The organism is Streptomyces cylindrosporus (assembly GCF_022698165.1).
In the GTDB taxonomy this organism is placed as follows: Bacteria; Actinomycetota; Actinomycetes; order Streptomycetales; family Streptomycetaceae; genus Streptomyces; species Streptomyces cylindrosporus.
The window spans coordinates 109,149-223,105 of the sequence record NZ_JALDAY010000003.1 but is presented as its reverse complement, the minus strand read 5'-3'; the positions used below and the strand labels follow the sequence as shown (position 1 = coordinate 223,105).

General features: G+C 71.1%; 103 protein-coding genes and 2 pseudogenes (2 of these 105 cut by a window edge). 61 read left to right on the top strand and 44 right to left on the bottom strand.

What is annotated here, in order from left to right; genetic code table 11:
• The 3 genes from MQP27_RS10445 to MQP27_RS10435 all read left to right on the top strand — a co-directional run.
• Positions 1-2,611, top strand: the 3' portion of a protein-coding gene (locus MQP27_RS10445; RefSeq protein WP_242764186.1) for a putative Ig domain-containing protein. It extends 728 nt beyond the left edge of the window; 2,611 of the gene's 3,339 nt are visible here — the last part of the coding sequence; its start codon lies beyond the left edge, outside the window; the stop codon is at positions 2,609-2,611.
• A gap of 26 nt (positions 2,612-2,637) precedes the next feature.
• Entirely contained in the window at positions 2,638-3,897 is a 1,260-nt protein-coding gene (locus MQP27_RS10440; protein WP_242764184.1) for an alginate lyase family protein, read from the top strand.
• A 137-nt stretch (positions 3,898-4,034) separates the two neighbouring features.
• Entirely contained in the window at positions 4,035-5,621 is a 1,587-nt protein-coding gene (locus tag MQP27_RS10435) for a carboxylesterase/lipase family protein (protein ID WP_242764182.1), read from the top strand.
• A 44-nt stretch (positions 5,622-5,665) separates the two neighbouring features.
• Here the strand turns inward: MQP27_RS10435 and MQP27_RS10430 are convergent, their stop codons facing one another.
• Together MQP27_RS10430 and mmuM are read right to left on the bottom strand one after the other, a co-directional pair.
• A complete protein-coding gene (locus tag MQP27_RS10430; protein ID WP_242764180.1) occupies positions 5,666-6,730 on the bottom strand; it encodes a LacI family DNA-binding transcriptional regulator in 1,065 nt (354 codons plus the stop codon).
• Positions 6,731-6,912: 182 nt separating this feature from the next.
• Positions 6,913-7,851: a homocysteine S-methyltransferase gene (gene mmuM / locus MQP27_RS10425; protein ID WP_242764178.1), complete on the bottom strand. Its 939-nt coding sequence runs from the start codon at positions 7,849-7,851 to the stop codon at positions 6,913-6,915.
• Positions 7,852-7,981: 130 nt separating this feature from the next.
• Here mmuM and MQP27_RS10420 point away from each other — a divergent pair, with 130 nt between their 5' ends.
• Complete coding sequence (locus tag MQP27_RS10420) at positions 7,982-9,358, top strand: amino acid permease (RefSeq protein WP_242764176.1); 1,377 nt, start codon at positions 7,982-7,984, stop codon at positions 9,356-9,358.
• Positions 9,359-9,366: 8 nt separating this feature from the next.
• Here MQP27_RS10420 and MQP27_RS10415 read toward each other — a convergent pair whose 3' ends face one another.
• Positions 9,367-11,481 carry an autotransporter gene (locus MQP27_RS10415; protein WP_242764174.1) on the bottom strand — a complete coding sequence of 705 codons (2,115 nt, stop codon included), beginning with the start codon at positions 11,479-11,481 and terminating at the stop codon, positions 9,367-9,369.
• A 190-nt stretch (positions 11,482-11,671) separates the two neighbouring features.
• On the opposite strand from MQP27_RS10415, the gene MQP27_RS10410 reads away from it, so the two are divergent.
• Entirely contained in the window at positions 11,672-12,763 is a 1,092-nt protein-coding gene (locus MQP27_RS10410; RefSeq protein ID WP_242764172.1) for a glycoside hydrolase family 43 protein, read from the top strand.
• Position 12,764: 1 nt separating this feature from the next.
• A complete protein-coding gene (locus tag MQP27_RS10405) occupies positions 12,765-14,174 on the top strand; it encodes an RICIN domain-containing protein (RefSeq protein ID WP_242764170.1) in 1,410 nt (469 codons plus the stop codon).
• 16 nt (positions 14,175-14,190) lie between these two features.
• Here MQP27_RS10405 and MQP27_RS10400 read toward each other — a convergent pair whose 3' ends face one another.
• A complete protein-coding gene (locus MQP27_RS10400) occupies positions 14,191-15,264 on the bottom strand; it encodes a pectinesterase family protein (protein WP_242764168.1) in 1,074 nt (357 codons plus the stop codon).
• 39 nt (positions 15,265-15,303) lie between these two features.
• Complete coding sequence (locus MQP27_RS10395) at positions 15,304-16,983, bottom strand: rhamnogalacturonan lyase B N-terminal domain-containing protein (RefSeq protein WP_242764166.1); 1,680 nt, start codon at positions 16,981-16,983, stop codon at positions 15,304-15,306.
• Positions 16,984-17,171: 188 nt separating this feature from the next.
• Between MQP27_RS10395 and MQP27_RS10390 the strand changes: the two genes are divergently transcribed.
• Positions 17,172-18,233: a rhamnogalacturonan acetylesterase gene (locus MQP27_RS10390; RefSeq protein ID WP_242764164.1), complete on the top strand. Its 1,062-nt coding sequence runs from the start codon at positions 17,172-17,174 to the stop codon at positions 18,231-18,233.
• A gap of 85 nt (positions 18,234-18,318) precedes the next feature.
• Positions 18,319-20,034, top strand: a complete 1,716-nt coding sequence (locus MQP27_RS10385; protein ID WP_242764162.1) for a DUF2264 domain-containing protein — start codon at positions 18,319-18,321, stop codon at positions 20,032-20,034.
• A 433-nt stretch (positions 20,035-20,467) separates the two neighbouring features.
• On the opposite strand, the gene MQP27_RS10380 is transcribed toward MQP27_RS10385, so the two are convergent.
• Entirely contained in the window at positions 20,468-21,856 is a 1,389-nt protein-coding gene (locus tag MQP27_RS10380; protein ID WP_242764160.1) for a hypothetical protein, read from the bottom strand.
• 174 nt (positions 21,857-22,030) lie between these two features.
• On the opposite strand from MQP27_RS10380, the gene MQP27_RS10375 reads away from it, so the two are divergent.
• A complete protein-coding gene (locus MQP27_RS10375) occupies positions 22,031-22,450 on the top strand; it encodes an NUDIX hydrolase (RefSeq protein WP_242765064.1) in 420 nt (139 codons plus the stop codon).
• Here the strand turns inward: MQP27_RS10375 and MQP27_RS10370 are convergent.
• Genes MQP27_RS10370 through MQP27_RS10355 form a run of 4 tightly spaced genes read right to left on the bottom strand, consistent with a single transcriptional unit; the run spans position 22,437 to position 26,130 of the window.
• Positions 22,437-23,231, bottom strand: coding sequence for a hypothetical protein (locus tag MQP27_RS10370; RefSeq protein ID WP_242764158.1), 795 nt, complete (start codon positions 23,229-23,231; stop codon positions 22,437-22,439). The genes MQP27_RS10375 and MQP27_RS10370 overlap by 14 nt on opposite strands.
• Positions 23,232-23,268: 37 nt before the next feature.
• Positions 23,269-24,669 (bottom strand): hypothetical protein, encoded by a 1,401-nt coding sequence (locus MQP27_RS10365; protein ID WP_242764156.1) that lies wholly within the window; start codon positions 24,667-24,669, stop codon positions 23,269-23,271.
• Positions 24,670-24,719: 50 nt separating this feature from the next.
• Positions 24,720-25,550, bottom strand: coding sequence for an alpha/beta fold hydrolase (locus MQP27_RS10360; RefSeq protein WP_242764154.1), 831 nt, complete (start codon positions 25,548-25,550; stop codon positions 24,720-24,722).
• Positions 25,537-26,130: a TetR/AcrR family transcriptional regulator gene (locus tag MQP27_RS10355; protein WP_242764152.1), complete on the bottom strand. Its 594-nt coding sequence runs from the start codon at positions 26,128-26,130 to the stop codon at positions 25,537-25,539. Before MQP27_RS10355 ends, MQP27_RS10360 begins: the two co-directional genes overlap by 14 nt.
• 95 nt (positions 26,131-26,225) lie before the next feature.
• On the opposite strand from MQP27_RS10355, the gene MQP27_RS10350 reads away from it, so the two are divergent.
• The 5 genes from MQP27_RS10350 to MQP27_RS10335 all read left to right on the top strand — a co-directional run bounded on the left by MQP27_RS10350 (position 26,226) and on the right by MQP27_RS10335 (position 30,252).
• Positions 26,226-26,756 carry an AAA family ATPase gene (locus tag MQP27_RS10350; RefSeq protein WP_242764150.1) on the top strand — a complete coding sequence of 177 codons (531 nt, stop codon included), beginning with the start codon at positions 26,226-26,228 and terminating at the stop codon, positions 26,754-26,756.
• A 107-nt stretch (positions 26,757-26,863) separates the two neighbouring features.
• Positions 26,864-27,589, top strand: coding sequence for an ArsR/SmtB family transcription factor (locus MQP27_RS10345; protein ID WP_242764148.1), 726 nt, complete (start codon positions 26,864-26,866; stop codon positions 27,587-27,589).
• Positions 27,586-28,392 carry an MFS transporter gene (locus tag MQP27_RS50900; protein ID WP_308289920.1) on the top strand — a complete coding sequence of 269 codons (807 nt, stop codon included), beginning with the start codon at positions 27,586-27,588 and terminating at the stop codon, positions 28,390-28,392. Before MQP27_RS10345 ends, MQP27_RS50900 begins: the two co-directional genes overlap by 4 nt.
• On the top strand, positions 28,389-28,859 hold the full coding sequence (locus MQP27_RS50895) for an MFS transporter (RefSeq protein ID WP_278195918.1): 471 nt from the start codon (positions 28,389-28,391) through the stop codon (positions 28,857-28,859). Before MQP27_RS50900 ends, MQP27_RS50895 begins: the two co-directional genes overlap by 4 nt.
• Positions 28,860-28,959: 100 nt before the next feature.
• Complete coding sequence (locus MQP27_RS10335; RefSeq protein ID WP_242764146.1) at positions 28,960-30,252, top strand: MFS transporter; 1,293 nt, start codon at positions 28,960-28,962, stop codon at positions 30,250-30,252.
• A gap of 1 nt (position 30,253) precedes the next feature.
• Here the strand turns inward: MQP27_RS10335 and MQP27_RS10330 are convergent, their stop codons facing one another.
• The 12 genes from MQP27_RS10330 to MQP27_RS10275 form a co-directional block, all read right to left on the bottom strand.
• The gene (locus tag MQP27_RS10330; protein WP_242764144.1) at positions 30,254-31,417 is read right to left on the bottom strand and encodes an MFS transporter; all 1,164 of its coding nucleotides are present in this window, start codon (positions 31,415-31,417) and stop codon (positions 30,254-30,256) included.
• Positions 31,414-32,214 carry an ABC transporter permease gene (locus MQP27_RS10325; protein WP_242764142.1) on the bottom strand — a complete coding sequence of 267 codons (801 nt, stop codon included), beginning with the start codon at positions 32,212-32,214 and terminating at the stop codon, positions 31,414-31,416. Before MQP27_RS10325 ends, MQP27_RS10330 begins: the two co-directional genes overlap by 4 nt.
• Positions 32,215-32,219: 5 nt before the next feature.
• Positions 32,220-33,023 (bottom strand): ABC transporter permease, encoded by an 804-nt coding sequence (locus MQP27_RS10320; protein WP_242764140.1) that lies wholly within the window; start codon positions 33,021-33,023, stop codon positions 32,220-32,222.
• A gap of 1 nt (position 33,024) precedes the next feature.
• Complete coding sequence (locus tag MQP27_RS10315) at positions 33,025-34,035, bottom strand: ABC transporter ATP-binding protein (RefSeq protein ID WP_242764138.1); 1,011 nt, start codon at positions 34,033-34,035, stop codon at positions 33,025-33,027.
• Positions 34,032-35,192 carry an MFS transporter gene (locus tag MQP27_RS10310; protein ID WP_242765062.1) on the bottom strand — a complete coding sequence of 387 codons (1,161 nt, stop codon included), beginning with the start codon at positions 35,190-35,192 and terminating at the stop codon, positions 34,032-34,034. Before MQP27_RS10310 ends, MQP27_RS10315 begins: the two co-directional genes overlap by 4 nt.
• A 5-nt stretch (positions 35,193-35,197) precedes the next feature.
• Entirely contained in the window at positions 35,198-38,092 is a 2,895-nt protein-coding gene (locus MQP27_RS10305; RefSeq protein ID WP_242764136.1) for a glycoside hydrolase family 2 TIM barrel-domain containing protein, read from the bottom strand.
• A gap of 40 nt (positions 38,093-38,132) precedes the next feature.
• Entirely contained in the window at positions 38,133-39,011 is an 879-nt protein-coding gene (locus MQP27_RS10300; protein WP_242764134.1) for a carbohydrate ABC transporter permease, read from the bottom strand.
• Positions 39,008-39,973 (bottom strand): carbohydrate ABC transporter permease, encoded by a 966-nt coding sequence (locus MQP27_RS10295; RefSeq protein WP_242764132.1) that lies wholly within the window; start codon positions 39,971-39,973, stop codon positions 39,008-39,010. Before MQP27_RS10295 ends, MQP27_RS10300 begins: the two co-directional genes overlap by 4 nt.
• A gap of 20 nt (positions 39,974-39,993) precedes the next feature.
• Positions 39,994-41,259 carry an ABC transporter substrate-binding protein gene (locus MQP27_RS10290; RefSeq protein WP_242764130.1) on the bottom strand — a complete coding sequence of 422 codons (1,266 nt, stop codon included), beginning with the start codon at positions 41,257-41,259 and terminating at the stop codon, positions 39,994-39,996.
• Between the two features lie 239 nt (positions 41,260-41,498).
• Positions 41,499-43,343, bottom strand: coding sequence for a glycoside hydrolase (locus MQP27_RS10285; protein ID WP_242764128.1), 1,845 nt, complete (start codon positions 43,341-43,343; stop codon positions 41,499-41,501).
• Between the two features lie 37 nt (positions 43,344-43,380).
• A complete protein-coding gene (locus tag MQP27_RS10280) occupies positions 43,381-44,637 on the bottom strand; it encodes an ROK family transcriptional regulator (RefSeq protein WP_242764126.1) in 1,257 nt (418 codons plus the stop codon).
• Between the two features lie 113 nt (positions 44,638-44,750).
• On the bottom strand, positions 44,751-46,004 hold the full coding sequence (locus MQP27_RS10275; protein WP_242764124.1) for an FAD-binding protein: 1,254 nt from the start codon (positions 46,002-46,004) through the stop codon (positions 44,751-44,753).
• 71 nt (positions 46,005-46,075) lie between these two features.
• On the opposite strand from MQP27_RS10275, the pseudogene MQP27_RS10270 reads away from it, so the two are divergent.
• From MQP27_RS10270 to MQP27_RS10245, 6 genes and pseudogenes are all read left to right on the top strand, one after another.
• A pseudogene (locus tag MQP27_RS10270) lies at positions 46,076-46,986 on the top strand (hydroxyacid dehydrogenase).
• 43 nt (positions 46,987-47,029) lie between these two features.
• Positions 47,030-47,704 carry a pyridoxamine 5'-phosphate oxidase family protein gene (locus MQP27_RS10265; RefSeq protein ID WP_242764122.1) on the top strand — a complete coding sequence of 225 codons (675 nt, stop codon included), beginning with the start codon at positions 47,030-47,032 and terminating at the stop codon, positions 47,702-47,704.
• 58 nt (positions 47,705-47,762) lie between these two features.
• Positions 47,763-49,100, top strand: a complete 1,338-nt coding sequence (locus MQP27_RS10260; RefSeq protein WP_242764120.1) for a radical SAM protein — start codon at positions 47,763-47,765, stop codon at positions 49,098-49,100.
• Between the two features lie 63 nt (positions 49,101-49,163).
• Positions 49,164-49,730: an RNA polymerase sigma factor gene (locus tag MQP27_RS10255; protein WP_242764118.1), complete on the top strand. Its 567-nt coding sequence runs from the start codon at positions 49,164-49,166 to the stop codon at positions 49,728-49,730.
• Positions 49,727-50,494 carry a hypothetical protein gene (locus MQP27_RS10250; RefSeq protein WP_242764116.1) on the top strand — a complete coding sequence of 256 codons (768 nt, stop codon included), beginning with the start codon at positions 49,727-49,729 and terminating at the stop codon, positions 50,492-50,494. Before MQP27_RS10255 ends, MQP27_RS10250 begins: the two co-directional genes overlap by 4 nt.
• A gap of 168 nt (positions 50,495-50,662) precedes the next feature.
• On the top strand, positions 50,663-52,150 hold the full coding sequence (locus tag MQP27_RS10245) for a cellulose-binding domain-containing protein (protein ID WP_242764114.1): 1,488 nt from the start codon (positions 50,663-50,665) through the stop codon (positions 52,148-52,150).
• 15 nt (positions 52,151-52,165) lie between these two features.
• Here the strand turns inward: MQP27_RS10245 and MQP27_RS51355 are convergent, their stop codons facing one another.
• A complete protein-coding gene (locus tag MQP27_RS51355; protein WP_242764112.1) occupies positions 52,166-55,744 on the bottom strand; it encodes a CHAT domain-containing protein in 3,579 nt (1,192 codons plus the stop codon).
• 60 nt (positions 55,745-55,804) lie between these two features.
• On the opposite strand from MQP27_RS51355, the gene MQP27_RS10235 reads away from it, so the two are divergent.
• On the top strand, positions 55,805-56,230 hold the full coding sequence (locus tag MQP27_RS10235; protein ID WP_242764110.1) for a hypothetical protein: 426 nt from the start codon (positions 55,805-55,807) through the stop codon (positions 56,228-56,230).
• A complete protein-coding gene (locus MQP27_RS10230; RefSeq protein ID WP_242764108.1) occupies positions 56,227-56,883 on the top strand; it encodes a hypothetical protein in 657 nt (218 codons plus the stop codon). Before MQP27_RS10235 ends, MQP27_RS10230 begins: the two co-directional genes overlap by 4 nt.
• Before the next feature lie 438 nt (positions 56,884-57,321).
• Here the strand turns inward: MQP27_RS10230 and MQP27_RS10220 are convergent.
• Positions 57,322-58,195: pseudogene (locus MQP27_RS10220) on the bottom strand (IS5 family transposase).
• Between the two features lie 272 nt (positions 58,196-58,467).
• Here MQP27_RS10220 and rsgA point away from each other — a divergent pair.
• The 3 genes from rsgA (at position 58,468) to MQP27_RS10205 (ending at position 61,530) form a co-directional block, all read left to right on the top strand.
• Positions 58,468-59,571, top strand: a complete 1,104-nt coding sequence (rsgA, locus tag MQP27_RS10215; protein ID WP_242764103.1) for a ribosome small subunit-dependent GTPase A — start codon at positions 58,468-58,470, stop codon at positions 59,569-59,571.
• 63 nt (positions 59,572-59,634) lie between these two features.
• Complete coding sequence (locus tag MQP27_RS10210; protein WP_242765060.1) at positions 59,635-61,032, top strand: DNA-3-methyladenine glycosylase 2 family protein; 1,398 nt, start codon at positions 59,635-59,637, stop codon at positions 61,030-61,032.
• 6 nt (positions 61,033-61,038) lie between these two features.
• The gene (locus MQP27_RS10205) at positions 61,039-61,530 is read left to right on the top strand and encodes a methylated-DNA--[protein]-cysteine S-methyltransferase (RefSeq protein ID WP_242764101.1); all 492 of its coding nucleotides are present in this window, start codon (positions 61,039-61,041) and stop codon (positions 61,528-61,530) included.
• Between the two features lies 1 nt (position 61,531).
• On the opposite strand, the gene MQP27_RS10200 is transcribed toward MQP27_RS10205, so the two are convergent.
• The 3 genes from MQP27_RS10200 to MQP27_RS10190 all read right to left on the bottom strand — a co-directional run bounded on the left by MQP27_RS10200 (position 61,532) and on the right by MQP27_RS10190 (position 63,496).
• Positions 61,532-61,903: a PPOX class F420-dependent oxidoreductase gene (locus MQP27_RS10200; protein ID WP_242764099.1), complete on the bottom strand. Its 372-nt coding sequence runs from the start codon at positions 61,901-61,903 to the stop codon at positions 61,532-61,534.
• Between the two features lie 67 nt (positions 61,904-61,970).
• The gene (locus MQP27_RS10195) at positions 61,971-62,453 is read right to left on the bottom strand and encodes a DUF456 domain-containing protein (protein ID WP_242764097.1); all 483 of its coding nucleotides are present in this window, start codon (positions 62,451-62,453) and stop codon (positions 61,971-61,973) included.
• Between the two features lie 53 nt (positions 62,454-62,506).
• Positions 62,507-63,496, bottom strand: a complete 990-nt coding sequence (locus MQP27_RS10190; protein ID WP_242764095.1) for a helix-turn-helix transcriptional regulator — start codon at positions 63,494-63,496, stop codon at positions 62,507-62,509.
• A 457-nt stretch (positions 63,497-63,953) separates the two neighbouring features.
• Between MQP27_RS10190 and MQP27_RS10185 the strand changes: the two genes are divergently transcribed.
• Together MQP27_RS10185 and MQP27_RS10180 are read left to right on the top strand one after the other, a co-directional pair.
• Complete coding sequence (locus MQP27_RS10185; RefSeq protein WP_242764093.1) at positions 63,954-65,372, top strand: protein phosphatase 2C domain-containing protein; 1,419 nt, start codon at positions 63,954-63,956, stop codon at positions 65,370-65,372.
• A 64-nt stretch (positions 65,373-65,436) separates the two neighbouring features.
• Positions 65,437-67,179, top strand: a complete 1,743-nt coding sequence (locus MQP27_RS10180; RefSeq protein ID WP_242764091.1) for a pyruvate dehydrogenase — start codon at positions 65,437-65,439, stop codon at positions 67,177-67,179.
• On the opposite strand, the gene MQP27_RS10175 is transcribed toward MQP27_RS10180, so the two are convergent.
• Entirely contained in the window at positions 67,176-68,624 is a 1,449-nt protein-coding gene (locus tag MQP27_RS10175; RefSeq protein ID WP_242764089.1) for a transcriptional regulator, read from the bottom strand. The two genes, MQP27_RS10180 and MQP27_RS10175, sit on opposite strands and share 4 nt — an antisense overlap.
• 217 nt (positions 68,625-68,841) lie before the next feature.
• Between MQP27_RS10175 and MQP27_RS10170 the strand changes: the two genes are divergently transcribed.
• On the top strand, positions 68,842-69,453 hold the full coding sequence (locus tag MQP27_RS10170) for a hypothetical protein (protein WP_242764088.1): 612 nt from the start codon (positions 68,842-68,844) through the stop codon (positions 69,451-69,453).
• A 103-nt stretch (positions 69,454-69,556) separates the two neighbouring features.
• Positions 69,557-70,018 (top strand): hypothetical protein, encoded by a 462-nt coding sequence (locus MQP27_RS10165; protein ID WP_242764086.1) that lies wholly within the window; start codon positions 69,557-69,559, stop codon positions 70,016-70,018.
• Here the strand turns inward: MQP27_RS10165 and MQP27_RS10160 are convergent, their stop codons facing one another.
• On the bottom strand, positions 70,019-73,027 hold the full coding sequence (locus MQP27_RS10160) for an alpha-mannosidase (protein ID WP_242764083.1): 3,009 nt from the start codon (positions 73,025-73,027) through the stop codon (positions 70,019-70,021). It lies immediately after the preceding gene.
• A 187-nt stretch (positions 73,028-73,214) separates the two neighbouring features.
• On the opposite strand from MQP27_RS10160, the gene MQP27_RS10155 reads away from it, so the two are divergent.
• Positions 73,215-73,697 (top strand): ATP-binding protein, encoded by a 483-nt coding sequence (locus tag MQP27_RS10155; RefSeq protein ID WP_242764081.1) that lies wholly within the window; start codon positions 73,215-73,217, stop codon positions 73,695-73,697.
• A gap of 89 nt (positions 73,698-73,786) precedes the next feature.
• On the opposite strand, the gene MQP27_RS10150 is transcribed toward MQP27_RS10155, so the two are convergent.
• Entirely contained in the window at positions 73,787-74,821 is a 1,035-nt protein-coding gene (locus tag MQP27_RS10150; protein WP_242764079.1) for a DUF2637 domain-containing protein, read from the bottom strand.
• 304 nt (positions 74,822-75,125) lie between these two features.
• Positions 75,126-75,974 carry a (2Fe-2S)-binding protein gene (locus MQP27_RS10145; protein WP_242765058.1) on the bottom strand — a complete coding sequence of 283 codons (849 nt, stop codon included), beginning with the start codon at positions 75,972-75,974 and terminating at the stop codon, positions 75,126-75,128.
• A gap of 179 nt (positions 75,975-76,153) precedes the next feature.
• Here MQP27_RS10145 and MQP27_RS10140 point away from each other — a divergent pair, with 179 nt between their 5' ends.
• Positions 76,154-76,957 carry a GntR family transcriptional regulator gene (locus MQP27_RS10140; RefSeq protein WP_242764077.1) on the top strand — a complete coding sequence of 268 codons (804 nt, stop codon included), beginning with the start codon at positions 76,154-76,156 and terminating at the stop codon, positions 76,955-76,957.
• A 128-nt stretch (positions 76,958-77,085) separates the two neighbouring features.
• A complete protein-coding gene (locus MQP27_RS10135; protein WP_242764075.1) occupies positions 77,086-77,394 on the top strand; it encodes a hypothetical protein in 309 nt (102 codons plus the stop codon).
• A gap of 19 nt (positions 77,395-77,413) precedes the next feature.
• On the opposite strand, the gene MQP27_RS10130 is transcribed toward MQP27_RS10135, so the two are convergent.
• From MQP27_RS10130 to MQP27_RS10120, 3 genes are all read right to left on the bottom strand, one after another.
• Positions 77,414-77,914: a DUF2231 domain-containing protein gene (locus tag MQP27_RS10130; protein WP_242764073.1), complete on the bottom strand. Its 501-nt coding sequence runs from the start codon at positions 77,912-77,914 to the stop codon at positions 77,414-77,416.
• A gap of 91 nt (positions 77,915-78,005) precedes the next feature.
• Positions 78,006-78,788: a hypothetical protein gene (locus MQP27_RS10125; protein ID WP_242764071.1), complete on the bottom strand. Its 783-nt coding sequence runs from the start codon at positions 78,786-78,788 to the stop codon at positions 78,006-78,008.
• 152 nt (positions 78,789-78,940) lie between these two features.
• A complete protein-coding gene (locus tag MQP27_RS10120; protein ID WP_242764069.1) occupies positions 78,941-80,614 on the bottom strand; it encodes a PucR family transcriptional regulator in 1,674 nt (557 codons plus the stop codon).
• 261 nt (positions 80,615-80,875) lie between these two features.
• On the opposite strand from MQP27_RS10120, the gene MQP27_RS10115 reads away from it, so the two are divergent.
• The 5 genes from MQP27_RS10115 (at position 80,876) to MQP27_RS10095 (ending at position 87,586) form a co-directional block, all read left to right on the top strand.
• Positions 80,876-81,769, top strand: a complete 894-nt coding sequence (locus tag MQP27_RS10115) for an FAD binding domain-containing protein (protein WP_242764067.1) — start codon at positions 80,876-80,878, stop codon at positions 81,767-81,769.
• Complete coding sequence (locus MQP27_RS10110; protein ID WP_242764065.1) at positions 81,769-82,338, top strand: (2Fe-2S)-binding protein; 570 nt, start codon at positions 81,769-81,771, stop codon at positions 82,336-82,338. Before MQP27_RS10115 ends, MQP27_RS10110 begins: the two co-directional genes overlap by 1 nt.
• 2 nt (positions 82,339-82,340) lie before the next feature.
• Positions 82,341-84,737, top strand: coding sequence for a xanthine dehydrogenase family protein molybdopterin-binding subunit (locus MQP27_RS10105; protein WP_242764062.1), 2,397 nt, complete (start codon positions 82,341-82,343; stop codon positions 84,735-84,737).
• A gap of 178 nt (positions 84,738-84,915) precedes the next feature.
• Positions 84,916-86,373, top strand: a complete 1,458-nt coding sequence (locus MQP27_RS10100) for an NCS2 family permease (RefSeq protein ID WP_242764060.1) — start codon at positions 84,916-84,918, stop codon at positions 86,371-86,373.
• Between the two features lie 49 nt (positions 86,374-86,422).
• The gene (locus tag MQP27_RS10095) at positions 86,423-87,586 is read left to right on the top strand and encodes an XdhC family protein (protein ID WP_242764058.1); all 1,164 of its coding nucleotides are present in this window, start codon (positions 86,423-86,425) and stop codon (positions 87,584-87,586) included.
• A 7-nt stretch (positions 87,587-87,593) separates the two neighbouring features.
• Here MQP27_RS10095 and MQP27_RS10090 read toward each other — a convergent pair whose 3' ends face one another.
• Entirely contained in the window at positions 87,594-88,658 is a 1,065-nt protein-coding gene (locus MQP27_RS10090; RefSeq protein ID WP_242764056.1) for a saccharopine dehydrogenase NADP-binding domain-containing protein, read from the bottom strand.
• A gap of 90 nt (positions 88,659-88,748) precedes the next feature.
• On the opposite strand from MQP27_RS10090, the gene MQP27_RS10085 reads away from it, so the two are divergent.
• A complete protein-coding gene (locus tag MQP27_RS10085; RefSeq protein WP_242764054.1) occupies positions 88,749-89,336 on the top strand; it encodes a TetR/AcrR family transcriptional regulator in 588 nt (195 codons plus the stop codon).
• 63 nt (positions 89,337-89,399) lie between these two features.
• On the opposite strand, the gene MQP27_RS10080 is transcribed toward MQP27_RS10085, so the two are convergent.
• Complete coding sequence (locus MQP27_RS10080) at positions 89,400-89,840, bottom strand: SRPBCC family protein (protein WP_242764052.1); 441 nt, start codon at positions 89,838-89,840, stop codon at positions 89,400-89,402.
• A 203-nt stretch (positions 89,841-90,043) separates the two neighbouring features.
• On the opposite strand from MQP27_RS10080, the gene MQP27_RS10075 reads away from it, so the two are divergent.
• Together MQP27_RS10075 and MQP27_RS10070 are read left to right on the top strand one after the other, a co-directional pair.
• Positions 90,044-91,057, top strand: coding sequence for a DUF2278 family protein (locus tag MQP27_RS10075; RefSeq protein ID WP_242765056.1), 1,014 nt, complete (start codon positions 90,044-90,046; stop codon positions 91,055-91,057).
• A gap of 90 nt (positions 91,058-91,147) precedes the next feature.
• Positions 91,148-92,368 carry a cytochrome P450 gene (locus MQP27_RS10070; protein ID WP_242764050.1) on the top strand — a complete coding sequence of 407 codons (1,221 nt, stop codon included), beginning with the start codon at positions 91,148-91,150 and terminating at the stop codon, positions 92,366-92,368.
• 21 nt (positions 92,369-92,389) lie between these two features.
• On the opposite strand, the gene MQP27_RS10065 is transcribed toward MQP27_RS10070, so the two are convergent.
• Positions 92,390-94,795 (bottom strand): SpoIIE family protein phosphatase/ATP-binding protein, encoded by a 2,406-nt coding sequence (locus MQP27_RS10065; RefSeq protein ID WP_242764048.1) that lies wholly within the window; start codon positions 94,793-94,795, stop codon positions 92,390-92,392.
• Positions 94,796-94,952: 157 nt separating this feature from the next.
• Between MQP27_RS10065 and MQP27_RS10060 the strand changes: the two genes are divergently transcribed.
• Positions 94,953-96,071, top strand: coding sequence for a substrate-binding domain-containing protein (locus tag MQP27_RS10060; RefSeq protein WP_242764045.1), 1,119 nt, complete (start codon positions 94,953-94,955; stop codon positions 96,069-96,071).
• On the opposite strand, the gene MQP27_RS10055 is transcribed toward MQP27_RS10060, so the two are convergent.
• Positions 96,028-96,495: a MarR family winged helix-turn-helix transcriptional regulator gene (locus MQP27_RS10055; RefSeq protein ID WP_242764043.1), complete on the bottom strand. Its 468-nt coding sequence runs from the start codon at positions 96,493-96,495 to the stop codon at positions 96,028-96,030. The genes MQP27_RS10060 and MQP27_RS10055 overlap by 44 nt on opposite strands.
• A 250-nt stretch (positions 96,496-96,745) precedes the next feature.
• Between MQP27_RS10055 and urtA the strand changes: the two genes are divergently transcribed.
• From urtA to urtE, 5 genes are read left to right on the top strand one after another with little or no spacing between them, the layout of a single operon-like run.
• Entirely contained in the window at positions 96,746-97,999 is a 1,254-nt protein-coding gene (urtA, locus tag MQP27_RS10050) for an urea ABC transporter substrate-binding protein (protein WP_242764041.1), read from the top strand.
• Between the two features lie 51 nt (positions 98,000-98,050).
• A complete protein-coding gene (gene urtB / locus MQP27_RS10045) occupies positions 98,051-98,935 on the top strand; it encodes an urea ABC transporter permease subunit UrtB (protein ID WP_242764039.1) in 885 nt (294 codons plus the stop codon).
• On the top strand, positions 98,932-100,029 hold the full coding sequence (gene urtC / locus MQP27_RS10040; RefSeq protein WP_242764037.1) for an urea ABC transporter permease subunit UrtC: 1,098 nt from the start codon (positions 98,932-98,934) through the stop codon (positions 100,027-100,029). The genes urtB and urtC overlap by 4 nt, the downstream gene beginning before the upstream one ends.
• The gene (gene urtD / locus MQP27_RS10035; RefSeq protein WP_242764035.1) at positions 100,026-100,793 is read left to right on the top strand and encodes an urea ABC transporter ATP-binding protein UrtD; all 768 of its coding nucleotides are present in this window, start codon (positions 100,026-100,028) and stop codon (positions 100,791-100,793) included. The genes urtC and urtD overlap by 4 nt, the downstream gene beginning before the upstream one ends.
• Before the next feature lie 5 nt (positions 100,794-100,798).
• On the top strand, positions 100,799-101,491 hold the full coding sequence (gene urtE, locus MQP27_RS10030) for an urea ABC transporter ATP-binding subunit UrtE (RefSeq protein ID WP_242765054.1): 693 nt from the start codon (positions 100,799-100,801) through the stop codon (positions 101,489-101,491).
• Here urtE and MQP27_RS10025 read toward each other — a convergent pair.
• Positions 101,481-101,954, bottom strand: coding sequence for an Lrp/AsnC family transcriptional regulator (locus MQP27_RS10025; RefSeq protein ID WP_242764032.1), 474 nt, complete (start codon positions 101,952-101,954; stop codon positions 101,481-101,483). The two genes, urtE and MQP27_RS10025, sit on opposite strands and share 11 nt — an antisense overlap.
• Positions 101,955-102,032: 78 nt before the next feature.
• On the opposite strand from MQP27_RS10025, the gene MQP27_RS10020 reads away from it, so the two are divergent.
• Positions 102,033-103,085, top strand: a complete 1,053-nt coding sequence (locus tag MQP27_RS10020) for a Glu/Leu/Phe/Val dehydrogenase dimerization domain-containing protein (protein WP_242764030.1) — start codon at positions 102,033-102,035, stop codon at positions 103,083-103,085.
• A 14-nt stretch (positions 103,086-103,099) separates the two neighbouring features.
• Positions 103,100-103,870 carry a YqjF family protein gene (locus MQP27_RS10015; protein WP_242764028.1) on the top strand — a complete coding sequence of 257 codons (771 nt, stop codon included), beginning with the start codon at positions 103,100-103,102 and terminating at the stop codon, positions 103,868-103,870.
• A 23-nt stretch (positions 103,871-103,893) separates the two neighbouring features.
• Here MQP27_RS10015 and MQP27_RS10010 read toward each other — a convergent pair whose 3' ends face one another.
• From MQP27_RS10010 to MQP27_RS09990, 5 genes are all read right to left on the bottom strand, one after another.
• Positions 103,894-104,526 (bottom strand): nucleotidyltransferase family protein, encoded by a 633-nt coding sequence (locus MQP27_RS10010; protein WP_372511171.1) that lies wholly within the window; start codon positions 104,524-104,526, stop codon positions 103,894-103,896.
• The gene (locus MQP27_RS10005) at positions 104,481-105,641 is read right to left on the bottom strand and encodes a magnesium and cobalt transport protein CorA (RefSeq protein ID WP_242764026.1); all 1,161 of its coding nucleotides are present in this window, start codon (positions 105,639-105,641) and stop codon (positions 104,481-104,483) included. Before MQP27_RS10005 ends, MQP27_RS10010 begins: the two co-directional genes overlap by 46 nt.
• A gap of 134 nt (positions 105,642-105,775) precedes the next feature.
• Positions 105,776-107,011: a site-specific integrase gene (locus MQP27_RS10000; RefSeq protein WP_242764024.1), complete on the bottom strand. Its 1,236-nt coding sequence runs from the start codon at positions 107,009-107,011 to the stop codon at positions 105,776-105,778.
• A 26-nt stretch (positions 107,012-107,037) separates the two neighbouring features.
• Positions 107,038-107,829 carry a hypothetical protein gene (locus MQP27_RS09995; RefSeq protein ID WP_242764022.1) on the bottom strand — a complete coding sequence of 264 codons (792 nt, stop codon included), beginning with the start codon at positions 107,827-107,829 and terminating at the stop codon, positions 107,038-107,040.
• A 129-nt stretch (positions 107,830-107,958) separates the two neighbouring features.
• The gene (locus tag MQP27_RS09990; RefSeq protein WP_242764020.1) at positions 107,959-108,483 is read right to left on the bottom strand and encodes a hypothetical protein; all 525 of its coding nucleotides are present in this window, start codon (positions 108,481-108,483) and stop codon (positions 107,959-107,961) included.
• Positions 108,484-108,652: 169 nt separating this feature from the next.
• On the opposite strand from MQP27_RS09990, the gene MQP27_RS09985 reads away from it, so the two are divergent.
• From MQP27_RS09985 to MQP27_RS09925, 13 genes are all read left to right on the top strand, one after another.
• Positions 108,653-108,892: a helix-turn-helix domain-containing protein gene (locus MQP27_RS09985; protein ID WP_242764018.1), complete on the top strand. Its 240-nt coding sequence runs from the start codon at positions 108,653-108,655 to the stop codon at positions 108,890-108,892.
• Positions 108,892-109,101, top strand: coding sequence for a helix-turn-helix domain-containing protein (locus tag MQP27_RS09980; protein WP_242764016.1), 210 nt, complete (start codon positions 108,892-108,894; stop codon positions 109,099-109,101). The genes MQP27_RS09985 and MQP27_RS09980 overlap by 1 nt, the downstream gene beginning before the upstream one ends.
• Before the next feature lie 210 nt (positions 109,102-109,311).
• Positions 109,312-109,665 carry a hypothetical protein gene (locus MQP27_RS09975; protein ID WP_242764014.1) on the top strand — a complete coding sequence of 118 codons (354 nt, stop codon included), beginning with the start codon at positions 109,312-109,314 and terminating at the stop codon, positions 109,663-109,665.
• Entirely contained in the window at positions 109,662-110,465 is an 804-nt protein-coding gene (locus MQP27_RS09970; RefSeq protein WP_242764012.1) for a hypothetical protein, read from the top strand. Before MQP27_RS09975 ends, MQP27_RS09970 begins: the two co-directional genes overlap by 4 nt.
• Positions 110,462-110,782 (top strand): hypothetical protein, encoded by a 321-nt coding sequence (locus tag MQP27_RS09965; protein WP_242764010.1) that lies wholly within the window; start codon positions 110,462-110,464, stop codon positions 110,780-110,782. Before MQP27_RS09970 ends, MQP27_RS09965 begins: the two co-directional genes overlap by 4 nt.
• On the top strand, positions 110,782-111,027 hold the full coding sequence (locus tag MQP27_RS09960) for a hypothetical protein (protein WP_242764008.1): 246 nt from the start codon (positions 110,782-110,784) through the stop codon (positions 111,025-111,027). The genes MQP27_RS09965 and MQP27_RS09960 overlap by 1 nt, the downstream gene beginning before the upstream one ends.
• Positions 111,024-111,905 (top strand): Rad52/Rad22 family DNA repair protein, encoded by an 882-nt coding sequence (locus MQP27_RS09955; protein ID WP_242764006.1) that lies wholly within the window; start codon positions 111,024-111,026, stop codon positions 111,903-111,905. The genes MQP27_RS09960 and MQP27_RS09955 overlap by 4 nt, the downstream gene beginning before the upstream one ends.
• Positions 111,902-112,555 (top strand): hypothetical protein, encoded by a 654-nt coding sequence (locus MQP27_RS09950; protein ID WP_242764004.1) that lies wholly within the window; start codon positions 111,902-111,904, stop codon positions 112,553-112,555. The genes MQP27_RS09955 and MQP27_RS09950 overlap by 4 nt, the downstream gene beginning before the upstream one ends.
• Complete coding sequence (locus tag MQP27_RS09945) at positions 112,555-112,866, top strand: hypothetical protein (protein WP_242764002.1); 312 nt, start codon at positions 112,555-112,557, stop codon at positions 112,864-112,866. Before MQP27_RS09950 ends, MQP27_RS09945 begins: the two co-directional genes overlap by 1 nt.
• Positions 112,863-113,147: a hypothetical protein gene (locus MQP27_RS09940; RefSeq protein ID WP_242764000.1), complete on the top strand. Its 285-nt coding sequence runs from the start codon at positions 112,863-112,865 to the stop codon at positions 113,145-113,147. The genes MQP27_RS09945 and MQP27_RS09940 overlap by 4 nt, the downstream gene beginning before the upstream one ends.
• Positions 113,147-113,626 carry a WhiB family transcriptional regulator gene (locus MQP27_RS09935; protein WP_242763998.1) on the top strand — a complete coding sequence of 160 codons (480 nt, stop codon included), beginning with the start codon at positions 113,147-113,149 and terminating at the stop codon, positions 113,624-113,626. The genes MQP27_RS09940 and MQP27_RS09935 overlap by 1 nt, the downstream gene beginning before the upstream one ends.
• On the top strand, positions 113,623-113,844 hold the full coding sequence (locus MQP27_RS09930; protein ID WP_242763996.1) for a hypothetical protein: 222 nt from the start codon (positions 113,623-113,625) through the stop codon (positions 113,842-113,844). The genes MQP27_RS09935 and MQP27_RS09930 overlap by 4 nt, the downstream gene beginning before the upstream one ends.
• A protein-coding gene (locus tag MQP27_RS09925) for a hypothetical protein (protein WP_242763993.1) crosses the window boundary here: on the top strand, positions 113,844-113,957 show its start. It continues 192 nt past the right edge of the window; only the first 114 of its 306 coding nucleotides appear in the window; its start codon is at positions 113,844-113,846; the stop codon falls past the right edge of the window. Before MQP27_RS09930 ends, MQP27_RS09925 begins: the two co-directional genes overlap by 1 nt.

Below are 113,957 nucleotides of genomic sequence, written 5' to 3'. Positions count from 1 at the left end.
GGCCGGCGCGGGCAACGGCAGTGTCCCGCACCGCGTCGTCACCGTCGCCGGCCAGGGCCAGGAGGCCGGCCGCGACCAGGGCCACGAACAGCTCGCCGTCGGCCTCACCGGCGACATCGCCCAGGTCGCCTGGAACCAGGGCGTCGACCTGTGGGCCTTCGACGACAACCGCATCCTCGCCAACTTCGAGTACGCCGCCCGCTACAACCTCGGCGGCGACGTCCCCTTCACCCCCGACCTCGATCGCACCGGCAAGTACATCAAGAAAACGGTTTCCGCGATCGGCCGCGGCACCCTGCCGCCCGTCTACGAGATGGCCTACGCCCACTACGTCGGCGTCCGCGGCCTCGATGCCCCCTACACCAAGGCCGCCGTCTTCCGCGGCACCGGCGGCGCCCGCGTCGTCGAGGGCAGCAACGACGACCTGCCCAGCTGGGGCACCTTCACCTACGCGGGCACCGAGCCCCCAGCGCCGACCGTGCCCACCGCCCCGGCCGGCGTCACGGCAGTCGGCAACTCCGATACGGTCAAGCTGAGTTGGCTGCCGTCCGCCTGGGCGAGCACGTACACCGTTCGCCGGGCCGCCAAGCCCGAGGGCCCGTACGAGGAGATCGTCCACGGTCTCGACGAGCCGACGTACACCGACCATGACGCACACCCGGGCCGGACGTACCACTACACGGTCTCCGCCACCAACTCCCAGGGCAGCAGCGGAGATTCGAGCCGGGCCTCCGCCACCTGCGGCCTCCCCGCCCCCTGGTCCACCCAGGACCTCGGCGACGTGAGGATTCCGGGATCCGCCGCCTTCGACGGTGAACGCTTCGTGCTGGAGGCGAGCGGCACCGCCGACACCTACCGCCTCGCCCACCTGCCGCTCCGCGGCGACGGCACGGTCACCGCGCGGATCGTGTGGCCGCTCAGCTCGCAGTACTCCAAGATCGGCGTCACCCTGCGCGACTCGCTCGACGCGGACGCGGCGCACGCCGCCATGCTGATCCAGGGGCTCCCGCTGCACACCTGGAGCGGGGTCTGGAGCGTGCGGGCGTCGGCCGGGGCGGACGTCTCGAACGCCGGCAGCACACCGGTCCCGCCCTCCCAGCAGGACGCGATCACCGTGAACGCCTCCTTCCCGATCTCCAGTCTCGGCGCCCTCCCCGAGTCGGCGACCCCGCTGGAAGCCCCGTACGTCGAGGGCGCGGGCGACGGCTACCGGCTGCGGGCGCCGTACTGGGTCCGCGTGACCCGGAAGGGCCGCCGCTGCACGGGCGCGATCTCACCGGACGGCATCCGGTGGACCGAAGTCGGCTCCACCGAGGTCGAGTTGGGACACACCGCGCATGCGGGCCTGGTCCTCACCTCGTGCCTCGGCGTCGACGAGGAGTACGCCGAGACCGGCACCGGCGCCTTCGACAACGTCACCGTGACGTCGGCCGCGGGGGAGGTGTGGTCCGGGCCGGGCCCCGCCGCTGCCGCCACCGGCCTCACCGCGACCACCGGCGCCGACGCCGTCGAGCTGACCTGGACCGACCCCGACCCCTCGGCCCGCTTCAAGGTCCTGCGAGCCGAGGGTGCAGGCGAGCCTTTCCACACCATCGCCACCGGCATCGGCGCCGTCGGCTTCGGCACCAGGGTTCGGTACGCGGACGCCACGGGCACGCCCGGGACGACGTACCACTACGCGGTGGCCAAGACGAACAGCGGCGGGCGCGGCCCGCTCTCGGACTCCGTGGCCGCGCGGATGCCGACGCCGACCGCGCCCCAACTCACCTCCACCGCAACGGCCTTCGCGAACAAGGGAGTCCCCTTCCGGCACCTCCTGCGCGCCACGCACGAACCCGTCCGCTTCACCGCCGACGGCCTCCCCGCCGGCCTGCGCCTCGACAGGCGCACCGGCCTGATCTCCGGAATCCCGCGCGAGACAGGCGAGTTCACCGTCACCACCACCGCGGGCAACGCGGCCGGGGACGGCACCGCCACCCTCGCCCTCACCGTCGGCACACCACCACCCGCGCCCTGGACCTACGGCGACCTCGGCGACGTGATCCTCGACGACCGCGCCTACGGGACGCTCGGCGTGGTCGCGATCCGCACGCCGGGCAGCACCTCGTACGACGGCGGGACCTTCACCGTGCGGGGCGCGGGTGTCGACCTGACCGTCAACAACCAGGGAATGACAGGGCAGTTCGTACGGCAGCCCGTCACCGGCGACCGCACGGTCACCGCCCGGCTCGTCTCCCGCACGGGAGCCACCGCCGACCGGGTCGGACTGCTGATGGCCAAGTCGCTGTCGCCCTTCGACCAGGCCGCCGGAGCGATCGTGACCGGCGGGACCAGCGCACAGCTGATGCTGCGCACTACGGTCGCCGGAGCCTCCGCCTTCTCCGGCACGGCGACCGTCCAACTGCCCCTGCTGCTGCGGCTGAAGCGCACCGGGACCGCCTTCGCCGCAGCCGTCTCCACCGATGACGGCGCCACCTGGACCGACCTCGCCGCGGGCGAGATCCCCGGCTTCGGTGACGCCCCCTACTACGTGGGCCTCGTGGTCTGCTCGCGCAACCCCCTGGCCCTCGGCACCACCGAGTTCGACGAGGTGAGCATCAACCCCGACTGATCCCCCCACGGATTGGAGTCGCATCCATGAGCCGCACATCCCCCCACCAGCCCGCCGAAACAGGCGAGTTGAGCCGCCGCGGTCTGCTCAGGACCGCCGGCGGGCTCGGCGCCGCACTCGCCCTCGGCGGGTCCGCGGCGGCACTGGCGGGCAGCACCGCCGACGCCGCGCCCGCGACCTTCACCCACCCCGGCATGCTCCACAACGCCGGCGACATCAACCGCGCCAAGGTCAGGGTCGCCGCGGGCACCGACCCCTGGCTCTCCGGCTGGAACAAGCTGACCGCCAACTCCCACTCGCAGTCCACCTGGACGCCCAACCCGCAGGCCACCGTCATCCGCGGCGGCACGGGCGAGAACTACGGCATCCTCTACAACGACATCGCCGCCGCCTACCAGAACGCCCTGCGCTGGAAGGTCGGCGGCACCGCCGCCAACGGCGACACCGCCGTGAAGATCCTCAACGCGTGGTCGTCCACCCTGACCACCCTCACCGGCAACGCCGACCGGTTCCTCGCGGCCGGCATCTACGGCTGGGAGTTCTGCCAGGCCGCCGAACTCATGCGCGGCTACAGCGGATTCGACCTCGCAGCCTTCCAGGACATGATGGTGGGCGTCTTCTACCCGCTCAACAACAGCTTCCTGACCAACCACAACGACGCCTGCATCACCAACTACTGGGCCAACTGGGACCTGTGCAACATGGCCTCGATCATGGCCATCGGGATCCTCACCGACGACGCCGCCAAGTACGACCAAGCCGTCACCTACTTCAAGTCGGGCGCCGGAAACGGTTCCATCGAGCACGCGGTGCCGTACCTCTACACCGACTCGGACGGCTACGCCCTCGGCCAGTGGCAGGAGTCCGGCCGCGACCAGGGACACACCGTCATGGGCATGGGCCAGATGGGCGCGATCTGCGAGATGGCCTGGAACCAGGGCGACGACCTGTACTCGTACGACGACCGCCGCTTCATGAAGGCCGCCCAGTACGTCGCCAAGTACAACCTCGGCCAGGACGTCCCGTACACCACCTACACCTGGGGTACCGGGCAGAACTGCGCCCAGTCCTCCCAGACGGTGATCAGCTCCGGTTCCCGCGGCCAGGTCCGGCCCGTGTGGGCGATGCTCCACTTCCACTACAACCGCCGTCTGTACCTCGACGACAAGTACATCTCCGCCATGTACTACGACCTCGTCGCCCCGGAGGGCGGCGGCGGGGACTACGGCTCCACCAGCGGTGGCTACGACCAGCTCGGCTTCGGCACGCTGATGTACGCGAAGTAACGCCACGTAATCGGTTACTGAGAGTAGTCGACTACGTCGACCGGCGGCCGAATCGCGCTCTGCACCGGAATACCGGGGCGACCTGTGGTGCTCTGTTGTTACCGGTGCACGAGCGCGGTGAGGAGGCTGGTGGGCGTATGACGACAGCAGTCCAGGCGGACCCCGTGGTGAGCACGCCGTACGGAGCCGTGCGCGGCCGGTACGAACAGGGGATCGCGGTGTTCCGGGGCATCCCGTACGCGGCGCCCCCCTTCGGCCCCCGCCGCTTCCGGCCGCCCGTGCCGCCCGAGCCCTGGGACGGGGTGCGCGACGCCGGCGCCTTCGGGCCGACGCCGCCGAAACCGCCGTACTCCGAAGCCTTCGAGAAGTACCTGTCCGACCCGGTCATCCCCGGCGACGACTGCCTCAATCTGAACGTGTGGACGCCGGAGCCCGGCCCCGCGGCCCGGCTCCCGGTCCTGGTGTGGTTCCACGGCGGCGCCCTGACCAGGGGGTCCAGCGCCGTCCCCGTGTACGACGGATCGGCCTTCGCCCGCGACGGCGTGATCCTCGTATCAGTCAACTACCGCCTGGGCGTGGAGGGTTACGGCCTTTTCCCGGACGCCCCCGCCAACCCCGGCCTGCGCGACCAGCTCGCCGCCCTGCGCTGGGTGCGCGAGTCGATCCCGGCCTTCGGCGGCGACCCGGACCGCGTCACCCTGGCCGGCCAGTCGGCGGGGGCGATCAGCATCGGCGCCCTGCTCGCCGCCCCGCAGGCGCAGGGGCTGGTACGGCGGGCGGTCCTGCAGAGCGGGCCGCCCGAGGCGTTCGAGCGGGACAAGGTACGGCGGATGGTGCGCCGTATGGCCACCCGGCTGAAGATCCCCGCCACCGCCGCGGCCTTCGCCGAAGTCGACCGCGAGCTGCTGCTGCGCACCCAGGCCGACGTCGGCCGCCTCAGCAGCCCCGTCCTCGGCGGCCCCTCCTTCGGCATCGTCGTCGACGGCGACCTCGTCCCGCGCGACCCGCTGGAGGCCCTCGTCGAGGGCGACGCGGCCAAGGGCGTCGACCTGATGCTGGGCTGGACCAGCGAGGAGTACCGCCTCTGGCTCGTGCCCGGCGGCCTCCTGGAACGCGTCGACCGCCTCGGCCCGGTCGCCGTCGCCGGCGCGATGGCGCGCTGCCGCTGCGGCACCGAGGTACCCCGCGGCTACCGCGCCCTCCACCCGGAGGCCGGCACCGCCGAACTCGTCGGCCAGATGGTCACCGACCACCTCCTGCGCCTCCCGCTCCACCGCCTGGCCGACGCCCGCGCCGACACCTCGTACGTCTACGAGTTCGCTTGGCCCTCCGGCCTCCCCGGCCTCGGCTCCTGCCACGCCCTGGAACTCGGCTTCGTCTTCGACAGCGGCGACGCACCGGAGTCCCGCAAACTCGCCGGCGAGGGCGCCCCGCACGAACTGGCCGACGCGATGCACGGGGCGTGGGTGCGGTTCGCTACGGAGGGCGACCCCGGCTGGCAGCGCTGGGACGCGACGCACCCCGTGCGGATCTTCGACGCGGGCGAGCCGCGCGTCGCGCACGGCCCGCGCGACGCGGAACTGGCCCTGTGGACCGCGGACACCGCCAAGCCCCCGCAGCCCACCCCGGCGTCGATCCAACCCGCGGGCCCACTCGCGCGCGGTGCCGAACTGCGTTCCGTGGTACGGCGGTTGCGCCTGCCGGGATCGGTCCGCCGCGATTGAGGACGGGCCCCGCCACTCCTTCACCGCGGCGACGACAAGCCCCGCTACTGCTCCTCCTCCTGTACCTCCGCCACCGAGTCCCGTACGACGACATGCGTGCCCAGGAGCAGATGCTCGTCCGGGGTCTGCGGGGTGCGCCCCAGCGCGGTGCGGACGGCGAGGCGGCCCAGTTCCTCGTACGGGACGTGGACCGTGGTGAGGGCGGGGTGGAGGTCGCGGGCGAAGGGAATGTCGTCGTAACCGGCCAGCGAAACATCGCCCGGCACGTCCAGACCGGCCTCGTGCAGGGCGGTCAGCGCGCCCGCCGCGACCATGTCGGTGGCTGCGACGACGGCCGTGAACTCCAGCCCCGCGCCGAGCGCTTCACGCGTCAGACGGTGCCCGGAGTCACGGGTGAAGTCGCCGTGCAGCAGCAGGGTGGGGTCGGGTTCGAGACCACGCGCCCGGTGCGCGGCGAGGTAACCGCGTTCACGCCCCTGCGCCGTGGTGTGGTCGGGCTTTCCGCCGAGGAAGAGGACGCGCCGGTGGCCCTGCGCGAGGACGTGGGCGACCAGGGCGTAGGCGCCGCCCTCGTTGTCGTACTCGATGACGGTGACGGGCGCCCCGGGCCCGAGCGGCGGTCGCCCGCACAGCACCAGCCGGGAACCGGCCGACGCGAGCGACTCGGCCATACGGCGGGTCCGCTCGCGGTACTCGGGAGTGTCCGCGGCACCCCCCACGAGGATCACGGCGGCCGCCCGCTGGGCCCGCATCATCTCGACGAACTCCAGCTCGTGCCGGACGTCCCCCTCGGTGCTGCACACCAGGCACAGATGCCCGAGCCGAGTGGCCTCCCGCTCCACCCCGTGGGCCATGTGCGCGAACGAGGGCCCGGTGATGTCCTCCAGCACAAAGGCCAGGGCGGGCGTCGCGACCCCCGCGACGGCCTTGGCCCGGGCATCGGCGACGTAGTCCATCTCGCGCACGGCCCGCATGACGCGCGCACGGGTCGAGGCACTGACCGGATACACCCCACCCAGCACCCGGGAAACGGTCGACGCGGAAACCCCGGCCCGAGCCGCGACATCCCGAATGGTGCTACGACCAGCGACTTCGCTCTTCCGAGTCATCCAACCCCCGCCCGCAGACACCAGTGGAAACACCCCGGCAACCGGTTTCCAACGGGCGAGATTAGCGCCCCAAAGGGGCGCGGGCCAGTGTCACTTTGCGGCTCCGCCGCGTGGGCGCGAGCAACCACAACGAGCCCCGCAGCCGCGATCTGTCAGTCCCCCCACGGCGAAAGGGCGAACCCTCACACCCCGCCACTCAAAGCCCCGGCGATCCCCGAGATCGCCCCGGGCCCCACCCGGCAGCACCCCCCGATCAACCGAGCCCCACCATCCCGCCACCCCACAACCTCGTCCGCGGCAAAGGACGACCGCCCCCGCCAAGCCCGAGCCTCCGCATCCCACGTCTCCCCACTGTTGGGATAGACGACCACAGACTTCCCAGTGACCCGCGCGGCAACGGCGACCGCCCCGTCGACGTCCTCGGGCGCACAGCAGTTCACCCCCACCGCGATCACCTCGTCCACCTCCGAGGCCAGGGCGAACGCCTCCTCCAGCGGCTGCCCCGCCCGCGTCCGATCTCCCGCGATGCTGTACGACAGCCAGGCCGGCACCCCCACCCCCCGCACCGCCCGCAACAGCGCCGCGGCCTCGTCCGCGTCCGGCACGGTCTCCAGCGCCAGCACATCGGGCCGGGCCGCGGCCAGCACCTCGATCCGAGGCCGGTGAAAAGCCTCCAGCTCGGCGACGCTCAGCCCGTACCGCCCCCGGTACTCGGACCCGTCCGCGAGCATCGCCCCGTACGGCCCCACCGACGCGGCCACCCACAGCGGCCTCGTCACGCCACCCGCCTGCGCCCGCCGGGCCGCCTCGCGAGCCAACTCCACGCTCAGCGACAGGAGTTCAGCAGCGCGATCGTGGCCCACGCCCCGCTTGGCGAAGCCCTCGAACGTGGCCTGATAGCTCGCGGTGATCGCCACGTCCGCGCCCGCCTCGAAGTACGCGAGGTGCGCCTCGGTGATCGCCTCGGGCGACTCCATGAGCAGCCGGGCCGACCATAGCTCGTCGCTCAGGTCGTGCCCGGCGGCCGCGAGCTGGTTGGACATACCGCCGTCGAGCACGACGGTGCCGGCGGCGAGGGCCGATGCGAGGGAGGAAGCGGTTCCCGAGGCGTTGCTGGTCATGACATGACGCTAATCGAAGCCGCGCCGGACGGCCGAGTGTGTCCAAGTGATGAACAGGTCGCCCAGCATATGGGACGCGGGGTTACGATCACGGCCCTCCCCTTCTCCACCCCTCCGCACAGGAACCACCATGACTGCCCCCAGCCCCACCGAGGCCCCCGCACCCGAGCCGGCCCTGGCCGGCGCCGCCGCTCCCCGCCGCCGCACCTTCGGCCTCGCCGCCGCCACCGCCCTGGTGACGGGAAACATCATCGGCGGCGGCATCTTCGCGCTGCCCGCCGCCGTCGCCCCCTACGGGACCGTCAGCCTGGTCGCCTTCGTCGTCCTGTCGGTCGCCGCCGTGCTGCTCGCCCTGCTCTTCGGCAAGCTCGCCCGCCGCAGTCCCGTCACCGGCGGCCTGTACGTCTACCCCCGCGACGCCTTCGGCCCCTTCGCGGGATTCCTGTCGGCCTGGTCGTACTGGACGATGTGCTGGGTCAGCATCGCCGCGCTCGCCGTCGCGGTCGTCGGTTACGTCGACGTCCTGATCCCCCTGCACGGCAACCACGCTCTCGAAGGCCTCGTCGCCCTCGCCGCGCTGTGGCTGCCGGCCGCCGCGAACTTCGCGGGCACCCGCTGGGTCGGCGCGGTCCAACTCGTGTCCACCGTGCTGAAGTTCGTGCCGTTGCTGCTGGTCGCCACCATCGGCCTGTTCTTCGTCGACGCCGACAACTTCGGCCCCTTCAACGCCTCCGGCCAGAGCACGCCGGGTGCCGTCGCCGCCGCGGCCGCCCTGCTCCTCTACAGCTTCCTCGGCGTCGAGTCCGCGGCGGTCAGCGCCGGTGAGGTGGAGGACCCGGAGCGTACCGTCGGCCGCGCGAGCGTCCTCGGCACGCTGGCCTCCGCCGTGGTCTACATCCTCGGCACGGTCGCCGTCTTCGGCCTGGTCCCGCACGACCGGCTGGTGAACTCCGGCGCCCCGTTCGCCGACGCCGTGAACGCGATCACCGGCGGCTCCTGGGGCGGCACCGCCATCGCCCTGGTCGCCGTCGCCTCGATCACCGGCTGCCTCAACGGCTGGATCCTCATGGCCGCGCAGATGCCGTACGCCGCCGCCCGCGACGGACTGTTCCCGAAACCCTTTTCCAAGGTCGGCAAGGGCGGCGTGCCCGCCTTCGGCGTGTGGGCGGTCGCCGTCCTCGGCACGCTTCTGATCGCCCTCAACTACACGGCGGGCCCGGACACCACCTTTCGCGTCCTCGTCCTGATCACGACCTTCACCGGCTGCGTCCCCTACCTCCTGTCGGCCGCGGCGCAGCTGTTCTGGCTGGTCCAGGGCACCCCGGAGCGGGTCCGCCCGGCCGGCCTGGCCCGCGACCTGACGGTCGCCGCGCTCTCCTTCGCCTTCTCCTTCTGGCTGATCGCGGGCGCCGGATACGCGGCCGTCTACCAGGGCGCGCTGTTCCTGTTCGCGGGGATCCCGGTGTACGTCTGGCTGCGGGGACGCCAGAAGGAGACGGCCGCCTGACGAACTCGTCAGCCCTGCGCCGCGTGCCGTCCGCCTTTGTGTCGGCCGTGACCTCGTCCCCGCGTCACGGCCGGCACCACCAGCCCGATCAGCAGCCCCACCGCGAGCACGTACGGCCACCAACCCAGGCCGCCGCTCGCGGTGTTGGCGGTGCGCGGGTCGGCCGCGGCGGCCGCACCGGATGCCGTACGAGGACGATCCGCCGCCGGTGAACTGTCCGCGGTCGTCGCCGTGAGGACGACGTCGTTTCCGTCGCCGCCCTTGTAGCTGATCCGGTAGACCGTGTCGGCGAGCTTCACCCTGGCGCCCTCCTTGAGGCCCTCGAACGCGCCCGTCGTCCGTGCCCGGCCGCTGTGGTCGAGGACGGTGATCTCGCGGGCGGACGCACCCCCCGCCGCCGCGAGGTCGAGGCCGCCGGCCAGCCGTACGGCCCCGCTCACCCTCAACGGCCGTTCCCGCAGGACCAGTTCACCGTCCGCGGTCTGCGCGTAGTCACCGGACACCCGCACCCCGCCCGTGACCACGCCCTCGTTGGTCACGGAACCCTTCACCGTGCCCTTGCCGCTCAGCCCGCCCGTCACCCGCAGCCCGCCCGTCCCCGCGTCCAGCCGCGACCCGGCCGAGGTGAGCCGAATCCCCTTGCTGTGTACGAGAGTTGCTCCGCCACGCAGTGCCAGCGTGCCCTTCTTCACGGTCGTGGTCCCCGTGTACGACACCGCGCTCCCGGTCAGCGTCGTCGTGGCGGCACCCGCCTGGACGAGCGACCCCGAGCCGCTGATCCGGGACAGGGACACGGCTGTCGAGGTGTTCCGCACGACCAGCGTGCCGTCGTTCACCACCCGGCGGCGCTCCGATCCCGTCATCAGCGAGCCGTCGCCGCTCGCGCCCGATCCGAGCCCGAGCCGCAGCACCGCGCCCTTCTCCACGGTCGTCGAACCGTCGTAGTACTGCTTCGCCGCGAAGGTCACGTCGTTACCGCGCGTCCCCGCGATCACCACGTCCCCGGCGCCGGGCGCGGCCAGTGTGTCGTGGTAGCGGCCGCCCCCGATGGGGGCGCCGAGGGTGACGGGACCGTCGTAGTCGAAGGTCAGTTTCGAGCGGCGGCCGCTCGCCTCGTGCAGGTTGATGTAGACGGTTTCCTTCGTGCCCGGCATGAAGATGTTGTGCGTCGTGCCGTCGCCCCACTGCACGTCCGCGCCCTCGATGTTGGTGCCCCGCTTGTTCAACTGGTGCGGTACGGAACGCCAGTTGAGGTCCGGGTCGCTGAGTGAGGGGTTCGTGTCACCGCCCCGGTCGCTGTAGCTGTACTGCCCGGTGAGCACGACCTTGCTGCCCGGCCGGGTATGGACGTTGACGTCGCTGCCGTACTCGCGCTGGTAGAAGTTCTGCCGCAGGGTGATCGTCTGGTACAGCGGCGTGTCGATGATCCAGGAGCCCTGGTTGAGGATCGCGCGCGCGTTCGGCAGCGCCACCGGGTACTCGGGGCGGCCGACCGCCATACCGGTGCCGTTGTCGATGACGCTGGAGAAGGGGTGCGTGCCGGCCAGGTCGAGGGTGCCCCACATGTTGCGCGGCTGGGTGACAAGGCCCGAGCCGCTGATCGTGCCGATGTTGAAGGTGCGGGTGAGCGAGAGGCGCAGGGTGCCGTCGACCCGGACGTTGAGCTGATTCAACCGGTAGCCGGGGGTGTCGTACGGGAAGTGTCCGATCAGCCCGGTGCCGCCGCCCGTGCCGTACTGCAGCGTCGCCCCGCGCGCGACCGTGATCGCGGGCGGGTCGGGGTTGGTGACCGTGGTGTACGGGTGGTTGCCGCCCTGCGTCCTCACCACCTGCCGCTGCCGCGCCCCGGGCAGCGTGAAGTCGCTGTCCCTGGTGAGGACCAGCGTCCCGCTCCCGCGCACGGTGAGCGTGCCCTCGCCGCGGAAGACACCGTCGTACGTCGTCGTCCCGGCCGGCACGGTGACCACCGTGTCGCCGGTCAGCGTGACGTCCCGGTCTGCGAGGACGTCCGCGGTGACGTCACGGGCGCCGGCCGCCGCCGCGGGGGAAGCGGTTACGAGCAGGGCGGCGACCGCCGCGAGGGCTCCGGCGGCGGCTGCTGTCTTGTGGCTATGGCTGTGCACGCAGGTGGAGACGGGCCGGGCGAGTGCCCGATAACAGAAAATCCGAGGTTGGAGAAAGCGCCTTCTTTTCTCACGCGCGACCCGTTGACCTCCTCGTTCCCCAGCCTTACCTTTCGGCTGTTCGCAATTACAACAGATGTTCTCAATATCGAACATCGCTCTCAGGACCCCCATCCGAGAGGCAGTGCGCATGAGCCGCGCCCCCGAGATCCCCCACCGACGACTGCTGCTGAAAGGCGCCCTGGCCGCGGGCGCCCTGGCAGTCACCCCCACCACAGCCGCCGCCGCGGCCGCCGCGCCGAAGGCGCCCCCGTTCGTGAACCCGCTCGTCCGGCAGCGCGCCGACCCCTTCATCCACCGGCACGCCGACGGCCACTACTACTTCACCGCCACCGTCCCCGAGTACGACCGCATCGTCCTGCGCCGCTCCCGCACCCTGGGCGGCCTTGCCACCGCAGCCGAGTCGGTGATCTGGACCAAGCACGCCACCGGCGTCATGGGCGCGCACATCTGGGCGCCGGAGATCCATCGCATCGGCGGCAAGTGGTACGTCTACTTCGCCTCCGCGCCGGCCGAGAGCGTGTGGGACATCCGCATGTGGGTGCTGGAGAACGCCAACTCCAATCCTCTTGAGGGGACTTGGGTGGAGAAGGGACAGGTGAAGACCGCCTGGGAGACCTTCTCCCTGGACGCCACCACCTTCAGCCATCGCGGCAACCGCTACCTCGTCTGGGCCCAGCACGAGCCCGGCATGGACAACAACACCGCCCTGTGGCTCTCGAGGATGGCGAACCCCTGGACCCTGACGGGCCCTCAAGTCCGCCTGTCCACACCGGAGTACGACTGGGAGTGCGTCGGCTACAAGGTCAACGAGGGCCCCGCGGTCCTCGCCCGCAACGGCCGCCTCTTCCTGTCCTACTCGGCCTCGGCCACCGACCACCACTACTGCATGGGCCTGCTGACCGCCGACGCGGACGCCGACCTCATGGACCCCGCGAACTGGTCCAAGTCCCCGACCCCGGTCTTCACCAGCAACGACACCACGAAACAGTACGGCCCCGGCCACAACTGCTTCACGGTCGCCGAAGACGGCCGCAGCGACGTCCTCGTCTACCACGCCCGCCAGTACAAGGAGATCACCGGCGACCCCCTGAACGACCCCAACCGCCACACCCGGGTCCAGAAGCTCGGCTGGAACCAGGACGGCACCCCGGACTTCGGCGTCCCCGTTGCCGACACGGCCACCGCCACGACGGCCGACTCCGCGAAGGAGAGTGCGTGAGATGAGACGTGCGTACGCGGTTCTGCTCGCCCTCTGTCTGGGCCTGTTCGGCGCCCTCGCGACCGCGGGCCCGGCCCAGGCGGCGGCCTACACCGTCACCAACGGCACCCAGTTCACCGACACGTCGGGCAACGCCGTGCACGCCCACGGCGGCGGGGTCATCAAGGTCGGCTCGTACTACTACTGGTTCGGCGAGGACCGCAACTCCGACAACACCTTCAAGTACGTGGACGCCTACCGTTCCACCGACCTGAAGAACTGGGAGTTCCGGAACCACGTCCTGACCCAGTCCTCCGCCTCCGAGCTGGGCACCGCCTACATCGAGCGCCCGAAAGTCATCTACAACGCTTCCACCGGCAAGTTCGTGATGTGGATGCACAAGGAGAACGGCGTCGACTACAGCGAGGCCCGCGCGGCCGTCGCCGTCTCGGACACCGTCGACGGCAACTACACCTACCAGGGCAGCTTCCAGCCGCTCGGCCAGTACATGTCCCGGGACATCACGACCTACGTGGACACCGACGGAACCGCTTACATGGTCTCCGCCGCCAACGAGAACTACGACCTGCACATCTACCGGCTGACCTCCGACTACACCGCGATCGACAGCCTGGTCGCCAACCCCTGGGCGGGCGGCCACCGCGAGGCACCGGCGCTGTTCAAGCGGGGCAGCGTCTACTTCATGCTGACCTCGGGCGCGACCGGCTGGAGCGCCAACCAGCAGCAGTACGCGACCGCCACCAGCCTCTCCGGTCCCTGGACGTCCTGGACCAACGTCGGCGACTCCACGGCCTACAACTCCCAGACAGCGTACGTCCTCCCGATCACCGGCACCTCGGGCACCTCGTACCTCTACATGGGCGACCGCTGGGGCAACTCCTTCGGCGGCACGGTCAACGACTCCCGCTATGTCTGGCTGCCGCTGACCTTCCCGACCTCCACCTCCATGTCGATGTCCTGGTACCCCGAGGTCACCGTCGACACGGCCGCCGGCACGATCAGCGGCACGAGCGCCACGTACAACACCCTGGTCTCGCGCAACAGCGGCAAGTGCGCGGACGTGCCGAACCAGTCCCTGTGGCAGGGCGTCGCGATCAGCCAGTACACCTGCAACAGCGGCACCAACCAGAAGTGGTGGTTCAAGGACCTCGGAACCGGTTACTACGAGCTGATGGGCCGCGGCAGCTCGCTCTGCCTCCAGGAGAACGACACCAACGTCACCCAGGAGAACTGCACCGGCGCCACCACCCAGCAGTGGAGCCTGACCACCTCCGGCAGCTACGTCCTGGTCAAGGCCCGCGCCACCGGCGAGTGCCTGGACGTGTCCGGCGCGTCCACCGCCAACTCCGCCGCGATCATCACGTACACCTGCAACGGCGGCACCAACCAGCAGTGGACGCGCGGCAGTTGACCGCCGTCGTCTCCTGCTAGCGGACCGGGTTCCAGCCGTCCGTGCCCGCCAGGTACTTCTGGGCCGTGTAGTTCGCGGCCTGCGAGTCGGTGAGCTGCGGACGGTTGGAGTTCACGGTGGCGCCCGCGCCCGTGTTCCGGTACTCGAAGAAACGGGCGTTCTTCCAGGAGTAGCCGCTCATGTCCGTCCAGGGCCCGGCGACCTTCACGGCGGCGGGCAACGAGGTCTGCCGGATGACCAGTTGGCCGACCGCGTCCGAGGTCGGATGCCACGGTCGGCCCAGGTAGTACGTGTCGGCCGCCGCCGAGCTGGTCACCGAACTGCCGGTGATCAGGATGCCGTACGTCTTGGCGGAGCTGGTGTTGGGCGCCGACAGGAAGCCGTTGAGACCGCCCGCCGTGGCGCCGGAGTTGCGCAGCTGGATGTTGACCCGGTCGTAGACGGCCGTGGCGTTGCCGAAGATGAAGTCCACGTCCCCGGAGACGAAGGACGAGTAGAAGTACTGCCGGTACTGCCCGGTCGAGGACGGCGACCAGTTGAGGACCGTGTCCTGACGGCTGATGAAGCGGTCGTTGGTGAAGGTCTGCCGGTCGCCCTGCGCGGTGACCGCGACGGCCTGTGTGTCCGTGATGTCGGGGTGCGCCGCCTTGTCGAAGGTGTTCTGCACGGTGATCCCGCTGACGGTGAGACCGCTCGCCGAGAACGTGGCGACCGAACTGCCCAGTGTCCCGTACTTGTTGCCGTTCGCGTCGGTGTAACCGGCCGCCCGGTCATAGGAGATGACGACGTCCTCGGCGTTGCCGGTGGCGCCCTGGATGGTCAACCCGGTCTTGCTCACGGGCACGTTGACGATCTCGGCGTACGTCCCCTTCCCGACGGAGATCGTGTCGCCGGCCGCCGCCGCGTTCACGGCGGCCTGCACGGTGGTGTACCGGCCCGAACCGTCCTTGGCGACGGTGATGACGGTGGCGGCCCGCGCCGGGCTCACCAGCGGCACCGCGGCCAGCCCGAGGGCGGCAGCGCTGCCCGTCGCCACGGCCACGGCGAGGCGCCGGGAGGGGGAGCGGCGATGTGCGTTCGGTTCAGTCATGCCCTCTGGTCGCCGCTCCCCGCACGGAGGTTGCCGCCCTCAGGCGAGCAGATCGATCGCGTCGACCGCCGTGCCCGCGCTCAGGAAGGAGGTCGTCCCCGAGCCGCTCGCCACGTAGATCTTCAGCGTGTTGTAGGCGCTGGTGTCCGTCAGCCAGGCGGAGGCCGGCACGCTGTAGGTGAACGTGTAGTTGTTGCCCCGGTAGGAGCCCACGGTCAGCGACCGGGTGCTCGGCTGGGTGGGCGGCGAGGGGACCGCGGAGGTCCAGGTGTCGTTGACGACGACCTGCGGCCGGCCGTTGGCGTAGGCCGTCGTCACGCCGATGCGCAGGGTGTGCGCGGCTGCGGCCTGGGCGGCGGTCAGCTTGAAGTACACGATGATGCCGCTGTTGACGTCCTTCCACAGATAGCAGGGGAAGGCGGACGTCTCGGTGCCGCTGCCGACAACGACGTTCCCGGTCCAGGACGCGGCCCGCACGTCCGAGGGATGCGCGTACGTCATCAGGTCCGCGTTCTTGAACCCGCTCGGCGAGCCCGTCCAGTTGCCGATCCGCCAGATCGCGCTCGCGTTGCTCGGGTCGTTCGAGGACGGGATCGCGATGGTGTTGAGGGTGGTCGTGGCGCCCGCAGTGACCGTCACCGAGCTTGTGTAGACGGCGAGTTCGTCCTTGAAGACGGTCAGCGTGTACGTCCCCGGCAGCACGCCCGGGATCGAGAAGTAGCCGTCCGAGGCCCGCGCCGAACCCCAGTACTGCGCCGCCGAGTTGGCGAGCCCGACCGTGTACGGGTAGGCCGTGTCACGCCCGCTGATGCCGACCCCGGCGACCCGGCCCCGCCCGCTCGCGGCGACGTACCCCGAGATGCCGAGCGAATCCGCCCAGGACGTACTGATGTTGGCGTGGTACAGCGAGGAGGAGGGCGCCCCGCCGTCCGTGAAGGCGATGACGTACGGGCCCTGGAGGCCGAAGCGCTGGGACTCCGTCTGGTTCTCGCCGTAGTACAGGATCTCGTACAACCCACCGCCGTCGGCGCTCTGGTGGCGCAGCAGGGAGCGGTAGAAGGGCCCGCCGGAGGCCTTCTCGTGGTTGGAGCGGACGACGTACAGGCCCACGCTCCCCGTGGTCCAGCCGATGTAGTCGTAGTCGATGACCCGCTTCTTCGAGTAGTGCTTGGAGCGGGTCTGGCCGTCGGACTTCGCGAAGACGTCCGAGGCCTCGATGGTGGTGGGCGCGTAAGTGTAGGAATCGGGCTCGTCGTTGAGGAACAGGCCCGCCTTGACGCGCACGATGTAGCGGGTCGCGCTGACCGAGTCGTCGGCCTTGTTGGTCCACAGATAGACGTTGTTCTCGCCGCTGCGGGCCGCGTAGTAGTGCTTGAGCGTGCCGTACGTGACCGAGATCAGGATCGTCGACCCGGACTGACCGATCGTCACCGTCGAGGTGCCCAGGCCGGATTCGACGTGCGAGTTCTTGCCGCCGTAGCCCTGGTACTCGGTGCCCTTGTAGACCAGTGAGGTCAGGTCGCCGTTGGTCTTGCTGACCTTGAAGACGAGGCTCGCGCCGGTGTCGACGACGTAGTTCGAGCCGTCGTCGCTCCAGCCGAAGCCTGCCGCCGAGGCGGTGCCGGCCAGCGGACCGGCGAGGGCGGCGGTGCCGGCGGCGGCCGAGGCGCCGAGGACGAAGGTGCGGCGTCCGAGCGGTCTCCCGGTGGATCCGGACATGGGGGTGCCTCCTCCGGTGGGGCGGGGTTGCGGGTGTCTGTGAGAGTGACAGTTGAATCGATTTCGCGAAAGGCCTTTCGCCTTCATGGAGTTGGCATTCTTGTGAAACCGGTCAAGAGGCTAGAAAGCGCTTGCCGATGGCTGTACGGTCCCCGCCAGGCCATGTCGCCACGACGAAGGAGCCCCGAGTGAGACGTTTCAACCCAGTGTGCGTCGCCGCGCTCGTGGCGGTCGTCCTCGGCACCTGCCTGACCGCTGCCCCCGCCGCCCAGGCCCACGACCGGCGGCGGCCGCTCGGCATCGAGAACTGCACCGCCACTGCCTGCCACTTCGACGTGCCGCCCGGAACGTACGACGTGCGGGTCCTGCTCGGCGGCGAGGCCGGCTCCAGCACGAGCATCAGCGGCGAGACCAGGCGCGCCCTGCTTCCCGAGACATCGGTCCCGGCCGGTGAGCGGGTCGTCCGCAGCTTCACGGTGAACGTCCGCACGCCGGAGGGCGAACCGACCGGCCCGGACGGAACTCCCGGCCTGGACCTGGCACTTGGCGGCTCCGCCCCCGCACTGGCCGACATCCGTGTCACCCCGGCCGCCGCCCGGCATGTCCGCCAGATCTTCCTGGTCGGCGACTCCACCGTCTGCGACCAGCCCGGCGACCCGTACTCCGGCTGGGGCCAGCAGCTGCCGCAGTACCTCCGCAAAGGCATGTCGGTGGCCAACTACGCGGATTCCGGAGAGAGTACGGTGACATATCTGCAGAATCCGCAGCTCTGGGCCACCGTTCAGCCGCTGATCCGCCCCGGTGACCTGGTGCTGATCCAGCTCGCCCACAATGACAAGACCACCGACGAGGCGACGTATCGCGGCAATTTGGAGACACTGGTGGCAGGTGTACGGGAGAAAGGCGGACGTCCGGTGCTGGTGACCCCCATCGTGCGGCGCTGGTTCAACTCCGACGGCACCCTGAACAACAACACCGCGCTGCTGGTCAACGGCCTCGGCGTGGACCATCCCGCGGTGATCCGCTCGGTCGCCGCGGCCGAGGACGTGCCGCTGATCGACCTCACGGCGAGGACGAAGGCGTTGGTGGAGTCCCTGGGGGTCGAGGGCTCCAAGGCGATCTACCTCTACAACGAGAAGAAGGACAACACCCACACCTCCGTCCATGGAGCGACTGTGTACGCGGGTCTTGTCCGCGACGGACTTCTCGCCCAGCATCTGGTACCCAGGAGCCAGGTGCGGGCGGATTGAGCCCCTGGGGCGTCTCGACCGGAACCGGGGCGCCCCAGGTCCCGCCCACTGTCCGTTCGCTGCCGTACGTCCTGAAAGGGCACCGATGCACCTGCCGCCCGCCGACCGTGCCCTCAGCCCGTACACCGGCTACACCCGGGCCCACTGGGAGGCGGCGGCCGACGCCCTGCTCGCCGCGGTGGAGCCGTACGCGGCGCGTGGAGGCGCTCTCTACCACTTTCCGGGCGACCGCGAGAGCTGGTCCGGCCACCTGTCGGACGGCCTGGAGGGTTACGCCCGTACGCTCCTCCTGGCGGCCTTCCGCCGCGACGAGACCGCCCTCCAGCGCTACGCCGACGGCCTCGCGGCCGGCGTCTCGGGCGTCTGGCCGCGCATCGAGGACCGCAGCCAGCCCCTGGTCGAGGCGGCGTCCATCGCCCTCGCCCTGCGCCTGACCCGCCCCCTCCTCTGGGACCGCCTGGACGAAGGCGTACGACAGCGGGCGGCGGCCTGGCTCGGCGACGCGCTGACCGCCGAGCCCTGGCCCTGCAACTGGGAACTCTTCCCGGTCACGGTCGGCGGATTCCTCGAAGAAATCGGTTACGAGACGGAGGCGTCCCGCAAGGCGATCGAGCGCGGGCTCGAGCGGATCGAGGACTGGTACCTCGGCGAGGGCTGGTACACGGACGGCGACGGCCGGAAGTTCGACTACTACAACGGCTGGGCGATGCACCTCTACCCGGTCCTGCACGCGTGGCTGGCCGACGACGACCGCCTCCTGGACCTGTACGGCGGCCGCCTCTCCCGCCACCTTCAGGACTACGCCCGCCTGTTCGGCGCCGACGGCGCCCCGATGCACCAGGGCCGCTCCCTGACGTACCGCTTCGCGACGACGGCCCCCCTGTGGCTGGGCGCCCTCACCGACCGCACACCGCTGCCGCCGGGCCAGACGCGACGGCTGGCGTCCGGCGCCCTGAAGTACTTCCTGGACCGGGGCGCGGTGAACCCCCAGGGCCTCCTCACCCTCGGCTGGCACGGCCCCGACCCGGCCGTACTGCAAGGCTATTCGGGCCCGGCGTCCCCGTACTGGGCGAGCAAGGCCTTCCTGGGCCTGCTCCTGCCACCGGACCACCCGGTGTGGACGACACCGGAGGAGCCGGGCCCGACGGAGCGCGCGGACGCGGTGACGTCCCTCGCACCGCCCAACTGGCTGCTGCACTCGACGAGTTCGGACGGGATCGTACGCCTCCACAACCACGGGAGCGAGGACGCCCGTTACGACCCGTACTACACGCGGCTGGCGTATTCGACGGTCACGGGGCCCTCGTCGTCGTACGACAACAGTGTGATCGTCGGGGGTGATCCGAGCCGGGCGGGCATCGAGCCGTTGGGGGCAGGGGAGGGGTGGGTCGCCTCGCGGCACACCGCCGGTGGGGACGCCCGGGTGACGAGCGTGGTGCTGGCGCGCGGAGCCGTGGAGGTGCGGGCCTATCTGGTGGCCGGGGCGGTGCCGGGGACGGCGGTGCGGGTGACCGGGTGGTCCGTGGCGGGCGATGCGGGCGGTGTGGTGCGGGCCGAGTTGGTGCCGGTGGTGGGGTTGTCGGACGCGCTCACGGGGGTGACAGGCGACGGGGACACCCTGTTCGTGGCACTGGCGCGGCTTACCGGGGAGGCGGATGCCGTGCCGCTGGGGGAGCTCGTGGGCGTACGGGCCGTCGGGGTGGGGGAGTTGGCGGTGCGCTGGAGTGACGGGAGTGAGGCGCGGGTCGTCTTCGGTGGTGGAGCCGGGGTGCGGGTTCTGGGGGTTGGATCCGGCGAGTAGGGGCGTGGGCTCCTGCGTATCGCGGTGTGGGGGAGAGACAAGTACGCGGAGTCGTCGGGGAGTTGGCGGGTCGAGTACGTGCTGCCGCCCCGGTTGGCGTGGCGTGCGGCGAAGGCGAGGAGCCCGTGGGCGCCCCGAACACTTCGTGCGGCGTATGGCCGGGCAGGTGGGCTGAGCCGCGCCTCAAGGCCGCTGGGCCGCGGGGCCGGTGCGTGCTCGCGGAGGAGGGGGTGGGCTGTGCCCCGTCGGCGCCGCTCCGCCGCGCTCGCTCTCGCTCGCGCGGTGGCCTCATCGCGGTGCCGCCGTGGCAGCGGCCGATGGCACGTCCTCCTCCGCCTCGTGGCGGCACGCACCGGACCCCGCTCGGCTCGGTCATGAAGCGCCGCGCCTCATGACCGGCCTGATCGGGAGAGGCGCCCCCAGGGGGCTGACCTCACGGCGTCAGGCGCGCGATCCGCAGTGTCTTCGACGTCGGCGAAGCCCCGTTGAGCGCGGTCGCGTACGACGGTGTGACCGGGACGTACGCCCAGGTCAGGGTCCCGTCGGCGGACACCGCGACGTCGCCCGTGATGCGCGCCTGGACCACCTTGTCCGCGCTCTGGAACTTGCCGTTCCAGTCGATGAGCCGCAGGTGCGTGCCCGTGAAGGCGCCGGTGCAGGTGCCCGCCTTGCACTTGGCGTTCTTCAGGGACTCCCAGGACAGCAGGAGCCGGTTCTTGCCGTACGGCGCCAGGTGCACGTCGACGTTCTCCGTGCCCTCGGCGGAGGTGAGGTAAATCGCCTTGCCGGGGCCGGAGTTGCGGTTCTTCATGAAGGCGACCGCCACCTGGTGGGTGCCGGTCCTCGGGGTGACCGTCCAGCCGCGGCCGGAGGAGTCGTCCGGGTTCTTCTTCGCCGAGGCCGCGCCGCGGGAGGCGAACGCGGTCGCGTAACGGCCGCCGGCGGACCTGACCAGATCGCCGGTACGGCCGGGGAACGTACCGCCGCAGTAGCCCGCCCAGCACTGCTCGCGCTGCACCACCGGCGCGTCGTCCGGGGCGGCGATGCCCGTCGACACGAACAGGCCCGAGCGCCAGTCGTCGAAGCACACGGACGCGAAGGCGCCGGTCTTCTCGGCGTGCAGGGCGATGCCCTCGTTGTGGCTGCAACCCCAGCTCCAACCGCCGCTCAGCTTCCCGCCCTTGGCGCTGACGTACGACAACTTGTCGCCGTAGTGCCCGTCGGCGAAACCGCCCGCGCCGTGCACGACGAAGTACGCGCCGTACTTGCTGCCGTTCCAGGTGAGCTGGCCGTCCAGGACCGGGGACGTGTCGTGGGTGGCGGTGCTCGTCAGCTTGGTGCGGAAGGTCTGCTTGCCGTTGGTGTAGCGGATGATCGCCGCCGCGGTGTCGTGCCACTTGTTGGTGTCCGCGACCCGCGTCAGCAGCGCGAAGCCGTCGTTGTGCGCGACCAGGCCGCCGACCTCCTCGGCGCCCCTGACGACGGTGTCCGCGCCCGAGCGCTTCCCGGCGGCGGTCAGCGGGGTGACGTGGATGCCGTCGGACGCCGGCCAGGCCACGCGCAGCGAGCCGTTCGGGGCGACCGCGGTCGACGTCCGGGTCCACTCGCGCATGTTGTTGTAACCGGTCGACAGATAGGGGAACTTGGCAGACAGGCTCACCGAGGTCGTCGTGATCGTGAGAGGCGCGGCGGTGCTCGTCGCGGCGCCCGCCGTGGCGTACCAGGCGCCGACGAGCGCGGCGGTCGCGGCGAGTCCGGCGACGACGGGCTTACGGGCGGCCCGGACCCGGCGGTGAGCCGTCGTGCGTCTTGCTGATGTCATGTCCCCTGGTCGTCGCCGGTCGGGCGAAGGTTGCCGGGCGCCCGAGGAGCAGTGGGGCGACGCGGGTCACAGCGCCGTACGGCAGGTCCTTGGTAGGCTGGACCCTTTCGTGGGTATCAGACCCTTTGGACTCATCTCCGGCGAGCGACCGAGGGACCGTACATGGACACCGACATGGACTTCCCCGGCGACCGGCGACTGGCCGCCGCCGTCGTGATGGACGGCGAGGGCCGGGTGCTGCTGGTCCGCCGCAGTGAGAGCGAGAAGTTCCTGCCCCGGGTCTGGGGTGTTCCCTGCGGCAAGCTCGAAGGCGACGAGAGCGCCCCGGACGGCGCGCTGCGCGAACTGAAGGAAGAGACCGGGCTGCTCGGCGAGATCGTCCGCAAGGTCGGCGAGTCTTCCTTCCTCAGCGAGTACCGCGGCCACGAGATCAAGAACTGGCAGGAGAACTTCCTGGTCAGGCCCCTCAGCGGCCGGATCACCCTGCCCAGGCCCGACCAGGCCCACGCCTGGCTCCGGCGCTCCGAGCTGACCACGGTCGACATCGACGAGTACAACCTCGACATCGTCGAGCAGGCCTTCACGAGCTTCTGAGCAGCTCCGCAAGGCCGTTCAGCGCGCCCAGGTACTCCTCCACCGTCAGCGGCACCTTCGCCACCGTTCCCGGATGCGGGCCCGCCGCCGTGAACACGTCGGTGTGCGGCCGCCGTTCGCTGCCCGTCTCCAGGAACAGCGTCACCGTCGGCTCGACCGTGTCGCACCAGGCGCGGTGCAGGGTGTGTGCCGGAAGCGCGTAGGCGCTGCCCGCCGCGTACTGGCCGACATGCGTCAGCCGCAGCCGTGCCGGACCGGCCGGTTCGAGCAGCCAGTCCGCCGAACCGGCATCCAGGGACTCCTCGTAACGCGCCGCCGTGATACCGGTGTCGCCGTCCGCGGCGCCGTGCGACTCCCCGGCGTCGCCGCCCGAGGCGCCGTACGACTCCCCGTCACCGCCGCCCGCGACGTCGTACAACTCCATCCCCAGCCGCCCGCGGACCACGTAAGAGGCCAGCGGGGAGCGGTGGTTGTGGATGTCCTCCTTGCCGATGGTCGCGGCGCCGGGGTGCCACAGGTGGGCGCGGAGCATGTGCCGCGGTCCGCCGTCGATCAGCAGCAGCTTGTCGAAGCCGAGGACATGGCGGTACGACAGCCGGGCGCAGCCCTCGGGATCGCCCTCGCCGGAGGCGAGTTCGGCGATCAGCTCCAACAGGCGGTCGGGGGAGCCCAGTTCGGCGACGACGGAGCGGGCCGCGGCGACCAGCTCGTACTCGGGCGGTGCACCGTCCAGCCTTCCGGTCAGCAGCTGCCGTGCCGCGAGAACCTGCCGACCACCCATGCACTCATCCTCCAACGCCGCTTCCCGGCACACGCGTTCACTGCCCTGGCCGATACATCCATACGGCATGGGCGCGCAGCGCCGAAAGACCTTGATAGGTCATCCACATGGGATACCGCAGCTCATTGCTGTCGGCGCTCCACCAGGACCACACACCGTCCGTCTGCCCGGCCCACACCGCGGCCGCCGCCCCGTCCAGCCGCTCCCGCCACGCCTCGGCCGACCCGTCCTGCGCCACGACCGCCTGCGCGGTGGGCGACATCAGGGCGCGGACCAGCCAGGATGCGGTGAAGTGCCGTACGTTCAGGATCTCGTGGCGGGAGGAGTCGTCCGTGCGCGGGCGCCGCACCTCCTCGCGCAGGTTGCGCAGGTCCGGGCAGCGGTGGTGGAGCGTGGCCGGACAGGCCAGCAGCCAGCGGACGCCGTCCTCCCGGGCGGTGCGCACCTCCTCGGGCTCCGGCTCGTCCAGCACCCGCGCACACCGGTCGAGGGCCACCACCGCCTGCGCGGTGTGCAGCGCGGAGGGCAGCCCGTGCGGCGATTCGAGGCGGTAGCCCCAGCAGTGCAGACGGTTCCGTCCCCGGTCGTTGATCGCGCCCTCCACCAACGCCTCGCGCAGCAGCGGCAGTACGTCGTGATCGGGCGCGGCGCGCAGCAGGCCCCGCATCACCGTCGTCACGACATGCGTCGACTCCCGTCCGGCGAGGTCGAGTCGGGGCGTGAAGCCGGTCGTGCAGCGGTCCACGTCCTGGGCAAGCCGGTCCCGGGGCACCCCTGCGCGGGCCAGCGCGCCCAGCACCAGCGCCGTGACCTCGGGCCGCGCCTCGGAGCCCTGCGAACGGGCCGACCAGCCCCCGGTCGGCAGCCGCAGCCGCCACAGGGTGTCCACCAGGTCGCCGGTGCGCACGCGGCCGTCGGGCATGCCGAAGTCGAGCATGATGTGCAGGCCGTACGCCGTGCCGACGGAGGTGGGGCGGGCCGGGGCGCTCTCGCCGAGCGCGTGCGGCCAGCCGGTGAGCAGGCCGCGGTCGGGGTCGTCGACCACCGCCATCGCGGCGAGCAGGGTGTCGTACGCGTCGGACAGGACCCGGGGTAGCGGGCCGGGCGCGGGCTGCACCACGGCGACGGGCGTGGTCGTGCCGCTCGCGGGCGCCCCGGCCGCCGCCGCTGCCCGGGCGCGGACCAGCGCCGCCGCCAGCCAGGCCGCGACGCCCGTCCCGATCCCGCTCAGGCCCGAGATCACATACCTGGCCGCCGTCCCGCCGAGGGAGTCGGGCAGCACGCCGAACAGGAACTGGAAGACGGCGTATCCGGCCGCCGCGCAGCCGAGGCTCCCCAGCCAGCCGACGAAACGCGCGGTCTCGCTCGGCCGGGCGGGCACCGGCGTGCCGTCGTCGCCGGTTCTCAAGGGACCGCGTCCCAGCTGCTGTTGAGACAAGACGCGCTCCCTCCCCCTGGGCGGCACGTGACCTACGCGAAGATTCCAGTCTAAGTGGTCGACGAGGCGGGTGGGCCGGCGACCGGAACCAGCGTCTCCACGAGCCGCTGCGCGAACGCCACGGGATGTTCGAGAGCACCGATGTGCCCGCCCGGAAGCTCCGTGAAACTGCTTCCGGTGCGTTCCGCGAGGAACTCGGCGGTGCGGTGGAGGAGTTGACCACGGGAGTCGGCACCCGCGGCGAGCGTGAGCCGGGCGGAGGAGCCGCTCAGCGCCTCTACATCCGGGACGTACGAGGTGAACGGACGCAGGACGTGGGCCAGGAAGATGGCCATGGGGTTGGCCAACTCCTCCTCCCGGGTGAGGGGTTGGCCGTCCAGCGGCCCCACCGGCTCCCGCTCCGCCAGCCCGGCGCCCATGCGCGCGCCCGCCGCCTGAGGACCTGCGGCGCGATAAGTGTCGTACACCTCAAGGAACATGGCCTGCTGCCGATCCCCGTCCGGCAGCACCCCCACGCACGGCGGCTCGTGCACGACGACGTGCCGCAGCCGTTCCGGATACCGGGCGAGCAGATCGAGTACGGCGACGCCGCCGGCGCTGGTGCCGAGGACACAGGCCGACTCCCCCTCGGGCAGCACCTCTTCGAGCACGCGCCACGCCCCGTCGCTCCACGCCTCGACCCGCTGGTCGTCCACGGGCTCGCCCAGCCGCCCGTGGGCGAGGCCGAGCGGGTCGTACGTCACGACGGTGAACCGGTCGGTCAGGGCGTCGATCATCGGGTCCAGCCCCATGGGGTGCCCGGCGCCACCAGGGACGACGAGGAGTACGGGCCCCTCGCCCCGTACGTCCCGTACGTCGTAATGGAGTTCAGTCGTGGTCATGGTCCTGCTGTCCTTCCCGTGGCCAGTGTCGGAGTGTGATGTGCAGGGCGTCGATCGCCTTGTCCCAGGACCGCCGCACATCGCGCGGGGCGCCGAAGCCGCCGCTCGCCTCCAGGGCGCAGTAGCCGTGGAAGGTGCTGCGCAACAGGCGTACGGCGTCGGTGAGATCGGGCTCTTCGAGGCCGTAGGCGCGGAGCATGCCGTAGGTGATCTCGGCCGTGCGGCGCAGCGCGGGGGAGGTGGCGACGAGGGACTGGTCGATACGGATCTGGGTGGCGGCGTACCGCCCCGGCCGCTTCAGGGCGAACTCCCGGTAGGCGCCCGCGAATGCGGCCAGCGCGTCCTTGCCGGCCCGCCCCGCGACCGCGGCGGCGATCCGGTCGATCATCTCGCCGCCGGCCAGGAACGCCATCCGGGTCCGCAGATCCTGGAGGTTCCTGATGTGGGAGTACAGACTCGCGTCCTTGACGCCGAAGTGGCGGGCCAGCGCGGACAGCGTGACGTTCTCGAAGCCGACCTCGTCGGCGAGATCGGCGGCGGCAGCGGTGATCCGCTCGGCCGTGAGCCCGGCTCTGACCATGAGGACGACCTCGGCTTTCCCTTTTTTCCTAGGAACCCTAGGAAAAAAGCTAACTCACCTAGGTTGTCGAAGGCGACCGATATTTTGGTGGGGTGATGGTGGGCAGCGAAGAGACCAGACTGATCGTCCTGCGCGGCAACAGCGCCTCCGGGAAATCGTCGGTCGCGGCGGGTATACGGGACCAGTTCGGCCGAGGGTTGGCTCTCGTCGGGCAGGACAATCTGCGCCGGGTCGTGCTGCGGGAACGCGACCGCCCGGGCGCGGCGAACATCGGCCTGATCGACACGGTCGCCCGGTACGCGCTGGACGCCGGCTATCACGTGGTGATCGAGGGTGTCCTGTACGCCGATCGCTACGGAGAGATGCTCGCCCGCCTGCGTGCCGAGCACCGCGGACCGTCGTACCACTACTACCTGGACGTCCCCTTCGAGGAGACCCTCGCCCGTCACGCCACCAAGCCCATCGCGAAGGAATTCGGGGAGGCCGAACTGCGGGACTGGTACCGGCCGTTGGACCTGCTGCCCGGTGGGGTGGAGAGCGTGATCGGTGCGGACAGCGGGCTGAGCGAGACCGTCGAGCGGATCATGCGGGGGACGGGGCTGGCGGAGTTGCCTGCCTTGGAGTGAGCCGGATCCTGGCGAGGTCTGCCTCGCCAATTCGTCCGTCTTCTCCGTCTCGTCCGTGCAGATGTGAGAGTTGACTCTCATACGTTGTGAGAGGACACTCTCACAACATGGATTCCGGCGACTCCAGCCCTCGTAACCGCCGTAACCACCTCGGCGATGTCGAGATCACCGACCCCAAGGCCATGCGCGCCCTCGCTCACCCCGTGCGGCTCGCCATCCTGGAACGGCTGCAGCGGTACGGCCCGGCCACCGCGACCCAGCTCTCCCCGCACGTCGGCGCCACCCCGTCCGTCGCCAGCTGGCATCTGCGGCACCTCGCGGGTTTCGGTCTGGTCCGGGATGCAGAGGGCTCGGCGGATCGGCGGGAGCGGCGGTGGGAGGCAGTGGGCCGCGGGTTCCGGTTCGAGATGCCGGAGGACGAGGACGGGGTGTCGGCCGCGCGGGCGCTGTTCTGGGAGATGTTCGCCCAGGTCGCGGAGGTCCCCGAGCGGTGGGCGACCGAGGTCGAGCCGGTCCTTGAGCCGCGGTGGCGCCGGGTCGCCATGCTGGCCAACACCCGGATCGTGGTCTCGGCCGAGGAACTCGCCCGGATCGAGGACGCGATGGAGGCCGTGCTCGCGCCGTATGTGACACGCGCGGCGGAGCAACGGCCGCACGGTGCGCGGGATGTACGGGTGCTGCGGTATCTGTTGCCCGAGGCGGCGGATGAGCCGGAGGCGGACAGTTCTGGCGCGGGCGGTTCTGGCGCGGATGGTCCGGGCGCGGACGGTTCTCTCGCGGATGGTTCGAATGCCGACGGCTGCGCGGCCCACGGTTCGGACGCCGGCGCGTGAGGCGGCCGCGAAGGTCACCGGCGTCGCTGTGGCGCGACCCTCGCTTCGTCCGCTGCTGGGCCGGCAGTGCCGTCTCGCAGTTCGGGGACCGCGTCTCCGAGGTGGCCGTGCCGTTGGTCGCCGTAGGGGTGCTGCACGCCTCGGCCGGGCAGGTGGCCTGGCTGACAGCGCTCGCCTGGGCGCCGAACCTGCTCGCGACCGTGTTGGGTGTGTGGGTGGACCAACGCCCTGACAAACGGCGGCTGTTGATCGCCACGGACGTCGTCCGGGCGGCCGTGCTCCTGACCGTCCCCGTCGCCTACCTCTGCGGCACACTCACCCTCGGCCAGCTGTACGCCGTGACACTCGGCGTCGGCTTCGCCGGTGTGCTGGCCGGGTGCGCCTGGTCGCCCTTCTTCGCGCGGCTGGTGCCGAGTTCGGCGTACGTCGAGGCCAACAGCAAGTTCGGCACGGCCCGTTCGGCGTCGTTCGTGGCCGGTCCGGCGCTGGGCGGCGGACTGGTACAGGTTCTGACGGCGCCGGTCGCGGTCGTCGCGGACGCGCTGTCCTTCCTCGCGTCGGCACTGCTGCTTCGCGGGGTGCGTCTGGACGCGGCGCCGCTCGCCGCCCAACACGGCCTCCGGAAAGAGCCGTTGCTGCGCGGCGCCCGTGAGGGACTTGCCTTCGTTCTGCGTGAACCGGTGCTGCGTGCGGGCCTCGCCTGTACGACGACCCTCAACTTCTTCACGCTCCTCACGGGCACCGGCCTCGTGGTGCTGTTCGCCGACCGGATCCTCCAACTCCCGCCCGGCGTATCGGTTTGACCCTCGGAGTGGGCGCCACCGGCTCCCTCCTCGGCGCACTGACCGCCCCGTGGCTCGCCCGGAGCATCGGCTCGGGCCGCTGTGTCGTGATCGGCGCCGTGCTCTTCCCCGCACCCTTCGCCGCCGTGGCCCTGGCGGGCGGCCCGGTCTGGGCACGCGTCGGCATCCTGGGCGGGGCGCAGTTCCTCATCGGCCTCGGTGTCATGCTCTTCGACGTCAACCTCAACTCCCTGCAGACCGCGGTCACTCCGGACGCCCTGCGCGCCCGCGTCACCGGCGCCTACAGCACGGTCAACTACGGCATACGCCCGCTCGGGGCCGTGATCGGGGGAGTACTCGCGGAAACGGTCGGCCTCCGAACGACCTTCGTCGTAGCGGGAGTCGGCGGTGCGCTGTCGGTGCTGTGGCTGCTGCCGTCGTCGATACCCCGCATACGGACGGCGGCCGAACTGCTGGTGGACGCGTGAAGCCGACGCTCGTCGGCTGCCGGGCCCGAGTCGACAACCGCGTGACCGGAGCCCCGTACCGAACCATCCTGGTGGAACGACACCGGCACGAGGGGACCACGTGACACATGAGGCGCGACAGCACGGCGATCCCGGCGAACGCACCCGTGCCCCCACCCCACCCGACGCCCACCAACCCCTCTGGCGGCAACGGGACTTCGGCATCTTCTGGACGGCCCAGACCCTCTCCGTCCTCGGTGACTCCTTCGCCCTGATCGCCCTGCCCCTCCTCGTCCTCCAGGCGACCGGCTCACTCGCCCGCATGGGCCTGCTGACGGCGGTCGGCGGGGCGGCCTCCGTGCTCGCCGCGGTCTTCGCTGGCGCGCTGGTCGACCGGGCCGACCGGCGCCGCCTCCTCATCGCCTGTGATCTGGGCCGGATGGTGCTGTACGGCGTGATCCCGCTGGTGTGGCTGTTCGGCCCGCGGATCTGGCTGCTGTACGTCGTGCTTCCGCTCTGCGAGGCCGTCGGCATGCTCTTCGCCGTCGGGTATGTCACCGTCGTCCGCGGCCTGGTCGGCACCGAGCAGCTGACCGAGGCCAACGGGCGGCTGAACGCGACCGCCGCCGCGGCCGGTGTACTCGGCCCGGCGTGCGCCGGGTTGATGGCCGCGGCGGCGGGCCCGGCCACGGCCGTCGGCGTGGACGCGGCGAGCTTCGCCGTCTCGGCGGCCTGCATGTTCCTGGTCCGCTTCCGCCCCCGCCCGGCCGACGAAGCCGACGAAGCCGACGAAACCGGACGCCGCACCACCCTCGGCCAGGACCTCCGCACGGGCGTCTCCTTCCTCTACGCCCATCCGATCCTGCGCTCCCTCACCGCCCTCCTCTTCGCCTTCAGCTTCCTCACCCTCGGCCTGACCGACCTGGTCATCTACCACCTCAAGCACGACCTCGGCCACGACGACGGCACGGTCGGCACGGTCATGGCGTGCGGCGCGCTCGGCACGATCGCCGGCTCGCTCCTGGTCGCCCGCATCCGCCGCCGTCTCGGCTTCGGCCGCACCTGGCCCGCGGCGGTCGCGGTGAGCGGGCTGGCCTTCGCGGGCCTCGGCTGGACCCACGACATCCCTGTCGTAGCCGCCCTGAGCGCGACCTTCCTGGCCTGCGTGGGCATCGCGGGCACCTGCTCCATGTCCCTACGCCAGGAAACAACCCCCGAGCCCCTCCTCGGCCGAGTCACCTCCGCCTTCTGGACCCTCCAGTACTCGGCGGCCCCCATCGGCGCGGCGACCCTGACCTGGGCGGCGGAGCGACGGGGCACAGCACCGGTGGGTCTGGTCGTGGGCGGCTGCTGCGTACTGATCGCGGTCGTGGCGCTGTTCACGCCGATACGGCGATCGGGCCGCACTTCCTGACTCAGCTCCCGCCCGGCACCACCACCCACCGAGCCAGCACAGCACCCGCAGCCCCCGCCACCACCAGCGCCGCGAGTGCCGTCCGCAAGCTCGTCGCCCCCGCGAGCACCCCCACCGCCGGCCCCGCCAGCAGGAAGCCCGGCCACTGGCCGATCGTGATGACCGAGACGGCCTCGCCGGGTGGGACCGTCGGTTGGCGGCCGGCCAGGGCTATGGCCGCCGGGAGTACGCAGGCGATGCCCAGGCCCGTGATGACGAAACCGGCGAGGGCCGACCAGAGTGTGGGGTGTACGACGGTTACGGCGACGCCCGTCGCGACGGTGAGGAGGGAGACGCGCAGGAAGCCCCTGCGGCCCAGGCGGGCCACCAAGCGGTCGCCCAGGAGGCGGCAGGCCAGGATCGCCACCGAGAAGCTCGTGTAGGTCGCCGCGCCGAGCGCCGCGCCCTCGTCCAGGTAGTCGGCCACGTACACCGAACTCCACTGGGACGCGGCCCCTTCGACGAAGGCGCCCAGGAAGGCGATGCCGCCCAGCAGGACCAACTGGGGTGTGAACCGGTGTCGTACCGGCCGTCGTTGCTCCTTGGCGACCGGCGCCTCCTCCGGCAGCCCGGCGCCCAGGAACAGGAGCAGTGCGCCGAGGACACCGCTGCTCGCCGCCATCTGGACGCCCGGTGAGACGCCCGTGGCCGCCGCGAGTGTGCCCAGCGCGCCGCCCGCCAGTACGCCGACGCTGTAGCAGGCGTGGAAGCCGGACATCAGGGGGCGGCCCTGGGCACGCTCCGCCGCCACCGCGAGCGCGTTGACGGGCGTGGCGAGGAAGGTCGCCCCGGCTCCCCACACCGTCAGGCCCAGCACCAGGGCCGGGACGGACCCGGCCCCGGCGAGCACCGGCGCGTTGAGAAGGACGACTGCCGAGCCCGCGAGGGCCAGTGGGCGGCTGCTGACCCGGCCGATCAGAACCGTGATCAGGACGATCGCCACGACGTCCCCGGCCGCCGAGGAGCTGCTCAGCAGTCCCCAGCGGGCCGTGTCCACCCCGACCTGGTCCCGGATCGCCGGGATCCGGGCCATCCAGCCGCCCTGGGTGCCGCCGAGGACGACGAACACCAGGCGGACCGCGAGGCGGGTGCGTAAGTCGGCGGATGCGGCCGTGTGGGCCGTCATCCGTTCACCCCCGTGTAGTGGTCGAGGCTCCAGCGCCACAGCAGTCGTGCCGCCGCGTAGGCGAGCAGTCCGACCAGTGGGGAGGCCGCCGCCAGCCAGTACGGGACGCCCGTGTCGTGGCCGTGGCCGGTGAGGACCGCGGCCGGGAAGTAGGCGACGAACGCGAGGGGGAGGCCGAAGGTGAGGAGGCCGCCCACCGCCTTGGGCAGGACGTTGAGTGGGTAGCTGCCGAAGGTGCCGAGGAGCTCCTCCAGCCAGCGGCCCCAGTAGTCGGCCGCCGGGAAGCGGAGCGAGGCGCAGGCGACGGTCGTGAACAGGGCGGCCTCCAGGAGCATGCCGCCGAGGAGGCAGGCGAGGAGGTAGGTGATCCGGCCCGCGTTCCAGTCGAGTTGGCTGCGGCTCAGCGCGCCCGCCATCAGGCCCGCGGCCACGGTGAGGTCGCCGATCGCGTTGGTGGGGAAGTACTGCAGCTGCACCTGGCGGTGGACCGGCAGGGGCCGCACCAGGTAGATGTCGATGATGCCTTCCTGGATGAACCGGCCCACCCCGTGCAGCCGGCCCAGGAACAGCACGAACAGGCCGTGCGCGAGCATGCGCGTCGCCGGGATCAGCAGCACGTCGGAGCTGTCCCAGCCGCCCATGCCGGTGAACCGGGCCAGCAGCACGGTCGCGAACACGATCACCGAAACCTGCCAGATCGCGCCGATCGCGATGTTCAGCAGGAACTCGACCCGGTACTCCATCTGGGCACGGATGTTGAGACGCGTGATGCGCCAGGCGATCCGGACGGCGTTCACAGGCCTCAGCCTCCCTGGGAGACGACACGGCGGGCGGCGCGCCGCCACAGGAACCGGGTGACGAGGAAGAGCACGACGACCCACCCCGCCTGGATCGCCAACTGCCCGCCTGCGTCGGCCAGTCGGATCCGGCCGATGTACAGCGACAGCGGCACGCTGAGCGTCGCCTGGAAGGGCAGGAAGCCGCTCATCGTGCGGAACCAGTCGGGGAAGAACCACAGCGGCGCGTACACCCCGGACAGCAGGTTCTGCGCGAAGATCAGGATCAGCACGGCGGAGTTGTTGCGCAGCATCCAGAAACACCACTGGTCGATCAGCAGCATGATGAAGTAGAGGATCAGCTGGCCGAGCAGCAGACTGACGAGGAACACCCCTGCCACGGCAGCCGACTTGGGCGGCTCCACCACCCCGACCGCGAGGCACACCGCGTATCCCGCGAGCGCCCACGCGGCCCCGTACACCTGCTCGCCGAGCGCGCGCAGCGCGTGGTAGCGGGCGGGCGGCAGCGGGCGCAGGTACCAGTAGACGATGGTGCCGAAGTGCATGTGCTGCAGCACGCTGTCCCGGCCCGCGTACTGGTCCAACTCCCGCAGCCGGGAGGCGAGTACGGCCAGCACCGCGTAGGTGATCGCCTGCTCGCGGCTCAGGCCGGCCGTCGGACCGGAATGCGCGTACAGACCGCTCCACAGCGACGCGACCAGCACCACCTGGACGGTCAGCCGGATCAGGACGGCCGTCATCCGCGGCGGGGCGTGCAGTTCGCCGAGCGGGGTGACACGGGCGGCGCGCCAGGCGTGCAGGACCGCCATCTCAGACCCCTTCGGCGGCCGGACCGGCGTGGACGTAGGCGGCCCGCATCACGTCCTCCAGGTCGGCCTCGTCGATGGCGACGCCCGTCACCTCGTACCGCTCGATGACCGCCTTCAACGCCTGGTGGACCGTCGGCGCCCCGGACCCGTCCGGCCCGAACACCACCTGCGGCCCGTCCTGCCGCAGCAGCGCGATCCCCGGCGGCGGCGGTACGACGGCGGTGTGCGCGTCGGCGAGCGTCGCGCGTACCTGCCAGGTCGAGCCGTACTTGCGGCGGATCTCGTCGAGCGTGCCGTCGAGCACCAGCCGGCCGTGGTTGATGAGCACGACCCGCTCGGCGAGCCGCTCGACCTCGGTCATGTCGTGGGTGGTCAACAGGACGGTACGGCCGCGCTGTTCGACCTGGTGCCTCAGGAACTCCCGCACCTGTTCCTTGACCACGACGTCCATGCCGATGGTCGGCTCGTCGAGGAAGACGACCGGCGGGTCGTGCAGCAGCGCGGCGGCCAGGTCGCAGCGCACCCGCTGGCCGAGGGAGAGATGGCGGACGCGGGTGTCCCAGAACGCGGACAGTTCGAGGATCTCGTCGAACTCCCGCAGCCTGGCCGCGTGTTCGGCCTTGGGCACCTCGTAGATGTCCCGCAGGATCGCGAACGACTCCCGCACCGGCAGGTCCCACCACAGCTGGGTGCGCTGCCCGAACACCGCGCCGATGTTACGGGCGTTGCGCTCCCGGTCCTGGTACGGCACCACGCCCGCCACCCGGGCCTCGCCCGAGGTCGGCGTGAGGATGCCGGTGAGCATCTTGATGGTGGTGGACTTGCCTGCGCCGTTCGGGCCCAGCAGGGCGAGGAGTTCACCCGACGCCACGTCGAAGCTGATGTCGGAGACGGCGTGCTTGACCGACCGCTCCGGGTTGACGAGGGAACGCAGCGCACCGGCGAAACCGGGACGGCGGACCGTGGTGTGAAAGGTGCGCGACAGACCGCGGACCTCGATGCTGCCGATCAACCGACATACCTCCGGGTGAGTCGTATCAACCAGACGGTCGCCGCGAGCGAGGCGGCGGAGAGCGCGGTGAGCAGCCAGGGGACCGCGTGGATGCCCGAGGCCTCGATGCCCACCCCCAGCAGTGGGGGAGCCGCCACTCCGCCGACCATCGACGCGGCGATGACCCAGGCACCGGCGCGCCTCGCCTGGGGAAGCGCCCTGTTCAGCCAGGGCAGTCCGGTCGGGAAGACCGGCGCGATGAACAACCCAACACCGGCGTACGCCACCGGCGCCACTCCTTTTACACGTGCCAGCAGCAGACACACGGTCATGCCGGCCGCGCAGATCGTCAGGATGCGCTCGGGGGAGTACTTCAGAGTGATCGGTACGACGAGGAAACGCCCCGCCGTCATCATCAGCCAGTACACGGAGGTCGCAGAGGCGGCCACGGTCGCGGTGTAGCCGACGGTCTCCAGATGGGTGGGCTCCCAGCCGCCCACACCCGCTTCCACGCCGACGTTCAGGATGTACAGGACGAGGAAGCCGACGAGGATGCGGGGGAGGCCCAAGGAGCCGGTCGCCTTCTCCGGCGGATCCTCGACGGGCTTGGTCCGTACGCCGCTTGAGCCCAGGACCACCAGCGCCGCCGCCAGCGCCGCACAGGCCCCGAAGGCGTACGCGTACTCGTCCGGGCCCAGCCAGGCCACCACCGCCGGGCCGAGCACCGCGCCGATGCCGAAGTGGGCGTTGAGGACGTTCAGCATGGCCGTCGAGCGGTCGCCGAAGCCCGCCGCGAACAGCTGGTTGAGGCCGTAGTCGATGCCGCCGAAGCCGAGGCCGGCCAGGAAGGCTGCGGCCAGCGCGAGCGGCCAGTTCGGCGCGAGTGCGAAGCCCGCGCCGCCGAGCGCCATCAGCGCGTAACTCGCCGCCAGCAGCGCCCGGTTGCTTATTCGGGAGTGGATGGCGTTGAAGGCGAGCACGCCCGCGACACCACCCGTGAAGTGCAGGCTCAGGCCGAGGCCCGCGCCCGACGGGGACAGGCCGAACTCCGCGCGCAGGCCCGGCACCGCGGGGCCGTAGAGCGCCTGGAGCATGCCGATCAGGACGAAACCGACGCAGGACGCGACCGCGGCCGACCGGCTGAAGAGCCGGTCGGCCGCGGGGGCCCTCAGGACCATGTCACTCAACTGACGTCCACGATTTCCGAGTTTTCCGGGATTTCCGAGAACACGAAGGAGAACTCGGCGGGCCCGGCGTGCAGTTGGTACGGCGGGAGCACGCCCGGGCCGCAGGATCCGGTGCCGATGCCGTGCAGCGCGTGGTCGAGGTTCACCCACACCGTCTCGCCCGGTGTCAGGTCGGTGAGGTGGGTGGCGGCGTCGAGCTGCTCGGTCGTCCAGCGCCGGGCGGTCAGGAAGAACTCCGGGTCGCCCTCGATGCGCAGCCCGCCGAGCTCGGCCCAGCGGACGTCCGCGCGGGCGCCGTTCTCCTGCGGACGGAGGTACGGCGTCTGGAGGCCGTCCACCGTCGACTCCCAACGGCCCACCCTGGAGGCCGCCTTGGTGTCGGGGTAGCCCTCGCCGGGACCGCCGCCGTACCACTTCACGGCGTCGGCGCGGGTGAGCCCGAACCGCACGCCGAGGCGCGGCAGCGGCACCGGCCACTCGCCCTCCGGGCCCACGGACACGGTCAGCCTGAGCCGGCTGCCGTCCGAGGTCCAGCGGTACACCGTGGCGAGACCGAACTCCCAGGCGGCCGGGGCGACCCGGGTCCGCACGGTCAGCGCGTCGTCGTCGAGTTCCACCGAGGCCAGCCGGTGCCGCATGCGGTGCAGCCCGTACTTGCGCCACTGCTCGGCGCAGCGGACGCCGGTCAGCCACTCGGCGCCCTCGTCGTTGTCGGTGGTCGCCCGCCACACGTCCAGGCGCAGCCCGCTCACCTCGACGCCGCCGATCGTCTTCAGTGCCCCGGTACGGGCGTCGAAGGAGGCCGGACCGAGCGTGATCACGCCGTCGCCCGCCACGGGCCCGTCGGTCGCGGCGACGGACGGCAACGACCTTGCCGCAACCGGCACTTCACCCCACGCGACCTCGTGGCCCTGCGGCGCCCAGTCGGTGTCGGCCGCGAGTAGCGCCCGTACCGTCCACTGCGTCTCCGCACCGGCCGGCGACTGAGCGGGCGGCTCGGGCAGCTTCACGTCCGCCGACTCGCCCGGCGCGAGCGCGGGCACGGACAGGGAGCCCGACTCGACGCTCTCGCCGTCCACTTGGTAGGACCACTCGAAGGCGAATGCGGACAGACCGGCGAAGTCCTGCTTGTTGGTGACCCGCACGGTGCCGTCGGCGCCCTCGAAGGAGACCGGCTCGATGACCTTCTTGAACTCCAGCAGGCCCGGTGACGGGGTCCGGTCCGGGAAGATCAGGCCGTCGCAGACGAAGTTCCCGTCGTGCAGCTCCTCGCCGAAGTCGCCGCCGTAGGCATAGCCCAGCTCGGGGTGGGTGACGCCGTGGTCGATCCACTCCCAGATGAAGCCGCCCTGCAGCCGCTCGTACTTCTCGAACAGCTCCTGGTAGTCGGCGATGCCGCCCGGGCCGTTGCCCATCGCGTGCCCGTACTCGCAGAGGATGAAGGGGAGTTCACGCCGCTTGTGGGTGCCCCCGTCCAGCTCCTTGCCGATCTGCTCGACCTCGCCGTGATTGGCGTACATCCGCGAATAGACGTCCGTGTCACGGCAGTTCCAGTCGCCCTCGTAGTGCACGAGGCGCGAGGAGTCGCGGCCGTGGATCCACTCGGCCATCGCGGTCAGCCCGCGGCCGGTGCCGGCCTCGTTGCCCAGCGACCAGACGACCACCGACGGGTGGTTCTTGTCCCGCTCGACCATGCGCGCGGCGCGGTCGAGAAGGGCCGGGGTCCAGCGGTCGTCGTCGACGGGGTTGTCCCGCCAGGCCTGCTCGGTGAAACCGTGGGTCTCCAGGTCGCACTCGTCGATGACCCACAGCCCGTACTCGTCGCACAGGTCGAGGAAGGCCGGGTGCGGCGGGTAGTGCGAGGTGCGCACGGCGTTGAGGTTGTGCCGCTTCATCAGCAGCACGTCCTCGCGCATGGTCTCCAGGTCGAGGGCGCGGCCCTTCTCCGGGTGCCATTCGTGGCGGTTGACGCCCTTGAAGAGCAGTGGCTTCCCGTTGACCTTGATGAGCCCGTCCTCGAGTACGACGGTCCGGAAACCGATGCGCAACGGCACCCGCTCGCCCTCGGTGACCAGGACACCGTCGTACAGCTTCGGAGTCTCGGCGGTCCACGGATCGACGCGTACCGTAACCGTTTCCCCGGTCTCGACATCGATGTCCAGGGCGGGCACGGACACCCGCCCGTCGACGTCGGAGTCGACGCGCAGGGTGCCCTCGCCCGTGCGGTGGTCGTAGGAGGCGTGCACGAAGAAGTCGAGCGCGCTGCCGGCCGGCCGGTGCAGCAGGGTCACGTCACGGAAGATGCCCGGGAGCCACCACTGGTCCTGGTCCTCCAGGTAGGAGCCGGCGGACCACTGGTGCACCCGGACGGCGAGGACGTTGCCGGCCGGCTTCAGCAGGTGCCCGACCGCGAACTCGTGCGGCAGGCGGGAGCCCTTGAACTCGCCGATGTCCGTGCCGTTGAGCCAGACGCGGGCGCAGGACTCGACGCCGTCGAAGCGGATGACGGCGCCGCCGTCCGAGGGCCAGTCCTCGGGCAGGTCGAAGACGCGGATGTGGTCGCCGGTCGGGTTCTCCGTCGGGACGTGCGGCGGGTCGACCGGGAAGGGGTAGAGGTGGTTGGTGTAGATGGGCAGGCCGAACGCGCCCTCGCCCTGGAGGACCCAGTGGCCGGGGACCGTGACCTCGGCCCAGTTCCCGGCGTCGAAGCCCGGCTCGGCGAACGAGTCGTCCTCGGCGTCGGCGGTCGGCGACACGCGCAGTCGCCAGCTGCCGTTGAGTGAGAGTGACGTGGCGTCGGAGGCCGCGTACCAGGCGCGGGGCGGGAGGGCCCCGCTGCCGGGCGATACGTCCTCGACGTAGTCGATGGCCGTGGTCGTGCGGAAAGACATCGGTCTCCAGGTCGTGAGTGGCAGGCCTACGGGAAGGGCGTCAGCCCTTGATGCCAGTCTGCGCGATTCCCTGCACCAGCCAGCGCTGGAGGAAGAGGAACACGAAGACCAGGGGGAGGATGGAGATGGCGGTGGCCATGAAGATCTGGTGGAAGACGACGGTCTGGTTGGTCATGTACGAAGAGAGCGCGACCTGCACGGTCCACGAGCTCGGGTCCTGGCCGATGACCAACGGCCACAGGAAGGAGTTCCAGCCGTTGAGGAACGTGATGGTCGCCATCGCGGCGAAGAAGTTCAGAGAGTTCGGCACCACGACACGCCAGTACGCACCCCAGTAGCCGAGCCCGTCCACGCGCGCCGCCTCCTCCAGTTCCTTCGGGAACCCCAGGAAGTACTGCCGGAACAGGAAGCAGGTGAAACCACTGAAGAGGGCCGGAATGATGAGCCCGCGGTAGGTGTCCACCCAGCCGAGCGACGAGACCAGCACGAAGCTGGGCACGAAGGTGACGGCGGTCGGGACCATCAGGGTGCCCAGCACGAGGTAGAAGATCTTGTTGGCGTGCTTGTACGGGATGCGGGCCAGGCCGTAGCCGGCCAGGGAGCAGATGAACAGGATGCCGACGGTGTGCAGAACGGCGACGACTGTGGAGTTCCACAGCGACCGGGCGAAGTCCACCGACGGATCGTTGAACACGTCCGTGATGTTGCTCCACTGGATGTCGGTGGGGAACAGCTCCCAGTTCTCTCCGGTGATCTTGGCGTCGGTGGAGAGGGCGTTGCGCACCAGGATGTAGAACGGCACGAGGAAGAGGAGGGCGGCCACACCGGTGGCGATGTAGAGACCGGTGTTGCCCATCACTCCGCCGCGCTTGGCGCGACGGGGCTTGGTCTTGCGGATGCCGGGCGTGGTGGTGGTCACTTGGACTCGTCCCCCCTTCCGAAGCCCATGATCTTGCCCTGGAACAGGGTGACGATGACGATGAGCAGGGTCAGGATGACCGCGCCCGCGCTGCCGGCGCCGTAGTCCTGTTCCGTGCCGAGGGCCTTGTAGTAGAGCTCGACGAGAGGCGGTCGCCCCCATGTCGTCTTGGCCAGCAGGTTGAAGAACTCGTCGAAGGCCTGATACGCGGCGATGATCAGAAGCAGGATCACCGCGGTCGAGGTGGCCCGCAGCTGCGGCAGGGTGATGTACCGGAACGTCTGCCAGCCCGGCTTGGCACCGTCGATGGCGGCGGCCTCGTACAGCTCGGCGGGGATGTTCTGCAGTGCCGCCAGGAAAAGGATCATGTAGAAGCCGGACTGGATCCAGATGCGCAGCGTCACGATGACGAACCAGTACCAGGGCGGACTGGGGTCGGCGAGCCAGGCGATGTTGTCGACGCCGAACCAACCGATGACCGTGTTCATCAGGCCGAAGCGGACTCCGCTGAAGATGGACATCTTCCAGATCAGTGCCGCGGCGACATAGGACACGGCGGTCGGCAGGAAGAAGACCGACCGGAAGAACGCCCGCATGAAGCGCAGCCGGTTCACCAGCAGGGCGAGGCCCAGCGAGGTCGCCCAGGTGGTGGGCACGATGAACGCGGCGAAGACGGTGAAGGTGCCGAGCGAACCGATGAAGTCGTCGTTCGTCAGCATGTACTTGTAGTTGTCGAAGCCGATGAACTTGTCCGGCGTGACGGTGAAGCGGGCGTCGAAGAAGCTGAGCCAGATGCTCCAGCCGATGGGAACGTAGACGAAGATCATCAGCCCGATGAGGAACGGGCCGGTGAAGAGCCAGAAGTTGAAGGTGCTGTTGCCCCGCAGACCCCGCCGCGGCTTGGCCGAGGAGGCCTTGGCCGGGGCGGGGCTCGCGAGGTCGCGCGTCGTGGTCGTCGACATGTCCAGGTCCGTCCGGGGGCCTATCCGAAGAGCTTCTTGAGCTCGCGGTTGACCGCCTTGTCGGCCTTGTCGAGCGCCGCCTCCGGGTCACCGCCCTTGCGGACGGAGTCGGCGAAGACGTCCTCCAGCGCGGTGATCATCGCCTGCGTCCAGCCGATGTTGTCGAAGTGGCCGAACTCGTTGAAGAGCTTGACGCCCTCGGCCGGCAGACCCGACTTGAGCTTGGTGGCGGACGCGGCGATCGAGGCCCGGGGCGGGATGTGGAAGCCGTACGAAGTCGCCCAGTCCTCCTGGTACTTCTTCTGGTCGATCCACAACCACTTCACGTACTCCTTGGCTGCGTCGACATTGCTGCCCTTGGCGTTGACGAACATCGACCAGCCGCCGTTGTAGACCGACTGCTTGCCGGAGTCGATGGTCTTCGGGAAGGGGAAGATGCCGATGTCGTCGCCGAGCGCCTTCTGGAACTGGGGCATCGCCCACATGCCGCAGAACTGGATGGCACACAGTCCCTGACTGAGCGAAGAGGGGTCCCAGTAGTCGGTGGGGGCGTCCAGCAGAAGGTCGCCGCTGGTGAACAGCTTGCGCATCTTCTTGATGCCCTCGACGACGCCGGGCGTGTGGTAGGCGATCTCGTTCTTGTCGTTGAGAGTGTCGGCGCCCGCGGACCAGATCATCGGGTTGATGACCGCGTGCAGGTCGTTGCCGATGTACAGGCCCTTGACCTTCCCGGTGGTCAGCTTGGCGGCAGCCTCGATCAGCTCGTCCAGGGTCTCCGGGACCTTGACGCCGGCCTTCTCCAGGAGTGAGGGCCGGTAGAAGAAGAACTGCGGGTCGTCGATCATCCGGACGCCGTATATCTTCCCGTCGACCGTGTGCGACTTGATGTCGGCCGGGTTGAAGTCGCTCTTGACCGGGTCGATGAGGTCGCTCAGGTCCGCCACCTGCCCGCTCTTGACCAACTGGATCTGCGGGTGGAACTCGAACAGGTCCGGTGCGCTCTTGGTCAGCAGCGTCGCGAACAGCTTGCTCTCGTAGTCGCTGCTGGTGATCCACTGCGTGGTGACGTTCGCGTCCTTGTACGCGGCGGCGTAGCGCTTGATCGCCTGCTCGGTTCCGGCCTCGCCGTATGCGTGGAACATCTGGGTGAGCTGCTTGCCCGAACCGGACCCGCCCCCCCGCCCGTTGTTGCTCCCACACGCCGCCAGCGTGCCCGCGGCGGCCATGCCCGCGGCCGCCCGGAAGAGCGATCGGCGGGAGAAGTTGCTGTTGCTCAATGCCGACATGCTGACGTCCTTGTCTCGATTGCGGCTGCGGCTCCACGGCTTCAGCGCTACGTGGCTCGAATTGCTCTGCGGTGCGGGACGTTAACCTTCGGCTAAGGCTTCGGCAAGGGGTTGGACGAAGTCTGTTCGAAGCGTTAAATCCGGTTCGGAATGACGAACAAAGGGGTGGGGCAAGGGAGTTGAGGGCCGCCGGGTCAGGGGTGCCGACGGCCCTCGGTCACAGGGGTGTTCCTACGGGGTCACTGCCTGGCCCACGCCTCGTTGGCGCCGCCGTTGCAGCTGTAGAGGATCACCTTGCTGCCGTCGGCGGTCGCCTGGCCGCTGACGTCGAGGCACTTGCCCGACGCCTCGCTGAGGATCTGCCCGTTGGCGTTCAGCAGCCACCGCTGCGAGGCGTCACCGGTGAAGTCGGCGGTCGTGGTCAGCCCTGAACTCCCGGCCGTGAGATAGCCGTTCACGCCCTTCAGGGCACCCTTGGCGTCGTACGACCAGGACTGCTCGTCGCCGCCGGTGCAGGTGCTGATCGCCGCGCCGGAGGCGCCCGCGGTGAGGCACTTGCCGGACTGCTTCCCGGCCAGCGCGCCCGTGACCGCCGTACTCCCGTGGCCCTTCTGGTCGAAGACGTACGTCGTCACGGAGCGGGCCGCGAGGGTCGCCGTGGCCGTCCCGCCGCTCACCGACGGCTTGGCGACGCGCGCCCAGTCCTCGGTGGCCGAGGTCCGGACGGCCTGCGTGGCCCGTACCGGTGTCTTGCTGTTGAAGTGCAGACTCAGCGGGGTGTCCGTGGAGTTGTGGTTGTTGACCACTACCACCCACGTGCCGTCCTTGTCGTACGAGGACACCTCGACGCCGTCCGGCGCGCCCGTCACGTCGTGCGCGACCGAGCCCGGCCGGACGAACCTGCTGTACTGGCCGAGCGCGTAGTACCGCTTGGTGAAGTACAGCGCCTGGTTGCCGTTCGTCGCGTAGTCGGGGTCGTAGTAGATCAGGCCGTCGTTCCAGCCGGTGTCGTTCCTCGCGTACGGGTCGGTGCCGTAGCCGCTCGCGAGCGCCACCCACCACTGGAACGCCGAGTCGTGGGCGCTCGCGAAGTCCTTGTAGATGATCCTCGACATCAGCAGGGCGTTGTCGATGGTCGGGTCGTACTCCTGGTTCCAGCCGGTCGAGCCCTTGCCGAAGCAGCAGATCTCGGTGGCCCAGGACTTCTGGCCGACGGTCCTCGACGTCTCGTAGACATTGGCGAGTTGGCCGTCGTTCGGGTTGTTGTACGTGTGGTGCGCCAGGGCCGAGACGTACTGCTGGGTGTCCGGCTGCGAGATCCACTGCGGGAGTTCGGAGACGAACTGGGTGGTCTGGCTCGACTCGTCGGCGATGATCGACGTCTTCTGCTTGCGGGCCCGCTGCTCGACTCCCAACGCCCGCACGATGTCGTCGCGTTGGTCGACCGTGACCTTCATGCCCTCCTGGCCGCACGAACCGAAGTCGTTGTCCGGCTCGTTGAAGGGGCTGATGTAGTCCAGCTGCACGCCCTGGCGCGCGAAGTGGTCGGTGACGTCGGCGACGTATTTCGCGTAGTCGCCCTCGTTCTCCGGCTTCAACTGGCCGCCGCAGGACTGCCCGTTGGTCGTCCACTGCGCAGGCGCGCTGTTGACGAAGCCGATCAGGTCCTTGACGCCGTAGCGGGCCGCGGCCTTGAGGAAGGTCTGCCCGCCCTTGTCCGCGCTCCAGTCGTACGAGCCGTCGGGCCTCAGGAAGTCCTCGGCGGCGCGGGCGGGGGTGGTGACCGCGGCGCCGCCACCGCCGATGTTGTAGCGGTAGGAGCTGAGCGCCAACCCCTGCTTGGAGAAGAGCAGTCGAGCCACCCGGGCCTGGACCTCGGGCTTGAAGTACTGCAGGTCGTTGACCCACCAGGCGCCGGACGCGCCGATGTCGTCGATGGTCTGCGCGGCGTGCGGGGAGACCTCGGCCGCCGTGGGGGTGGCGGCCGAGGCGGTCGGGGCGGATATCAGGGGCCCTGTGACGGCCAGCGCGGCTGCGGCCCTCAGCAGGAGGGATCTGCTGCGGTGGGGGTGAGGCACGTGCATCCCTTCCGTCGTCGTGAAGGTGGTGCGGTACGGCTCCTTATGAGGGTGGTGCGGTACGGCCGGCCCTCGCGGGGGCGGCGCGTTTCGCGGACGGTGCCTTCCTCTGCCCCACCGACTGAAGCGCGCCCTCCAGCGCGAACGTCGCCGCGCCCAGGCACGCCGGGTCGGTGGGGATGGGGGAGAGGACGATCCGGGTGGCGGCCATCGGCCGCGGCAGCGCGTGCCGTCCGACGGCCTCGCGCACCTCGTGCAGCAGCGGCTCACCCAGACTGCGGGCGACCCAGCTGCTGAGCACGACGATCTCTGGGTTGAGGACGTTGACCAGGTTGGCGATGCCGGCGCCGACGTAACGGGCCGTCTCCCGCACGACCTTGACGGCCACGGGGTCGCCCGCACTCACGCCACGGGCCAGCGCGTCGATGGTCGCGGTCTGGTCCTCGGGGTGGAGCAGCGGGCTCTGCGGGCTCAACTCCCGCAGATTCAGCATGATTCCGGGCGCGCCGACATACGCCTCCACGCAGCCGTGGTTGCCGCAGCGGCACAGCCGTCCGTCCAGGACGAGCGTCGTGTGCCCCCACTCGCCGGCGCTGTTGCTCACGCCTCTGTACAGTCCGCCGCCGAGCGCGAGCCCGGCGCCGACACCGGTGCCGAGGTTGACCACGACCGCGTCCCCGCGCCCGCGCGCCGCCCCGAACCACATCTCGGCGACCGCTCCGGCGCGCAGCGGGTTGTCCAGGTAGAGGGGGTAGGCGATGACCTCGGAGAGCAGGTCGAGCAGGGGCACGTCGTGCCAGTCCCAGTTGGGCGCGTACTCCGAGATGCCGGTGTCGCGGTTCACCTGACCCGGCACGCTCACCCCGACGCCCAGCACCCGCGCGCCCTCGATCCCGGCCTGCGCGACCACGGAGCCCACGGCGGCGGCCACATGGCTGACCACCTGCTCGGGCAGGCTCTCGCCGGGGCGCATGTCCTCGTCGGCGCGGGCGAGCACGTTCAGCGCGAGGTCGAACAGCTCGACATGGACGTACGTCTCCGCGATGTCGACGCCGATCAACGCGCCCCCCGACGCGTTGACGGCCACGAGACCCCGCGGACGGCCGCCCGCCGAGTCCTCGAAGCCGACCTCCGTGATCATCCGCAGGTCGAGCAGCTCGCCGACGAGGGTGGCGACCGTGGCGAGGCTGAGCCCGGTGGCGGCCGCCAGCTCCTGCCGGGAGGTGGGAGACTCGGCGATGATCTGGCGCAGCACCTCGTAGCGGTTCGCGGTGCGGATGTCACGTGAGGTGCGCTTCACCGGGCCCGTCCCTTCAGCTCTCAGGCCGACCGGGCACGTCGGCACCGGCGCGGCGTAAGGCTATGGGCTCCCGGGGACTTTCGACAAGGGGTTAGGAAAGGGGCTTTATAAAGTCAGGCGTCCAGCACGTCCCGCACGAAGGCGTTGGCGAACTTCCGCTGTGGATCAAGCGACCCGGCCAGCGTACGGAAGTCGTCGAGCCGTGGGTAGCGGCCACGGACGACCGGCGCCGGCACCGTGTACACCTTGCCCCAGTGCGGCCGCGGCTCGAACCCGTCCAGCGCCTCCTCCACCTGCCGCACCACCGGCAGCACGGACGCCGTGTCGGCGATCCAGGTGAAGTGCAGCGCCACGGAGTCCCGCCCGTGCGCCGGGCTGAGCCACTGCGGATCGGCGGCCACCGTGCGCACCTCGCAGGTCTGCAGCACCGGCGCGACGGTCCCCCGGATGCCGTCCAGCGCGGTCAGCGCGGCCACGGCGGCGGATCTCGGCAGCAGGTACTCCGACTGCAGCTCGTCCCCGCTGCTCGGCGTGAACTCCGCCCGGAAGTGCGGCAGCCGCTCGTGCCAGGGCCCGGGCACCCCGAACTGCTCGGTGCAGTTCTCGGCGGGCATCCCCGGCACCGGGTGCAGCTTCTCGGCCGCGGGCGCGGCCCACGGGAAGTCCGGCAGCGGCTGGTCCGTCCGCCGCTTGAGCCACACCTGCCGGAACCCCGGCTCCCGCCAGTCGGTGAACAGGCTCACGCTGTAGGCCGCCCCGGCGATCGTCTCGTACCCCGCCAAGTCCAGTCCTTCCAGGGGCAGTTCGGTGAACACGTGCTGCTCGACCTCGAAGGCCGGCTCCAGATCCAGACTCAGAGCCGTTACGACACCCAGGGCGCCCAGCGAGGTCACGGCACCGTCGAACCGGTCGTCGCCGCGCCTGATGACCACCGTCGACCCGTCGGCTGTGACGATTTCCACCTCGCGCACCGCCGACGCGAGCGGGCCGTTGGTGATGCCCGAGCCGTGGGTGCCGGTCGCCACCGAGCCGGCCACCGAAATGTGCGGCAGGGACGCCATGTTGGGCAGCGCGAGCCCGTGCGCGTGCACGACACGCGCCAGTTCCGCGTACCGGACGCCGCCCGAGACCCGTACCGTACGGGCCGTCGTGTCGACGTCGATCACCGGCGGCAGTCCGGCGATCGACAGCAGCACACCCTCCGGGCCCGGCTCGGCGATCTCGTTGAAGGAGTGCCCGCTGCCCAGCACCCGCACGGCCGCGCTGCCGGCCACCAGGCTGCTGAGCGCGTCGAGCGAGTGCGGGCGCTGGAGCTCCTTGGCGGTGTAGGTGATGTTGCCTGCCCAGTTGGTGACCGTGTCCGTCATCCCTGCCGTCCCTCCGCGGAGTGTGTGCGCATACTGCTGTCCCCATACTGCTGACCGGGAAGGCCACTTCGTTGCCCGAGCGTCCCCGGGCGCTGTTCGCCCTGACCGCCGAGAACCTTCCGCAGGTGTTCCCGCCGGAGGTGCTGGCGCGGCTGCGGGAGTCCGTGGACATCGACCCCGTCCTGGTGGCCGAGGATTTCACGACACCCGAGGCCAGGGAGATTCTCGCCCGCACCGAGATCCTGGTCACCGGCTGGGGCTGCCCCCGCCTGGACGCGGCCGCCCTCGACGCGGCGCCGGAGCTGCGCGCGGTGCTGCACTCGGCGGGCTCGGTCAAGGGCTTCGTCACGCCCGAGGTCTGGCGGCGCGGCATCGTGGTCTCCTCGGCCGCCGCCGCCAACGCGGTCCCGGTGGCCGAGTACACCCTCGCGATGATCCTGCTGGCCGGGAAGGACGTCCTCGGCGCCCGCGAACGCCTGCGCACCGGGCGGGCCCACCCCGGCTGGGGTGTCGTCCCCGGCATCGGCAACCACGGCCGCCGCGTCGGAGTGATCGGCGCCTCCCGCATCGGCCGGCGCGTCATCGAGCTGCTGGCCCCCTTCGACCTGCGCGTGAGCCTCACCGACCCGTACGTCTCCGAGTCCCGGGCGGCCGCACTCGGCGTACCGCTGCTGGCGCTGGACGAACTGCTGCGCACCTCGGACATCGTCACGGTCCACGCGCCCGAGACCCCCGAGACCCACCACCTCGTCGGCCGTCGGGAACTCGCCCTGATGCCCGACGGGGCGACCCTGATCAACACCGCGCGGACTCCCCCCTCTACGACCTCCCGAACGCCTTCGTCACCCCGCACCTGGCGGGCTCCCAGGGAAACGAACTCTCCCGCCTCGGCATGACGGTCGCGGAGGAGGCGGCGCGGCTGCTGAACGGCGGGCATCTCGCCCACCCCGTGGATCCGGCGGCGCTGGAGCGGGAGGCCTGAGCCGCGGAGTCAGTGACCCGCGGGGTCTGTAGCCTGCGGGTTCATGACCCCTGAACCCCTGCCCGCCACCCTCCCCGACACCGACCGCACGCGCCACCGCCGCCTCCGCGAACAGGGCAGCCTCGACCGGGCCGATCTGGACGCGATCCTCGACGCCGGGTTCGTCTGTCATCTGGGGGTCGTGGTCGAGGGGCGGCCGATGGTCGTGCCGACCGTCTACGGGCGGGACGAGCACCAGCTCTACCTGCACGGATCCGTCGCCAGCCGCAGCCTCGCCGGCGGTACGCCGGTCTGCGTCACCGTCACCCACGTCGACGGGCTCGTCCTCGCCCGCTCCGTCTTCGAGCACGGCGTCAACTACCGCAGCGCGATGATCCACGGCGAGGCCCGCAAGGTCACCGACCCCGAGGAGAAGCTGGCCGGGCTGCGCCGGCTCACCGAGCACGCGACGCCGGGGCAGTGGACGTACGCGCGCCGGCCCAGCCGCAAGGAACTCGCCGCCACCACTCTCCTCGCGCTCTCCCTCGAAGAGGCCTCGGTCAAGATCCGCACCGGCGCCCCCGACGACGGCGACGGACCCGACGCGGAACTGGGGCTCTGGGCCGGGACCCTGCCCCTGACCTCGGTGTGGGGCGCCCCGGTTCCGGACCCGGCGCTGCCCTCGGATGTCCCCGTACCGGGACACATCGCGCGCCGGGAGGGGACCCGGCACGGCTGATGTCAGAGCGAAGGCATACCGTGAGGAGTCGAAGCCTGAGCCGGGAGGAGAGATCGGGATGGGCAGCCGTACCGCGCTGGTCGAGGATCTGATGGAGCGGTTTCCGCAGGTACCGCGGGAAGCCGTCTTCAAAGAGGACCTGCTGCGAGGTGGCGTGGCCTTCGACCCGTCCGCCCTCAGCGACAACGAGAGCGGCGAGGTGAAGCCGAAGTCGTACTTCATCTTCTCCTTCGACCACGGCACCCTGCCGGAGCTGGGCGAGGCCGCGCTGCGCCGCCCGCCGGAGGAGATCATCCTCACCGGCGGCCCGTACGACCTGCGGCGTACGGTGGTGTCGGTGCGGGTGAACCCCGCCTCGCCCTACCGGGTGGCCGCCGACGACTCGGGCATGCTCGGCCTCTACCTCGACGGCAGGCGCATCGCCGACGTCGGGGTGCCGCCGATGCCGGAGTACTACCGGCACAAGCTCAGCAACGGGAAGTCCGTCATGGAGGTCGCCCCGACCATCCAGTGGGGCTACCTGATCTACCTGACCGTCTTCCGGGTGTGCCAGTACTTCGGCGCCAAGGAGGAGTGCCAGTACTGCGACATCAACCACAACTGGCGCCAGCACAAGGCGGCCGGGCGTCCGTACACGGGTGTGAAGGACGTCGAGGAGGTCCTCGAAGCCCTGGAGATCATCGACCGGTACGACACCCAGAAGGCCTCCACCGCCTACACGCTCACCGGCGGCGCGATCACCAAGACCGTCTCCGGCCGGGACGAGGCCGACTTCTACGGCCACTACGCCAAGGCCATCGAGGAGCGCTTCCCGGGCCGCTGGATCGGCAAGGTCGTCGCCCAGGCGCTGCCGCGGGACGACGTGCAGCGGTTCAAGGACTACGGCGTGCAGATCTACCACCCCAACTACGAGGTGTGGGACGAGTACCTGTTCAAGATGTACTGCCCGGGCAAGGAGCGGTACGTCGGCCGCGACGAGTGGCACAGGCGGATCCTCGACTCGGCCGAGGTCTTCGGCGCGCGCAACGTCATCCCCAACTTCGTGGCGGGCGTGGAGATGGCGGAGCCCTTCGGCTTCAAGACCGTCGACGAGGCCATCGCGTCCACCACCGAGGGCCTGCGCTTCTTCATGTCGCACGGCATCACGCCCCGCTTCACCACCTGGTGCCCCGAGCCCACCACCCCGCTCGGCAAGGCCAACCCGCAGGGCGCGCCGCTGGAGTACCACATCCGCCTCCTGCAGGCCTATCGCCAGACCATGGAGGACTTCGGCCTCTCCTCGCCCCCCGGCTACGGCGAGCCCGGACCCGGCCGCGCCGTCTTCTCCGTCAGCTCCTTCATGGACAGCCTCCCGGCGCAGGACACTCCGGCCGAGGAAGAGCCGAGCAGGGTGTAACTCCCGCCGTGCCGCCGGACATAGAGGGATGTCATCGCGGACGGCGGACGGAAGGGGGCGGGTGTGCCGGAGGACGGAACACCTGACGCGGAGCACAGATTACGGGCGCTCTACGCGGCGCACTACGGGCGGGTGCTGAACTTCGCCCGGCGCCGCGCGGCGGATCCGGATGCGGCGCAGGACGCGGCGGCCGAGACCTTCCTGGTCGCCTGGCGCCGTATCGACAAAGTGCCCCGGGAGGCGGAGGAGGCGCTGCCGTGGCTGTACGCCGTGGCGCGCAACATCCTCGCCAACCAGGCCCGCGGCGAGCGCCGCGGCGGCCGGCTGGCCGTACGCCTCGGGCGCACGGCGCCCGTGGCGGCCGCGGCACCCGACCATGCCGGGGGAGTGGTCGAGGCGCTGCACGTGCGGGCGGCGCTCGCCGCGCTCTCGCAGCGCGACCAGGAGACCCTGAGGCTCATCGGCTGGGACGGCCTCGACACGGCCGCCGCGGCCCGGGTCGTGGGGTGCTCGGCGCGCGCTTTCGCGGTACGGCTGCACCGCGCACGGCGGCGACTGGAACGGGAGTTGGCCCGGCGGGAGGAGCCGGCCGAACCGCAGCTGGCCGGAGCGAAGGGGGAACGGTCATGAGAGGGCGAGGGGACACCGCACAGACCGAGGAGCGGGTACGGCTGCTGCTGGGCCCGGCGGACCCGGTGGCCGGCGAGGCCGCCCCGGACGCGGCGGTGCTGGAGCGGATCCTGGCCGAGGACCCGCGGGCGCGCAGGGGACGCCCGCGTTCCCACCGGCCATCGCGCCGGCGCTGGGTGATCGGCGTCGCCGTCATCGGCGTCCTGGGCGTCGGCGGACTGGCCGCGCAGGCCACCGGGGTCATCCCGGGCGACGTGGACTGGGGGCTCAACAGGGCTGGGCACGGCGCCGGTTCGGAGGGGATGGCGCCGGACTCCGACAAGGCCGAGATGCTCTTCTCCGGGACCGCGCCGGACGGCACGGCCATCCAGTACTGGGAGGCACCCAACCCCTCGGGGGGCCTGTGCCACTACATGCGGGTGCTGGCGCCGGACGGGAAACCGGCGCGGTCCGGCGGCTGGTCGGAGTGCATCCGGGGCGGCGAGACCTTCGACGGAATGGGCGCGCTGTGGTCCGCGGTGGACACGAACGCCCTGTCCGACTGGGTGGCCGTCTACGGCCGGGTGCCCCAGGGCGCCGTCGCGGCCCGGGTCGTCTGGGCCGGCGGCCGGACCGAGGGGCCGATGAATGTCGGCCGGGATCGATACTTCGTGGCGTTCCTTCCGTATAACTCTCGGAGCAACGAGGAGTGGATGCGGGAGTACAGGACCGAGGCCCTCGACGCGCACGGGCGGGTCGTGGCGGTCGTGCACTCCGACCGGTAGGACGGCGGCCACCGGCGGTCGCCGTCGCGCGACCGCCGGTAACCGAATTTGAATAGGGCGCTTGTCAGTTGTGCGAAAACCGTGAAAGGCTCGGGCCCTGCCGCGAGGTTCCCCACAACTCCGTTGCCAATAAGGCGAGTTGACCTCGTATCTGGATGCAGGAGACCCATGCCCGACCTGCCGACCCCGAAGGACGCCGCCGAGGCCGCGCTGTTCTCCGAGTGCTGGGACGCGGTGCTTTCCTACGCCGACCTGTGCACCGCCGGCGCCTCGGCGGCCACCCAGCTTGCCACGGAGGCGTTCGCACTCGGCATACGCGAGGCCCGCGCCGCCGAGACCGGCAACGCCCGGAGCACCGGCCGCCGCTCGCCCCGGCTCCCCATGATCCCTCTGCTGCTGACCGCCGTACGCGCCACGGCGGCGGCCTGGGAGACCGCGGGACAGGGGCACGACCTCGACCCCGATCTGCGGCTGTGGCTCCACTCCGAGAAGGCCGCACGCTACACCGGACCGCCGTTGCAGCGCCCGCTCGCGCTGCGCGCCCTGCGCGATCTGCAGGAGGCGGACGCCACGCTGCTGTGGCTCGCCGAGGTGGAGGCGCTGCCGCCGTCCGTCGTCGCCCGCAAGCTCGGGCTCGACCCGGCCGACCTCGGCGAGGAACTCGCCCAGGTGCGCGGCCTGTTCCGGGACCGCAGCCATCGCGCCCACCTCGACACGCCGATGGCCGCGCAGTGCCGCAGCTACGCCCGGCTGCTCGACGCGGTCACCCGCTCGCCCGCCGCCGACATCCCCGGCGACCTCTCGCGCCACCTCGCCACCTGCGTGGACTGCGCCGAGGCCGCCGCCTGTCTGCGCCCGCACGGCGGCGGACTGCCCGCGGCTCTGGCCGGCGGCGTGATCGGCTGGGGCGGCCTCGCCTACCTGGAGCGCCGCCGCCGGGCCGCCGAGGTCCGCCTCGGCGTCGGACGCCCGGAACTGCCGGCGGGCGAGGGCGGTGACCCGAGGGCCGCCGGCAGTCGCGCCCGCGTCGTGCGCAACGGCCTCCTCGTCGCCGCCGTCCTGGTCTCGCTGCTCGCGCTGGCCGTGTCGATGATGCCGTTCGGCGGGGACGACGATGCGGTGGGCGGCGACAGCCCGACGGACAGCAGCCCCGTGGCGGCCCCCCGCCCGTCCGTCCCGGTCGCGTCGTCCATCGGCTCGTCCTCGTCCTCGGCGTCGGCGTCCCCGACCCCGTCCGCCACCGCCTCCCGCAGCGCCGACGAGAACCCCGACCCGGAACCCCAGGGCACCCACTCGTCCGCCACCAGTGCCACGCCGGCGCCCGACGACAGCGAACCCGCCGTCTGCACCTACTCGTACGACCTGGTCAGCCAGTGGCCGGACGGCTTCCAGGCGACGGTCTCCGTCACCCCCACCGACGCCGTCGACGGCTGGCACGTGGCGTGGTCCTTCAAGGACGGCCAGCAGGTGACCCAGATGTGGGACGCGAGCTTCACCCAGAACGGCTCCCGCGTCACCGCCACCGCCGCCGACTACAACAAGTCCGTCGCCGCCGACGCCACCCTCTCCTTCGGCTTCCTCGCCTCCTGGAAGGGCAAGAACTCCCCGCCGTACGACATCACCCTGAACGGCCGAAGCTGCACCGAGGCCGACTGACCTCCATGGCCGAAGTCAGGGGCCGACGTGCAGATACGCCGCCCAGCGCAGTGGATCCGTCGGGTCGAGTGCGCGCTGTGCAGCGACCGCGGAGTGCAGTGCGCGGGCGATACCGGCGGAGTTCGGTCGGGCGGCGCGGGTGAGCTCGGAATAGACCCGGGCAGCCATTTCCGCTGCCGTGCCGTCCTCGATGCTCCACAATGTGGCGACGACGTGCCGGTACCCGGCCAACTGAAGGGTCGACGCCAGATTCATGACCTCGTCCGGCAGATTGACCCCGCCGACAGCCGTCTCGCATGCCGACAGGTAGGCCAGCTCGGCATTCGGCAGGTCAAGCTCCAGCAACTCGGCGGCCGTGAGCCGGGCGTCATGGAGGGTGAAGGCGCTCTGCGCGGGATCCATGAGGTCCTGCCCGGCGTGACAGGCGAAGTGCGCCCAGGCGTTCTCGTGCAGCGCCTGCCGTACGGCCTCACGTGTCGCCTCGCTCCCGATCAGTTGCCTCACCGTGCCCGGCGGAAAGCGAGCACGCAGCGCCTCGAACTCCTTGTCCACCCCGGGTAAGGGGGGTCTGCCGGGCGTTTCCGGCATGCCGACCGCCAGGATGCCGCCGAAAACACCGTCGCTCACAACATTCTCCCGGGCGCGGCGAAGCGCTGTGAGCGTCGAGGTGTACGAGGGGACGACCCGGGCCGGTACGGAGCACGTCTCCGATCGCTCCGTGCCGGGTGCAGTGCGGTGCCGTGGATACCGGCCAGCGGCATGCAACGGCAGCAGCGTGAGAAGACCAGTCGGGCACCACCACAGGCGCGGCAGGGCTTCGTCACCGGCGCCGTCGAACCCGAGCCGGTCCAGCACCGGCTCGGCGATTCGCGCCCACAGCCAGTTCATGATGTCGAACACGGCGTGCCGATCGGCTTCCCGACGGAGGAAGGGGCGGTGTGGATCGCCGCGGGCGATCAGCACATTGAGAAATGTCTGTGCCTGTTCCCTGACATCGGCGTGGGAGACCTCGGGCAACTCGACAACCTCGACAGGTGTGGCGGCATCGCGTATCACCAGGGCGTGGCAGGCCATCTCACTCACGTTGACGACGACGACCGGCCCTTGCCCGGCCGCGTTGCTGAGGTCCCTATAGGGGATGGGCGCGAGGAAGTGCTCGAAGCCGTGCAGCTGACGAGCCTGTTCGACCAGGTCGTCCCATGAACGGCAGAGCGCGGCCCGCTCCTGGGCCAACCGCTCCCGCCCCAGCGGGGACAGCAGGCCCTCGCCGGGCAGTTCTGTCGGGTCGGAGGGAGTGACGGACCCCTGTGCGTCCAGTTGTTCCCGCACCCGCAGCAAGGAGGCGGCCAGCTCCGGGTCCCGCTCCGTGAGGTGGGAGAGGTCGGTGCGAATGTGCAGCAACTGGTTCTGGATGACCGTCCGTCCCTGTTCGAGGATCTCCACCGCGCGTTCAGGGTCGCCGGCCAAGATGTGGCACGTCGCGGCGATGGGGGCGAGTCCGGACCATTCGGCCAGGTGGGTCTCGCGGGCCAGCCTGGGCAGTCCGTGCCACGCCAGCTGGGGCAGCAACAGCGAGGCGCCGCCGAAGCCCTCGGCGGCCAGTGCGTGGTCGGCCAGTTCGACGGCGGCCGAACCCCAGGCGCTGAAGGCCTGGATGCGGTCCCCTGGAGTGCCGGTGGGCAGGTCGACGGCGTGCTGCCAGCACTGGATGGCTTCGCGCAGGTCGACAGGGTCTTTGCGGTCTTCGTAGCGGCGGTTCAGGCTGTATCCGAGCCGTCGCCAAACCCTAGGCAGAAAGACGTCGTCCGACGGCGCGGCGGACACGGCGTCGCGGGCCAGGGACACGGCACGGTCGACGTCCCCGGCGGAGGCGTGTGGGCTGGCGGTGAGCGCCTGAGCCAGACCGCCGACGAGGGTCGCGTAGGAAGGATGTGAGCGGGGCGTGACGGCCACCGCCCGTTCGGCGGCACGCATCGCCTCCGCCAGATCGTCGGGGGATTCGGTGTGCCGGAAGCGGCGGAGCAACTCGTGGCTGAGAGATGAAAGATAGCGGCCGTAGTCGGGATGGCTGTGCGGCACCGTCGCCGCCGCCTCCCGCTCCCACTTGATCACCTCGTCGAGGCCCGCAAGATCGAAGTCCTGTCGGAGCCGTGCGCCCAGCGCTCCGGCGAGATGCGCTATGGCCATGGCCCGATCCGTGCTGGGGGCGACATCCGGGAAGGACTCCACCGCTCTGGTCGCCAGGCGGATCGCCCGATCCAGGTCGGTCGCCTCGAAGGAGCGCTTGTACCGGAGCATGAAGGCCAGGCCAAGATTGGACAGGGCGAAAGCGTCTTCCCCTGTCGCGGGTACGGCTTCTGTCCCGAGCCGGATGGCCTCCTCCAGGTCATCGGGGGATCCCAGCCGTTCGTGGCGGACGCGCAACGAGACGGCGAGATTGATGAGCCGTCGCCCCCTGGCGTGTTCCGATCCGGCGGTCGCGGACGCGGCCTGGCGTTCGAGGACGATCGCCTGGTCCAGGTCCTCGAGGTCGCCGATGCGCTCATACCGGAAGTACAGAGCCGTCGCGAGTTCGGTCTGGATCTCGGGGAGCTGTGCCTCGGAGGCTGTGGACAGCAGTGACCGCAGCAGCTCTACAGGGGTGTCCAAATCGGACGGGTCACGCAGCCGGTCGTGCCGGGCGCGCAATCGCTTCGCCAGACCGACCGTGTGACGAAGCCGGTCGGGGTCGTCCGGGCGCGCTGCCGCCACCGCTTCTTGGGCATGTTCGACCGCCTCCTGAAGGTGGGTGAGGGAATCTGTGACCTCGTAGAGGTTGTGCAGGATCAACGCCAGCTGAGCGAGGCGACGCGCGCGTGCGTGGCTGTCGGCCGGTGTCGCACGCACCGCCTGCCTGCCCACCGACGCCGCACGCTCGAGATCGGACCGCTGTCCCGCGTGCTCGTGACGCATCGCCAGCAGGGTGGACAACAGCGTGAGACGACGGGACCACTCGGGATCCTCCTCGGCCGTGTACGCGATCGAGGCCTCTCGCAGCTCGATTGCCTCGTCCAGGTCCGCCTGGTTCTTCCCGAGGTCGAAGCGCATCATCAGGGCCATGGACAAGTGGGCCATGGGAAGGGCGAGTACGTCGTCAGCGGCCACCAACAAGCCCAGCTCACATCGGTAGTTGTGCACTGCCTCGTCCAGAACCCGTCTGTCCTTAGCCTGGTGATACTCCTCCATGAGCTGCTGAGCTCGGGCGCCAGCTTCCATCGCGGCCTTGTTGGCGGCGGTGACGGCTGCCGGAAACCCATGGGGTATGTCTTCCGGGCGCACCTGGGCTCGGAGCGTGAGGAGTCTCAACGCGGCGCCGAGGTCGGCGTATCCGTTCGTTCCCGCTCTGGCGCGATGCCGCGTGAAATGGAACTCGACGAGTGTGTCCAGAGCCTTCAGCGAGAGAACTGCTTCACCCGAAGAGCCCTTTTGGACCATGAGGGCGCGGAGTTCGCGTGCCTCGGTCGACGCCGTCGCCTCGAACAGCCCGGCCATGTCGCCCTGTTCGTTGAATTGCGCCACGCGATGCTTTAGCGCTGTGATGAGGAGGTCGCGCACCAAGCCACTTTACCGGCGCGTCGACCGTACCCGTCCTGTGAAGAGATAGAGGAACCGAGCATGAGCGTGCCGGCACCGGAGCACAGATCCAGCGAACCCTGGGAGTCCACCCCGGACTTCAAGTGGACAGACCGCGCCTATGACCTGCTCGAACAGGACCTTCTGCACGCCGAGGTGAAGGTCAACGACGGCGTTCTGAGCACCCGGGTGTGGGGCAACTGCCCGCGATGCGCGGGGCGGTTGGACGACGGGCAGGTGCTGACCGCTGTGGGTCTCTTCAGCCCCATCCGCGGTCGTATCGGTGCGGAAGCCGCGGCGTTGAACGCGCCTGTGGTCGTCGTGGACGTCACATGCGGTTGCGGCCTGGCACACACTGGCGCGCCCGCAGGGGTCACCGGGTGCGGGGTCAGCTTCCGCGTGGAGCTGGTGACCCGAGCCGATCCGGCCGCTCCGACTGTCCCGCCCACGCCGCTGGACACGCTGTGACCCGATACCGGCCGAGGAGGCCGGCCGCTGCGCCCTCGGCCTTCGACCTCGCCGAGCGAGATGCCTTCGCCACCCTGTCGGCGGCATCCCTGGACGCTGTCCGGTCCAGCGCGGAGACCTGGCGAAACGGGCTTTCCGCCTTCATCACGCTGGTCACGGCGGGTGTCGTGATCAAGGGACGCGACACCACCAGTGCCCTGTCCACGGAATGGAGAGCGGCAGTCACCGTGCTCGTCGTCGGCGGTCTGCTCGCCGCGATCGTCGGACTGTGGGAGGCACTCGCGGCACAGGCCGGTACCCGGCCCCGGGCCATCACTCTGAGCGCTGTACACGATGAGTACGGCTCGGTCGCCGCGTACAAAGTCGCGCTCGCCACCGGCGCGGCCACGAGAGTGCGGCGCGCGCAGAACCTGGTCGCGGTCGCGTTGGTCCTGCTGCTCGCGGGCGTCGTAGTCAGCTGGTGGGCCCCCACCGACTCCGGTGGGGACAAGCCCGTCTATCTGAAGGTCAGTCACCGAGGTGGGATCGGCTGCGGAACTCTGAATTCGGCGGACGGCGGCAAGCTCCGCCTGAAGGAACCAGGACGTCACGAACCAGCGGTGATCCCGCTGACGGACGTTACCGACATCGTCGTCGTCAAGACCTGCGGATGACGACGGGCGAAAGCGCGGAAGCCAGGCCTCTTGGCGAGTCGGTCTCGTCCTCGCCTTGGGGTTGTTTGAGAACTGACGTTCTGAGGTGCTAGTGAGCATTGCGTTCTGCCGCGGCATGCCACCAGCCAGGTGAAGATGCGCCGGTGACATTGGCGGTGGGCTGGTCGGGATGAAGTCCGAGCCGTCGAAGTGCACTGGCATGGATGCGGATGTCGAACCAGCCGTGCCAGTGGCCATCAGGCCCGATGCCGCAGACCAAACCCCACTGGATCTTGTCTGGGCTGAAGGGCATCCAGTCGATGCCGCGGTCACGCAGTCAAGCGCGGGCGGCCGCCATCGGGTGGAGACGGCCCGGCAGGTTTTCGTAAGCCGCGATGGTGATCCAGTCGGCGCTCGGCGTGTCCATGGCACTCATGATGCCGGACGGCCGCACTGGTGTCACAGCCATTCGTTGAGCACGGCGATGAGGACCGTGGCCTCATAGCGGACGGTAAGTTTGTCGTAGCGAGTGGCTACCGCCCGGTGCCGCTTGAGCCGATTGATCCCGCACTCGACCGCGTGCCGAGCTTTGTAGTCCTCACGATCGGAGCGGGGTGGCCGACCGCCAGTGGGTCCGCGCCGCCTCCGGTGCCCCAGCTTGGTCAGCCGGTACGGGAATGGTCGCCTTGATCCCTCGTTCGCGCAGGTAGGTCCGGTTGACACGAGAACTGTAGGGCTGGTCGGCCCGCACGCGCTCCGGGCGGACGCGAGGCTGGCCCAGCCCGAGCCGGGGTACCCGGATCGCCGCCAAGACTGCTTCGAAACTGCGGGAAATCACCCACTGGCCGAGCGTGATCAGGAGCAAAAACGGACGTTGATGCTGCTCGCAGGCCAGGTGAATCTTCGTGCTCAACCCGTTCCGGGACCGCCCCAACGTGTGGTTGGCCGGCTCGGCCTTCAGACCTTCGGGCGGCTCCCTTCCAGAGCTCCCTTTTCGACGCGCCGGCAGCACGCTGATGGGCGCGACAGACGGTGGAGTCGATGTTCACATCCCAGGTGATGAGGCCCATCGCGTCAGCCTCGGCCTGGAGGAGCGTCACCATTCGAGCCCAAGTACCGTCGCGCTGCCAGCGCCGGAACAATCCATAGGCCGTCTCCCACTTGCCGTACCGCGCCGGGACATTGCGCCATGGCGCCCCGGTCCGCGTCCGCCACTGTATGCCGTCTATCAACTGCCGCTTCGACCAGACCGGAGGCCGTCCCGGCTTGATGCCAATCGGCAACAACGGCTCCAGCCTGACCCTTGCTCATTCGTCAGATCACCATGTCCCACACGGTGATCATCGCAGAGCTTGATCCACTTCTAAAACAGCCCCTAGACGTGGATGGAAAACCGGTGGCACGCAAGTGCGTACCACTCTATGGTGGGCATCGCTTCGTGCGGCGGATCAACTACCGCTGCTGCCTGGATGAGGAACGGGAGGTGTCGACCGATGGCTGTCTTTGCGATGAGTGACGTCCGCATCCAGATCATCAAGTCCACCTCCGTGGCCACCGGCTGACCTTCAACTCCCTTGCCGGGGCCGCCCTTCGAAGGGTCTCCCCTTGACTTCCAGCTCCGCTGCCCCATCCGTTTTCTCCGCGCTCGCCCCCTACGGCTGGGACGACGCATGGGCGGACGCGTTCGCCCCCCATGACAATGAGGGACTCCTGCCCGGCCGGGTGATCCGGGTCGACCGCGGGCAGTGCGACGTGGTCACCGCCGACGGGATCGTGCGGGCCGACACCGCGTTCGTCACCCCGCACGACCCCCTGCGGGTCGTGTGCACCGGCGACTGGGTCGCCGTCGAACCCGGCGGCAACCCGCGCTACGTACGGACGTGTCTGCCGCGCCGTACCGCCTTCGTCCGCTCCACCTCCTCCAAGCGGTCCGAGGGGCAGATCCTCGCCGCCAACGTCGACCACGCGATCGTCGCCGTCTCCCTCGCCGTCGAGCTCGACCTCGGCCGCATCGAGCGCTTCCTGGCCCTGGCCTGGGAGTCCGGTGCCCAGCCGCTGGTCGTGCTGACCAAGGCGGACCTCGTGCCGGACGAGGTCACCCGAGCGCACCTCGTCCAGGACGTGGAGCTGTCGGCACCCGGGGTCACCGTGCTGACGGTCAGCTCCGTCGACGGCCACGGGCTCGACGCCCTGGTCGCCCTCGTGTCCGGCGGTACGTCCGTCCTGCTCGGCCAGTCCGGTGCGGGCAAGTCCACGCTCGCGAACGCCCTCCTCGGCGAGGACGTCATGGAGGTGCGGGCCGCGCGGGACGTCGACGGCAAGGGCCGCCACACGACGACCACCCGCAACCTGCTCGCACTCCCCGGCGGCGGCGTCCTGATCGACACCCCCGGCCTGCGCGGCGTCGGACTGTGGGACGCCGAGTCGGGCGTCGGCCAGGTCTTCTCCGAGATCGAGGAACTGGCCGAGCGGTGCCGCTTCCACGACTGCGCGCACACCGCCGAGCCGGGATGCGCGGTGCTCGCCGCGGTCGACGCCGGCGACCTGCCGGCCCGCCGCCTGGACAGCTACCGCAAGCTCGTGCGGGAGAACCAGTGGATCGTGGCCAAGACCGACGCCAGGGTCCGTGCGGAGCTGCGCCGGGACTGGAAGCGGAAGGGCGCGGCGGGCAAGGCGGCGATGGAGGCGAAGCGGGGGCGCCTGCGGTAGCCGAGCGTCACGTCCGATTTCCGCCAGCCCGGTGGTCCGTACCGTTGGACACTGGATGGCGTGATGGACGAAGACACCCGGTACGAAGCGGTCCGCAGCCGTGATGCCCGGTTCGACGGCGAGTTCTTCTTCGCCGTCCGGACCACCGGCATCTACTGCCGGCCCAGCTGCCCGGCGGTCACACCCCGGCGGCACAACGTCCGTTTCTTCCCGACGGCCGCCGCCGCCCAGGGCTCCGGCTTCCGGGCCTGCCGCCGCTGCCGCCCCGACGCGGCCCCCGGCTCCGCGGACTGGAACGTCCGCGCCGACGTCGTGGGCCGCGCCATGCGGCTCATCGGCGACGGGGTCGTGGACCGCGAGGGCGTCGCCGGTCTCGCCACCCGGCTCGGGTACAGCGCCCGCCAGGTCCAGCGCCAGCTCACCGCCGAGCTCGGCGCCGGACCCGTCGCCCTCGCCCGGGCCCAGCGGGCGCACACCGCGCGGGTGCTGGTGCAGACGACCGACCTGCCGATCACGGAGATCGCGTTCGCGTCCGGCTTCGCCAGCGTCCGCCAGTTCAACGACACCGTCCGGGAGGTGTACGCCTCCACGCCGACCGAGCTGCGGGCCGCCGCCCCGGACGGCGGCCGGGCTGGTCGGCGGGCGGCCGCCCCGAGCGCCGGGATCCCGCTGCGGCTCGCCCACCGGGGCCCGTACCGCTCCGTCGCCGTCTTCGACCTGCTCGCCGACCAGGCCGTGCCCGGCGTCGAGGAAGTGAGCGGGGAGCGCGGGCGGCGCACGTACCGCCGTACCCTCCGCCTCCCGCACGGCACCGGCATCGTCGCCGTCGACGAGCGCCCCGGCACGGCGAAGTCGGCGTCCGGCGCCCATCCGGGCGGGTGGCTCGACGCCCGACTGCATCTCACCGACCCCCGCGACCTCACCACCGCCGTCGGCCGGCTGCGCCGCCTCTTCGACCTCGACGCCGATCCCTACGCCGTCGACGAGCGCCTCGGCGCCGACGAACGGCTCGCCCCGCTGGTCGCCGAGCGGCCCGGGCTGCGCTCGCCCGGCGCCGCCGACGCCGAGGAACTCGCCGTCCGGGCGCTGGTGGGTACGGCGGAGGCCGAGCGGCTGGTGCGGCGGTACGGCAAGGCGCTGGACGCGCCCTGCGGCAGCCTCACCCACCTCTTCCCCGAGCCCGCCGTCCTCGCCGAAGCCGAACCCCACGGCACCCTGGGCGCGCTCACCGCCGCGCTCGCCGACGGCACCCTGCGGCTCGACCCGGGCGCCGACCGCGACGACGCCGAGGCCGCGCTGCTGGCGCTGCCCGGCATGGATCCCGGCACGGTCGCCGTCATCCGCACCCGCGCCCTGGGCGACCCTGACGTCGCCCCGCCCGACCTGGACGTTCCCGACAGCTGGCGCCCCTGGCGCTCGTACGCCCTGCAACACCTGCGCACCGCAGGAGAGTTGGACTGACCTGCCATGACCACCACCCTGTGGACCCGCGTCGACAGTCCCGTCGGCCCCCTCCTCCTCACCGCCGACGCCACCGGCGCGCTGACCTCCCTCTCCGTGCCCGGACAGAAGAACGGGCGGACGGTGGAGGCGGGTTGGCGGCGGGACACCGGACCGTTCCGGGCCGCCGAGGAGCAGCTCGCCGCCTACTTCGCCGGTGAACTCAGGGATTTCCGGCTGGAGTTCAGCACCGACGGCAGCGCGTTCCGGGAGCGGGTGTGGGCGGCCCTCGACTCCGTCCCGTACGGGGCGACCGTGACCTACGGCGAGATCGCCGCGCGGATCGGCGCCTCCCGGGCCGCCGTACGGGCCGTGGGCGGCGCGATCGGCGCCAATCCGCTGCTCGTCGTCCGCCCCTGCCACCGGGTGATCGGCGCGAACGGCTCCATGACCGGGTACGCCGGCGGTCTGGAGCGGAAGGTGCGGCTGCTGACCCTGGAGGGCGTCCTCCAGGGCTGAGTCACTCCTCCTCCAGGCCCCAGCTGTGGATCCGGCGCGGATGCACGCGGATCACCTCCTCGCTGAATTGCGGGCCCAACTCGTGCGGCCCGGTGAGGAGTTCGGCCTCCCCGCGGATGTCGATGCCGCGCACCCTCCACGGGCGCAGGCTGACCACGTCGTCGACGACCAGAGCCACCTTGGGGTTCTTCTGGAGGTTGCGCCACTTCTTGGTACGGCCCATCGCCAGACCACCGATCAGGATCGTGCCGTCGTCCTGCGGGAAGAAGCCGACCGGGTTCGCCTGCGGCTGCCCGTGCGGGTCGACGGTGGCCAGCCGCCCCAACCGCTGCGACTTCAGGTACGCGAGCTCGGCCTCACTGAATTCGCTCATGCCCGCCAGCCAAGCACCCCGCCCCGCCGGGCGCATCGGATTCCCGTCCTAGGCCCCTGGACCTACGTCACCCCCAGATCACCGCGCCCAGCCACGCCCCCGCGATGAGCAGGCAGGTGAACAGCTCCGCCAGCACGCTGGACCCGCCCGAGCGCATCGCCGTCCGCAGCGCCGCCCGAGCCTCCGCGGGCCGGCCCAGTCGCAGGCGTTCGCAGAGGTAGATGCCGCCCATGAAGCCGGGGATCGCGCCCAGGACGGGGAGGAGGAAGAAGCCGAGAAGGGCGCCGAGACCGGCGTACACCCCCATGCGGGGCGTCGCACCGCTCGCCCGCAGCCGGCGCGGCGGCAGCGCCCAGCGCACCACCTGGGACAGGAACAGCGCGACGGTGGCGCCGACCAGGACCCACCAGGCGACCGGCCGCGGGTCCTTCAGCGCCCACCACAGAACCGCGGCCCACACCAGCCACGATCCCGGCACTCCGGGCACCAGTACTCCGCACAGGCCGAGCAGGAGGACCAGGCCGACCAGCAGGAGGTCCCACACTCCCATGTGCCAAGAGTGCCGGAGGCCGGGAGACGGCGCAGGTCAGTAATGGCCGGTGATCAGCGGTCGCGGTCGCGGGCCACCCAGCCGCGTTCGTACGCGTGCCAGCCCAGCTGGAGGCGGGTGGTCACGCCGGTCAGCTCCATGAGGTGCTTCACGCGCCGCTGTACGGTCCGCAGGCCCAGGTCCAGCTGTTTCGCCACGCTCGCGTCGGTCAGCCCGGCCAGCAGCAGCGACAGCACCTCCAGGTCCGTGCCGTCGGGCCCGTCCGGCTCCTCCTCCGTGACCCCGTCGGCGCCCATCCGCAGCGGCAGCGCGTCCCGCCACACCGACTCGAACAGCCCCGACAGCAGCTCCAGGAGGCCGCTCGCGTGCACCACCAGCGCGGCGGGCTCCGCGGTCCGCGAGGTCAGCGGCACCAGGGCGAGCGAACGGTCGGCCACCACCAGCTTGGTCGGTACCCGCTCCACCACCCGCACCTGCTCGTCCCGGCCGAGCGCGGCGGACAGCTCGGTCATCCCGTGCGGCAGGTCGAGCACCGAGCGCTCCACCACCACCCGGTAGCGGACCCCGCGGTCGGCGGCCCGCTCCTCGGCGTCGTTCTCCATGCCGGTGACAACGGTCGGCCGGCCGGTGACCAGCGCGCACACCTCCTCGCTCGCACCGAGCTGGAGCTGGAGGAAACGCTGGGAGACGGCGGCGGCACCCGTCACCACCTCGACGAGGTCGTGCACGGCGGGCTCGGCCGCCGCCGCCCGGTACTCCTCCGCCAGCAGCGCCGCCGCCAGTTCGGCCTTCTCCAGCTCGTGCCGCTGCTGGGTGAGCAGCGCGCCCAGCGCCACGCCCGGCGGCGCCGCGACCCAGCGCCCGGGCCGGGCCGGCGACTGGGCCGCGAGGCCGTGCCGCTCCAGCCGGCGCAGGGCGCGCTCCGTGTCGTGCTCGCCGAGCATCAGCCGACGGGCCAGATCGGGCACGTCGGCGGCGCCCACGGACACCAGCGCCCGGTACGCCGACTCGTGCCTCTCGTCCAGCCCCAGCACTCCCAGCATCAGGCCTCGCCCCTCCCCGAACCCGGCCCTCGTGGCCCCGACCAGCGGCGGGGCCCGTGGCGGAAACCAGCCACGGCGCAAACCCGCCGCGGAACATCATCGCCGTACCACCGGTCACTCTGCCAAGGTGGCGCCACCGCAGTGAACCGCCTCCCGCCTGGGGCGGGAGCGTGGGACCGGGAATCACAGCTGATCGCTAAGAAGACCGGTCACACTCGGGCCCTGGCCGGACTTCGCCGTCGTCTTCCGTCGTGGTCCGGTTGCTCCAGAAGGTGATCCGGGCCCGGGTCACTCAGCCGTCGCCGGGCGGTTCTCCCGTGGGGGGTGGAACCGCCCGGCGACTTCCTGCGTACCGCCGTTCGACGGGTCACCCGACACGCCGTTCGACGGGGAGTGCCGCGCCGGTTTTTCCCGATGCCCCGTTTTCATCCGGCCCGTGCGGTGGACAATTAGGGGCATGAGCCAGCAGGGGGGAACGCCCACCGGTCATTCGGACGACTGGTGGGGACAGCTGTACGACGACTCCACCGAGGACACCGGCCCCACGCCCGCACCCGACACCCTCGACGACCGCTTCGCCTCGGCCGCGGGGACGGTGGGCAACGGGGCCGACCCGGAGGCGGCGCCGCCGAACGAGGGCGCGACCGGGACGACGGTGCCACCGCAACGCCCCGGCAACACCGACCAGCCGTCACCGGGCCGCGTGTCCACGGAGTCTCCGGTGGCCACGGTGCCCACCGCGAAGAGGGACGGCACCCCGCAGGCGCCGGTCGGCGCGGCCACCCCCGCAACGCAGGTCGACGACGCCCTCCCATCGGCACCGGCCACCCCCACGACACAGGTCACCGCGGACAGCCCCCCGCCCGCCGTCCGGACCGCCACCCACCTGGACCTCCCCACCCTCCCCCCGCCCCCCGTCGACTACGTGGGCTCCGGCCCCCCGACCTACGACGCCGAACCCACCGCCCTCCCGCCCGCCGACCCGGACGACCTCGACGACCTGGTCGCCGACACCGTGCTGGACGGCGCCAAGTACGGCTCCTGCACCCTCCGTGCCGTCTCCGTCCGCGGCGACTCCGCCCGCTACCGGGGCGAACCCCGCCGCGACTCCCTCCTCACCGCCCGCTTCGGCACCGCCGAGCACGCGCTGATCCTCGTCGCGATGGCCACCGGCGCCCGCGCCACCCCGGGCGCCCACCGCGCCGCCGCCGAGGCCTGCCACTGGATCGGCCGTGCCGTCGGCCGCAGCCACGCCCGGCTCGCCGAGGACATCAGGGCGGCGCGGCGCGGCGACCTCAAGTCCGGCCTGCACCGCCTCACCGACCGCAGCCTCGGCAAGCTCCGCGCCAGCGCCGCCGAACAGGGCATCGACCCCGAGGAGTACTCGGCGACCCTGCGCTGTCTGCTGCTGCCCGCCGATCCGGAGTGCCGTACCCGCGTCTTCTTCGGCGTCGGCGCCGGCGGTCTGTTCCGGCTGCGGGACGGCGCCTGGCAGGACATCGAGCCGCGCGTCACCGACGTCACCGGCGCTCCCGTCGTCGGTTTCGGCTCGCTGCCCGCCGAGACGCCCGAGGGCGACCGCCTCACCATGGACCTCGGCATCCCGACGCCGCCGAGCCCGTACGAGCCCGCCCCCGAGCCGCCCCGCGAACCCTTCCGGTTCCGCGCCTCGGTGGCCCACCCGGGTGACACCCTCCTGATGTGCACCGGCGGCCTCGCGGACCCGCTGCGCGGCGAACCCGACCTGTGCCGCCATCTGACCGGCCGGTGGTCGAACTCCGGTCCGCCCGGCCTCGCCGCGTTCCTCGCCGACACCCAGGTCCGGGTCAAGGGATACGCGGACGACCGTACGGCTGCCGCCGTTTGGGAGGCGTGACGGCCCCGCGTGTGAATTCATGGACCCACAGGGATCCGCGGAGACCGAAGGGCATGAGTGCACCATGGCCAAGCAGAACGTCGCCGAGCAGTTCGTCGACATCCTCGTCCGCGCCGGAGTGAAGCGCCTCTACGGCGTCGTCGGCGACAGCCTCAACCCGGTCGTCGACGCCGTCCGCAGAAACGCCGCCATCGACTGGGTGCACGTCCGCCACGAGGAGACCGCCGCGTTCGCCGCGGGGGCGGAGGCCCAGATCACGGGCAAACTGACGGCCTGCGCCGGCTCCTGCGGCCCCGGCAACCTGCACCTCATCAACGGCCTGTACGACGCCCACCGCTCCATGGCCCCGGTCCTCGCCCTCGCCTCGCACATTCCCTCCAGCGAGATCGGCCTGGGCTACTTCCAGGAGACCCACCCCGACCAGCTGTTCCGCGAGTGCAGCCACTACAGCGAGCTGATCTCCAACCCGAAGCAGATGCCACGGCTGCTGCAGACCGCCATCCAGCACGCCGTCGGACAGAGCGGGGTGAGCGTGGTGTCGCTGCCCGGCGACATCGCCGACCAGCCCGCCCCGGACAAGGCCGCCGAGACCGCCCTCGTCACCTCACGCCCCACCGTCCGCCCCGGCGACGCCGAGATCGACAAGCTCGTGCGGATGATCGACGAGGCCGAGAAGATCACCCTCTTCTGCGGCAGCGGCACGGCGGGCGCGCACGCCGAGGTCATGGAGTTCGCGGAGAAGGTCAAGTCGCCCGTGGGACACGCCCTGCGGGGCAAGGAGTGGATCCAGTACGACAACCCGTACGACGTCGGCATGAGCGGTCTGCTCGGCTACGGCGCCGCCTACGAGGCCACCCACGAGTGCGATCTGCTGATCCTGCTCGGCACCGACTTCCCGTACAACGCCTTCCTCCCCGACGACGTCAAGATCGCTCAGATCGACGTCAGGCCCGAGCACTTGGGCCGCCGCTCCAAGCTCGACCTCGCCGTCTGGGGCGATGTGAAGGAGACCCTGCCCTGTCTGACGCCCCGGGTGCGGCCCAAGCAGAACAGGCGCTTCCTCGACCGGATGCTCAAGAAGCACGCGGACGCGCTGGAGGGGGTGGTGAAGGCGTACACCCGCAAGGTCGACAAGCACGTCCCGATCCACCCCGAGTATGTGGCCTCCGTCCTCGACGAACTCGCCGACGAGGACGCGGTGTTCACGGTCGACACCGGGATGTGCAACGTGTGGGCCGCGCGGTACATCACCCCCAACGGCCGCCGCCGCGTGATCGGTTCGTTCTCGCACGGGTCGATGGCGAACGCGCTGCCGATGGCGATCGGCGCCCAGTTCACCGACCGTGGCCGTCAGGTCGTGTCGATGTCCGGGGACGGCGGGTTCTCCATGCTGATGGGCGACTTCCTGACGCTGGTCCAGTACGGCCTGCCGGTCAAGGTCGTCCTCTTCAACAACTCCTCCCTGGGCATGGTCGAGTTGGAGATGCTGGTCGCGGGCCTGCCGTCCTACGGCACGACGAACAAGAATCCCGACTTCGCGGCCGTCGCGCGTGCCTGCGGCGCCCACGGCGTGCGGGTCGAGAAGCCCAAGGACCTCGCGGGCGCCCTGAAGTCGGCGTTCAAGCACAAGGGCCCGGCCCTCGTCGACGTCGTCACCGACCCCAACGCGCTGTCCATCCCGCCGAAGATCAGCGCCGAGATGGTGACCGGCTTCGCCTTGTCCGCCTCGAAGATCGTGCTGGACGGCGGAGTCGGGCGCATGCTCCAGATGGCCCGCTCCAACCTCCGCAACATGCCCCGGCCCTAGGAGTCCGCGGGCACCCACTGGCGTACGCCGTGGCCGTTCGTGCCGTACCAGTAGCGGGGCAGGCCCTTGATGGAGGTGGTGCGGAACGGGCGGCCGTGGTCGTCGATGCGGACCGTGCCCGTGCGGCCCTGGGAGGACCAGTCGAGCTCCAGGTACCAGCCGCAGTCGTACATCTCGGTCGTCGCGGTGACCAGCAGCACCTCCGGGTCCTGGGCGGAGACGCGGTAGGGGAACTGCACGGCGGGGACGTGGGCTCCGCTCGCGTCGACGCCCGGGACCGCGCGGGCGATGGGGCGATCGATGTCGAGGTTCACGTCGAAGTAGCGGGGGCCGAGGCCGCCGCCGCAGCCCTGCGCCATGTCGTACGTGGTGCCCTTGACCGGAGTGCCCCGGCCGGCGACGCGGACCCGGAGGGCCTCCAGGACGACGGCGGTGGAGGACTTGCCCTGCACCGAGATCTGCACCATCGTCTTCCGCCCGTGCACCGCTCCCTGCGTCGCCGCCCACGCCGCGGCGTCCTGCGGCACCGGCGGCGGGGGCACCTGGTCGGGCGACTTGTCGATGACGTAGTCGTGCATGCAGCCCCCCTCCCAGACCTGCGAGTCGGCGGTCCAGGCGAGGGGCACGCCGGTGCCCACGGGCGCGTCGCTCTTCCCGGCGGCCGGGGTGCCGTCCTTCGGCCGGGGGCTCGCCGAGTCCCGCGCCCCCGATGAGGACGGGGCGGCCGAGGAGGAGCTGGGGGAGGGGCCGGTGGCCGAGGCCGAGGGGCGGTGGTGCGAGGCGCCGGTCGCGGTACGGGGGTGTCCGGGCGCCTGCGCCGAGTCGTCGGGGGAGCGGTCCGCCGACAGCGCGGACAGGCTGCTCAGGGTGACCAGCAGCACGGTCGCCACCGCCGCGCCGAGGAACGTCCGCCTGCGCCGGTACCAGGGCGCCCGCGCCACCGGACCCGTCGGCGGCGCCACTTCCGTCCCTGCCTCGGCCACCACTTCGGTCCCCGGCCCGGCCGCCACTTCGGTCTCCGGTCCGGCTGCCGTCTCGGTTCCCGGTCCGGCTGCCGTCTCGGTTCCCGGCCCGGCCGCCGCCTCGGTCTCCGACCCGGGTTCCGTCTCCGCCCCGGGCTTCGTCCGCGCCTCGGCTTCCGTCTCCGTTTCAGGCCCCGCCGGCTCCACGGCTCCCTGGCCCGCCCGCACCCGCTGCCGAGCCGCCACCGCCAGCAGCCACAGCCGGTGCAGTTCGAGGCGTTCCTCCGGGGTCGCCTCGCAGAAGGCCGCCAGGCGTTCCACCGGGGCGAAGTCCTGCGGTACCGCCTCGCCCGCGCAGTACCGGTGCAGCGTCGAGGTGTTCATGTTGACGCGCCGGGCCAGCGAGCCGTAGCTCCGGTCCGTGCGGTCCTTCAACCGGCGCAGCAGCGCCGCGAACTCCTCGACCTCGTCCCCAGCCGACACCGTTCCCCCCGTCGTCCACCGAACCCCGTATCCCAGGCACTCATATACCTGCACGTCAGATGGGATGGGATGGTTCCACGGTCGCGGAACGGGCGCCAGTCGTTGCGCCGGACTGCGGTGACGGCCGATGCTCTTGGTGTCGCACCGACCAGGGCCGGACCGACCAACCGGCGTCGGACGACATCCACACCCATGCACTCACCAACGGGGGACACCCATGCCCAAGCGCACCGGAGCAGGCGCGCTCCTCGCCGTCACCGTCACCGGCCTGGCCGTGGCGCTCGCCGGCCCGGCCGCCGCCGCACAGAAGGCACCCGGCTTCCTCGCGGCCAAGGACCTCCCGCCGCACCCCTCCTCGTCCTGGACGGCCGGCAAGGTCACCGGCGGCATCCCGGACGACGTCGACGGGGACACCTGCCTGCGGGCGCTGCCCGGACACGAGTACACCTGGCACCGCGACTTCCGCACCGACCTGGACACGGGCGCCCGGCAGATCACCGTCGTCCTGCCCGACACCCGGTCGGCCAAGCAGCTGACCTCCTGGCTGAACAAGGACATCAAGTCCTGCCCGGCCCGGATCGAGCAGCAGGACCCGGACGTCGAGGCCGTGGGCAAGGACTTCGGGAAGCTGGTCGTCGAGGAGGGCGCTCACGTCTACGGCGTCCACACCGAGACCTCTTACGGCGCGAGCGACGTCCGCCTGCTGTCCGTCGGCCGCGACGGCCGCACCGTCACCGTCGTGAACTGGGGTCAGATGGGCGACCTCGAGGGCGCCCCGGTGAAGGCCTTCGAGAAGACCACCGTCAAGGCCGTGAACAAGCTCCACTGACCGCACGACCGGGGCCGCCCTCCGCCACGGGGGTGGGGAGGGCGGCTCGCACCACAGACCAGCACAGCGACCGAACAACGAGAACGAAAACGGGGAAACACACATGAGCAGCAAGACCCGCACCGTCCTGACCGCCGGCGTCCTCGCCGTCGCCCTCGGCCTCGGCGCCACCGCCACGGCCTCCGCCGGCACCCCGCACAGCGTCAGCGGCAAGCCGTCCGACAACGTCAGCCGGATCGCCGACTTCTACGGCGCCTACATCGACGCGGTGACCGACGAGGGCAGCGGCGACCTCGGCACCGCGCTGCGCGCCCACTACCTGACGCCCGCCTACCAGAAGGCGCTGGCCGCCTGGGAGGACCGGGAGCACGCCGACGGCGTCCTGCGCGCCCAGAACGTCCCGCTCGCCTGGAAGGTCACCGACAACGGCAGCACCGCGAAGCGCACCGAGGCCGTCGTCACCCTCACCTGGAGCAAGAACACCAGCACCAAGCTGTACGTCGACATGAAGCGCGACAGCCGCCAGATCTACCGCATCGCGGACAAGAGCGTCGGCGCCAAGTAGTCACTCAGGTCGCAGCCGCAGCGTGAGGATCTGGAACGGCCGCAGCTCGAAGCCCAAGTCGGTTTCCCGCTGCGGCCGTTCCAGCAGGTCCGTCACCTCGGCCCGGGCCACCGGGAACCCCGGCGTCAGCCGGCCCCGCGCCCGTCCGCCCCGGGACTCGTACAGCCGTACCACCACGTCCCCGCTGCGGTCCTCCGCCAGCTTCACCGACTCCACGGTCACCCCCGGATGGTCCACCCGCACCAGTGGCCGGACCACCGGTGCCGCGGCCACCCGCAGCGGCAGGTTGAGCGCGAGCCCCTCGGCGACCGCGTCCCCGACGTCCGCGCCGGGCAGCAGGGCGTAGGTGAAGCGGTGCGTGCCGAGGTCCGTCTCGGGGTCCGGGCTGTGCGGGGCGCGCAGCAGGGTCAGGCGTACGGTCGTGCCGAGACCGGCCTCGTGCGGGGTGCGGGTCACGTCGTGCCCGTACGTCGAGTCGTTGAGGACCGCGACGCCGTACCCCTCCTCCGCGACCCTCAGCCAGCGGTGCGCGCAGATCTCGAAACGGGCCGCGTCCCAGCTGGTGTTGGCATGGGTGGGACGGTGCACATGCCCGAACTGGATCTCGGCGGTGGAGCGTTCGGCGTGCACGTCGACGGGGAAGGCGGCCTTGAGCACCTTCTCCGACTCCTGCCAGTCGACGTCCGTGACGACGTCGACGCGCCGGCTGCCGGCCGCGAGCCGGATCTCCTGGGTGATCCGGGACCTGCCGAAGGCCCGCGTCACCCGCACCGCCGCCCGGAGCGGCCCGTCCTCCACCAGCTCCACCGACTCCACGTCCGTCAGGTCCGTGTGCCGCCGCCGGTAGTGCCGGTCGATGTCCCAGGCGTCCCAGGCGTTGGGGTGGTCGGGGTGGAGCTGGAGGAGGTTGCCGGGGGCGCACAGGACCTCGCGGTCGGCGTCGAGGTCCCGGACGGAGGAGAGCAGGCCGTGCGCGTCGACGGTCACGCGCAGCCGCGAGTTCTCCAGCAGGACGCAGTCGCCGTCCTGTTGGGTCCGGACCGTCTCCGAGGCGCCGCCCGCGAGGGCCGTCGAGCCCAGTCCCGGCACGGTCACGAGAGCGTCCCCGACGACTTCGGTGCGCGGGTACGGCGAGGCGTTGAGGACGGCCGGCTCGCCGGATCCCAGTGCCGCCACCGCTCCCGCCGTGAGCTCCTCCACCTCCGCCAGCACCCGCGCGTACGTCTCCCGGGCCTCCCGGTGCACCCAGGCGATCGACGAGCCGGGCAGGATGTCGTGGAACTGGTGCAGCAGCACCGTCTTCCACAGCCGGTCCAGCGCCTCGTACGGGTAGGCGTACGACGGATCGCGCACTGCCGCCGTCGCGCACCACAACTCCGCCTCGCGCAGGGCGTGTTCCGAGCGCCGGTTGCCCCGCTTGGTCTTGGCCTGGGTGGTGTACGTGGCCCTGTGCAGCTCCAGGTACAGCTCGCCCGACCACACGGGCGCCTGGCCGCCGTACTCCTCCTCGGCGGCCGCGAAGAACACGGACGGCCTGACCACCTCGACCGTCGGTGAGCCCTCCAGGGAGCGCAGCCGGCGGGCCTTCTCCAGCATCTCGCGGGTCGGGCCGCCGCCCCCGTCGCCCCAGCCGAACGGCACCAGTGAGCCCGTCGCCCGGCCCTTGTCGGCGAAGTTGCGCTCCGCGTGGGCGAGTTCGCGGCCGTGGAGCTGGGAGTTGTAGGTGTCGACGGGCGGGAAGTGGGTGAAGACGCGGGTGCCGTCGATGCCCTCCCACCAGAAGGTGTGGTGAGGCATCTTGTTCGACTGGTTCCAGCTCAGTTTCTGGGTCAGGAACCAGCGGATTCCGGCCAGTTTCGCGAGCTGCGGGAAGGCGGCCGTGTAGCCGAAGGAGTCCGGCAGCCACACCTCCTCGGTCTCCACGCCGAGCTCCTCGGCGAAGAACCGCTTGCCGTGCACCAGTTGCCGGGCCAGTGCCTCGCCGCCCGGCATGTTGGCGTCGGACTCCACCCACATCGACCCGACCGGCGCCCAGTTGCCGTCCCGTACCGCCTTCCTGATCCGCTCCCAGATGTGCGGCTGGTGCTCCTTCACCCACGCGTACTGCTGCGCCTGCGAACAGGAGAACACCAACTCGGGGTAGTCGGCGGCGAGCGCGGTGACGTTGGCGAAGGTGCGGGAGGCCTTGCGGACCGTCTCGCGCAGCGGCCACAGCCAGGCCGAGTCGATGTGCGCGTGTCCGGTCGCGAACACCCGGTGCGCGCTCGCCGAGGCCGGACGGGCGAGGACCTCCGCCAGCGCGGCCCGGGCCTGCCCAGCCGTCGCGTGGACGTCGTGCAGGTCCAGCGCGTCGAGCATGTCCTCCAGCGCGCGCAGCACCTCGTGCCGCCGCGGCCGGTCCATCGGCAGCTCGTGCATCAGCTCCGACAACACCTCCACGTCCAGCACCAGTTGCCACACTTCTTCGTCGAGTACGGCGAGGTCGGCAGAGCGGAATCGGTAGCCGGGGCGATCCCCGGCGGTCAGCACGTCGCCCAGACGCGTAGGCGCGAAACCGTGCAGCACGGCCGGATTGGCCGCCGCCTCCAGGAGCAGATGGACCGGTTCCCCTCCGCTCGCCGGAGCACCCACGGTCAGCTGGCGGTTGCGCGGGTGAACGCCCTTGAGGGGGACGCCCGCGGCGTCGTACAGGAGTCCCTCGGCCTGGAAGCCGGGGCCGTCGCCGGTGAAGCCGGGGTCGATCACCGCCTCCACCCGGCGGCCCGCCCACTCCTCGGGGACCCGCCCCGCCAACCGGAACCAACTCGTCGACCAGGGCTTTCCCCAGGACGTGCCGGTCGTGAACGGCTCGTACGCGGCCTGCAGCGCCTGGTCCACCGGCACCGGCTCACCCGGCACATGCCACACGGACAGGACCAGTGGCACACGCGCCCCGTACTGCGCGGGACGTACGAACTGGCTCATGGCCCGTTCCAGCCGCGCTTCCACCAGCAGTCGGTCGTCGTGCACGGCGGCTCCCTCGGCGCTCGGACGGCACGGTCCAGGGTGTCATCTACCCGGCCCCGGGGCCCGCATCCGTGGCCGAACACCTGGTCGTTGACCATTCGACATGACTGGCCGGTGAGCCACGGGGCATGGATCCCCGTGAACGTGTTCGACAAGGAGGGGAACCGACATCGGCACGCGGGCGGGGGTCATGAAGAGGCAGGCGCGAGGAGGCGGTCCCGTTGCGATCGGGGCCTCCTCGGCGAAGACAGCGGAGGAGAAGGCCGACGGCGGCGCCGAGGCGCAGCAGCCGTCCCAACTACGGCAGAGACTCGGGCGGGCGGACCTGAAGGCGGTGCCCGAGGCACGCCGGGCGCTGCGTGAGCTGCTCCGGCACTGGGGCAGGCCCGGCCGGTCGGAGATAGCGGAGCTGCTGACCAGCGAGCTCGTCACCAACGCACTCGTCCACACCGACCACGACGCGGTCCTGACCGCGACCGTGGGACCCCGTGGACTCAGGGTGGAGGTACGGGACTTCGTGGCCCGAAGGCCCAGACTGCGCGTACCGGTCGCCGACGACGGTACGCACGGCAGAGGCCTGGTCCTGGTGCAGTCCCTCGCGGACGCCTGGGGCGTTCGGGCGCACGGGGTGGGGAAGGCGGTGTGGTTCGAGCTGGACGCCTCGGGCGTCTGAGGGCGGACGCACGGGAAAGGGCGTGACCCGTGGGTCACGCCCTTTCCCGTGCGCGGCCGGTCGGCTTCACGGCCGGTCGTCGGCCGTGCCTAGCCGAACTGCTGCTCGAGGTCCTTGAGCTTGCGCTCCAGGGAGTCGAGACGCGGGAGGGCCATTGTGTCGTCCTCCGCGGTCAGGTCGACCGTCATCGAGTCGGAGCCCCCTTTGCGGACGGGCTGCAGCGAAGGGCGCTGGCGCACGGGCAGCGGCTCCGCCGCGGATATGGCAGGCTCCGCGGTGGCCGGGGCGGACGCCCGCTCCAGGGCCTGCGGCTCGGGCCGGCCACGGCCGATGAACCCGCGGTGGCCCCGGCTGATCGCCTTGAGCTGGGCCCGCTCCAGGCGGTCCGCCTCGCGCCGGCGCAGGCGCTCCAGCTCCTTCTGCCGCTTGTCCTCGCGCACCTCGTCGACCGCCTCGTCCAGGCTGCGCACGTTCTCGAGCAGCATGAGCGACCAGGCCTTGTAGGTCTCGCGGGGCGCCCGCAGCCAGCGGACGATACGGATCTGCGGCAGCGGACGCGGCACCAGACCCTGCTCACGCAGGGCGGCCCGGCGGGTCTGCTTCAGCGCGCGGTCGAACAGCACGGCCGCCGAGAGCGACATGCCGGAGAAGAACTGCGGTGCGCCCGCGTGGTCGATGCCCCTGGGCGCGTGCACCCAGTTGAACCAGGCCGCGGCGCCCGCGAACGTCCACACGAGTATCCGGGAGCCGAGGGCCGCGTCACCGTGGGAGGCCTCGCGAACGGCGAGCACGGAGCAGAACATGGCCGCGCCGTCCAGGCCGAACGGTACGAGGTACTCCCAGCCGTCGGTGAGGCCGAGGTTCTGTTCGCCGAAGCCGACCAGCCCGTGGAAGGAGAGGGCGGCGGCCACCGCCGCACAGCAGAACAGCAGGACGTACGAGGCGGTGCCGTATATGGCCTCCTTGCGCCTGCGGCGCTCCTCGCTGCGCTCCCACGAGTCGTCCTTCGCGTGCTCCCCGCCGGACCGCTTGCTGCGCGCGAGCACCGCCACCGCCGCCAGCATGCCCAGGAGCAGTACGGCGCCCGGAAGCAGCCAGTTCAGCGATATGTCGGTCAGTCTCATCTAGGGGTCCCTTGCATTGGGATAGGGCGTAACGCCCGCCATAGTGGCCCAATCCCAACGGCCCTCAGGGGTTTTCGGGGCAAGAGGCCGCCAAGGAAGTGCAAGGGGATGCCCAGGGCGGCGTTCTGCTCGAACTACCGCTTGAGGGGCGGGAGTTGAGTTCGAATAAGACTACCCGTACGGGTGGTTCCACGGAAAGTTCCTGCGGCAAGTGAGAAAGTTGTGAATCACCTGTAACCGAGAGGGCGGTCCCTTCGCGGCCGATCTTACGGGACGCCCTGGCGTGGTCATGCCTGAGGGTGCCTCAACTGGCGGTGGCGGCCAGCAGCTTGGTCACCCGGTCCGCGTCGCAGGTGCGCGGGCAGGTGGCGCAGGTGTCCTCGGGGCGCAGGGTGTAGAACATGCAGCAGCTCGCCCGGTCCCGGGTGGGCAGCGACTCGCCGTCCGGTCCGGTCAGCTCGCGGAAGGCCGCCGAGCCCACGTAGGGCCGGGTCGCGCCGGGCAGCAGCAGCTCCAACTCCCGCATCGCCCGCTCCTGTTCACCGAGGAGATGGGCGACGTACCACAGGCCTTCCACCACCTCGTCGGTCGCCATGCCCCACAACGCCCGCCCGCGCCGCCGCATCCGCGGCCCGAACCCGGCGAGCACCGGCTCCAGATGCTCGGCGACCGCGGCCCGCGCCTCGGCGCGCAGCGCCTCCTCGCCGTCGACCACCCGGGCGCCGGGCAGCGCTGCGGCCGGGTCGCCGGGCAGGCAGGCGAAGCCCGCCGGGCGCACGGCCAGGCGGCCGACGGAGAGGCCGGGCACGGTCCGGTCGTACGAGACGTGGCTCGCGGGGAAGCGGGGCACCCGGCGCTCCAGGAACCACGGCACGGTGATCAGCAGGCAGGCGGGCCAGGCGTACCGGTGCAGTCCGAAGCTTGCGACGACGTCCGGGCGGGCGCGTTGTCCGTAGTCCCGCAGCACCTGTGCCTCGTCCCAGGCGAGGAACGCGTCCAGGCCCGCCCCGCCCTCCGCGAGCGCGTCGGCGGCCACCCAGCCGCCGTCTCGCGGCGCGGGTTCCCCGGCGCCGAGCTCCGTGATCTCCAGGCCCGGAAAGGCCTCGGTCAGACGGCTGTAGGACGCCGTGAGGGCCGAGCGGGGCGCGGGTATGTGCACGGACATACGGGGACCGCCGATCCGGGTCGAGGGAAAGGTCGACTGAAGGTAAGCCTTACCTTACCCAAGATCGTGCGCCTTTGAACTGACGGCTTGTGCGCTTATGGTGCTTGACGGGCGAGTAACAACCCGCCTCAATGGCCCCAAGTACCGACACGTCCGGAGGAGGACCCGTGAGGCAGAGCGCACAGGGCTCGGCGGAGACGGGGACTCCTCGAACACGGCCTACCGGTGTCCCGCGGGTGCCCCCGCAGCCGGTGGCCGCGGACATGGACCGGGAGCGCGCGGTCGCCGCCGACGCCACACGCGGCGAGCACACCCACAGTGAACAGCCGATCCCACGGCCCCGACTGGTCCAGCGGGCCTCCGTGCGCGGCCAGATACTCGACGCGCTGCGCACCGCGCTGGTCGCGGGTGAGCTGACGCCCGGCGAGGTGTACTCGGCACCGGCGCTGGGGGAGCGGTTCGGGGTCTCCGCGACGCCCGTCCGGGAGGCGATGCAGCAGCTGGCCCTCGAAGGCGCCGTCGAGGTCGTCCCCAACCGCGGCTTCCGCGTCGTCGAGCGCGGCACCCGCGAACTGGCCGAACTGGCCGAGGTGCGCGCGCTGATAGAGGTCCCCGTGGTGCTCCGGCTGGCCCGCACGGTGCCGGTGGATTGCTGGGCGGAACTGCGCCCGCTCGCCGAGGCCACGGTCCGCGCCGCCGCGTCCGGCTGCCGCGCGACCTACGCCGAGTCCGACCGCACCTTCCACCGCGCGGTCCTCTCCCTCTCCGGCAACGAACAGCTGGTGCAGATCGCCGACGACCTCCACCGCCGCGCCCAGTGGCCCCTGGTGGGCGGTGCACCGAGCGCCCGCGGCCGAGCCGAGCTGATGGCGGACGCGGCCCGGCACACCGTCCTGCTGGACGCGTTGACCGCCCGCGACCTGGACGCCGTACGGGCGCTGGTGGGCGAGCACTTCGGCGGCGCGTCCTGAGCTCGTGACCGCCGTCACAGAATCGTCGGTTCCCTGTGACGGTTCGTGATGCGGGGAACTCGCGGACCGTCGGCCGGCGTGACCCCCGGCACACGGCACGGAAAGTGCCGCCGCCGGAGGTGAGAGCGATGCCCGACCCGTCCTTCTACGCCCAGCAGGCCGCGCAGCAGGCCCAGCAGCAGTCGCAGCAGGCCAACCAGCAGGCTCATCAGCAGGCCATGCGGGCGCACCAGCGGGCCGTCGACCATGCCATCCGCCACGGCCACCGCCCGCCGCCCGCACCGAGCCCGACGGCATACCGGGGCGGCCGCGGCGGCGGCCTCGTCTCGTTCCTGGTCCTGGTCGCCGTGGTCGTCGTCCTCGCCAAGGACACCGCGCTGCGCGACTCGATACTGGGCTCGATCCAGCACCTGCTGGCGCGGATCCAGAACGGCTGAGCCGAGGCCTCGCGACCGGTCAGTCCCCGTCGCCCGAACGCGTCGCCGCCTTGGAGTAGTTGCCCTTCCAGGCCGCCTTCGCCCCGGAGTCGCCGATCCGGTAGACGTCGACGACGGCGCCCGCCGCGACCACGACCGACAGCACCGCGGCCGCGATCCGCACGACGGCCGCCGTGCGGTTGCCGGTCTCCGGCGCGGGCGTCCGGCGCACGGTCCACCACACGGCCGCCGCCAGCACGAACAGACCCAGCGCCCACGGCAGCAGCCCGTCCCCGAGCTCGGCGTGCCGCTGCACGAGGGAGTTCTCGGGCACATGCTCCTCCAGCCACTCACCGGCGCTCGTGGTCAGCGGCACGCTCGCCAGCGTCACCAGGGCCAGCGCGGGCAGCACGACGCCCATCCGCCGCGCGGCCCGCGGCCACAGCGCCGCCACCACCAGCGCCAACGAGGTCAGTGGCACCAGTACGACGACGAAATGGACCAACAGGACATGCGCGGGCAAGCCGTTGACGAGGCTCATCGGTAACTCCTCCAAGGGGGTGGGGCGCGCCAGCCTCGCACAGGAACCTCTCAGGTTCCTCTGAGCCGGGCGCCGCCCTCCAGGAGCCTCCTCAGGCCGTCGCCGCACCCGGCGCGGGCGGGGCCAACTGCCGTGCCAGCCAGGTCGGTACACCGCCCAGCAGCCGGAACAGGCGCCGGGCCTCCTCGCGCAGGCGGGACGCCTCCGGCTCGGCCTCCGCGTCGGCCAGCGAGGCCAGGGCGGGCGCCGTGCCGACCAGGTAGCCCAACTCCTCGCGGATCCGCAGCGATTCGGCGAAGCCGTGCCGGGCCTCCGCCAACTCCCCGTCCCGCAGGGCGAGTCCGGCCAGATGGCGCCAGGTGAAGGAGAGCAGCAGCGGATCCGAGTGCGCCGTGGCACCGGCGTGCGCCCGCCGGTACGCGGCCCGCGCGGCCTGCGGGGAGCGGGCCAGGTTCTCCGCCAGCAGCCCGCGCCGGAAGTCCAGTACGGCCCGGCCCGGCGCCCCCGGCGGGATCAGCGCCGCCGCCCGGCCCAGCGCGGCCCGCGCCTCGTCGGCCCGGTCGCGCACGGAGTGCAGGGTCGCCGCGTACGCAAGCTGCCCGCGTTCACAAGCGGCCGCCCCGCGCTCCTCGTCGGTGTGGGCGAGGGCCTCCGCGGTCCGCAGCGCGTCCTCGGCCTCCTCCCACCCGCCCTCGGTGTACAGGCACTTCTCCACCAGCAGCGAGGCCCGTTGCAGCGCGGACGCGGCGTCGGCGGGCTCCAGCAGCGCCGCCGCGTCGGTCCAGCAGGCGCGCGAGCGCAGCCGCCATACCGCGGTCTGGAGGGGATCGTCACTTTCGGTCGTTCCGGAACCAGACATGGCGGAATGCGCCACGTTGCCCTCCCCGAGCGCGCCGTCGAGCTTTGAGTGGTGGCCGCATCTCAGCACGAATGTCAGCGCCGGGCCAAGGGGGTGGGTGAAGGATTTCACAAAGTCGTGGGACCCGGACGGCACCTGGTGCCACCCGGCCCGACGGCCCCGCGGGCTCAGCTCATCCGCAACGCCAGGAAGAAATCGAGCTTGTCCTCCAGTCGGGAAAGGTCACGACTCGTCAACTGCTCGATCCGCCCCACGCGGTAGCGCAGCGTGTTGACGTGCAGGTGCAGCCGGGTCGCACAGCGCGTCCAGGAGCCGTCGCAGTCGAGGAAGGCCTCCAGCGTCGGGATCAACTCGGCGCGGTGGCGCCGGTCGTAGTCCCGCAGCGGGTCCAGCAGCCGGGCGGTGAAGGCGCGCCGCACGTCGTCCGGCACGAACGGCAGCAGCAGGACGTGCGAGGCCAGCTCCTGGTGGCCCGCCGCGCACACCCGGCCTGGGCGCGCGGCGGCGACCCGGCGTGCGTGCCGCGCCTCCTCCAGCGCCCCGCGCAGCCCCTCCGCCGAGTGCACGGCCGCGCTGACGCCCAGCGTGACCTGCCCGTCGTCGTCGAGCCCGGCCGACAGCGGATCCCGTACGGCCTCCAGGAGCGCGTCGGCGAGGATCCCCGCCTCGGAGCCGTCGTGCTCCGTGGAGACGGCCGGCAGCGGTACGAGGGCGATCGCCTCGTCGCCGGTGTGGGCCACGGCGATGCGGTCCGAGGGCTCGGGGCCGGTGGCCAGCGGGTCGACCAGGATCTCCTCCAGGAGCGACTGCGCGACCGGGCCCGCCTCGATGTCCCCGCCCGCCCAGTCCACCCGGGCCACGACGACCTGCCAGTGCGGGGCGGCCCCCAGGCCGGGCAGCAGCACCGGGGCGGCCACCCGCAGCCGGGCCGCGATCTCGGCGGGCGCCGCGCCCGTCTGGACCAGCTCCAGGACCTCCTGGGCGAGCCGCCGCCGGACCGTCCGCGCGGCGTCCCGGCGGTCCCGCTCGACGGAGATCAGCTGGGTGACGCCCTGCAGCAGGTCGAGCCGCTCGGCCGGCCAGTCGCCCGCGTCCGCCTCCACGGCCAGCAGCCAGTCCGACAGCACTGTCTCGCGCACGTCCCGGGATGCCTGCGTGGAGCGCCCGCTGCTGCGGATCGGGAAGAGGCTGAACGTCGCCGGGCCGACCGTCACCCGGTGCGGTCCGCGCCGGCCCGTGCGGGCGGCGGCGAGATGCTCGGCGGCGAGCGTGGCGCAGACCTCGGCGGGCAGCCCGGGGCCCGCGACCTTGGTGCCCGCGATGAGCCGTCCGGTGGGGGAGAGCACCCAGGCCCGCAGGTCCAGGTCGGAGCCGAGCAGGTCCAGGACCACGTCCGGGCCGCCGCCCGCCGGGCCCGAGGTCATCATCCGCCGGTGCCGGTCGACCACGGCCGCCAGGTCCCCGGCCCGCTCGCCGCTGACCTGCCGTACGACATGCTCGGTGATCGTCGCGAACGCCACCGACTCGTGCACCGCGAACAGCGGCAGCCGGTGCCGGGCGCAGGCGAGGACCAGGTCGTCGGGGATGTCCCCGAGCTCCGCCTCGCCGGCGGCCAGCGCGGCCACGCCGGCCTGCACCAGGATCCGTACGAACGGCTCCGAGTCGGCGGCGTCCCGGCGCCAGGCGAGGCCCGTGAGGACCAGTTCGCCGCCCGAGAGGTAGCGGCTGGGGTCGCGCAGGTCGGTGGTCATCACACCGCGTACGGTGCGGTCCAGCTCGTCCTCGCCGCCGAGCAGCCTGAGGCCCAGCGCATCGGTGTCCAGCAGTGCGCGCAGCCGCATCTCGTCGCCGCCGATCTTTGTCTCGAAATCTACGATGAGGGGTGGAGGGTGGATGTGGCTGTTTCCTGCGTTTCTACAGGAAGACAGAGAGGTTACTGATGGCATCCGTTCATACGAATCTACAAGATGCCCGCCCTGGCCAGCCAACTCCTTCATGGTTTCCGTGACTGACAGGCGTGGAGTACCGCGCTGTGTACTGGGCCCACTCGACGTGAACAGCACGTGAACGAGCCACTCACGAGACGAAGAAGAGAGCCGGTCATGGACTTCCTTCGCCCCGCCAGCTGGGAGGAGGCGCTCGCCGCCAAGGCCGAGCACCCCACCGCTGTGCCCATTGCGGGCGGCACCGATGTGATGGTCGAGATCAACTTCGACCACCGGCGGCCCGAGTACCTGCTCGACCTGAACCGGATCGGCGACCTCACCGAGTGGGAGACCGGCGAGGACACGGTACGGCTCGGGGCCTCCGTCCCGTACACCGGCATCATGGAGCACCTCCGTGCCGAGCTGCCGGGCCTCGCGCTCGCCTCGCACACGGTCGCCTCCCCGCAGATCCGCAACCGCGGCGGCGTCGGCGGCAACCTCGGCACCGCCTCGCCCGCCGGTGACGCCCACCCGGCCCTCCTCGCGGCCGGCGCCGACGTCGAGGTGGAGTCCGCGGCCCGCGGCACCCGGCTGATCCCGATCGACGAGTTCTACACCGGCGTCAAGCGCAACGCGCTCCAGCCGGACGAGCTGATCCGCGCCGTCCACATCAAGAAGGCCGACGGCCCGCAGCAGTACTCGAAGGTCGGCACCCGCAACGCCATGGTCATCGCCGTGTGCGCCTTCGGCCTCGCGCTGCACCCCGAGACCCGCACGGTCCGCACCGGCATCGGCTCGGCCGCCCCGACGCCCGTCCGGGCGAAGGCCGCGGAGGAGTTCCTGAACGCGGCGCTCGAAGAGGGCGGCTTCTGGGACAACGGAAAGATCATCACCCCGTCGGTCGCCAAGCAGTTCGCGGACCTGTGCTCCGCCGCCTGCAACCCGATCGACGACGTCCGGGGCACCGCGAGCTACCGCCGCCACGCGGTCGGCGTCATGGCACGCCGCACGCTGACCTGGACCTGGGAGTCGTACCGCGGCACCGCCGCCCACTCGGAGGGAGTCGCCTGATGCGCGTCAATTTCACTGTCAACGGACGTCCGCAGGAAGCCGACGACGTGTGGGAGGGCGAGTCCCTGCTGTACGTGCTGCGCGAGCGGCTCGGTCTGCCCGGCTCCAAGAACGCCTGCGAGCAGGGCGAGTGCGGCTCCTGCACGGTCCGCCTCGACGGCGTGCCGGTGTGTTCGTGCCTGGTCGCCGCGGGTCAGGTCGAGGGCCGCGAGGTCGTGACCGTCGAGGGGCTCGCGGAGTACGCCAAGCAGCGGTCCTGCGGTTCCTCGTGCGGTACGTCGCTCAACGACGCGCAGCAGTGGGCGGCCAAGGGCCAGGACTCGCAGACCGGCGAGGGCACCGAACTAGCCCCGATCCAGCAGGCGTTCATCGACGCCGGTGCCGTGCAGTGCGGCTTCTGCACCCCGGGCCTGCTGGTCGCCGCCGACGAGATGCTGGAGCGCAACCCGAACCCGTCCGACGCGGACATCCGCGAGGCGCTGTCGGGCAACCTGTGCCGCTGCACGGGCTACGAGAAGATCATGGACGCGGTCCGCCTCGCGGCCGCCCGGCAGGGAGAGGCGGTCTGACGATGCCCAGCAACGGCGCTCCCATCGGCACTCCCACCAAGGTCACCCAGGGTTCCCAGACCAAGGGCGGCATCGGCGAGTCCACGCTCCGACCGGACGGCACCCTCAAGGTCACCGGCGAGTTCGCGTACTCGTCCGACATGTGGCACGAGGACATGCTCTGGGGCCAGATCCTCCGCTCCACCGTCGCGCACGCCGAGATCGTCTCGATCGACACGAGCGAGGCGCTGAAGACCGCGGGCGTCTACGCCGTCATGACGTACGACGACCTGCCGGCCGAGATGAAGAACTACGGCCTGGAGATCCAGGACACCCCGGTCCTCGCGCACGGCAAGGTACGCCACCACGGCGAGCCCGTCGCCATCGTCGCCGCCGACCACCCGGAGACCGCGCGCCGCGCCGCCGCCAAGATCAAGGTGGAGTACCGCGAGCTGCCCGTCATCACCGACGAGGCCTCCGCGACCGCGCCGGACGCGATCCTCGTCCACGAGGGCCGCGACGACCACCACATCGGGCACGTCCCGCACCCGAACATCGTGCACCGCCAGCCGATCATCCGCGGCGACGTGGAGGAGGCCCGCAAGCGGGCCGACGTGATCGTCGAGGGCGAGTACACCTTCGGCATGCAGGACCAGGCCTTCCTCGGCCCCGAGTCCGGCCTCGCGGTGCCGGAGGAGGACGGCGGCGTCCACCTCTACATCGCCACCCAGTGGCTCCACTCCGACCTGCGCCAGATCGCGCCCGTCCTCGGCCTGCCCGAGGAGAAGGTGCGGATGACGCTGGCCGGCGTCGGCGGCGCGTTCGGCGGCCGCGAGGACCTGTCGATGCAGATCCACGCCTGCCTGCTCGCGATGCGCACGGGCAAGCCCGTCAAGATCGTCTACAACCGCTTCGAGTCCTTCTTCGGACACGTCCACCGCCACCCGGCGAAGCTGTACTACGAGCACGGGGCCACGAAGGACGGCAAGCTCACGCACATGAAGTGCCGGATCGTCCTGGACGGCGGCGCCTACGCCTCCGCCTCCCCGGCCGTCGTCGGCAACGCCTCCTCGCTCTCCGTCGGCCCGTACGTCATCGACGACGTCGACATCGAGGCCATCGCCCTCTACACCAACAACCCGCCCTGCGGCGCGATGCGCGGCTTCGGCGCGGTCCAGGCGTGCTTCGCCTACGAGGCGCAGATGGACAAGCTGGCCAAGAAGCTGGGCATGGACCCGGTGGAGTTCCGGCAGCTCAACGCCATGGAGCAGGGCACGATCATGCCGACCGGGCAGCCGGTCGACTCGCCGGCCCCGGTCGCCGAACTCCTGCGCCGCGTCAAGTCGATGCCGCTCCCCCCGGAGCGCCAGTGGGAGTCCAGCGAGGGCGCGGACGTACGGCAGCTGCCGGGCGGTCTGTCCAACACCACCCACGGCGAAGGCGTCGTACGTGGCATCGGCTACGCGGTCGGCATCAAGAACGTCGGCTTCTCCGAGGGCTTCGACGACTACTCGACCGCCAAGGTGCGCATGGAGGTCGTCGGCGGCGAGGCCGTCGCGACCGTGCACACCGCGATGGCGGAGGTCGGCCAGGGCGGTGTCACCGTCCACGCGCAGATCGCCCGCACCGAGCTGGGCGTCTCGCAGGTCACCATCCACCCCGCCGACACCCAGGTGGGCAGCGCCGGTTCGACGTCCGCGTCGCGTCAGACGTACGTCACCGGTGGCGCCGTGAAGAACGCCTGCGAGCTCGTCCGCGAGCAGGTGCTGGAGATCGGCCGGCGCAAGTTCGGCACGTACCACCCGGCCTGGGCCACCGCCGAGCTGCTACTGGAGGGCGGCAAGGTCGTCACCGACGGCGGCGAGGTCCTCGCCGACCTGGCGGACGTCCTGGAGGGCGAGGTCGTCGAGCTGGAGAGGGAGTGGCGGCACCGCCCGACCGAGGCCTTCGACCTGCGCACCGGCCAGGGCAACGGCCATGTCCAGTACTCCTTCGCCGCGCACCGCGCCGTCGTCGAGGTCGACACCGAGCTCGGCCTGGTCAAGGTGATCGAGCTGGCCTGCGCCCAGGACGTCGGCAAGGCGCTCAACCCGCTCTCCGTCCTCGGCCAGATCCAGGGCGGCACCCTCCAGGGCATGGGCATCGCGGTGATGGAGGAGATCATCGTCGACCCCAAGACCGCCAAGGTCAGGAACCCGTCCTTCACGGACTACCTGCTCCCGACCATCCTCGACACGCCGATCATCCCGGTCGACGTGCTCGAACTCGCCGACGAGCACGCCCCGTACGGGCTGCGCGGCATCGGCGAGGCACCGACCCTGTCCTCGACTCCCGCTGTCCTCGCGGCGATCCGCAACGCGACGGGCCTGGAGCTGAACAGGACGCCGGTACGCCCGGAGCACCTCACGGGCAAGGCGTAACCAAGACCCTCCGGGCGGCACGGGAACGTCACACTTCGACGTGCCGCCCGGAGCAGCCAGTTCGTTCGTCTCGGGCCGTCCCCCGGGTCGTGCGGCCGAAGCACCATCCCAAATCCCGCACCACACACTGCGGTTCGCAGTTCGCGGGTGCCCCTTTGAACCTTGGGAGTAGGCCCACATGACCCAGCAGTCACTGGAGCCGCAGACCGTCTCGGAGGAAGCGGGCACGGGCAGCCGTGTCCCCGCCGGACGTTCGTGGCTCGACCGGTACTTCCACATATCCCAGCGAGGGTCCACGGTCGCGCGCGAGGTGCGCGGCGGCGTCACCACCTTCATGGCGATGGCGTACATCCTCCTGCTCAACCCCCTGATCCTGTCCGGCAAGGACGTGGCCGGGGACACGCTCGGGCAGAAGGCCCTCATCACCGCGACCGCGTTCGCGGCGGCCTTCACCACCCTGCTCATGGGCTTCTTCGGCAAGGTGCCCCTCGCGCTCGCCGCCGGCCTGTCCGTCTCCGGTGTGCTCTCGTCGCAGGTCGCGCCCCAGATGACCTGGCCGCAGGCCATGGGCATGTGCGTGATGTACGGCGTGGTCATCATGCTGCTGGTCGTCACCGGCCTGCGCGAGATGATCATGAACGCGATCCCGCTCGCGCTCAAGCACGCGATCACCATGGGTATCGGCCTGTTCGTCGCGCTGATCGGCCTGGTGAAGGCGGGCTTCGTGCACCAGGGCAAGGCGACCCCGGTCACCCTCGGCCCGACCGGTGAACTCGCCGGCTGGCCGGTGCTGCTCTTCGCCGCCACGCTCCTGGTCATCTTCATGCTCCAGGCGCGGGGCGTCCCCGGCGCGATCCTCATCGGCATCGTCGGCGGCACCGTGGTCTCCGTCGCCCTCAACGCGCTCGGTGTCATCGACCCGAAGCAGTGGGCGAGCGGCGCTCCCGAGCTGCACGGCAGCGCGGTCTCCATGCCGGACTTCTCGATCTTCGGCAAGGTCGAGTTCGGCGGCTGGGGCAACGTCGGCGCGATGACGGTCGGCATGATCGTGTTCACGCTCGTGCTCGCCGGCTTCTTCGACGCCATGGCCACCATCATCGGCGTCGGCACCGAGGCCAAGCTCGCCGACGAGCAGGGCCGGATGCCGGGCCTGTCCAAGGCGCTGTTCATCGACGGCGCGGGCGGCGCGATCGGCGGCGTCGCAGGCGCCTCCGGCCAGACCGTGTTCGTCGAGTCCGCGACCGGAGTCGGCGAGGGAGCCCGTACCGGCCTCTCCTCCGTCGTCACCGGGCTGTTCTTCGCGGCCTGCCTCTTCTTCACCCCGCTGACGGCGATCGTCCCCGGCGAGGTCGCCGCCGCGGCCCTGGTGGTCATCGGCGCCATGATGATGATGAACGCCCGCCATGTGGACTGGGCCGACCGCGCCACCGCGATCCCGGTCTTCCTCACCGTCGTGATCATGCCGTTCACGTACTCGATCACCGCGGGCGTCGCGGCCGGGGTCATCTCCTACGTCGCCATCAAGCTCGCCCAGGGCAAGGCCCGGGAGATCGGTGCCTTCATGTGGGGCCTGACAGTGATCTTCCTGGTCTATTTCGCCCTCAATCCCATTGAGAGCTGGCTGGGCGTGCACTAGCCGCCCGCCCAAGTACCTTCCCCGCAACCGCTGTTAAGGAGACCGAGAGATGCTGGACATCGCCGAGGAGCTCAACCGGTGGGTCGAGCAGGGACGCGACTTCGCCGTCGCCACCGTGGTGGCCGTCGGCGGCAGCGCACCCCGCCAGCCCGGCGCCGCCCTCGCGGTGGACGCCGACGGCACGGCGATCGGCTCGGTCTCCGGCGGCTGCGTGGAGGGCGCCGTGTACGAGCTGTGCCGGCAGGCCCTCGCGGACGGCGAAACCGTCCTGGAGCGCTTCGGGTACAGCGACGAGGACGCCTTCGCCGTCGGCCTGACCTGCGGCGGCGTCATCGACATCCTCGTCACACCGCTACGGGCCGCGGATCCGGCCCGGCCGGTGCTCGCGTCCGCGCTCGCCGCCGCCGCTCGTGGGGAGGCGGCGGCGGTGGCGCGGATCGTCTCGGGACCGGCCGAACTCCTCGGCCGCGCCCTGCTGGTGAGCCCCGAGGGCTCGTACGACGGCTCGTACGAGGGCGGCTTCGGCGCGCATCCGGAGCTGGACCGCACGGTCGCCGCCGAGGCCTCCGCCTTCCTCGACGCGGGCCGCACCGGCACCCTGGAGATCGGAGAGCAGGGCTCTCGTTGCGGAGCACCGCTCACGGTCCTGGTCGAGTCCTCCGTCCCGCCGCCCCGGATGATCGTCTTCGGCGCGATCGACTTCGCCTCGGCGCTGGTCAGGATCGGCAAGTTCCTCGGCCACCACGTGACGGTGTGCGACGCCCGCCCGGTGTTCGCCACGCGGACCCGTTTCCCGGAGGCCGACGAGATCGTCGTCGAGTGGCCCCACAAGTACCTGGAGCGCACGCGGGTCGACGGCCGGACCGTCCTGTGCGTCCTCACCCACGACGCCAAGTTCGACGTCCCCCTGCTCCGGCTGGCGCTGCGCCTGCCCGTCGCCTACGTCGGCGCGATGGGCTCCCGCCGCACCCACCTGGAGCGCAACGACCGCCTGCGCGAAGTAGGCGTCACCGAGCTGGAGCTGGCCCGGCTGCGCTCCCCGATCGGCCTCGACCTCGGCGCCCGTACGCCCGAGGAGACGGCCCTGTCGATCGCCTCGGAGATCGTCGCGGCCCGGCGCGGCGGCAGCGGCGTCTCGCTCACCGGCGCGCACACGCCGATCCACCACGACCCGACGTCACTGCCGGCCCGGCGGATCGGATCGGTGGCCTGACGCCGCCTCAGTCCGGCGGCAGCGTGGCCGTGAACGTGCCCAGTTCCGCGAGCCGTTCGAGGAAGGGCCGGGCCGGGAACGCCTCGGCCGCGCTCAACACCCCCGACTTTCCGGGCCCTTCGCCGTGGGCGAGCCGTACTGCCGCCTCCACCGAGGCCACCGCGCCCGCCCGCCAGATGTCCCGCCCGCGCACGTGCGCGTTGCGCCCGCCCCCGCCGGCCGCCGTCACCTGGACCGCGACCGTGAACTCGGTGCGGGCCCGATCCTCGGGGCTCGCGTCGACGCTGGTGAAGATCTGCTCCTCCTCGAACGTCGAGGCGGTGAGCTGGACCTCGACCGTGCGGGCGGGGACATGCCGGGGGATGGTGACGACCTCGCCCGAGGGGAACGGCACGATCGTCGTGCGCGGGCCCACCGGGGGCGGGAAGGGGAAGACCGCGTTGCGGATCTCCACCGGCCCGATCACCTGGGCGCCGTCGCGGAAGCCGATCCGGTCGATCTCGCCGATCAGCAGGTTCGCCGTGTTCACCGCCCCCTGGGTCATCCGCCAGCCGGTGACCGCGTAGCCGACGGTGACCTTGTCCACGTCGGGCAGGCCGGAGGCGGCGACGGCGGCGAGGAGGTCGCCGAGGCCGCCGTAGAAGCTCATCTGGGGGATGAGGACGGCGCCGGTGCGTTCGGCGGTGGCCTGGAGGTCGTCGAAGAGGTGCTTGACCGGGTGCGGCTCGATCGCGTGGTCGACGTAGGCCGTGCCGGTCTCGGCTGCCGCGCCGGCCACCGGCTCGGCCGTGTTCGTGAACGGGCCCGCGCAGTGGACGATGACGTCCGCGCTCTCGGCGAGCGCGCGCAGCGCGGGTCGGTCGTCGACCGACGCGGGGTGGACGCGGACTCGCTCGCCGCCCAGCTCGTCCGCGAGCGCGCGCAGCGCCCGCTCGTTGCGGCCGGCGAGGATCAACTCCCCGCCGCGGGCGAGGAGTTCGGTCGCGACCAGACGCCCGGTGTGTCCGTTGGCGCCGTAGACCGCGAAGAGAGGTGTGTTCCGGGACTCGTGGTGCGATGCCTGTGCCGTCATGGCTCGGCTCACTTCCATACCGAGGGTATGCAACCGGATCGGCTAAGTTACGTACCCCCGGTATGCCTGTCAAGGGAGTTGACGATCCACATGGTCCGGCGCACCCAGGCCGAGCGTTCCGGCACCACCACCGCCCAACTGGTGGCGGCGGCGGAGGAGTTGTTCGGGCGCAACGGCTACGCGGCCGCGTCCCTTGACGCGGTCGCGGCGGCGGCCGGGGTCACCAAGGGTGCCGCGTACCACCACTTCCCGGCCGGCAAGACGGCCCTGTTCAGGGCGGTCTTCGTACGGCACCAGGAACGCCTCGCCGACGCCCTGGCCGAGGCCGGCGCCGCCGCACCCGACCCGCGCGCCGCGCTGCTGGCCGGCGCCCGCACCTTCCTGGAGCACTGCCTCGACCCCGCCTTCCGGCGGATCGTCCTGCTCGACGGGCCGTCCGTCCTCGGCTGGGAGGAGGTCCGCGAGATCGAGTACGGCTATGCGCTGCGCGTCCTGCGCGCCGCGATGGAGGACGCGGTCCGCGCCGACGGCGGCACCCCGGACACCGCCCTCACCGCCCGCTGCCAGCTCGTCTTCGGCGCCCTGTGCGAGGCCGGCATGCTGCTGGCCCGAGCGGAGGACCCGGAGGCGGTGCTGCCGGTGGTGGTGGGGGAGGCGGGGCGGTTGCTGGGGGCGTGAGCCGTCACCGGTGCCGGAGCCTGAGCGCCCGGGTGCCGGGGTGTGAACCGGCCTGTGTGTCGCTCAGGGCATTCGGAGCAGCCGGTTCGCCGCTCTCCCGAACACGTACACCGCCGCACTCCGCAGCAGCGGGTCGAAGAGCCTCGGCAGCCACCGCACCGCCAGTTCCTCCCGCCAGACCACCCGGCTGCGGCCCCCGGGCCCGGGCCGTACCTCGATCTCGGCCCAGCCCGTCACCACCCGCCCGCGCTTCTCCAGCCGGCACAGCCCGGGCTCGTCCTCCGCCGGCGGCCGCCACACCGTGACCTCCATCGGGTCCTCGAAGGAGAGCGGGCCGAGGCCCGAGCGGGTCACGACGAGCGTGCCCACTCCGGCGGGCGGGGGAGTGGAGACCGTGACACGGGTGAGCGGGACCACCTCGCCGTGGCGGGGCCACTCCGTGAGGCGGCGCCAGGCCTCGGGGAGGGGGAGCGGCACCGTGCGTTCGAGGAGGAAGTTGACCACGTGACGAATCGTAGGGAATTCCGGCTGCTCAGAGGGCTGTTCACCGAGGCGTCACGCACTTGGCCCAGCGATGTCATACGCGGAAGGCGTAGACAGGACGGTGCCGGTGGAATGGCGCAAGACTGGGGTGACATAAGTGTCATCCCATTACGATTCCCTCCATGGGCGGGCAATCCGCCTGCCCCCGGGGGAAGTTGGACGTCATGCCGCTCAAGGCCTACGGCGTGCTCATCACGCGCGCGGTCGACACCCGGCGCGAGGGCGCCAAGGACACACCGCACTACCAGATCCACCTCACCGACGACGCCGGCACGCACTACCGGGCCGCCGTCAACGTCCTCTCCCAGGAGCGGCCCTCCGAGCTGCTCTACCTGGTCGACGAGGACTTCAGGCACCCCCTCACGGCCCGCCTCGAAGGCCTGCCGAGCGGCTGGAACACGCTGCCGCCCGGGCCCGGCGGACCCAACCTCGACTTCGTCCGCGGCAACCTCTTCGACCCGGCGAAGCTGCGCACCCTGCCGCCGGACCGCTCGGGGCCGGACAACGACCTGGCCGACGTCCTCGACCACTACGTACGCCGTGCCGTCGCGGACCAGGAGGCCCGGCTGTACGTTTTCGGCGAGCGCTTCGGGCCCGAACCGACCGTCAAGGACAAGGTGTTCGGCTTCCTGCCCGGCAACGGCGTGCACGACATCCACATGAACCAGGGCAACAGCCCGAAGTTCCACGGGGACGACGGGGTGTGGCAGGACGGCGGGATCCTGCTGCACTTCCCCGCGGACGGCCGCTGGGTCGGCATCTTCCTCGCCTTCCAGAGCCAGTCCTGGCACACCGACGACGCCACCGGGCACGCCCTCGACAACGTCGAGCCCGGCAAGCCCGAACCGGGCGCCCAGTCGGTCCGTATCGTCGCGGCGCTCGTCAACCCGCCCGGCCCGGCGCCCGAGGCGGAGACGGTCACGCTGATCAACGCCTCGCCGTCCGCGGTCGACCTCACCGGCTGGCGGATCGTGGACCGCATCGGCCAGTCCTCCGCGGTCACTCCGGCCGGCCCGCTCGCCCCGGGCGCCTGCCTGACCGTGCCACTCGCGGGCGGCGCCCAACTGGGCAACCGCGGCGGCGAGATCACCCTCCTGGACGCGGCGGGCCTGAAGGTGCACGGCGTCTCGTACACCGCGGAGCAGGCGGCCCAGGAGGGATGGTCGGTGGTGTTCTGACGGGACCGGTAGGACACCGGCACCTACCGCACCGCACACCCGTACGGCACCATGAGCGCGACCACACCGCCGTCGGCCGGAGGGTGACCCGTGGACCGTCAACTGCTCGGCAGGCGCGACGAGTTGCAGCGTGATCCGTATCCGCACTACGAGCGCGCCCGGCAGGCCGAGGGGCTCACGTTCGTCGCGGAACTCGACGCCTGGCTGGTCGCCCGGGACGCCGACGTACGGGAAGTCCTGCGCCGCCCGCGGGAGTTCTCCTCGGCGAACGCCCTGATCCCCGACGTCATGCCCGCGCCCGCCGCCCTCGCCGTCCTCGGCGGCGGGTTCGGCGGGCGGCCCGTCGTCGTCACCGCCGACGGCGCCCGGCACCAGCAGTTACGGGCGCCGATCGTCCGCGGCCTGTCGCCGGCGCGCGTCGCCGCCGTGCTGCCGTACGCCGCCGAGCGGGCCGCCGCCCTGGTCGACGGCTTCGTGAAGGACGGCCGGGTCGAGCTGATGTCGGCGTACGCTGGGAAGCTCCCCGGCGAGGTCATCGGCCGCGTCGTCGGCCTCGATCCGGCCGACGTGCCCGCCGTCGTGCACGGCGGAAACCGCGCCGAGGAACTGCTGTTCCGTCCGCTGCCGGAGCAGGAGCAGATCGCCGCGGCCGAGGACGCGGTCGCGATGCAGGTCATCCTGGAGCGGTACGCGCGCGAGCGGCACGCCGAGCCCCGCGACGACCTGTGCACCGAGCTGGTCAGGTCGGTCGTCGGTGACGGTGACGGTGAACTGACCCTGGAGCACCGGCACGAAATCGTCGCCCACCTCCAGAACCTGCTGCTCGCCGGGCACCTGACCACCACCGCGCTGATCGGTACGACCGTGCTGCACCTGCTCCGGCACCCCTGGCAGTGGGAGTTGCTGTGTGCCGAGCCGGAGCGGATACCGGCGGCCGTGGAGGAGGCCGCCCGCTACGACAGCGCCCTGCAGGGCTTCCGCCGCGTCACCACCGGCCCGGTCACCCTGGCCGGCACCGAACTCCCGCCCGGCGCGAGCCTGTTCCTCGCCTTCGGCGGCGCCAACCGCGACCCCGACCGCCACCCGCACCCGGACGACTTCGACATCACCCGCACCCCCGAACGTCACCTCGCCTTCGGTCTCGGCGTGCACGGCTGCCCCGGCTCTCAGCTGGCCCGCGAGCAACTCCGCCTCACCCTGCAGGAGTTGACCCGCCGTCTGCCCGGTCTGCGGCTGGCTGAGGACCACCCGGTCACCATGCGCCCGACGTTGATCCACCGCTCTCCGCAGGCCCTGAATCTGACGTGGTGAGGCCCGCGCCTACCGGACGCCCTACCCGCGCTCGGCGAACTGGGCGACCAGGAACAGCCCCCGGCCGCCCTCGTCGGTGCCTGCCGCGCGGCGCAGGTGCGGGGCGGTGCTGCTGCCGTCGGAGACCTCGCAGATCAGGGTGCGGTCACGGATCAGACGCACCCGGACCGGGCCGTTCGCATGGCGGATGGCGTTGGTGACCAGCTCGCTGAGGATCAGCTCGGTGGTGAAGGCCTCGTCCGCGAGACCCCACTCCTCCAGCGTGCGGGCGGCCGCCGTACGAACCCGGCCTACCTCGGACGGATCGGTCGGCACGTCCCAGACCGCGCTGCGGTCCGCGCCGAGCCGACGGGTGCGGGCCACGACCAGCGCGATGTCGTCGCGGGGCCGCTCGGGCACCAGGGCCGCGAGCACCGCCCGGCAGGTCGCCTCGGGGCTGCGGTTCCCGCGTCCGAGCGCGCCGCGCAGCAGCTCGAGCCCCTCGTCGATGTCCCGGCCGTGGTCCTCGACCAGCCCGTCGGTGTACAGCACCAGCCCGCTGCCCTCGGGCAGCCGCAGCTCGGTCGCCTCGAAGGGCAGGCTGCCGCCCAGGCCCAGCGGGGGCCCGCCGGGAACCACCGGGAACTCCACGCTGCCGTCGGGGTGGACGAGGGCGGGTTCGAGGTGGCCGGCGCGGGAGAGGGCGCACCGGCCGGTGCCGGGGTCGTAGACGGCGTACAGACAGGTGGCTCCGGTGACCGGCGCGGCCGTCTCGTCGTCGCTCTCGTCCTGGTCGATGCGGGCGACCAACTCGTCGAGCCGCCAAAGGAGTTCGTCGGGCGGCAGGTCCAGGGAGGAGAAGTTGTGCACGGCGGTGCGCAGCCGGCCCATGGTCGCCGCCGCGTGCAGCCCGTGCCCGACGACGTCCCCGACCACCAGCGCCACCCGCGCCCCGGGCAGCGGGATCACGTCGAACCAGTCCCCGCCGACCCCGCCCTGCGCCGCCTGCGCGGGCAGGTAGCGGTAGGCCACGTCCAGGGCGCTCTGCTCGGGCACCCCCCGCGGCAGCAGGCTGCGTTGCAGGGTGGCGGCCATGGTGTGCTCGCGGGTGTAGCGGCGGGCGTTGTCGATGCTGACGGCGGCGCGGGCGACCAGCTCCTCGGCGAGGGCGACGTCCTCGCGCTGGAAGGGCGTGGGCTCGTCGGCGCGCCAGAAGGTGGCCACGCCCATGACGACCCCGCGGGCCGGCAGCGGCACCGCGATCATCGAGTGGATCCCGAACTCCACGAGCCTGCGCGCCCGTTCGGGGTCCTGCGCCTGCCAGCCGGAGTAGGCGCCCATGTCCGCCTCCAGCACGCTCTCGCCGGCCGTGTAGCCGGAGGCCTGCGGGGTGGCCGGGACGAAGTGGATCAGCCGCCCGGCGGGGTAGAACGGGCTGCCCTCCCGCACCCCGCGGAACGCCACCCGCCGCATGTCCGTGGCGTCCTCCCACGGCTCCTCGCCCCGCAGCACCGGATCCGCCAGGTCGACGGTGACGAAGTCCGCGAACCGCGGCACGGCGAAGTCGGCCAGCTCCTGGCAGGTCAGCCGCACGTCGAGCCGGGTGCCGATCTCCAGGCCGGCGTCGTAGAGCAGCTTCAGCCGCTCCTGCGCCACGTCCGCCCGGCCGGTGAGGGCCTCCAGCTCGGTGGTGTCCCGCAGGGTGGCGACACTGCCGGACGGGCTGCCGTCCACGTCGGTGGCCCGCTGGCTGACCGCGAGCAGCCGGCCGCGCGCCAGGTGCACCTCGTCGGTGGCGTTGCGCCCCGAGGAGAACAGTCGCGCCAGGTCAGGGGTGATGCCCAGGTCGAGGACGGGCCGCCCCTCCGCGTCCGGCCCCAGGCCCAGCAGCCGGCGCGCCTCGTCGTTGGCCAGCGCCAGCCGGCCCTCGCCGTCGAGGATCAGCACGCCCTCCCGCACGGCGTGCAGGACCGCGTCGTGATGGTCGTACATCCGAGTCGTCTCGGCGGGCTCCAGTCCGCGTGTCTGGTTCCGCAGCCGCCTGCTGACCAGGGCCGTTCCCGCGGTGGCGAGGGCCAGGGCGGCGAGCGCCGAGACGACGAGCACGGGCAGCCGGTGCTCGATCGCGCCGCGCACGCTCGCCAGGGTCACCCCGGCCCGCGTCGACGGGCCCGCCGCCTCGGTCATCACGACGACAGAGTGCGGCGCGGCGGACGGATCGGGGCGCGCCAGGGCCTCGGAGATGCCCGGCGCGTTCGCGAGGGTCTGGGCGACCGCGAGGGACCGGTCGCGGGCCTCACGCTCGCTGTCGGCTCCCACCTGCAGCAGCACGGCGACCACCGCGGCGACGACCAGGAGCACCACGATCGCCGCCCGCAGCACGAAGGCCTGTCGGGCCGGCGTGCGTGCGCTCAGCGCGGAGCGCAGGCGGCCGCGGAATCCGGCCATGTCTCATTTTCACACTGTTCAGTGGGACGGGCACCGCAAACGGCTCTTTCCCGGGGATATGCGGGCCGGCCACCCGCACCGGATCATGGAATTCCAGCCCTGGCGCGGACCCGGCCGCGCCCCGTCCGACCGCGCCGCCCCCTGCCATCATGTGCCCATGCACCGGCCGCCGCCCCGCCTGCCCGCCCCCGACTGGTTCACGGCCGACGACTCGGCGCTGAACGTCGCGCTCGTGTACCCGATGCGGGGGCCCGCCGGAATCTTCGGCCCCACCTGCGAGTCCTGCGCCCGCCTCGCCGCCGAGGAGGTCAACAGGGCGGGCGGGGTGCTCGGGCGCGAGCTCCGGCTGGTCGAGGTCGACGGCGGCGCGGCGCCTGCCGAAGTCGCCGGGCAGGTCGCGGCGTTGGTGGAGACGGGAGTGGTGCAGGGCGTCACCGGCTGGCACATCTCGTCCGTACGGCAGGCGGTCGCGCCGCGGATCGCGCACCGGGTGCCGTACGTCTACACGGCCCTGTACGAGGGCGGCGAGAACACCGAGGGCGTCTACCTGACCAGCGAGACCCCGGCCTGGCAGCTCCTGCCTGCCATGCGGCTGCTGGCCGAGGCGCGGGGCGTGCGGCGCTGGTTCGTCGTCGGCAACGACTACGTGTGGCCGCGGCGCACCGCCCGCGCGGCCCGCCGTTACGTCCGCGAGTGCCGGGGCCGGGTCTGCGGCGAGGCCTATCTCCCGCTGGGTACCGAGGAGTTCGGCGAGGTGATGCGCCGTATCGAGCGCACCGACGCCGACGCCGTGCTCATGCTGCTGGTCGGCAGCGACGCCGTCCGCTTCAACCGCGCCTACGCCGCCGCGGGCCTCGACCAGCGCTGTCTGCGGCTCAGCACTCTCATGGACGAGAACATGCTGCTGGCCAGCGGCCCCGAGGCCACCGCCGACCTGTTCAGCACGGCCGGATTCTTCACCTCGCTCGCCGACCGCAACAGCATGGACTTCCACGGCAGCTACGCCGACCGGTACGGCGCCGACGCGCCCGTACCCGGCAGCCTCGGCGAGTCCTGCTACGAGGGTGTGCTGCTGCTCGCCGCGCTCGTCGAACGGGCCCGCACGCTGGACGTGTCCGCGATCGACGCGGCCGCCGCGAACGTCTCCTACGAAGGCCCGCGCGGACTGATCGGCCTCGACGGCCGGCACGCCCGCCAGCGCATCTACCTCGCCCAGGCGGACGGCCTCGACTTCACCGTGCTCGCCCAACTCCGTTCCCCGTACGACCTGTTGTGACCGCACCCCCGCCGTCCAGGGTCCCGGCGAGCCGCTCCAGCAGAACCCGCAGCTGCTCGCCGTCCTCCGGGTCGAGCAGCGGTGCCAGCTCCGCGCGCACCCGGCGATCGATCCGCTGCCAGAACTCCCGTCCGCGCGGGGTGAGTTGGGCGAGGATACGGCGGCGGTCGACCGGATCCGTGCGCCGGTAGACCAGGTTCTGGTCGACCAGGCGGTCCACCAGCTTGGTCAGGCTCGGCGGCGGCAGGAAGGCGCAGTCGGCGATCGCCGTCATGTTGTGCCCCTGGCCGTCCGAGAGCAGCGCCAGCACCCGCCACTCCTCCACCGAGCAGTCGAACTCCGCCAGCACCTGCTCCACCCGGCGTGCGGACAGGCGCTCGGCCCGGGTGAGCAGCAGGAGCAGTTCCTGGGGCCGGTTCGCCATCGCACTCCTCGCAACAACGGGTCCACGGTGGGGTGTTCGCCAGCGTACCCGCGATCACGCCGAGCCGTAATAAATGCTTCCTGGAGAAAGTATCGCAACGGTTCATCAATGGCGGTGAAACGCGGGGGAAACAGCTCCGGCGCAGTCTGTGGACCGCGCTTCCGCAGCTCAACCCCCAAGTGCGCGCCCGCATTTCCCCTCCCGAATTCACGATCCTTTTCACTCTGCCTTCGGGCAAGGAGGTATTCGCATGTCCGGGCTCAGTATCAGCAGACGCGGTCTTCTGTACGGCGCCTCCGCCCTCGGCGCGTCCGCGGCGCTCACCGCGTGCGGCGCCAAGACCGGCTCCGGCACCTCGTCCGACGCCGGCGCCAAGGCGGACACCTCCGGCAGCACCGTGAAGGTGGGTCTGCTGAACTCGCTCTCCGGGACCATGGCGATCAGCGAAGTCACCGTCCACAACTCGCTGTTGCTCGCCGTGAAGGAGATCAACGCCTCCGGCGGCGTCCTGGGGAAGAAGCTCAAGCCCATCAGCCAGGACGGCGCCTCCGACTGGCCGACCTTCGCCGAGAAGGCCGAGGCCCTGATCAAGGACGACAAGGTCGTGGCCACCTTCGGCTGCTGGACCTCCGCCAGCCGCAAGGCCGTCAAGCCGGTCTTCGAGCGCTACAAGTCGCTGCTGTTCTACCCGGTGCAGTACGAGGGCCTGGAGGAGTCGCCGTACATCTTCTACATCGGCGCCACCACCAACCAACAGATCGTGCCCGCCCTCGACTACCTCAAGAAGCAGGGCCTGACCCGCCTCTACCTCGTCGGCAGCGACTACGTCTTCCCGCGCACCGCCAACAAGATCATCAAGGCGTACGCGGAGGCCAAGGGCATGAAGGTGGTCGGCGAGGACTACGCGCCGCTCGGCTCGACGGAGTTCAGCACGATCGTCAACAAGGTGAAGGGCGCGGGCGCCGACGCCGTGTTCAACACCCTCAACGGCGACAGCAACGTGGCCTTCTTCAAGGAGTACAAGTCCGCGGGCCTCACCGCCAAGAGCCTGCCGGTGCTCTCCGTCTCCATCGCCGAGGAGGAGGTCAAGAGCATCGGAACGCAGTACCTGGAAGGCCAGTTGACCGCCTGGAACTACTACGAGACCACCCCGGGCGCGGCCAACAAGAAGTTCGTCGCCGCCTACCAGGCCGCCTACGGCAAGGACAAGCCGACCTCCGACCCGATGGAGGCCGCCTACATCTCCCTCTACCTGTGGAAGGAGATGGTCGAGAAGGCCGGCTCCTTCGACGTCGCCAAGGTGAAGGCGGCGAGCGACGGCATCACCTTCGACGCCCCCGAGGGCACGGTCACCGTCGACGGCGCCTCCCAGCACGTCTACAAGACGGCCCGGATCGGCAAGGTCGGCTCCGACGGCCTCATCGAGGAGGTCTGGAACTCGGGCAAGCCGATCAAGCCGGACCCCTACCTGAAGGGCTACTCCTGGGCCTCGGCCCTGTCCTGACCCTCCGTCACCTCCTCACCCTCTCGACCCGGAGCCTTTCGGAGCCGCTTCATGACGGTCGTCCTCAACCAGTCCTTCACCGGCATCAGCATCGGTGCCGTCCTGCTGCTCATCGCCCTCGGCCTGACCCTCACCTTCGGGCAGATGGGCGTGATCAACATGGCGCACGGCGAGTTCATCATGGCCGGTGCCTACACGACGTACGTCCTGCAGAAGTCCATCAGCAGCGCCGGCCTCTCGTTGCTCGTCGCCCTGCCGCTGGCCTTCCTGGTCGCGGGAGCCATGGGAGCGCTGCTCGAATGGCTGCTCATCCGCCGCCTGTACACCCGCCCGCTGGACACCCTGCTGGTCACCTGGGGCGTCTCGCTGATGCTCCAGCAGCTGGCCCGGGACGTGTTCGGCGCCCCGAACGTGCAGACCGCCGCACCCGACCTGCTGACCGGCAACATCTCGGCCGGCGGTGTCACCTTCGCCAACAACCGTCTGTTCATACTGGGGTTGGCCCTGCTGTGTGTCCTCGGCCTCACCCTCGTCCTGCGGTTCACCCCGCTCGGCCGCCGGATCCGGGCCGTCGTGCAGAACCGCGACCTCGCCGAGGTCTCCGGCATCGCGACCGGCCGCGTCGACCGGGTCACTTTCTTCATCGGCTCGGGCCTCGCGGGCGTGGCCGGCGTCGCGCTCACCCTGGTCGGCCCGATCGGCCCGACCATGGGCACCAACTACATCGTCGACGCCTTCCTGGTCGTGGTCGTCGGCGGCATCGGACAGCTGAGGGGCGCCGTCATCACGGCGTTCGCGCTCGGCGTCCTGCAGTCGGTCCTGGAGTACTCGACGACGGTCAGCGTCGCGAAGGTCGGCGTGCTCGTGGCGATCGTCGCCTTCCTCCAGTGGCGGCCCCAGGGCCTGTACACCCTGCGCACCCGGAGCCTGGCATGAAGACGATCACCGAACGCCTCCGCGTCCCCGGCGCCTTCCTCCTCGGCGCGGTCCTGCTCCTCGGCATCGCCCCCGTCGCCCTCTCCGACTTCCGCCTCTCCCTGCTCGCCAAGTACCTCTGCTACGCCATCGTCGCGGTCGGCGTCAGCCTCGCCTGGGGCCGCGGCGGCCTCATGGTCCTCGGCCAGGGCGTCTTCTTCGGCCTCGGCGGCTACGCCATGGCCATGCACCTCAAGCTCGCCGACGCGGCCGACACCGGCGAGAAGATCCCCGACTTCATGCAGCTGTACGGCACTTCGGACGCCCTGCCCTGGTGGTGGAAGCCGTTCGCGAACCCGGCCTTCGCGCTCGCCATGACCGTTCTGCTGCCGATGGCGGTCGCCGCGCTGGTCGGCTTCCTCGTCTTCCGCCGCCGGGTGAAGGGCGCCTACTTCGCGATCCTCAGCCAGGCCCTCGCGGCCGCCCTGTCCATCTGGCTGATCGGCCAGCAGGCCACCACGGGCGGCACGAACGGACTCACCGACATCCAGGGCTTCTTCGGCTACTCGCTGGACGACCCCGTCAACCAGCGGATGGTGTACTTCGTCATCGCCGCCGTCCTGCTCCTGCTGATGGCCCTGGCCCGCCAGCTGTTCGTCAGCCGCTACGGCGAACTCCTGGTCGCCGTACGGGACTCGGAGGAGCGGGTGCGCTTCCTCGGCTACGACCCGGCGAACGTCAAGCTCGTCGCGTACGTCGTCGCCGCGGGCATGGCCGGACTGGCGGGCGCGCTGTTCGTGCCCGCCGTGGGAATCATCTCCCCGGCGCTGATCGGGATCGTGCCGTCCATCGGCTTCGTGATCGGCGCCGCGGTCGGCGGCCGGGCCTCGCTGGTCGGCGCGGTGCTCGGGGCGATCGCCGTGGCCTGGGCGCAGAGCACGCTGTCCGACGAGTTCCCGGCCGCGTGGACGTACCTCCAGGGCCTGCTGTTCGTGCTGGCGGTCGGCTTCCTGCCGGGCGGCCTCGCCTCGCTGGGGACGGTCCTGCGCAGGCGTCGTACTCCGGCAACTCCCAAGGAGGAAAAGGTGGTTGTGATGGCGGGGGAGGCGGCATGAGCGGCGAGGGGCTCACCGTCCGCGACCTGCGGGTCAGCTTCGACGGATTCACCGCGGTCGACGGCGTGGACCTCGACATCGGCCCCGGCGACCTGCGGTTCCTGATCGGGCCGAACGGCGCCGGGAAGACCACCCTGGTCGACGCCGTCACCGGTCTCGTCAGGGCGAGCGGTTCGGTGCGGTTCGCCGGGCAGGAGCTGCTCGGCAGGCCGGTGCATCGGATCGCCCGGCTCGGGATCGGACGAACCTTCCAGACCGCCACGGTCTTCGAGGAGTTGACGGTCCTTCAGAACCTCGACATCGCGGCCGGCGCCGGCCGCGGTCCGCTCACCATGCTGCGGCGCCGGGGGTCCGTGCCGGAGCCGGTGAGCAGGGCACTGGAGACCACCGGCCTGACCGGGCTGCGCGACCGCCCGGCCGGGATCCTCGCGCACGGGCAGAAGCAGTGGCTGGAGATCGGCATGCTGCTCGTGCAGGACGTCCGGCTCCTGCTGCTGGACGAGCCGGTGGCCGGGATGAGCCACGAGGAGCGCGAGGCCACCGGCGAACTGCTGCGACGCGTCGCCGAGGACCGCACCGTCGTCGTCATCGAGCACGACATGGACTTCATGCGCTCCTACGCCCGCAGCGTCAGCGTCCTGCACGCCGGCAAGGTCCTCAGCGAGGGCACCGTCGCCGAGGTGCAGGCCGACGCCAAGGTGCAGGAGGTCTACCTCGGCCGGGCCGCCGAGCCCGCCGCCGTCCCCGTCCCCGAGGAGGCGTGAGCCCGATGCTGGAACTGACCGACCTGCGGGCCGGATACGACCGTACGCCCGTCCTGCACGGCGTCACCGTGTCCGTGCCGAAGGACGGTGTCGCCACCGTCCTCGGGCACAACGGCGCCGGGAAGAGCACCCTGCTGCGCACCGCCATGGGCCTGATCAGGCCCAAGGGCGGCACGATCCTGCTGGACGGCGAGGACATCACCCGGCTCGCCCCGCACCAGCGGGTCGCCCGCGGCATGGCCTACGTACCGCAGGGCCAGCAGTCCTTCCCGCACCTGACCACCGCCGAGAACCTCCAACTCGTCGCCGACGGACGGGCGGACGGCAAGGAGGCGACCGCCGAGGCGCTCGACCTCTTCCCCGTCCTGCGCGAACTCTCCGGCCGCCGGGCCGGGTTGCTCAGCGGCGGCCAGCGGCAGCAACTCGCCATCGCCCGCGCCCTGGTGACCCGGCCGCGGCTGCTGCTGCTCGACGAACCGACCGAGGGCATCCAGCCGTCCGTGGTCGCCGAGATCGAGGAGACCGTCCTCGAGCTGGCCCGGCGCGGCGGACTGTCGGTCCTCCTCGTCGAGCAGCACGTCGGGTTCGCGATGCGAGCGGCCGACCGCTACTACGTCCTGGAGGCCGGCCGTGTCACCTCCTCCGGGGAGGGCGGGACCGGCTCCGAGCAGACGGTCCGGGCGGCGCTCAGCGTGTGACGCGGGCCGGCGGCAGCGGCTCCAGCACCGGGTTGGTCAGGTGCTGGTAGATGATCATCGAGCGGAAGCTGAAGATCTCGCGGCGGTTGGTGAACCGGTCGAGCAGGAAGGCGTGCAGATGCTCGATGTCCTGGACCGCGACATGCACCAGGAAGTCGTCGGTGCCCGCCATCGTGTAGACGGACAGGACTTCGGGCAGCCGGGAGACCGACTGCTCGAAGTCCGCCACCACTTGCCGGCTCGGCGGCCGGACCGTGGCGGCCACCATGGCCTGCACCCCCCGGTTCAGCGCGGGCAGTGCCACCTCGGCGCGGTACCCGCGGATCACCCCGCGCCGCCGCAGCAGCCGGATGCGCTCCAGACAGGTGGAGGGCGCGATCCCGACCTTCTCCGCGATGGCCCGGTTGGGCTGCCGTGCATCCTCCTGCAGATGGCGCAGGATCGCCGTATCAAGTTCGTCCACGATCACCTCTCGCGCTCGGTCCCGAATTTTGTTCGGGACCTCGGTCGTACCCCTGAACATCTGCCTAACCTCCCGGCCATGACGCAAACACTCGAACACGAAGAGGTGACCGTCCACCGCGGCTCCCGGTCCGGGCTGCCCCTGATCATCGCGATCCACTCCCGCGCGCTGGGCCCGGCGGTCGGCGGCATCCGCCTGCGCCGGTACGGGAGTTGGCGTGACGGCCTCGCGGACGCGCTGCGGCTGTCCGAGGCGATGACCTACAAGTGCGCCGCGTCCGGGCTGGACTTCGGCGGCGGCAAGACGGTGGTGGCCCTCGACCGGCACACCGACGTCACACCGCAGTTGCGCGCGGCGGCCCTGGCCGACCTGGGCGAGCTCATCGCCTCCCACGAAGGCACCTACTACGCCGGGCCCGACATCGGGACGACCCCGGACGACATGGCGGTGGTGCGCCGCTCGACCCCGTACGTCTTCTGCCTGCCCGAGGAGCACGGCGGCACGGGCGACTCCGGCACCCCGACGGCCACGGGCGTCCTCGCCGCCCTCCGCGCCGGCGCCGAGCACGTCTTCGGCACGGCCTCCTTCGCCGGCCGGTCCGTGATCGTCAGCGGTTACGGCTCCGTCGGCAGCCGCGTCGCCGCGGGGCTGGCGGGGGACGGGGCGCGGGTGCTGGTGTCCGACGTGGACGAGTCGAAGCGGGCCGCGGCACTGCGATCGGGCCTCACCTGGCTCGCCCCGGAGGAGGTCCCCGCCACCGCGGCGGACGTCCTCGTGCCGGCCGCGGTCGGGGGAGTGCTCGGCCCGGAGACGGTCGCGGAACTCGACGTACGTCTCGTCGTGGGCCCGGCCAACAACCAGCTCACGGACGACTCGGTGGCCGAGGCGCTGGCCGGCCGAGGCATCGTGTGGGTGCCCGACTTCGTCGCGAGCGCGGGCGGGGTCGTGTACACCCTGGGCCGCGAGGTCGACCAGATCGGTCGCGAGGAGGCCGTACGGCGGGTCCTGGCCATCGGCGACACGGTACGCCTGCTCCTCGACCGCGCCCGGACGGACGGCACGACGCCGCTGGCCGAGGCGAAGAGCCTGGCGACGACGAGACTGGCACGGCTTGCGGGGGCGGGGCGTTGACTACCGTGTGACCCATGTCGCCGCACAGCACGCCGTCGTTCCCGGAGCCGATCACCGCCGACGCGCCCACGGCCATCCCGCGCCCCCTGCTCACCCAGTCCTGGCTCGACCTCGCGTTCCTGCACTGGGCCGCGGACCCGGCCGACGTGGCCGGGCTGCTGCCGCCCGGTACGGTCCCGGACACCCTGGACGGCGTCACCTACGTCGGCCTGGTCGCCTTCCGGATGCACCGCGTCGGCTGGCTGCGGCTGCCGGGCGTGCCCTACCTGGGGACCTTCCCGGAGACGAACGTGCGCCTGTACTCGGTGGACGAGCAGGGACGGCGGGGCGTGGTCTTCCGGTCACTGGACGCCTCGCGGCTGATCCCGGTGGCCGTGGGCCGGCTCGGCTTCGGGATGCCGTACCTGTGGTCCCGCATGAGCGTGCGCACCGACGGCGACACGGTCACGTACACGAGCTCGCGGCGCTGGCCCGGCCCACGGGGCGCGCACAGCCGTATCGCCGTGAAGGTCGGTGAACGGGTCGCGCGGCCAACGGAGTTGGAGCACTTCCTCACCGCCCGCTGGGGCATGCACGGCATGTTCTTCGGCCGTCGCCTGTACCTCCCCAACGCCCACCCGCGCTGGTCCCTGCACCGGGCCGAACTCCTCGAATGCGACGAGGACTTGGTGGCAGCGGCCGGCCTCCCCGCCCCCTCCGGCGCCCCGGTCAGCGTCCTGTACTCACCGGGAGTCCCGGCCCGCTTCGGCCGCCCGGCCCGCCCTGCGGGTATCCCAACGCCCTGACGGCGCGGCGGAGTTCAGGGAGTTCACGCCGCGCCGGACGGCCACTCCAGCACGGTCAGCTCCGGCCACTCCCGTCGCCATCGCGCCGTCTTCGCCTCGTACACCGACCGCGGCGCGAGCACGGGATTGGGCCGGACGACGAGGTTGAACACGTCCGACAGCCCGTGCGGCGCGTACACCCGCCAGCGGCCGTCGCTCTCCAGACGGACACCCAGACAGCAGGTCGTCGCGACGAAGCTGTCGATCGCCGCCTCGCACGACTCGTACGGCGGGCACGGCACCCCGAACTTCTCCTCGTACCAGAGGTGAACCCGCGCCTCGTTGCGCACCTCGACCTCGGCCGCCAGCCCGGCGAACACCTCCCGCCCGGCCCTGATCACCGCGTCCTCCGCCTCCCAGGACAGGTCGCCGGCGTCGAAGTAGAAGACGTCGTAGTCCTTGATGCCGTGGGTCGGCGGCCGGCCGGTGACCACGTTCCACACCGTCTGGAAGAGGCACCCCGCCGTCACGTACCAGCCGGGCAGGTCCAGCGCGGCGGTCCGGGTCAGTACCTCCATCAGCACGTCGTTCCGCGTCAACACCGTGCGGAGGGAGTCGAGTTGCTCGTCGCTCAGAGCCAGTCCTTGCGTTTGAAGATGATGTACAGGCTGCCGCAGATGGCGGCCATCAGGAGTACCGCGAAAGGGTAGCCGAGCAGCCAGTGCAGCTCCGGCATGTGGTCGAAGTTCATGCCGTAGATCGTCCCGACCAGCGTCGGGGCGAAGAGGATCGCCGCCCAGGACGAGATGCGCTTGATCTCCTCGTTCTGTTCGAACCCCGCCTCCGCCAACGCCCGCATCTCCGCGTTCTGTTGCTGCGTGACGAGGGTCGCGTTCACCGTGAGGATGTCGGTCAGGGCCTGCCGGAAGCCGTCGACGCGCTCGCTGGTGTGGGTGACGTGGTCGGCGACGTCGCGCAGGTAGCGCTGGAGTTCCTCGTCCGTGCCGTACTTGGAGAAACCGGCGATCAGGCCGTGCAGCATGCCGACCAGGGGGCGGGTCGCGCGCTGGAACTCGACCATTTCCCGGGAGAGTTCGTAGATACGGCGGGACACCGCAGGGTCGCCGCGGAAGACCTCCGTCTCGATCTCGTCGATGTCGTTCTGGACCCCGGCCACCACCGGCGCGTACCCGTCGACCACCGCGTCGAGGATCGCGTACAGCACCGCCTCCGGGCCCAGCTTCAACAGCTCCGGCGTCTCCTCCATACGGCGGCGGACCGCGGAGAGGTCGGGGGCCGCGCCGTGCCGGACCGTGATCACGAAGTCGGGGCCGACGAACACGTGCAGCTCGCCGAAGTCGACCTCCTCCGGGGCGTCCAGGTAGCGGGCCGCGCGCAGGACGACGAAGAGCGTCTCGCCGTAACGCTCCAGCTTCGGGCGCTGATGGGCCTCCATCGCGTCCTCGACCGCCAGCGGATGGAGGTCGAACTCGGCGGCCAGGGAGAGGAGTTCGCTCTCGGTGGGTCGCGCGAGGCCGATCCAGGCCATGCCGGACGGCGTCTCGCGCAGCTCCCGGAAGGTCTCCGTGAGCGTCGCCGGGGAGGACACGCGGACGCCGTCGCTGTACAGGGCGGCCTGCACGACGCTGGCCACCTCGGCGGGCTCGGCGGACGCCGGCTCGGCCGGCTTCGGGGCGGTGTCGGACGTGGGCGGCTGCGGGGGAGTGAGGGCTCGGCGCCAGACCGATCTCATGGCGCTCTTCGCGGCCGGACGGGCGCGTCGCTCGGACATGCGGCTGCCTCCCGGGTCGAACCTGCGGCTGCGTGATCCCGGGCAGGATATACGGGGGATCCTACGGTCTGGTGAACTTGGCCAGGTGAGAGGCCATATCGGCTGATCAAGATGCCCTCTCTTCTCACAAAATCTCACACACCATCCGAGTCGGCGCTATGGAAGGAATCCCACGCTGCCGCTGCCGGCCGCAGGTCCTCCACGTCCGGGTGGACGTACTTGGCCTTGGTGAAGGACGCGTTCGTGTGGCCTGCCCACCGGGCGAGGACCACGTCCGGCACCCCGGACACCGCCAGGTAGGTGAGGCACGAGTGCCGGGCGTCGTACAGGCGCACTCTGCGTATGCCGAGCTGGCTCATCAGCCGGTAGGCGTGCTCGCGCAGCTGCCGTGTGTTGAGCGGCTCGCCGAGGGCATCCACGATCACATAGCCGGAATCCGTGTAGGCCTCGCCCGCCGCCAGCTTCTCGGCCGCCTGCCTCGCCCGGAACTTCTTCAGGGCCTCAGCTCCCTTGGTCGGCAGCGGCAGCGCCCGGTCGCCCGCCTCCGTCTTCGTATCCTTCTCCACCACCGTGTGGTTTCTGATCATCGTGCGCGTGTTGGCGGTCTCCAGGGTGCCGAGCTTCAGGTCGATATCCGACCACCGCAGGCCGCACACCTCGGCCGGTCGCAGGCCCATCAGGCTGAGCAGCATCGGCGCGTAGAGCCGGTCGCCCTCGATGCCCCTGATGAAGGCCTGCACCTCGGCCACGTTCCACGGCTTCGCCCGCCGGCGCTCCTTGCGGTCCCGCTTCTTCGCCTGGTGGGAGATCTTGACGAACTGAGCGGGGTTGGCTGCGATCAGCTTCCGCACCACCGCGCGCGACAGGCACTCCCTAAGCCGGGCCAGGATCGCATCCACCGTGGACACGGCGAGCCCGGTCCCCGCCTTTCCTGCCCGACGACGCCCGGAGACGATGAGGCTGTCGATGAAAGCCTGGACGTCGTCCTCGGTGAGCGCCTGGAGCCGGACGTGGCCGAGCTTCTCGCGCGTGTGGATGAACAGCTTCCGATAGGTGTCGAGCGTGGTCTCCTCGACGTCGCGCGCCTTGAGGTCGAGCCAGGTGTCGATCCACTCGGCGACCGTGACATCGCTGGGTGCGATGAATGTGCCGGTGACCATCTGGCCGCGGATGCGGTCTAGTTCGTCCTGTACCTCCGTCTTCTTGTCCTTGGTGATCGTCAGCTGTTTGCGCTTCAGCACCGGTTTCCCGGTCGCCTCGTCGACGACCGGGTTACCGAAAGCGTCCTTCTTCGGCTCGTAGCCGATGTCGACCACCGTGCGGTATCTGGTCTTGCCGCCTTTTAGGATCACCTTCTTGATCTCGGGCACTGGCTCCTTCTCTCTGGTGGTGAGGGTCAACCACCTCCCGCGAGGCAGACCGCGAGGTTCAGGAGCGGCAACACGGCGAGCCTGAGGCACAGGGCTGGGGAGGTGGAGGGTGGTGAGGACGGGGTGGCGCTGTTCGATGGCGGAGGCGCGCTGCTGGGGGGCGGGCTCGGCTCGGCGTCTCCCGATGATGCCGTACCGGGCGGCTGGTGCTCGGTTTCGAGGGGTGGCCCCGAGGCACCCCCGTTCGAGGTGGGTAAGGCGCCGGCGGGCGGAAACGTCGTGGGGCTGGCGCTGGCCGACGGTCCGGCGGTCGCCGATGGGCTGGCGACGGGCGGGTGGGCTGGCGCTGGTGTGGAGCTGGTGGAGCGGGTCACCGTGTAGGTCACCGTCGGTGCGGAGGACGGTGGCTGCTGCTCGTCGTCCGCCTGTCGCTCAACGATGATCAGGACGATGGCGGTTGCTACGACGAGGGTGGCCGCGGCGGCACTTGCGATCAGCTGGGGGCGGTGTGTCCGCCAAGCATGGCGCGTCGTGTCGGTGACGGCCGCGGCGATGCCGCTGAGGCCTCCGATGTAGAGGCCCAAGTGCCGCTTGCGTCGTACGGGCTGAGGCTGAGTCTCCAGTCCTGTTCCGTCCGCGGCCGGGGCCGCGAGGTTTGGTTCCTCCGGTACGCCCTTGAGGGCGTGCAGTATCCATTCGCTGTTGCGCTCGGCACGCATGTCACTGAGCTGCCGGGAGAGTTGCCTCTCCCGCCGGAAAAGCAGCGCAACGATGATGAAGTTGGTGCTGAGCCCAGCCGCGAGAATGACGTAGATCATTCTCTTCCCCTGTGCACGGTTGGTCTCGGTCTCCGCACAGGTCGGCGCTTCTGTGCGGGGTACACACGATGCGACAGAAGTTGACTCAGGGTGCACAAGTAAACACGTTTCGTGGCCGAAACGTTACTTTCAGCCCGTGCGCGGAGGGTTCTCCTGTACGGGATGGGCTACGGGGAGTACTGCCGCCCCGGCGTCCTCCAGTGCGCCGGCCTCGACACGCTCCGCCAGCCTTCGCAACGCGGGACCGCGGTCGCGCGCCGGAAGCTGCTGGAGCATTTCGAGGATGATGCGCTGCCGCTCGGCGCCCAGTTGAGCGAGCGGATCCGGGAGGCTCGCTGCAGCGCCGGCCCTCTGGATCTGGATCTCGCGAAGGATGTTCGCCGCGTCGTCGCGGCCGGCCTCCGTGAGCCTGTCGGGAGTGACGCCGACCGTGTAGGCCATGTGCGCCAGCGTCCTGGCGGGCGCCGCTACACGGTCGGACTCGCCGACCTTGCCTCTGAAGCCCTTCTCGATCTGTCGCCAGCGGAACCCCTTGATCCGTACGGGGGTTTGCTCTGCGGCTTCTTCGGGGCTGAGGCCGCGTGCCTGTCGGGCCAGACGGATGAGGTCTGCCTCGGGCGGCGGCTGGGGGGTGCCGTGCTCGGGCGAGCCCATGACTACGTCCTCCTACTCTTGTCGACTTTCGTCAACTTCCGTCAACTCTCCCAGGTGTAGGCGCTTGCCCCCAAGCCGAGAACCCCACCGCACAACTCCTTCACAAACGGGTTTCTACTTCTCGCTACTTGTGGCTTGACTGTCTTCTACTTTCATCTACTCTTGAGTCATGTCACCACCCACTCAAGACCCGAAGCGCCTCAGACGGCGGCGGATCGAGGCGGGCCTGAACAAGAAGGAACTGGCCATGGCGGCCGGGATCCATCCGTCGTACGTGACGTGGCTCGAACGAGGAGATCGCGGAGCCTCGCCCCGAGTCCTCAAGCGACTGTCCAAGGCCCTCCAGTGCGAGATCGCCGACCTGATGCCTCCGGAACCGAACGAAGACGAAGAGGCAGGTGCGGTCTGATGGCCGAGGAAGACGTCCCCACGCTCGATGAGGTCCGCAGGTGGCCGGCCACGGTCAGCGTGCCGAAGGCCGCCACCGCGCTCGGCATCTCCAAGAGCCACCTGCACGCCCTGATCAAGCGGGGCGAGTCGCCCGTGAAGGTCCTGCCGCTCGACGGTCGGCACCGCGTCGTCACGGCGGCGCTGGTCCGGCTGCTGGAAGCGGCCTGATGCGGGCTCGGATCCGAGGACTCCTCGGCTGGGTGTGTCCGACCTGCGAGCACCGGAATCCGAAGCACCGGATGCAGTGCCGGAAGTGCCGCAGGGACCGCCCGCTGGGCGCCTGATCCCTCCCCCCGAAACGCGCCGAAGGGCCGCCCGCTTGCAGGCCCGGCGACCCCACGACTCGGCGCCTCCACCACCAAGAAAGCAGAGGTCACCGTGACCACAGAGGTTACCCAGGCTCCCGCCGAGAACGGCGTGAGCGTCCAGCGTCAGAACTACTTCAGGGCGCTGTCACTGGCCGAGCAGATCCTGAGCGAGACGGCCAAGCTCCCCACGAACTTCGACGTCATCGTGCACCCGTGGACGCCGGACGCCCCGGTGCTGCGCTTCTACTTCCACATGGACGTGCCGGGGCTGAGGCAGTTCCGGGACGACCAGATGCTGACCGAGACCCGGGAGGACCGGGCCGATTCCGTCTACATCGAAGCCACGCGGGACAACGTCGACGGCGTGCGCGTGGTCGCGTGGACCCTGCTCACCGCTGATGGGAACGCGGCGGTGTCGGCATGACGATCTCGCCGCTCGCCTTGAAGGCGAAGAAGGTGATCGAGGCCGCGTGGCTGCACGGCCCGTCGTACGACCTGGCGTCGCAGGCCGCGTTCGCGCTGGAGTCGGCGCAGCTGCTCCAGTCACCGGAGACGGCCGCCGAGCACGCGCAGCTGCTGGCCCGGCTCACGGACGCGGACCGGGCGCCGAGCGGGCCGAAGTCGACGCCGGAGACCCGGCTGGAGCAGTACGCCGACCGCCCTCAGCGTGGATTCAACTGCGGTACGGAGCAGGCGCTGTACGAGATCGCCATCGGCCTGCGGAGCGTCCTGTACGACACGCGCCTTCGGCGGGACGACGCCCGCGCCGGACGCGAGGACGCCGAGCAGGAGGCCGAGCGACTGAGGGCGTCGCTGCGGGAAGCGTGCGACCAGATCGCCGCCCTGGAGTCGGACTTGGGTGGTGCCACCGCTCGGGTCGCCGAGCTGGAGCAGCAGCTGTCCGTGAGGGACCGCCCGGTCGACGAGGACCCCATCGCGTTCGCGCTGACCAACAGGGCCGTCGTTCCGGCGGGGTTCTGCCGGAACGAGAGCCCCTACGGCCGCCGGTGCGATCTCACCGCCGGACACGACGGTGACCACGCCATGGCTGATGGCGCTGGTGGGCACTTCGGATGGCCCGCGTCGGACGAGGACGCGACTCCGCAGGTGCGAAAGCTGCGCGAGCTCCTCGCCGGGCAGCGCGCGGCCGTCGAGGACCAGCACGACTCACCGCTGCACCACGACTACCGGATCGGCCGGGACATGCCGGAGGTACGCCCGTGAGCGACCCGACCGTGACCCCGCGCGACCTCGCGGAGAAGAGCACCGTGCAGAGCGGCGACGCCACTCCCGAGACCAAGCGCAAGGCCCCCGAGTGGCCGGACGACTGGGACCAGGTCCTCGACCACGCCATCCGCACATGGAGCGGCGAGTGGTCGCCCCAGCGGGTCGTGTGGCTCTACCTCGCCCGCTACGGCCGCGGCATGTACCGCGGCGACGCCCGCCGGTTCCTCTCCGAGCGCGCGCACGCCGGATTCCTGACGCTGCACGACGGAAACCGCCGCTTCTACACCCTCAACACCCGGAAGGACAGCCGCTGATGGCCACCGGACCCGAGCACTACGAACAGGCCGAGGAACTCCTCGCCGTGGCCGCGGACTACGACCAGGACGGCGCGAAAGAGACCGGCGACCGGTGCCGGACCGAGGCTCTCGTGCGCGCCCTCCTCGCCAACACCGCCGCCACCGCCATGCAGACCGCCGTCGACGGCTCCGAGCCCGGCATGAGCCCTCGCGAGTTCGCGGAGTGGCACCGCGTCGCCGGAGCGAAGGGAGCGACCTCTTGAGCGCCGCACCCGGTCGTCTGACCGATCAGCAAGTCTCGTTCCTGCTCCAGCCGATCAACGGCAACCGTGTCCGCAACCTCCGCGGTATGTCCCACCTCGAAGCGTGGGACGTGCGCCGTCAGCTGATCCGTATCTTCGGGTTCGAGGGCTTCGCCGTGGAGACCCAGGCCCTGGACCTGGTGCATGAGCACGGCAACCCGAACTACCGGAAGAAGAACAAGGCCGGCGAGGAGTACGGGCCGACCTACACCGCGTGGACGATCGTGTACCGGGCTCAGGTCCGGCTCACCGTGAAGACCACCACCGGACAGACCATCGCGACGTTCGAGGACGCTGCCGCTGGCGACGCGGTCAACCAGCCGTCTGTGGGCGACGCGCACGACCTCGCGATGAAGACCGCGCTGTCCCAGGCCCTGAAGCGGTGCGCGGTCAACCTGGGCGACCAGTTCGGACTGTCGCTGTACAACGACGGCTCGCGCAACGCCGTGGTCATGCGGTCGCTCGCGTACATGGGTGAGCCCGTGAAGGAATCCGAGGACGCCCCCGTCGGTCCGGAGCAAACGCCGGAGGGAGCGGCCGAGCCCGACTCGGCACCAACGCCATCCGGCAGCGCGTTGCCCCCACCTGAGCCCGAGCCTCAGCACACGGCCACCGCAGCAGCGCCGCCCCAGCAGCAGCGCCCGGGCGCCATGCCGACGGCCGGGCCCGGCGAGCGTCAGGGCGCCCTCGACGCCATGTGGGAGGCCGCCCGAGCCGTCAACTTCACCGAAGGCCTGCCCGCGCAGTTCCAGACCGCCTTCGGTCACCCCATCGAGCAGGGAACCGTCGCCGAGTTCCGGCAGGCCCGTGACCTCATGACTGGGAGCAACGCCGCATGAGCAACCTCCGCGAACTGGCCCTCGAAGAGGCCACGCTGAAGGCCCTCGCCGACGTCGTCAACGACCGGCTCAAGGCCATCCGAGCACAGACACAGAGCGGACTCGACGAGGCCGACGAGCAGACAGGTACGCGGCAGATCGTCGCCAAGCTGCCCGACGGGACGTCGATCGCCACTTTGTCCCTCACCGACCCGAAGCCCGAGGCCAAGGTCACCGACGCCGAGGCGTTCCAGTCGTGGGTGATGGAAGCCTTCCCCGGGGAGATCGAGCGACGGTTCGTCGCCGAGGTGCGGCCCGCGTTCGTCGACAAGGTGCTCGGCGAGATGACGGCCGCCGGAGTTGCCCGCGTCGTGGACAAGGAGACAGGCGAGCTGCACGACGTGCCGGGCGTCGAGGTGAAGGCGACCCGCTCACGCAACCACTCGCTCCGCTTCAAGCCCGAGGGCCGTGAGGCGGTCGCGAAGGCGTGGCAGTCGGGCGCGCTGGCCCTGCCGGGCGTATCGCCGGCGGCCGTCGAGTCGGGCGAGGCGGCCGAGTTGAAGAAGCTGCGTGAGCGGGACGCGTGGCTGTCGTCGCTGGAGGCTGCCGGCGTCGACAACTGGTCCGGCATGGAGCACGCGGTCGCGCTGCACAACGGCGGTGACGAGTGATGTTCGTCCGTCGCAGTACGTACCGCGCGCTCCAGGCCCGTTACGAGGCGGAGGTCAAGGGCACCGCAGAGCTGAGTTGCTCGATCGTCCGCCTCACCACCGAGGTTGACGGGCTGCGCAAGGAGCTGGAGGCCAAGGACCCCGGCCCCATCGCGATGGGGCGCCGGGAGGCGGACCTCCACCACCGACTCGGCCTCGCCCAGCAGGCGCACCGAGCCCTGGACGAGCAACTCCGGCCGCTCCAAGCCGCGAACGAGGCCATGGCCGCCGAGCTGCGCGCTCTGCGCGAAGGATCGGAGGCCCGCGCATGAGCCCCCTCCACCGGCTGCTCGATCGCGTCCTGCCGCCGACCGGCACTCACCGCGGCCGCCGCGCGAACACGGCCCCGGAGCGCATTGAGGTCCCCCTCGACAGCCTCCTCGGACCACAGTTGCCCGCGTTCGTCGACGTGCCGCACGGGGCGGTCGCCCCGCAGTCCTTCCGCTACTGCCCGCCGTGCGGCGGGGACGTCGCGGTCGTGCTGCATCCCGGCGACACCCATCGGTGCGAGGCCGGCCACTTCACCATCCCGACGACCAACGGGGAGCGCTGATGGTCTTCCGCCAGCACCCGGACACGCTGCCCAACGGCCTCGCTTGGGCCGAGAACGCCGCTTGCCGGGGCGAGGACCTGAACCTGTTCTTCACTCAGGACAAGGCCAAAGTCGCCCGGGCCAAGGCGATCTGCGGGAGGTGCCAGGTCCGTTCGCAGTGCCTCGCTGAGGCCCTCCAGGCCGAGACCGACTCGCGATACGGCGTGTACGGCGCACTGACCGAGGACGAGCGCAGCGAACTCGTGAACGGCCGCCCGCGGGGCCAGCGCGGCAAGAAGGGAACCGGCGGGAAGCCGCTGGCTCCATGCGGTACGCGCGGGGCGTACGACCGGCATGTGCGCAACGGCGAGCCGATCGACCAGGCGTGCCAGGAGGCGCACGACGCACATCTCTCCGTCCAACGGGAGCGCCAGGCGGCCCGGCGCGCGGCCCGGCGCGCGGCCCGGCGCGCGGCCCGGCGCGTGGCGGCTGTGCCGTGACGTCCGAGCAGCCCGAGGACGACGGCCTGGTCCTGCCGCTCCTCGACTGGCGGGACTCCTCGCACTGGTCGCAGATCGCGAAGCCGTGCCGCTACTGCGAGGAGCCCACCCAGATGCGCGACTCGAAGTACAAGCCGGCGCACAAGCTCTGCGCCGAACGCGCCCTTGCTCAACAGGCCGCCGAAGCGGCCGACGCCTACCAGATCGGAAAGAACTGATGGCCTACATCGGGCACCGCTGCAAGTGCGGGCACAGCGACCTCCACCACACCCAGGACGGCACCGGGAAGACCCTCGGCCGCTGCACGGCCGACTACGGCAAAGGGTGCTCG

Bases quoted from the DNA above. Each gene is read 5' to 3' on its own strand.
- MQP27_RS10440 (WP_242764184.1), top strand. From the start codon at position 2,638: ATGAGCCGCACATCCCCCCACCAGCCCGCCGAAACAGGCGAGTTGAGC.
- MQP27_RS10435 (WP_242764182.1), top strand. From the start codon at position 4,035: ATGACGACAGCAGTCCAGGCGGACCCCGTGGTGAGCACGCCGTACGGA.
- MQP27_RS10430 (WP_242764180.1), bottom strand. From the start codon at position 6,730: ATGACTCGGAAGAGCGAAGTCGCTGGTCGTAGCACCATTCGGGATGTC.
- mmuM (WP_242764178.1), bottom strand. From the start codon at position 7,851: ATGACCAGCAACGCCTCGGGAACCGCTTCCTCCCTCGCATCGGCCCTC.
- MQP27_RS10420 (WP_242764176.1), top strand. From the start codon at position 7,982: ATGACTGCCCCCAGCCCCACCGAGGCCCCCGCACCCGAGCCGGCCCTG.
- MQP27_RS10410 (WP_242764172.1), top strand. From the start codon at position 11,672: ATGAGCCGCGCCCCCGAGATCCCCCACCGACGACTGCTGCTGAAAGGC.
- MQP27_RS10405 (WP_242764170.1), top strand. From the start codon at position 12,765: ATGAGACGTGCGTACGCGGTTCTGCTCGCCCTCTGTCTGGGCCTGTTC.
- MQP27_RS10400 (WP_242764168.1), bottom strand. From the start codon at position 15,264: ATGACTGAACCGAACGCACATCGCCGCTCCCCCTCCCGGCGCCTCGCC.
- MQP27_RS10395 (WP_242764166.1), bottom strand. From the start codon at position 16,983: ATGTCCGGATCCACCGGGAGACCGCTCGGACGCCGCACCTTCGTCCTC.
- MQP27_RS10385 (WP_242764162.1), top strand. From the start codon at position 18,319: ATGCACCTGCCGCCCGCCGACCGTGCCCTCAGCCCGTACACCGGCTAC.
- MQP27_RS10380 (WP_242764160.1), bottom strand. From the start codon at position 21,856: ATGACATCAGCAAGACGCACGACGGCTCACCGCCGGGTCCGGGCCGCC.
- MQP27_RS10375 (WP_242765064.1), top strand. From the start codon at position 22,031: ATGGACTTCCCCGGCGACCGGCGACTGGCCGCCGCCGTCGTGATGGAC.
- MQP27_RS10370 (WP_242764158.1), bottom strand. From the start codon at position 23,231: ATGGGTGGTCGGCAGGTTCTCGCGGCACGGCAGCTGCTGACCGGAAGG.
- MQP27_RS10360 (WP_242764154.1), bottom strand. From the start codon at position 25,550: ATGACCACGACTGAACTCCATTACGACGTACGGGACGTACGGGGCGAG.
- MQP27_RS10355 (WP_242764152.1), bottom strand. From the start codon at position 26,130: ATGGTCAGAGCCGGGCTCACGGCCGAGCGGATCACCGCTGCCGCCGCC.
- MQP27_RS10350 (WP_242764150.1), top strand. From the start codon at position 26,226: ATGGTGGGCAGCGAAGAGACCAGACTGATCGTCCTGCGCGGCAACAGC.
- MQP27_RS10345 (WP_242764148.1), top strand. From the start codon at position 26,864: ATGGATTCCGGCGACTCCAGCCCTCGTAACCGCCGTAACCACCTCGGC.
- MQP27_RS10330 (WP_242764144.1), bottom strand. From the start codon at position 31,417: ATGACGGCCCACACGGCCGCATCCGCCGACTTACGCACCCGCCTCGCG.
- MQP27_RS10320 (WP_242764140.1), bottom strand. From the start codon at position 33,023: ATGGCGGTCCTGCACGCCTGGCGCGCCGCCCGTGTCACCCCGCTCGGC.
- MQP27_RS10310 (WP_242765062.1), bottom strand. From the start codon at position 35,192: ATGGTCCTGAGGGCCCCCGCGGCCGACCGGCTCTTCAGCCGGTCGGCC.
- MQP27_RS10305 (WP_242764136.1), bottom strand. From the start codon at position 38,092: ATGTCTTTCCGCACGACCACGGCCATCGACTACGTCGAGGACGTATCG.
- MQP27_RS10295 (WP_242764132.1), bottom strand. From the start codon at position 39,973: ATGTCGACGACCACGACGCGCGACCTCGCGAGCCCCGCCCCGGCCAAG.
- MQP27_RS10290 (WP_242764130.1), bottom strand. From the start codon at position 41,259: ATGTCGGCATTGAGCAACAGCAACTTCTCCCGCCGATCGCTCTTCCGG.
- MQP27_RS10285 (WP_242764128.1), bottom strand. From the start codon at position 43,343: ATGCACGTGCCTCACCCCCACCGCAGCAGATCCCTCCTGCTGAGGGCC.
- MQP27_RS10275 (WP_242764124.1), bottom strand. From the start codon at position 46,004: ATGACGGACACGGTCACCAACTGGGCAGGCAACATCACCTACACCGCC.
- MQP27_RS10265 (WP_242764122.1), top strand. From the start codon at position 47,030: ATGACCCCTGAACCCCTGCCCGCCACCCTCCCCGACACCGACCGCACG.
- MQP27_RS10260 (WP_242764120.1), top strand. From the start codon at position 47,763: ATGGGCAGCCGTACCGCGCTGGTCGAGGATCTGATGGAGCGGTTTCCG.
- MQP27_RS10250 (WP_242764116.1), top strand. From the start codon at position 49,727: ATGAGAGGGCGAGGGGACACCGCACAGACCGAGGAGCGGGTACGGCTG.
- MQP27_RS10245 (WP_242764114.1), top strand. From the start codon at position 50,663: ATGCCCGACCTGCCGACCCCGAAGGACGCCGCCGAGGCCGCGCTGTTC.
- MQP27_RS10235 (WP_242764110.1), top strand. From the start codon at position 55,805: ATGAGCGTGCCGGCACCGGAGCACAGATCCAGCGAACCCTGGGAGTCC.
- MQP27_RS10210 (WP_242765060.1), top strand. From the start codon at position 59,635: ATGGACGAAGACACCCGGTACGAAGCGGTCCGCAGCCGTGATGCCCGG.
- MQP27_RS10205 (WP_242764101.1), top strand. From the start codon at position 61,039: ATGACCACCACCCTGTGGACCCGCGTCGACAGTCCCGTCGGCCCCCTC.
- MQP27_RS10200 (WP_242764099.1), bottom strand. From the start codon at position 61,903: ATGAGCGAATTCAGTGAGGCCGAGCTCGCGTACCTGAAGTCGCAGCGG.
- MQP27_RS10195 (WP_242764097.1), bottom strand. From the start codon at position 62,453: ATGGGAGTGTGGGACCTCCTGCTGGTCGGCCTGGTCCTCCTGCTCGGC.
- MQP27_RS10190 (WP_242764095.1), bottom strand. From the start codon at position 63,496: ATGCTGGGAGTGCTGGGGCTGGACGAGAGGCACGAGTCGGCGTACCGG.
- MQP27_RS10185 (WP_242764093.1), top strand. From the start codon at position 63,954: ATGAGCCAGCAGGGGGGAACGCCCACCGGTCATTCGGACGACTGGTGG.
- MQP27_RS10180 (WP_242764091.1), top strand. From the start codon at position 65,437: ATGGCCAAGCAGAACGTCGCCGAGCAGTTCGTCGACATCCTCGTCCGC.
- MQP27_RS10170 (WP_242764088.1), top strand. From the start codon at position 68,842: ATGCCCAAGCGCACCGGAGCAGGCGCGCTCCTCGCCGTCACCGTCACC.
- MQP27_RS10165 (WP_242764086.1), top strand. From the start codon at position 69,557: ATGAGCAGCAAGACCCGCACCGTCCTGACCGCCGGCGTCCTCGCCGTC.
- MQP27_RS10155 (WP_242764081.1), top strand. From the start codon at position 73,215: ATGAAGAGGCAGGCGCGAGGAGGCGGTCCCGTTGCGATCGGGGCCTCC.
- MQP27_RS10150 (WP_242764079.1), bottom strand. From the start codon at position 74,821: ATGAGACTGACCGACATATCGCTGAACTGGCTGCTTCCGGGCGCCGTA.
- MQP27_RS10135 (WP_242764075.1), top strand. From the start codon at position 77,086: ATGCCCGACCCGTCCTTCTACGCCCAGCAGGCCGCGCAGCAGGCCCAG.
- MQP27_RS10130 (WP_242764073.1), bottom strand. From the start codon at position 77,914: ATGAGCCTCGTCAACGGCTTGCCCGCGCATGTCCTGTTGGTCCATTTC.
- MQP27_RS10120 (WP_242764069.1), bottom strand. From the start codon at position 80,614: ATGCGGCTGCGCGCACTGCTGGACACCGATGCGCTGGGCCTCAGGCTG.
- MQP27_RS10115 (WP_242764067.1), top strand. From the start codon at position 80,876: ATGGACTTCCTTCGCCCCGCCAGCTGGGAGGAGGCGCTCGCCGCCAAG.
- MQP27_RS10110 (WP_242764065.1), top strand. From the start codon at position 81,769: ATGCGCGTCAATTTCACTGTCAACGGACGTCCGCAGGAAGCCGACGAC.
- MQP27_RS10105 (WP_242764062.1), top strand. From the start codon at position 82,341: ATGCCCAGCAACGGCGCTCCCATCGGCACTCCCACCAAGGTCACCCAG.
- MQP27_RS10100 (WP_242764060.1), top strand. From the start codon at position 84,916: ATGACCCAGCAGTCACTGGAGCCGCAGACCGTCTCGGAGGAAGCGGGC.
- MQP27_RS10095 (WP_242764058.1), top strand. From the start codon at position 86,423: ATGCTGGACATCGCCGAGGAGCTCAACCGGTGGGTCGAGCAGGGACGC.
- MQP27_RS10090 (WP_242764056.1), bottom strand. From the start codon at position 88,658: ATGACGGCACAGGCATCGCACCACGAGTCCCGGAACACACCTCTCTTC.
- MQP27_RS10085 (WP_242764054.1), top strand. From the start codon at position 88,749: ATGGTCCGGCGCACCCAGGCCGAGCGTTCCGGCACCACCACCGCCCAA.
- MQP27_RS10075 (WP_242765056.1), top strand. From the start codon at position 90,044: ATGCCGCTCAAGGCCTACGGCGTGCTCATCACGCGCGCGGTCGACACC.
- MQP27_RS10065 (WP_242764048.1), bottom strand. From the start codon at position 94,795: ATGGCCGGATTCCGCGGCCGCCTGCGCTCCGCGCTGAGCGCACGCACG.
- MQP27_RS10060 (WP_242764045.1), top strand. From the start codon at position 94,953: ATGCACCGGCCGCCGCCCCGCCTGCCCGCCCCCGACTGGTTCACGGCC.
- MQP27_RS10055 (WP_242764043.1), bottom strand. From the start codon at position 96,495: ATGGCGAACCGGCCCCAGGAACTGCTCCTGCTGCTCACCCGGGCCGAG.
- urtA (WP_242764041.1), top strand. From the start codon at position 96,746: ATGTCCGGGCTCAGTATCAGCAGACGCGGTCTTCTGTACGGCGCCTCC.
- urtB (WP_242764039.1), top strand. From the start codon at position 98,051: ATGACGGTCGTCCTCAACCAGTCCTTCACCGGCATCAGCATCGGTGCC.
- urtC (WP_242764037.1), top strand. From the start codon at position 98,932: ATGAAGACGATCACCGAACGCCTCCGCGTCCCCGGCGCCTTCCTCCTC.
- urtD (WP_242764035.1), top strand. From the start codon at position 100,026: ATGAGCGGCGAGGGGCTCACCGTCCGCGACCTGCGGGTCAGCTTCGAC.
- urtE (WP_242765054.1), top strand. From the start codon at position 100,799: ATGCTGGAACTGACCGACCTGCGGGCCGGATACGACCGTACGCCCGTC.
- MQP27_RS10020 (WP_242764030.1), top strand. From the start codon at position 102,033: ATGACGCAAACACTCGAACACGAAGAGGTGACCGTCCACCGCGGCTCC.
- MQP27_RS10015 (WP_242764028.1), top strand. From the start codon at position 103,100: ATGTCGCCGCACAGCACGCCGTCGTTCCCGGAGCCGATCACCGCCGAC.
- MQP27_RS10005 (WP_242764026.1), bottom strand. From the start codon at position 105,641: ATGTCCGAGCGACGCGCCCGTCCGGCCGCGAAGAGCGCCATGAGATCG.
- MQP27_RS09995 (WP_242764022.1), bottom strand. From the start codon at position 107,829: ATGATCTACGTCATTCTCGCGGCTGGGCTCAGCACCAACTTCATCATC.
- MQP27_RS09990 (WP_242764020.1), bottom strand. From the start codon at position 108,483: ATGGGCTCGCCCGAGCACGGCACCCCCCAGCCGCCGCCCGAGGCAGAC.
- MQP27_RS09985 (WP_242764018.1), top strand. From the start codon at position 108,653: ATGTCACCACCCACTCAAGACCCGAAGCGCCTCAGACGGCGGCGGATC.
- MQP27_RS09980 (WP_242764016.1), top strand. From the start codon at position 108,892: ATGGCCGAGGAAGACGTCCCCACGCTCGATGAGGTCCGCAGGTGGCCG.
- MQP27_RS09970 (WP_242764012.1), top strand. From the start codon at position 109,662: ATGACGATCTCGCCGCTCGCCTTGAAGGCGAAGAAGGTGATCGAGGCC.
- MQP27_RS09960 (WP_242764008.1), top strand. From the start codon at position 110,782: ATGGCCACCGGACCCGAGCACTACGAACAGGCCGAGGAACTCCTCGCC.
- MQP27_RS09950 (WP_242764004.1), top strand. From the start codon at position 111,902: ATGAGCAACCTCCGCGAACTGGCCCTCGAAGAGGCCACGCTGAAGGCC.
- MQP27_RS09945 (WP_242764002.1), top strand. From the start codon at position 112,555: ATGTTCGTCCGTCGCAGTACGTACCGCGCGCTCCAGGCCCGTTACGAG.
- MQP27_RS09940 (WP_242764000.1), top strand. From the start codon at position 112,863: ATGAGCCCCCTCCACCGGCTGCTCGATCGCGTCCTGCCGCCGACCGGC.
- MQP27_RS09935 (WP_242763998.1), top strand. From the start codon at position 113,147: ATGGTCTTCCGCCAGCACCCGGACACGCTGCCCAACGGCCTCGCTTGG.